Source organism: Reyranella massiliensis 521 (genome assembly GCF_000312425.1).
Classification (GTDB): Bacteria; Pseudomonadota; Alphaproteobacteria; order Reyranellales; family Reyranellaceae; genus Reyranella; species Reyranella massiliensis.
In genome coordinates this window covers 5332653-5447388 of the sequence record NZ_HE997181.1, presented here as the reverse complement: position 1 = coordinate 5447388, position 114736 = coordinate 5332653, and the positions used below count along the sequence as shown (strand labels likewise).

The window sequence follows — 114736 nt, the reverse complement described above, 5'->3', positions numbered from 1 at the left end:
AACCGTAGGCTTCACGAACAACAACGGTCCGTCACTTACCTTCTGGGGCAACAGCAGCGCGGGCACAGGCGCCCTGGTGGCCGCGGTCGGTAGCTCAGAGATCTGGCGCACTGTTTCGTCTGGCCTGGAGCTCACCGCGACCGCACAGCTCATGTTTGGCGGCACCACGTCGAGCTTCCCCGGTTTGCGGCGAAGCGGAACGACAATCGAAGCGGTCCTGGCCGATGCCAGCGCCTTCGGCTCGCTCGGTGCGGGCGCGTTCGTCGCCAAGAGCGGTGCGGTCTGGCCATTCGACACGACAGGCATCTCGCAGACAATCGGAGTTGGCGGAACCTTCAGTTTGGCTGCGGGCGCCGGTCTGGTCGTGTTGACGGAGAATACGACCGGCCAGTGTGCACTCTTCATCTGTGGCGGAGGCATCGTCATTCTGGTTGCTCAGACCGCGACCATCTACGCAGCCGGCACGCCCGGCAGCGGCAAGATCGGCCTGGAATACTCCGGTGGTGTCTACCGCATCAACAACAACACCGGCTCCACTTACACGATCGGCATCGCCGGCGTGCGCGTGCGCGCGGCGTCCTAGTTCCCAATTTCAACAGGAGTAGAACCGTGGCTCTCTTGAAGTCGATCGACACCGATAGCGGCGCCGCCGCCACCTACTGGCGGATCGTCCGCGCCGAGTACGATGTCCTCGCCATGACCATCAGGTATTACATGGCCGGGTATGTGAACGAAGCTGCCCGCGTGGCCGGCAAGGTTCCGTTGAAGCAGGTGGATATCCTGCTGACACCGGAACCCAATACTCAATTGCCTTCCGTAACTTGGAGCGCTCTCTACGAGCACGCCAAGACCTTCGCGCTGGCGGGCTCCAGCGAGCCGTTGTTCGTCGGTGCGGAGGACGCATGAACTCGCGTCAATCTGCTACGACGGTTCCTCTACCGGACGCGGAGACTGTTTACCGCACCCCGCTATCCGGTCGTTCGATCGTGATCCTCACGGCTGCATTGGACGATGCCGTGCGCAACGGCGGTTTAGAGATCGCGAGCAGCGTCTTGCCCGTGTTCCAGGAGCTGAGCGCTGTGCGCAATGCCCGGCTGGCGCGCGCACGGCAGAAGAAGGCCTGAGATGCCCGATCCGACACTGAAGGAAGCCATGGCGGAAGCCTATGCCATGGCCCCCACCGACGAAGTGCTGATTAGCACCCTTGAGCTTCGTCATCCTGCATTCCTGGGGGAAGACGGATTGCCGGACTCCGCCTGGGTGACGACGGACGAAGCCGACTTCGAGGGCACATTGGAGATCGATGCGCCGGTGCGGCCGGGCCAGACCGTGACATTCCGGTCGCTCGCCTTCCGCTTCCTGCTGGCGCCGATCGAGCCGACGGCGCGGACCGAGCTGCAGATCGAGATCGACAATGTCAGCGGCTTGTTGATGGAGCAGCTCGACCGCGCCCAGGGCGACGCCCGCAAAGTCCAGATCGCCTATCGGCCCTATCTCGCGAGCGATCCCAGCGAGCCGCAGATGATCCCGCCGCCGACCTACGATCTCTCCAATGTGAAGATGAACCCCGTCACATCACGGGCCACCGCGCGCGTGGACATCGAGTTCGACCGCGCCTTCCCCTCGCGCGTCTACACCGCGCGGGAGTTTCCGTGGCTGATCGGAGCGTGAGCGTGGGCGAGTTGCAGCGTCACTGGTCGGAGCGCTTCCTCGCCGTCGCCTACGAACAGGGCGCACAGGGACCGGGCGCATACGACTGCTGGAGCCACTTCCGATGGGTCCAGCGCGAGCAGTTCGGCCGCGACGTCGCCTTCGTGCCCTCGCCAAGGAGCCGCGGGACGACGGCGCGTATCCTGCCGGTGCTCGCCACCGAGTTTGGCTGGAAGGAGATCGACACCCCTGCCAGCGGCGACGGCGTGCTTCTGTCGTACTGGAAGATGCCGACCCATGTCGGCGTCTATGTCGGCGATGCCCGCGAGCCCTCGGTGCTGCATTGCCCGGAGGGCGGTGCGGCTCTGCATTCGCTGTTCCATCTCAGAGCCGCGGGCTGGCGGCTTCGCGGCTTCTATCGCTATCTGGGCGCTGCCTGATGGGCATCGTCGTCCATACTCCCAATCCCTTCAATCCGACCGATCGGCAAGTGCATGCCGTGCGCCGCCCAATGAGCGTGCGGAGGGTCGTAGGCAAGCTGCCGGCGCTGCGCCGCCATACGTCGGTGCGCCGCATCGGCGGCCGGCGCGTGCGTGAGTTCGATCGCGCCACGGTGTGCTTCTTCAACGGCAAGCCACTGATGCGGAAGGACTGGAGCCGCACCGTGGTTGCCGAAGCTGACGTCGTTCTCTTCTTCGCGCCTCCGGCCGGCGGTAACGGCGGGTCAGCTATCATCAGCATCGTGGTGGCTGTCGCCGTCGCAGTCGCCGCTCCCTATCTGGCAGGGCTTTTAGCACCGGTGCTCGGCTCGGCGTTAGGTGTGTCGGCGGCGACCTTTGCCGCCGGCACGATCGGCGGCAGTCTGCTGACGGCCGGCATTGGCATCGCGTTGACGGCGGCGGCGGGAGGCATCATGTCGCTGTTCGCCCAGCCGCCGCCCTCTGCGCAGAACTATTCGTCGGGCTATGCCGGCGCATCCGGCGTGGCGGCGCAAACCTCGCCCACCTATTCGTCGAGTGGCTTCAGCCAGAACACCGCGCGGCTCGGGCAGCCGATCCCAGTGCTGCACGGCCGTCACATGGTCGTGCCCGACTATGCCATGCCGCCGATCGTCCGATACGAGGGCAACAAGCAGTACATCAGCGCGTTCCTGATCGTCACCCAGGACCGTTGCAACATCGAGGCAGTGCGGATCGGCGAGACGCCGATCAGCTCCTATTCTTCGATCGTCTACGAGAAGGTCGAGCCCGGCGCCGTGCCCAATCCCGCAATCTGCGATGTGCGCCTTCTGCCGTGCCGCGACATTGCGGACATCGAGTTGCCAGATTCGGCCGAGGGTTCCGCCTGGAAGGGACCGTTTGCCGCGAACCCGCCCGGCACCACCATTGACTGGTTTGAGGTCGACAATATCTGTCCGCGCGGGCTCTACCGCTTCAACAACTCCGGTGGCTTCGATACCCGCACCGTTACCGTCGAGGTCCAGGTGCAGGCGCTCGACGTGACGGGAGAGCCGGTCGGCGCCTGGATCGATCTCGATCCCATCATCATCAGCGCCGCCGACAGTGCAGCTCAGCGCGTCACCACGGGCTTCTGGACACCGTCGGCCGGACGCTGGCAGGTCCGCCAGCGCCGCACCGATCTGAAGGACACCGCCGCCAACGCCGGCCATCATGTGAGCTGGGCGGGCCTGCGCGGCCGGTTGACCACGGATCGCAAGGTGGAAGGTGTCACCGGCATGGTGATCAAGATGGAGGTCAACGGCGACCTCAACGGCACCACGTCGCGACAGGTCAACGTCATCGCCCAGCGCCTGCTGCCGACCTACGATTTCGAGACGGGCCAGATGGGCACGGAGGAGGTTGAGACCCGCAGCCTCTGCGACGCGTTCGTCGATATCGTGCGCAACGCGAACTATGGCGGCCGCAAGCCCGACAGCAAGATTGATCTGGCGGGCATCTATGCCAACCAGGCCGACTTCACTGCAAAGGGATGGGAGTTTAACTTCGTCTGGGATCAGAGCGTCACGGAATGGGAAGCGCTTGGCCGAGTGGCCCGCGCCTGCCTCGCCGAACGCATCGTGCAGGGCCAGAAGCTGCGCCTGGTGCGTGATCTCCCACCGGTGGGCGCCGTGATGATGTTCACTCCCAGGAACATCAGGCCAGAGACCTTCGAGATCGAGCAGAAGCTGATCGACGATACGACGTCGGACGGGATCGTCGGCACGTTCATGGATACGCGTTCCTGGCGACCGGACACGATCACCGAGGCGTTCGATGACAGTCCGCAGATGAACCTCTCGACGGTGGCGCTGCACGGCGTCACCGTGCGCAGCCAGGCCCGCGAGGTTGTGTGGAACCTCTTACGCGCCAATCGCTATCGCCGCCGCATCATTGGCTTCAGCACCGAGGCAGAAGGCTTGATGGTGCTGTATGGCGACGGCATCGCGGTCAGCCACGACATGCCGAAGTGGGGACAGTCCGCCGAGGTGCTCGCATGGGACGCCGCGTCGCGTACCATGACCTTGTCGGAGCCAATGACCTTCATGCCCGGCGGCAGTCACTATCTGGCAGTCCGCAACTTCAGGGGCGAGCTCACTGGCCCGTTTACGGCGACCAAGGCCAATGACGACGGCGATCGCATTGTTGTCGGCCCCGGCACCCTGCCGTCGATCTATACGGGCGCCCGCAAGGAGCGAACGATTGTCCAGTTCGGTCTGGGCACAGCCTATGCCAAGCGCCTGAAGGTGATTGGCGTGACGCCGCGCAACGACCTCAGCGCTCAGATACTGGCGATCCCCGACGATCCGCGCATGTACGATCCGATCCCCGAGGAGGTCGAGAACCCGCCCCCGATCGGCGCGCCGGTCGAACCGCTCGACATTCACGTCACCACGAACACCAGCATTCTCAATCTGCGATCAAAGGCGAATGCCAGCGGCTGGACGGGCAACCCGGCGCAAGCCGTCACCATCACGATTGATCCGGGCGTGCATGTTGTCTGGGTCGCGCGCGGCACCTGGCCGGCAGGGTTTCAGCCGACATTGATCAACAAGGGCACCATCTCGGGCGCCGATGGCGCGCCCGGTGAAGGTGGTCCCGGAGGCAGTGCCGCGCCGGGCGGGTTGATGGCCTTCGCCGGTGGTCCCGGCGGCGCGGGTGGCGTCGGCCTCGACGCGAGCTCCGGGCCGCTCAAGGTCGACAACAGCGCGGGCACGATCCGCGGCGGCCGTGGCGGCGGCGGCGGCGGTGGAGGCGGCGGTGGCTCCTACCATGAGACTTCCGAGGTGAGTGGCGACGTGCCCATCATGGTCGCTCATCCCTTGGACGGCGGCGCGGGCGGTGCGGGTAACGGCAGCGCAGGTGCAGTAGGAATGATGGACAGTGTCGCGACGGGCGGCACCGGCGGCACCGGCGGCACGCTGGGGGCTTATGCCGGCACGGGTGGCGTGGGTGGCCCTGGCAGCAGCGGCAGCGGCGGTGCGTTGAACTATGGTGGTGCAAACGGCGGTGCAGGCGGCCCCGGAGGTCCGGCCGTTGTCGGCAATGCCAACATCACGTGGGTTGGCAGTACCGGCACGCGCGTCGGGACGATCCGGCCATGAGTTTCGTCGATCCCGACACCCGGCTTACCGAGCCTGAGCTCGATCGCGAGAAGCAGCGCGCCCACATGCGCATGGTCGGGCGGCGTGACCGTGTCATCTGGTCGGCCGACATGCTGGCAAGTCGGGCCTACAAGCGGGCTCACCTCGCGGTGCTCGGCTGCCGCACCGAAGCGCAGATCGTCGAGATCGAAGAGGCGTTCAACAGCGCAATGACCGCCTTCGCGGAGGTGCTCGATGCCATCAAGGTTTGACGGTGTCGGAGCGATCGCGCTCGACGAAACCGACCGGCTGTTGATCGAGGCGCTTGCTCGATGCTCGTTCCTGCCGGCGTCGTTCGACAAGCGGTTCGCCAAGAACATGAAGACGATCGCCGGACGCATCGGCGGTGCGCTGACGCCGCGACAGCGCTCGCGCCTCAACGCGCTGGTCTATCGGTATCGTTGGCAGATCGCCGCGAAGTTGGTTGCCAAGGCGGCACTGCGGCTTGCCGAAGAACAGGCGGCATTCCGCCTCCAGTCGAGGGAACAGGCGCCGATTGCCGATGCGCCGAAGCCGGTTCGAAACCCACTCGACGATCTGTTCAGTCAGCCGACCGTAATTCTCACTTCGGTGGAGGATAGTCTTTCGAAATCAGTCGCAGATACGGTTGCTTCGGGTCGGTTGGCTTCCCCAACTCGTCCGCCTGATCGGCGATCCAATGAAGCGTCTTCTGCGTTTCGGGAACGCCAGCCGCCACCGCTTCCGCCATGCCGCGAAGGTGCACCGTCAACTCAGCGCGATCTATCAGCCCTCGATGCGCGAGATAATCGATGACGGTAGCGATGGCCAAATTGGCGCCTGCGCAACTGCCGGACAGCGCGCGGAGATTTGCTTCGATGCGATCCATGAGCCCCTCTTCTGATGGCTGTCATGGTCGCAGAGGCGCGCGGCCTTTGGGACTTGGCGAATGCAAGGATAGTGGGGATGACCTGTGCTGTCGCTGCAGTCACACAAGCTCTGGTGAGGCACTCCGTTTCCGGTGGCAGATGCAGCGACTGGTATTGGCGCATGGAAGCGCTATGACTCCCGTCGAGACAGGCCAGCGTGGGAAGCTTGGAGCTGCTCAAGTTGGCGAAGCGCAAAATCGTGGACACGTCGGCGAAGAAACGTCGCCGCCTGCCCTACGTGGTGGATCTGCATCGCACCGAGCCATTCTGCTCGGCCGACTGGCGACAGCTCAACGAACAGTGCCGGCGCATCACGAACGGGCAGGAGTTTTGGGTAGGCCAGGTCCTGCGCGATGGGCAGTGGCGGTACGTCGCTCACATGGCGGCTGCTCATCAAGCCGACGCATTGAAAGACTGGCTTTGGCGGGAGCGCTTCAGCGCGCGCCGCATCCCGAAGTTTGGACCGACGAAGGAGGAAGCCGAAGCCTTCGAGCGCGAGATCATCGCGTGGGGCATTCGGACAGGTGCGCTACGTCGCGTGGTGCAGGCTTTCCGGCATGCCTATCGAGAGGGGCAGTCGCTGCACAAGTGCCGCACGCTCTCGCAGCAGGCGATGCGGCCGTATTTGCCGCCCAACATGGAGTATTTCGACGGCTCCCGCGTCATGGTGAGCTGGGCAGAGCGCGAACACTATCACTGGTTCAACGGATACAGGCCGTGGGCCAAGGAGGCCTTTCGGCCGCCGGACTGGTATCCGCCGGACGATGCCTATGCGCACAGCGAAGAGTAGCTAGCCGCTCAGCGCTTGCGAGGCTTGGGCGGCTCGGGGAAGGCTTCCCACGTCACGCCCTCGACGGTTTTCAGCAATGCCTTGGCGGTCGCAGGATCGGCATCGCTTTCGCCCAGCCAAGTGGCCCACTCATCATAGCTGTCGCCCAGGATCGCCGGCATGCGCGGGTCATCCTCGGCCGCCTTGATCGTGGTTCCGATCAGCTCGTTGGCAGGCACCGTCACCATAACGCAGGCCAGCATCGGCACTGGCAGATCGGCAATCTCGAAACGTTGCCACAAGAACGCAAAGCCACGCGGCTGGCCATCCTTGGGGTCGACCGTCCACTGTTTCGTAACGGGCTTGTTCTTCGAGTTGAGGACTTCCTGTGCCTCGTTGAACGTCTGAAAGACCACGATGCCGGTCTGCCTGTCGTGGAAGGGTTTGCGGAACGGCTGTATCCGGTCGATGGTTTCGGAGCGTGCATGGATCGGCCGCGGCCGGCGCCAGTCCTTAGGATCGGGAAACCCCCAGCGCATCGGCACAACGCGCCGCTTGCCGGCTTCGGCATCCCAGATGATGACCGGCAGCATGCCGTTGACCTTGTAGGTGTAGACGTCGTCAGCGCCGGCAGCATCGCCGCCGGCCTCACCACCATCACCAGTCAGGGCCTGCGAGAAATCAACGACCTCGCGCCAGGTGGCTTGCGCTGTGAACTTGCCGCACATGTCGCTGTTTCACTTCCAATCTCTCGCCATCGGCGGGGGCTGCACCGCGTCAACGGTGCGAACCGCGCGTTGATACCGCGCACGCCCACAACTGGCCTAGCCATGGCCATCCCGCCACCGGCGATCACCGGGCGGCAAGAAGAGCAAAACCAATCGATGGAGTCGACTCGTTCTCTCGTGCAGGCAGAGCCTGCACGTCCCATCGCCGGCTATGTCGGCGGCAAGCGCAATCTGGCGGACACAATCATCAAGCGCATTCGACGGACGCCACACGACATGTATGCCGAACCCTTCGTGGGAATGGGCGGCGTGTTTCTGCGGCGACCATTCCGGGCCCCGGCCGAAGTGATCAACGATCTGTCGCGCGATGTGGCCATCACCATGCGCGTCCTGCAGCGGCACTATGTGGCCTTCCTCGACATGCTGCGCTGGCAGCTCACCAGCCGTGCGGAGTTCCAGCGCTTGGTCACGGTAGACCCCGACACGCTCACCGATCTGGAGCGGGCGGCCCGCTTCCTCTACCTGCAGAGGTTGGCGTTTGGCGGCAAGGTCGCCACCCGCAACTTTGGCGTGAGCTACGGCCCTGCCCGGTTCGACCTGACGAAGCTGGTGCCGCTCCTGGAGCGGGCACATGAGCGGCTGGCTGGAGTAACGATCGAGTGCCTACCTTGGGAGGCGTTCGTCGATCGGTACGATCGCAAGGGCGTCCTGTTCTTCCTCGACCCGCCCTATTGGGGATCGGAGGACGACTACGGCAAGGGCCGCTTCCCTCGGGAGCAGTTCGAGCTCCTGGCCGACCGGCTACGACGGATCAAGGGGCGCTTCCTGGTGAGCCTCAACGATGTGCCGGAAGTTCGGCGGCTGTTCCGAGGGTGTCGGATCGAGCCGGTGAGGACCACCTACTCGCTGGCAGGCGCCGGGGTCCAGGCGGCCGGGCAGGCTCGGGAGCTGCTGATCAGCGGGCCAGTTCGGAGGGGTCGCTGATGACCTCTCGAAGGGGCTTCGAGAGTTCTCCGCGGGAGGGTCTTTTGAGAGGACGCAATCGCAGGGCGGCCGGTCGGTCGCCATCATCCCTATGGGCGATGCCGCAACGCGATATCACGTCTGGCCGCTATGCGAGTGCTGCCGCCATAGCATTTGCTGCACGCCGCCAAACCAAATGCGCCGCTACAGAGTCAGAACTGCGCAAGAAAGGAGCACCAGAGCTCGATTCGGCGTGCGGAATTCCGGGACTCGAATCTTAGCGCTGGGGATTAAAATCATGGAATCCCTGACTCTTTTCCCCATTTCGCTCGGGATTTCTTATTGCGTCCCTCGCTACCCAGTGGCACGCTTACTGCTGCTAGTGGGTTGTTGGGTGCCCACCACGATATGTCGGCCACCCGCCTCAAGAATGGCTCTTCCGGAGTCGCGTGGCGGAATGGTTGGGGAGCGGTCGATGGCGTTAACGCGACAAGAACGAACCAGACGGAAGGCCGACCTGAACCCGCTGGAAATGATCGAGCAAGTCGTCGCCGCCAACGATTGGCCCTTCGACCGGACCTCGGACCGCGAAATTGCCGTCGAGGTCGCCGGCCGCTGGTGCGACTACCGCATGTTCTTCAGCTGGCGGGACGATGTCGAAGCGCTCCACTTCACCTGCGCCTACGATGTCCGCATCCCCCAGGAGCGTCACAACGACATCCACGTCCTGCTGGCGCTGATCAACGAGAAAATGTGGCTCGGTCACTTCGACCTCTGGAGCGAAGAAGGCCTGCCGATGTTCCGTCACGCCATCCCGCTGCGCGGGACGAGCGGATTGATGGCCGAACAGCTCAACGACCTCGTCGAGGTGGCTATCACCGAAAGCGAGCGTTTCTATCCTGCTTTTCAGTACGTCGTCTGGGCCGGCAAGTCGCCCGCCGACGCGTTGACCGCCTCCATTCTGGAAACGGTCGGCGAAGCCTAAACAAGAAGGACCTCCGACGCCCCCTCTCGTAAAAAAGACCAAGAAGTCTCTTCGTTCGGAAAGTCCCAGCGGCGCCGGTTCGCCAGAACCGGCGCCGTGACCATTTCAGGGGACAGGCTCGCCCGCCCCGAGGTTCGCCCGCTATAAGGGGCACCCTCATGACCCCTCTCGTTATTCCCTATCCCGAGATCGATCCGGTTCTGGTCCAGCTCGGACCCCTCGCCATCCGTTGGTATGCACTGGCCTACATCGCCGGACTGGTGATCGGCTGGCAGGTGATGCGTCGTGTCTGCGAGCAGCCGCCGAAGCTGCTGACGGCGTTGAAGATCGACGATTTCCTGCTGTGGGCGGCGCTCGGCGTCATCCTCGGCGGGCGGCTGGGCTACGTCCTGTTCTACAAGCCGGGCTTCTACATCGAGCATCCGCTGGCGGCGCTCACCCTGTGGGAAGGCGGCATGTCCTTCCATGGCGGACTGCTGGGCGTGATCGCGGCCATCCTGCTGTTCGCGATCCGCAACAAGGTAGATCCCTTCATGCTGTCGGATCTGGTGGCCATCGTGGCGCCGATCGGCCTGTTCTTCGGCCGCCTCGCCAACTTCATCAACGGCGAACTGTGGGGCCGCGTCAGCGACGTGCCCTGGGCGATGGTGTTCCCGCGCGGCGGGCCGCTGCCGCGCCATCCCAGCCAGCTCTACCAAGCCTTCTTCGAGGGTGTGTTGCTGACGCTGGTAGTCGTCGCGGTCTGGAAACTCACCGACGGCCGCCGCCGCCCCGGCCTGCTGACCGGGGTGTTCTGCACCGGCTATGGCGTGGCGCGTATCGTGGGCGAGATCTTCCGCGAGCCCGACGCGCATCTGGGCTTCCTCTGGGGGCCCCTCACGATGGGCATGCTGCTGTCGGTGCCGGTGCTGCTGTTTGGCGCCTGGCTGATCCTGCGCGCCTACCGCAAGCCGCTTCTGCCATAGGGACCCCACCTGTGACCGACAGCGAGCTGGGCGGCCTGATCGCGCGGCGCATCGCGCTCACCGGGCCGATCTCGCTGGCCGACTTCATGGCCGAGGCGCTGGGTCACCCCCGCCTCGGCTACTACCGCCACGCCACGCCCGTAGGCGCCGCGGGCGACTTCACGACCGCCCCCGAAATCTCGCAGATGTTCGGCGAGCTGCTGGGTGCCTGGCTGGCCGAGCGCTGGCTGGCAATGGGCCGGCCGGCGCCGGTGCGGCTGGTCGAACTCGGCCCCGGCCGCGGCACCCTGATGGCCGATGCGCTGCGCGCCACGCGCGGCGTACCGGGCTTCCATGCTGCGCTCGAGCTGCATCTCGTCGAGACCAACGAGCCGATGCGCGCCGCCCAGCGCAATGCCCTTCGGGGCTTTGCACCCGGCATCGCGCCGACCTGGCATGAGCGCTTCGACACGGTGCCGGAGGGACCACTTCTGCTGGTGGCCAACGAGTTCTTCGATGCCCTGCCGGTACGTCAGTTCCATCGCACGCCGCGCGGATGGGTCGAGCGCATGGTCGGTATCGACGAGAACGGCGCGCTCAGGCTCGCGCTGGCGCCGGGCCTCAGCCCCTTCGCCAGGCTGCTGCCCGAGGCCGCGGTCGATGCCGAAGCCGAGATCTGCGAGGCCGGACAGGCTCTGGCCGCAGCGATCGGCGACCGCATCGCCCGCCACGGTGGCTGGGCACTGATCATCGATTACAGCGGCGAGATGGCCGGCCGGGCGGCCTCCCTTCAGGCCGTCCGCAGCCACCGGGGCGCCGACATCCTCGACCGACCCGGAGAGACGGACCTCAGCGCCCATGTCGACTTCGCAGCCCTGGCAAAGGCCTCGGGCGTTGCCTCCTTCGGGCCTGTCGGCCAAGGGGCCTTCCTGCGCGAGCTGGGTATCGCCGAACGCAGTGAGGCGCTAAAGCGCAAGGCAACGCCAGAGCAAGTACGCGCCATCGATGCGGCATCGGCCCGCTTGATTGCGCCCGAGCAAATGGGCACCCTCTTTCGCGTACTGGCGCTGGGCGACAGCAAGAGCGCTCCGCCAGTCGGCTTTTCGGACATCCCCCCTTCGTCGGACATCCCCTCGGACGCGACATGATCCTCGCCAAGACGCTCGCCGACCTCGACGGGGTGCAGCACCGCTTCTTCACGCGCCAGGGTGGCGTCAGCTCCGGGCTCTATTCGTCGCTGAACTGCGGCTACGGCTCCGCCGACCCCCCGGAAAACGTACGGGAGAACCGCCGCCGCGTGGCCGAGCATTTCGGCCTCGACGAACCCGACCTTCAGACCGTGCATCAAATCCATTCGACCGACGTTCTGACCGTCGCCGACGATCGCTGGAGTTCGCCCGGTGCTCCCAAGGCCGATGGGCTGGTCACAGATCGCCCCGGCGTGGTGCTGGGCGTCCTGGCGGCGGACTGTGCGCCGGTGCTGATGGCCGACAACGCTGCCGGCGTGATCGGCGCCTGCCATGCCGGCTGGAAAGGCGCGCTGGGCGGCGTCGCCGACGCGACCATCGCCGCCATGGAGAAGCTCGGCGCCAGGCGCGACCGCATCCAGGTCGCCGTCGGTCCCTGCATCGGGCCGGCCTCCTACGAGGTGGGTCCCGAATTTCCCAGTCCGTTCTTGGAACAGGAGAAGGACAATGCCGCCTTCTTCCGTGAAGCCAAGCGCGCCGGCCACTTCATGTTCGACCTGCCGGGCTATCTCGTGCAGCGCATTGCGCGCACCGGCGTATCGGTGACGGCAACGGGTCACGATACGCTCTCTTCAACCGATGATTTCTTCAGCTATCGTCGCAACACCCTCCAGGGCGTGCGCGACTACGGGCGCGGGCTCTCGGCGATCGCGCTCAGGAGCTGATGTGCCCTACTTGATCATCCTGGTGTTTGTGTGCCTGCTCGGGGTGGTCGCGACATGCGCCATGTTGTGACGCTGCTCTGCCTGCTGGCACTGGCAGCCTGCGCGAGAGTTCCCGGACCTTTCGAACACGACCCCACGCGGGACTCCTACGCTCGCCCCCGGGTCGACAAGGCCGAGGTGGCCATCGCGCCTCCGCGCAACATGCCGCCGGAAATGGGTCAGCGCGTCGCCGCGACCCTGGCGATGGAGCTGCAGTCCTACGGCATCGTCGCCTCGGTGGCGCCTGCCGACGCGCCGATCCTAGTCGACGGCGTGATGAGCACGCGAGACGCCGACATGTCGATCGAAGTTCAGGTCGATTACCGAGTTGTCGGCAGGCCGCGCACCGACGAGCCGGCCACGGTCAAGACGCGGGCACGCCCGGAGGACTATGCGGCACAGAACGAGCGACTGATTTCGCGCATGGCTCAACAGGCCGCTCCGAGGGTTGCGACGTTGATCGGCAAGCCGCCGAACTTCATTCCCCGCGCGCCGGGGCAGGTAGCGGCCGGCATCACCATTCCCTACGAATTTCCTTCCGACCCCGTGGCCGATGGCACCGCAGCCGCCGCGGAAGCCGCAGCTGCGACCGGGACGAAGCCCACAACGGCGCCCGTTCCTACGAAACCCGTGGAGCAGCAGGTCAAGGTTCTCGTGGCTGCCGTGACCGGGGCCCCATCGGACGGCAATCGCCAGCTTTACTCCGGTATGCGCCGGGCGCTGGGCTCGAACAAAATCGTCATTGTCGACGCCGCCGCCGAGGACGTCTTCACGGTCGCCGGCACGGTCAACCTGACGCCCATCGACGAACGCACGGGCAAACTCGTCGTCAAATGGGTGCTGAAGGATCCCGCCGGCAAGGTCGTCGGCGACATCGAGCAGGCGAATCCGGTACCGCTTGCCGCCGCGCGCGGCACCTGGGCCGGATTCGGCGACATTGTCGCCTCCGCCGCGTCCGAAGGTGTGCTCGAATTGCTCGAAAAGGCGCTCAACCGCCCACGCTGACATTGCTGACGCCGATTTCGATTCGTGAATCGGCTTGTCAGAGGGGGGTTCCCGGCTGCTACTGTCTGCACGGGGAGGCGCGAATCTTGCAGGCCTAGAATTTGCAAGCGTCGCACCCGAGACAGGGAGTTTGGACAATATGTTTTCTTTCAAGAAGTCAGCTCTGGCGCTCGTCGCCGCGGCTGGTGCGTCTGCATTGCTGACGGCTGCGCCCGTTCAGGCGCAGACCATCAAGGCCGTGATGCATTCGGACGTGAAGATTCTCGATCCGATCTGGACCACGGCCTACATCCAGCGCAACCACGGCTACATGGTGTGGGACACGCTCTTCGCGATGGACGAGAAGTTCGACGTGAAGCCGCAGATGGTCGACAAGTGGGAGGTCTCGTCCGACAAGCTCGTCTGGACCTTCACGCTGCGCGATGGCCTCGAATGGCACGACGGCAAGCCCGTCACGGCCGAGGACTGCGTCGCCTCGATCAAGCGTTGGGCAGCCCGCGATTCAATGGGCCAGAAGATGATGGCATCGGCCGAAGGTTTCGAGGTCGTCGACGCGAAGACCTTCAAGCTGAAGATGAAGGAGCCGTACGGCCTGGTGCTGCAGTCGCTCGGCAAGCCCTCGTCGAACGTGCCGTTCATGATGCCGAAGAAGACGGCTGAAACCGACCCGATGCAGCAGATCAAGGTCGAGGACGTGATCGGTTCGGGCCCGTTCATCTTCAAGGCCGACGAGTGGAAGCCCGGCGAGAAGATCGTCTACGTCAAGAACACCAAGTACAAGCCGCGCGCAGAGGCGCCGTCGGGCCTGGCCGGTGGCAAGGTCGTCAAAGTCGACCGCGTCGAATGGCTCTGGATCCCCGACGTACAGACACAGGTCGGCGCCCTGCAGAACGGCGAAATCGACATGATCGAATCGCCCGGCCACGATCTGTTGCCGATCCTGGCCAAGGACAAGAACATCAACCTGTTCAACGGCAACCCGACCGGCAACCAGTATACGTTCCGCTTCAACAGCACGGCCAAGCCCTTCGATAACCCCAAGATCCGCCATGCCGTGTTCGTGGCCTTTGCCCAGGAGGACTTCCTCAAGGCCACCATCGGCGATCCGCAGTGGTTCAAGGTCTGCAAGGCGCCGTTCGTGTGCGGCACGCCGCTCGCCACCGACGCCGGCATGGCCGACGTCCTGAACGGCAATGCCGCCAAGGCCAAGCAGCTCCTCACCGAGGCGGGCTACGACGGCACGCCGATCGTGCTGATGCAGTCGACCGACCTGCAGGTGCTGACCAATTTGGCGCCGGTCGCCAAGCAGCAGATGGAGCGAGCCGGCTTCAAGGTCGACATGCAGTCAATGGACTGGCAGACGCTGGTCGGCCGCCGCGTGAAGAAGGATCCGCCGAGCCAGGGCGGCTGGCATGCCTTCCTCACCTCGTGGGTCGCCGCCGACATCCTGAACCCGGTCATGGCCGGCTTCTTCAACGCCTCGTGCGACAAGGCCATGTTCGGCTGGCCGTGCGATGCGACGATCGAGAAATTCCGCGACCAGTTTGCCAAGGAGACCGACCCGGCCAAGCAGAAGCAGATCGTCGAGGATCTGCAGAAGTACTGGGCCAACAACCCGACGCACATCAACGTCGGCCAGTGGTATTCGCCGATTGCGCGCCGCAACAACATTGAGGGCAACATGATCGCCCCGGTGCCGGTGTTCTGGAACATCACTAAGAAATAGTGAGGTTGCGCGCGGGGCTCCTCGCCCCGCGCGCCCATCGACGAAGGTGGGGCGGAGACCTGCCTTTCTCGATGGGGAGAGACACCCGGAGGGACGCTATGAAACAAGCGTTTAGGCGTACACTTGCGGCATTGGCTGCAGGCACCATCGTTGCCGGTGCCTTCGTCTTGAGTACAAGTCCGGCACTGGCGCAGGGCAAGGTCCTGAAATTCGTCCAGAACGGCAATCTGACGATTCTCGATCCGATCTGGACCACGGCCTACGTCACGCGCAACCACGGGTACTTCATCTACGACACGCTGTTTGCGTCGGATGAGAACAATGCGGTCAAGCCGCAGATGGTCGACAAGTATGAAGTCTCGCCGGACAAGACGGTGTGGACCTTCACCTTGCGCGACGGTCTCGAATGGCATGACGGCAAGCCCGTCACTTCCGAGGATTGCATCGCCTCGATCAAGCGCTGGGGCGCCCGCGACGCCATGGGTCAGAAGCTCATGGACTTCGTGAAGGAGCTGAAGCCGGTCAACGACAAGACCTTCCAGATGGTGCTGAAGGAACCGTACGGCCTGGTGCTCGACTCGCTCGGCAAGCCGTCCTCGCAAGTGCCCTTCATGATGCCGAAGAAGGTCGCTGAGACCGATCCGTTCAAGCAGATCGACAGCCAGATCGGCTCCGGCCCCTTCATCTATGTCAATGCCGAGTCCAAGCCCGGCGAAAAGCACGTCTACATCAAGAACCCGAAGTACAAGCCGCGCGCCGAGTCGGCCTCGGGTCTGGCCGGCGGCAAGGTCGTCAAAGTCGACCGTGTCGAGATCATCGAGATGCCGGACACCCAGCAGCAGGTGAACGCCCTCATTGCCGGCGAGATCGACCTGATCGAACAACCGCCGCATGACCTCATCCCGGTGCTGAAGAAGGACAAGGGCGTGAAGCTGGTCGACTGGAACCCGCTCGGCCACCAGTTCATCATCCGCTTCAATCACCTGGTTAAGCCGTTCGACAACCCCAAAATCCGCCAAGCGGCACTTCTGGCGATGCGGCAGGAGGATTATCTCAAGGCGACGGTGGGCGAGCCGGAATATTACAAAGTCTGCTCCGCGGCCTTCGTCTGTGGCACGCCCAATGCATTCGATGCGCCCAATGGTCTTCTCGTGAAACCCGACTTCGAGAAAGCAAAGGCGCTTCTCAAGGAAGCCGGCTACGACGGCACGCCCATCGTGCTGATGCAGTCGACGACCTTGCCGGTGCTGACCAACACGGCGCCCGTGACCAAGGCGCTGCTCGAACAGGCCGGTTTCAAGGTGGACATGCAATCCATGGACTGGCAAACGCTGGTCACGCGACGCACCAAGAAAGAGCCCCCTGCGCAAGGTGGCTGGAACGTGTTCCATACCTTCTCGGTCGCTGCGGACATCCTGAATCCGATCTCGACCTCGTACATGGTGGCGCAGGGCGACAAATCGTGGTTCGGCTGGCCAACCGATCCGGTTATCGAGAAGTTGCGCGATGACTATTCAAAGGAAACCGATCCTGTGAAGAACAAGGCACTGGCCAAGGCCGTGCAGGACCGTGCATTGGAGACCGCGCAGTACGGCTGGATCGGCCAGTGGTACGGCCCGGGTGCGGCGCGTGCCAACGTCACCGGCTGGCTGAAGGCGCCGGTGCCGGTGATGTGGAACGTAGAGAAGAAGTGACGGCAACGTAGCTGCCGTCATCGTGGGCGAAGCGAAAGGACTCCTTTTGCTTCGCTCGGGGTGAGCCATAGAGGGAAAATGCTCGATTTCATTGCCCGTCGTTTGATCTCCATCATCCCCGTTTTGGCGGTGGTGGCGATCTTTGTCTTCCTTATGCTGCGTTTGACGCCCGGTGATCCGGCAGCGGTGATCGCCGGCGACAATGCCACCTCCGACCAGATCGCCGATATCCGCGAGAAGCTCGGCCTCAACGAACCGATATGGACGCAGTTCGCCATCTGGATCGGCGACATCCTCCAGGGCAAGTTCGGCGAAAGCTACTTCTTCAAGAAGACCGTGGCCGAGCTGATCGCCCAGCGCGTCGAGCCGACGCTCGCCCTGGCATTGTGCACGCTGGTCTTCGCGGTCTGCATCTCGGTGCCGATCGGCGTGATGGCGGCCTATCGTCAAGGCTCGCTGTTCGACCGCGTCGTCATGGGCTTCTCGGTCCTGGGCTTCTCCGTGCCGGGTTTCGTCATCGGCTACTGCCTGATCTATATCTTCGCCATCGAGCTCGGCTGGTTGCCGGTGCAGGGCTATGTCCGCATCGGCGTCAATTTCTGGCAGTTCGCAGAGCGCATGGTCCTGCCATCGCTCACCCTGTCGGTCGGCTTCGTGGCGCTGATCTCGCGCATCACGCGCGCTTCCGTACTTGAAGTGCTGAACGAGGATTATATCCGCACGGCGCGCGCCAAGGGCTTGAGCAACCGCGTCGTGCTGATGCGCCATGCGCTGCGCAATGCGGCGGTGCCAATCCTGACCGTCATCGGTCTCGGCATCGCCATCCTGATGGGCGGCGCAGTGGTCACGGAAAGCGTCTTTGGTCTTCCCGGCCTGGGACGGCTCACCGTCGAAGCGGTGCTGAGCCGCGACTTCCCGACCATCCAGACCGTCATTCTTCTCTTCTCCGTAGTCTACGTCGTGATCAACCTCTTGATCGACATCAGCTACACCCTGTTCGACCCGAGGATCCGGTATTGAGCGCGATCACCGAAGAAGTTGTCGATTCTGCCTCCATTGCGGCAGCGTCGACCAAGCGCAAGAGCCTCTGGCTCGTTGCTATTCGCAACCCGAACGTGATCTTCGGCGGCATCATCCTGCTCGGCATGGTGCTGATCGCCCTGCTGGCGCCGTTCCTCGGCACCGTCGATCCGACGCGTATCGACCCGGCGGCGCGCAACAAGAAGCCTGGCACCGAGATCACCATGCGCCTCGACGACGGCACGACCGTCAAGCGCGTGGCGATCATGGGCACCGACAGCCTGGGCCGCGACGTCTATAGCCGCGTGCTCTACGGCACCCGCGTCTCGCTGGCGGTCGGCATCTCCGTGGCTCTGGCGGCCGTCGCCATCGGCGTCGTGATCGGCCTTGTCTCCGGCTATGTGAGGTGGGCCGACGGCATCATCATGCGCATCATGGATGGGCTAATGGCGATCCCGGGCATATTGCTCGCGATCGCCCTGGTCTCGATCTGGCGCGCCGGCCTGATAACCGTGGTTTTCGCCATCGTCGTACCAGACGTACCACGCGTCGTGCGCCTCGTGCGGTCGATCGTGCTGACGGTCCGCGAAGAGCCCTACGTCGAGGGCGCCATCTCGGTCGGCACGCCGACCTGGACGTTGATGTTCCGCCACATCCTGCCCAACACCATCGCGCCGTTGATCGTGCAGGGCACCTTCTTGGCCGCCGCCGCGATCCTCACCGAAGCGGCGCTCTCCTTCCTGGGCATCGGCATCCCGCCGGAGATCCCCAGCTGGGGCAACATCATGGCCGAGGGCCGTACGCTGTTCCGCGTGTTCCCGCACAACATCCTCTATCCCGGCATCTTCCTTGCCTTGACGGTGCTGGCCATCAACATCATGGGCGACGGTCTGCGCGACACGCTCGATCCGAAGATGAGCAAGAAAGTCTGATGTCGACAGCAGCAAAGAAGCCGGTCCTCGAAGTTCGCAACCTGAGTGTCGCCCTGCCGGCCGGCGGCGACCGCGTCCATGCCGTCGAGAAGGTGAACTTCACCGTCAATCCGGGGGAGATCGTCTGCCTCGTCGGTGAATCGGGCTCGGGCAAGTCGGTCATCGCCTTCACGGTGATGGGCCTGCTTGCCAAGGCGCTGAAGCCGACCTCGGGCGAGATCCTGCTCGAGGGCGAGAACATCCTGGCCGCCGACGAGACGCGGCTGCGCGAGCTCAGGTGCACGCGCATGTCCATGATCTTCCAGGAGCCGATGACGGCACTGAATCCGGTCATGACCTGCGGCGAGCAGATCGACGAGGTGTTGCGTACGCACACCAACCTCGACAACGCCCAGCGCAAGGCCAAGATCATCGCCATCCTGGCCCGCGTGAAGCTGCCGGAACCGGAGCGCATCTACGCCTCCTATCCGCATCAGCTCTCCGGCGGCCAGCGCCAGCGCATCATGATCGCCATGGCGCTGGTGCTCGATCCGGTCCTGCTGATCGCCGACGAGCCGACGACGGCGCTCGACGTGACGACACAGGCCGAGATCCTGAAGCTGATCGCCGAGCTGCAAGAGGGCCAGGGCACCGGCGTGCTGTTCATCACCCATGATTTCGGAGTCGTTGCCGAGATCGCCCATCGCGTCGCCGTGCTGCGCTGGGGTGAGTTGGTCGAGATGGGACCGACCGAGCAGATCCTGTCGAAGCCTGTCCAGGCCTACACCAAGATGCTGATCTCCTCGGTGCCATCGATCCATCCGGCCCATCGCGGCGTGCGCAAGGACGGCATCACCGTGCTGCGCACCGAGAAGCTCGGCAAGACCTATTCGGGCTCCGGCTTCTTCCAGAAGGCGCGTGTGGTCAAGGCGGCGGTCGATGTCGACCTCGATATCCGCCGCGGCGAAACGCTGGGCATCGTGGGCGAGTCCGGCTCGGGCAAGTCGACGGTGGCGCGTTGCATCGCCCGACTGATCGACCCGACCGAAGGCAAGGTGTTCCTGGGCGATACCGAAATCGGCAAGATTTCGGCCGGCAAGCTGCGTCCGCACCGCCGGCGCGTGCAGATCGTGTTCCAGGACCCGTATCGTTCTCTCAATCCCCGCATCACTGTCGGCGATTCGATCATCGAAGGTCCGATGAATTTCGGATTGAGCCGCAGTGAGGCGATGGCGCGCGCCCGCAAGCTGATGGAAACCGTGCGCCTCGATCCCAACGCGCTCGATCGTTTCCCGCATCAGTTCTCGGGCGGCCAGCGCCAGCGCATCTGCATCGCCCGGGCGCTCGCCATGGAACCCGAGCTGCTGATCGCCGACGAGGCGGTGTCAGCGCTCGATGTGTCGGTGCAGAAGCAGGTGCTGGAATTGCTCGACGAGATCCGCAAGCGGCTGAACCTTGCGGTGCTGTTCATCACTCACGATCTGCGCGTCGCGGCCCAGATCTGCGACTATGTCGCCGTGATGAGCCAGGGCCGTGTCGTCGAGTACGGCGCCGCCGAGCAGGTCTTCGAGAAGCCCAAGCACGACTACACCAAGTCCCTGTTCGCGGCCGCGCCCGGCCGCAACTGGGAATTTGGCAAGTTCGCCGCGGCCTGAAACGGCACAGGCCCGAAACGACAAGGGGGAAGCCGAAAGGCTTCCCCCGTTCGTTTCAAGGACGCTGCAGCGCGGGTGATCTACGCCAGCGCGAAGCCTTCGTAGCCGTTCTTCACCACCGTCTCGCAGGCCTGGATGTAGGCCGGCAGTCCGCCGATATAGGGCATGAAGACGCGCGGCTTGCCCGGAATATTGGCGCCGACGTACCAGGAGCTGCAGGTCGAACGCAGCGTGATGTTCGACACGTCGCCGACATGGCCGACCCAGGCTTCCTGCGCCTGGGGTTCGGGCTCGATCACGGTCTTGCCCTGGGCGCGCACGGCCTCGAGGCAGTCGGCGATGAAGTCGACATGCTGCTCGATCGACGGAAGCATGTTGGTCAGCACCGAGGGGCTGCCCGGTCCGGTGATCATGAAGAGATTGGGGAAGCCGACGACCGTGAGCCCGAGATAGGTCTTCGGCCCCTCGTTCCACTTCTCCTTCAGAGTGACGCCGCCGCGCCCGCGGAAGTCGACCTTGAGCAGCGCGCCGGTCATGGCATCGAAGCCCGTCGCCAGCACGAGACAATCGAAGGCGTAGTCCTGCCCCTTGGCCCGCAGGCCGGTAGCCGTGATACGTTCGATGGGCTCGTCGCTGATGTCGACCAGGGTGACATTCGGCCGGTTGAAAGTCGCCCAATAGCCCGTGTCGACGCACAGCCGCTTGCAGCCGATGATGTTCTTGGGCACCAGCGCCTCGGCCGTCTTCGGATCCTTGACGACTTCGTGGACCTTGGCGCGCACGAAGTCGGCCGCCAGCTTGTTGGAATCGTCGTTCAGCAGCAGGTCGCCGAAGGATGCCATGAAGCCCAGTCCGCCATAGTCCCAGCGGGCCTGGAACTCGCGATTGCGCTCGGCCTCGGGCGTCTCGACGGCAGATGCGGTGTTGATGGTGAAATCGATGCCAGCGGGCTTGGTCTTGGCGCGCTTGCGCATCTCGGGATAGCTCGCCTTGACCTGCTTCACATAGGCCGGATCGAGCGGCTTGTTGTGCGCCGGCACCGTGTAGTTGGCGGTGCGCTGGAACACCGTGAGATGCTTGGCCTGCTCGGCCATGATCGGGATCGACTGGATCGCCGAGGAACCCGTGCCGATCACGCCCACCGTCTTGCCCGTGAAGTCGACGCCTTCGTGCGGCCAGTTGCCGGTGTGATAGGTCGGTCCCTTGAAGTCCTCGAGGCCCGGGATCTTGGGCGTATTGGGCGAGGAGAGGCAGCCCATCGCTGTGATGACAAAGCGCGCCGTGACCTTGTCGCTCTTGTCCGTCTCGACCCGCCAGAGATTCGCCGCTTCGTCGAAAACAGCCTTGGTGATGCGCGTCTCGAACGTCATGTCGCGACGCAGGTCGAAGCGGTCGGCGACATGATTGGCGTAGCGCAGGATTTCGGGCTGGGTGGCGTAGCGCTCCGACCACTCCCATTCCTGCTCCAGCTCGGGCGAGAACTGATAGGAATACTGGACGCTTTCGACGTCGCAACGCGCGCCTGGATAGCGGTTCCAATACCAGGTGCCGCCGACACCCTTGCCGGCCTCGAAGACGTGTGCCGTGAAGCCCTTCTGACGCAGCCGGTGCAGCATATACATGCCGCCAAAACCTGCGCCGATGATCACCGCATCGAAATCGACCGACATGAGTCCTCCGGGAACAGTGAAGCTGAGGACAACTTTAGTGCGACAGGGGGCGTGACCGCGCAAGCCTTCCTGTGTCACGACTTCGACTGAGGAATTGAAGGGAGAAACGGGTTCGATGGCCGACGGCGCCTACCCGGCAAGCTGGTATGCCGCCACGCGAGACGCGGCGCCCGAACGGCCGCCCCTCGCCGCGCAGGGCGAAGCCGATGTCGCGGTCGTCGGTGGCGGCTTTGCGGGTCTGCATACCGCACGGCTGCTTGCCTTGCAGGGCAAGCGCGTGGTGCTGGCCGAACGCCGTCGCATTGGCTGGGGTGCCTCGGGACGCAACGGCGGTTTCGTCGGACCGGGCTACGCCGCCCGCTCGGGCGTGCTGATCGACAAGCTCGGCATCGACCATACGCGACGTCTCTATGCCCAGTCGCGGCGCGGCGTCGAAATTGTCCGCGAGACGATCCAGGCTATCGGCCGCCCCGACATCCTCATGGGGGCCGGCAAGCTCAGTGTTTCCCGGACGGATCAGGGGCCCGATTTCGCCGACCGCACCCGCCGCCTCGCCGAACAGCTCGGCGCCAGCTTCGAGCCGTGGAGTGTGGCCGAGGCCCGCGCAAAGCTCGATACGACGCGCTACTATCAGGCGATCCACGATCCCACGTCGTTCCATATCCATCCGTTGAATTTCGCATTGGCGCTGGCTGCCGACATCGAACGTCTCGGCGGCGTCCTCCATGAGGGCACCGACGCCACCGGCCTCGAACACAAGGGCGACCGCTGGCTGCTCCGTTCGGCACATGGTTCGGTGACGGCTCGACACGTCGTGCTGGCCGGCAGCGCCGATCTCGGCCGCGTCCAGCCGCGCATAGCCAACGCCGTGCTTCCCGTGGCCACCTATGTCGCGGTGACGGAGAAGCTCGGTCCGAAGCTCGGCGAGGCGATCCACTGGGCCGGCGCGATCTCCGACACGCGCCGCGCCGGCGACTACTACCGGGTCGTCGACGGCGACCGGCTGCTGTGGGGCGGTCGCATCACCACCGATACGCGCGAGCCGCCGCGGCTGCGCGAGATGATGCGCGGCGACATTCTCTCCGTCTATCCGCAGCTCGGCGACCTCCGCATCGCCTATGCCTGGCCAGGCACCATGGGCTACGCGCCGCACAAGATGCCCCAGGTCGGGGAGATCGAGCCCGGCCTCTGGGTCTGTTCCGCCTTCGGCGGCCATGGACTGGCCCAGACGGCGGCCGGCGCGGACGCAGTAGCATCAGGCATTCTGGGAGATGCCTCCAAGTGGCGGCTGTTCGCTCCCTTCGGCACCAACTGGGCCGGCGGCCCGATCGGCCGGATCGCTACCCAGCTTGCCTACTGGCATCTTCAGGCGAGCGACTGGTGGGACGAGAAGCGACAGGCCCGGAACGCGGAGACGCTGCGGACATGACCGACCATGCTGCAACGGTCGACCCGATCGGCCAGTCGCCGAGACGTCGCGAGGATCGGCGCTTCGTGACCGGCCAGGGCGCCTATCTCGACGATCTTCGCTTCGACCGGCTCGCGCAGGCGGTGGTGCTGCGCTCGCCGCACGCCCATGCACGGATCCGCTCCATAGACGTCGAAGCGGCGCGGCGCGCACCCGGCGTGCTGGCGGTGCTGACCGCAACCGAGGCATCAGCCGACGGGCTGAAGCCGTTCCGGCCCTATGCCGAGACCAACACCCAGACGGGAGAGCCTTTCGCCTTCGCGCCTCAACCTCTGCTCGCCTACGATAAAGTCCGGTTCGTCGGCGAGCCGGTCGCCCTGGTCGTCGCCGAGACCAGGACGCAGGCGCTCGACGCAGCCGAGCTGATCGACGTCGATTACGAAGCGCTGCCTGCGATTACTACGGCTGCAGCCGCCCGGGCCGCCGGCGCGCCGCAACTCTCCGCCGAGATCCCTGCCAACACTTGCCTCGACTGGCAGACCGGCGACATTGCCGGCGCAAATGCCGCCTTCGCGCGTGCCGTCCACGTCGTCTCGCTCGCCCTCGACAATCATCGCGTCGTCACGAATCCGATGGAGCCACGCGGTGCGGTGGGATCGTTCGATGATGCGACGGGGCGCTACACGCTCCACGTTTCCAGCCAGAACATCCATATCAACCGCACCTTCGTGGCACGCTCGCTCGGCGTCGACGCAAAGAGCGTACGCTTCGTGGCGCACGATGTCGGCGGCGGCTTCGGCGCCAAGAACTTCGCCTATGTCGAACATGCGCTGATGCTGTGGGCCGCCCGGCGCACCGGCCGCGCGGTCAAATGGATCGCAAGCCGCAACGACGTGTTCCTGTCCGATCATGCAGCCCGCGACATGCAGGCGGACGCCTCGTTGGCGCTCGATGCCGAAGGCCGCTTCCTGGCGCTCAGGATCGCCAGCGTCGCCAACCTCGGCGCCTACATGATCGGCGTCGGCGGCGGCGTGCTCACGAACCAGTACATTCACCTGCAGGGTTCGGTGTATCGCATTCCGTCGATCGCGCTGCACGTCATGGCGGTCGTGACGAACACCGCGCCGATCGGCGTGACGCGTGGGCCGGGTTTTGCCGAGGCCATCAACGTCGTCGAGCGACTGATCGACGAAGCGGCGCGACGCACCGGCATCGACCGCGCCGAACTCCGCCGCCGCAACATGGTGCCGCCACAGGCGATGCCCATGACCAACGCCTTCGGCTTCCAGGTCGACAGCGGCCACTTCGCCGAATCTCTCGATGCCGCCCTATCTCGCGCCGACCGCGCGGGCTTCATCGAGAGGCGGGCGCAAAGCGAGGCACGTGGCCGTCTCCGCGGCCTGGGCTTCGCCTATCACATCAAGGGAACCGGCGGCCCGCCGGACGAGAATGTCGATGTCCGCTTCGAGGCCGACGGTACGGTGTCCCTGATCACCGGCACACAGCATATCGGCCAGGGGCACGAAACCACATTCCCGCAAATGCTGGCCACGCGGCTCGGCGTGGCGAACGAGCGCGTCCGCCTGATCCAGGGCGACACCGATCTCATTCCGGCGGGTGGCGGTCATGGCAGTTCGCGCGCCACCTACATGGGCGGCACGGCGATCTGGCGCGCCTGCGATGAGATCATCGCCAAGGGAACGGCACTTGCGGCGGAGGCGCTGGAGGCGGCCGAAGCCGATATTCGGCTCGAGGGAGAACGCTTCGTCGTCTCCGGTACCGACCGTGCCATCGGCCTGTTCGAGGTGGCGGCACTGGGGCGCGAGAAGGGCAAACCGCTCGACACCTTTCACGCTTGGACGCGCGAGCACATGACCTTTCCCAACGGCGCCCATGTCGTGGAAGTTGAAATCGACCGCGACACCGGCTGCGTCGATCTCGTGCGCTACACCGCCGTCGACGACTATGGCGTGCTGGTCAATCCCATGGTGGCGACCGGCCAGGCGCATGGCGCCATGGCACAGGGCATCGGCCAGGCTCTGCTGGAACAGGCGGTCTACGACCCCGCATCCGGCCAGATGGTGACGGGCTCGTTCATGGACTATGCCCTGCCCCGTGCCGACGACCTGCCGTCCTTCGACCTCGGCTTCAACGGAATACCGTGCACCACCAACCCGTTGGGCGTGAAAGGCTGTGGCGAAGCCGGCGCCATCGCGGCCTTTCCGGCCATCGCCAACGCCATCCTCGATGCGCTCGCGCCGCTCGGCGTGCGCAACTTCGAGGGGCCAGCAACCCCTGCCCGGATCTGGCAAACAATCGAGGCTGTCAAATGAGACGAGAAGCCCCCGCCGCCCAGCGCAACCGCCAGCCCATTCTCGACGTGCTGAAGCATCATCTCCCTGCCGAAGGCCTAGTACTGGAGATTGCCAGCGGCACCGGCGAGCACGTCGTGCACTTTGCGACCGCAGCCCCCCACCTCACTTTCCAGCCCAGCGACCCCGACGACGGCGCGCGGGCCAGCATCGACGACTGGGTGGCGACGCTCCGGCTCCCCAACGTCCGGCCGGCGCTGGCCCTCGACGTCACCTCGCCCTCCTGGCCGGTCGATCACGCTTCCGCGATCTTGTGCAGCAATATGATCCATATCGCCCCCTGGGAGGCGGCCCTCGGACTGATGGCTGGCGCCGGGCGCATCCTGCCGCCGGGCGGGTTGCTCTTTCTTTACGGACCGTATCGGCGCGGCGGCCGGCACACGGCCCCCAGCAACGAGGCATTCGACCTCGATCTACGGCGCCGCAATCCGGCCTGGGGGGTGCGCGACCTCGAAGCCGTCGCCGACCTCGCCGCCGCCCAGGGCTTTGACCCGCCGGTCATTACCGAAATGCCGGCAAACAACCTGACGCTGGCGTTTAGGCGCTCCTGAACCGCCTCACGGTGGCATTCCTGCAAGGGATGCGCTAACGATTTTCGACACCGCGGGGAGCATCGTCGGGCCTATGTCGAATCGCAGTGGCGTAGCTAAACAAATTGCATTCAATCGTATTCTCCTGAGCGCCGCTGCCGTTCCGGCGCTGGCCCTCACGCTGGCCGGCTGCAAGCCGGAGAACAAGTTCCAGCCCCCGCCGCCCGCCGAGATCAGCGTTGGCGTCCCCGTGAAGCAGGAGGTGGCCCCCTTCGAGGTCCTGACCGGCAATACGGTGGCCTTCGCGACCGTCGATCTCGTCGCCCGCGTCGAGGGCTTCCTGACCTCGCAGAACTACGTCGACGGCTCCGAAGCCAAGAAGGGCCAGCAGCTCTTCGGCATCGAGCAGACGATGTACAAGGCCAAGGTCAAGGAGGCCGAGGCCCAGCTCGACGGCGCCAAGGCGACACTGGTCCAGGCCGAAGCCGAGTTCACCCGCCAGGAGACCCTGCTGCGCCAGAACGTCTCCGCCCAGAACACCTTCGACCAGGCCAAGGCTAAGCGCGACAATGCCCGGGCCAACGTCGAGAACGCCGAGGGCAACCTCACGGTTGCCCAGACGAACCTCGACTATACGACGGTCCTTGCGCCGTTCGACGGCATCGTCAGCAAGCACTTGATCTCGGTCGGCGAACTGGTCGGCGCTTCGACCGCCACCAAGCTCGCCACGATCGTCCAGCTCGACCCGATATACGTCACGTTCAACATGAGCGAGCAGGACGTGCTGCAGATCCGCCAGAACCTGAAAGAGCGTCGCATCGACGTCGAGGAGCTGAGCAAGGTCCCGGTCGAGATCGGCCTGATGAACGAGGAGGGCTTCCCCCACAAGGGATTCCTCAACTACGTCTCGCCGGAGCTCGACGCGACGACCGGCACGATCCTGGTCCGCGCCCTGTTCAACAATCCGAATCGCACTCTGATTCCCGGCTTCTTCGTGCGCGTGAAGATGCCGAAAGGCCTGGCTCCCGCGGCCTCGCTGCTGGTGCCCAACCGGGTCATCGCCGAGGATCAGGCCGGCAAGTATCTCCTGACGGTTAACAAGGACAATGTCGTCACCCAGACCCGGGTCACTACCGGGCAGCTGCTCCCCAACGGCCTGCGCGTCATCTCGACAGGCCTGAAGCCCGACGATCAGGTCGTCCTCAACCTGAACGGTGCCGCAATCCCCGGCGCCAAGATCGTGCCCAAACTGACGACCATCCCCGTTACGACCGACGGCGCCCCCGCCGCCCCGAAGTGACCGGCCGGGAAACGCAACCATGATCTCCGCGTTCTTCATCAACCGGCCGGTTCTGGCCAACGTTCTCGCCATCGTCATCGTGCTGATCGGCGGCGTGGCGCTGGCGACCCTGCCGGTCGCTCAGTATCCCAACGTCGTGCCGCCCACGGTCCAGGTCACCACGACCTATCCGGGCGCGAGCGCTGCGGTCGTCGTCAACGACGTGGCCCTGCCGGTCGAGCTGCAGGTCAACGGCGTCGAAAAGATGATCTACATGCAGTCCTACAGCACGGACGCAGGCACCTATACGCTCACCGTGACGTTCGAAATCGGTACCGATCTCGATTTCGCGCAGGTGCTGGTGCAGAACAAGGTCAGCGCTGCACTCGCCTCGCTGCCCATGCCGGTACAGGCGCAGGGCCTCGTCGTCGAAAAGAAATCCACTTCGATCCTTCAGATCGTATCGCTGACGTCGCCCGACAATCGCTACGACAGCCTGTATCTCAGCAACTATGCGACCATCAACCTGGTCAACGAGCTGTCGCGTCTGCCGGGTGTCGGCAACGTCAACGTGCTGGGCGTCGGCCAGTATTCGATGCGCATCTGGCTCGATCCGCAGAAGCTCTATACCTTCGGCCTCACTCCCTCCGACGTGAGCCGCGTCATCCAGCAGCAGAGTCAGGACGTGACGGCAGGCCAGGTCGGCCAGCCGCCGGCGCCCAAGGGGCTCGATTTCCAGTACACGATCGACGTCGTCGGGCGCCTGAGCACGCCCGAAGAGTTCGGCAACATCATCGTCAAGGCCGACCAGGGGAATGGCGGTCGGATCGTGCGGGTACGCGACGTCGGCCGGGTCGAACTCGGCGCCCAGGTCTACTCTCAGACCTCGCACATCAACGGCAAGCCCAACTCGGGTCTTGCGATCTATCAGCTCCCCGACGCCAACGCCCTCGACGTCGCCAAGCGCGTCAACGCCAAGATGGCCGAGCTTTCCAAGGCCTTCCCGCCCGGCCTTGCCTACAGCGTGCCGTTCGACACCACGCGCTTCGTGAATGCCTCGATCAACGAGGTCTTCATGACCCTGATCGAGGCCGGCATCCTGGTCCTGATCGTGATCGTGATCTTCCTGCAGGACTGGCGCGCGATGCTGGTCCCGGCGACCACCATCCCCGTGACGATCATCGGCGCCTTCGCCGCCATGGCCGCACTCGGATTCACCATCAACACCACGACGATGTTCGGCATCGTGCTGGCAATCGGCATCGTGGTCGACGATGCGATCGTGATCGTCGAGGGCGTCGCCCACCACATCGAACGCGGAATGACGCCGCACGATGCCTCGATCAAGGCGATGGACGAGCTATTCGGGCCGGTCATCGGCATCACCCTGGTGCTGATGTCGGTGTTCCTGCCGGCCGCCTTCCTGCCCGGCCTCACCGGCCAGATGTTCGCCCAGTTCGCCCTGGTGATCGCAGCCACGGCACTGATCAGCGCCATCAACGCCGCCACCCTGAAGCCCACCCAGTGCGCCATGTGGCTGCGCTCCGCAACGCCGCCGGAGAAGCGCAACATCTTCTTTCGCGGCTTCAACAAGGTCTACGGCAAGCTCGAGGACGCCTATGCGGCCCTGGTCGGTGCCATGGTCCGCCGGGCGGGCTTCATGGTGGTGGTCGCCCTGATCGCAGCCGGCATCGGCGCCTGGGGCGTCGCCCGCCTGCCGACGGCGTTCATTCCCAACGAAGATCAGGGTTACCTGATGATCGGCGTGCAGTTGCCGGACGGCGCCTCGCTCGAGCGCACGTCGGCGACGCTGAGTCAGGCCGCCGAGATCGCCATGGCGGCGCCGGGCGTCGAGAACGTCGTTGCGCTGGGCGGTATGTCTATCCTCGACAGCAACTCGGCCCTGGCGAACGCCGCGGTCTCCTACGTCATCCTCAAGGACTGGGACACACGCCTGAAACAGCCCGGTCAGGACCTTCGCTCGATCGCGCTCGGTCTGATGGAGAAGCTGAAGGTCCTGCAGGATGGCCGCGCCTTCGTCATCGTCCCGCCTGCCATCCAGGGCATCGGCAATGCCGGCGGCTTCCAGATGCAGGTCGAGCAGAAGGACGGCAGCTTCGACTACACCAAGCTGCAGGCCGTGACCGACACGATGATTCAGAATGCGAGCTCGCAGTCGGCGCTCTCCAACCTCGTCACGTCGTTCCGTGCCGGGGCGCCGCATGTCCGGGTCGAGGTCGATCGCGTCAAGGCCGAGTCGCTCAGGGTTCCGGTCGGCGACGTCTTCACGACCCTGTCGAGCTACATGGGTTCGTCCTACGTCAATCGCTTCAACAAGTTCGGCCTCAGCCTGCAGGTCTACATCCAGGCCGACTCGCAGTACCGCACGCGGCCCGAGGACATCCTGAAGCTGCAGGTGAAGAATCTCGACGGCCAGATGGTGCCGATCGGCGCCATCGCCGAGCTGAAGCCGGCGCTCGGCCCGCCGCTGATCAGCCTCTACAATCTCTACCCGTCGGCCGCGATTGTGGGTTCGCCTGCGGCGGGCTTCAGCTCGGGCGAGGGCATCGAGCTGATGGACCAGATCGCCAAGGCCATCCTGCCGCCCGGCACCGGCTACGAATGGACCGGCATGGCCTACCAGGAGAACATCGTCGGCAACCAGCTGATGTACGTGTTCGCGCTGGCCATCCTGTTGGTCTATCTCTGCCTCGCCGGCCAGTACGAGAGCTGGATCGCGCCGCTGGGCGTCATCCTGGCCGTGCCGCTGGCGCTGAGTGGGCCGGCCATCGCGCTCACTTCGGTCGGCCTCGCCAACAACATCTATACCCAGATCGGCCTGATGCTGCTGATCGCGCTCGGCGCCAAGAATGCCATCCTGATCGTCGAGGTGGCGCGCGAGCGCCGCCTGGTCGACGGCAAGGACATCGTCGAGTCCGCCATCGAGGCGGCCCGTACCCGTTTCCGTCCGATCCTGATGACCTCGTTCGCCTTCATCCTGGGGGTCGTGCCACTGGTGACGGCGACGGGCGCGGGGGCGAACTCGCGCATCTCGCTCGGCCTTTGCGTGTTCAGCGGCATGATCGCTTCGACCTGCCTGGCCGTGTTGTTCGTACCGTCGTTCTTCACGGTGCTGCAGCGCTACGAGGAGTGGAGCAAGGGCCGCAAGGCCGCCAAGACGCGCAAGCCGGCCGAACCGGCGGCAGGCACGGCCGGCTGATCATCACAGCGACATACGACGTGCGGGGGCACCTTCCCGTTCGCCGGCAGGCGAATCGCCGCGGTGCAGCGCCTTGCCATGACGGGGAGGCTTGGCCTATCTCCGAAGCCGCCAAGAGCCCGGGATCCTGAAGCTGTTCGTCGAGTGAGTGGAATGAAGGGAAAGTTTTTTGCCAATGTCCTGCTGGTCATCGGCGTCACGGTGGCCTGCCTCGCTGCAGTAGAAGGCTTTACACGACTCTATCTCGACGACGGGCTGCTCTACGAACTCGAGATGTGGAAGTACGCACGCGAGGTGAAGGAGCGCGACTACCGGCCAGATATCGGCCACCGCCACCGCCCCAACGCGCACGCACAGCTCATGAACGTCGATGTGCGGACCGACGAGAACGGCTTCCGCACGCCGCCGATCCCGCTCCAGGCGCCGCCGGGTGTGGCCCGGATCGCCTTCGTCGGCGATTCCGTTACCATGGGGTGGGGCGTCGCCGAGCAGGAAACCTTTGCCCGGCAGGTCCTCGACACGCTGAAGGCGCAGGGCCGCAAGGTCGACGGCTTCAACTTGGGCGTCGGCAACTGGAACACGACGCAGGAGCTGGCCGCCTACAAGGCTATGGGCGCCAAGTTCAAACCCGATATCATCGCCCTCGTCTACTTCATCAACGACGGCGAGCCGATGCCGACCTATACCGACACGAGCTGGCTGTCGCTGCATTCGGCCGCCTGGGTGGTGTTGAACTACCGGATCGATACGCTTCTCCGCTCGTTCGGCGAGGCGCCCGACTGGAAGCAGTATTACCGCGGTCTCTACAACGCCGATGCCGATGGCTGGCGGCGGACACGCGAATCGCTGGCCGGCTTCGCCCAGGTGGCGAAGGAAAGCGGCGCCAAGCTCATCGTCTTCCATGTGCCGGAGTTGCGCGAGCTCAAGCCCTATCCCTTTCAGGACGTGACGGACAAGGTGCGCGCGGAGGTGGAGCGTACCGGGACGCCCTTCATCGACCTGCTGCCGGTGATTGAAAACCTCGATCCGTCGAGCCTCTGGGTCACGGTTCCCGACCCGCATCCCAACGGCAAGGCCGAGATCGCCCTCGCCAAGGGTATGATGCCGTCGATCGTCGAAGCGCTCGACGGCCTGTGCAAGGCCGAGCAGAAGGGCTGCTAGGTAAAGAGCCGGCAAAACGAGGGCTGCAGGAGCTTCGCTGTGGTTCTGCGCAACGCCTTACTGGTTCTCGGTTCGATCCTCGTCACGACCATCATGGCCGAGGCGACCGTGCGCGTGATCGACGGCTATCGTTTCCTCGCCTTCCCGCTCGACGGTACGGCCGAACCGACCGAGGTGCCCGCCCAATGGCTCGACAAGGTGGCGCTTGCACCAGGCGTCGATCGGGCTTGGTTCGCCGACGACCCGCCCCCATTGCCCAATCGCAAGCCGGTTCCCGAGGATTGGCTCCGACTCTTCCGACAGATCGAAAACAATCCTCCGAGCGACGGCTCCTTTCGAGCCATCGACGCCTTTCGCGCCTGGAACGCGAAGTATGCCGGCGATCCATGCCAGAACCGCGTTCTGCGCCACGCGCCGGGGCAGCTCTATTTCTATGATCCAGTCGACGGCGGTGCCCTGCCGCCCTACCGCTTTCCGCCCAATGCCGCCTTGCCCAACCTGCTGGTGACCAACCAGATCGGCTGGCGGGGCGCGCCGATCGAAGTTCCACGCCAGCCGCGAACAGTGCGTATCGTGTTCGTCGGTTCCTCGGTCGCAATGGATGCGCCGCATCTGCCTTTCGGCTTCACTGAGCGTGCAGGCTACTGGCTCAACCGATGGGCCGCGTCGAAGAAGCTGGATATCCGTTTCGAGGTCCTGAACGCCGGTCGGGAAAGCATCGGCTCCCGTGAGATCGCCGCCGTCGTGGCAACGGAAGTGCTGCCGCTCAGGCCCGATCTGGTCGTCTATCATGAAGGCGGCAATCAGTTTCGCCTGGAGTCGATCGTCGAGAAGATGCCGGCCGACGAAGCAGCCCGCCCGCCCCAACCACAGGCTTCCATTCCTGACTGGCTACAGACGGCCGCGCGTTATTCCGCGCTCGCCACACGCTTCAGCACCGCCCTCAGGATAGCAGGCATCGAAGCGGCCAATGCCGCGGCGTCGGGGGCAAGCTCCGCGAACAGCGGCGCCGAATGGCCGAAACCCGACTATCGCATCGCCTGGCCAGCCGGCCTCGACGAAGCCGACCCCGATCTCGACTATCCCAACCTGCCCGTCAGCCTGTCGATCATCCAGCGCGACCTCGATCGTATTCGCGGCAATCTCGACGAGATCGGCGCGCAATTCACCCTGACCTCGTTCATCTGGATGGTGAAAGACGGGCTCGTGCTCGACCCGGTCCGCCACCGCTACATCATCGACCAGCTCAATATCGCCAACTATCCGTTCCACTATCGCGACATCGAGCGCCTGGCGGCGTTTCAGAATCGCCTTCTGGCAAAGTACGCCAGGATTCACGGCCTTGCCTTCATCGACTTCGCGCGCGACATGCCGCGGGAACCGGATCTGTTCATCGATGCTGTCCACACCAACAAGGCGGGCAGCCGCCTCAAGGGCTGGGTGGCCTTCAACCAGCTCGTGCCTATCGTCGAGAAGCATCTCGCCGCCGGCGATTGGCCCAAGCTCCCGCCAGAGCCGCCACCTGCGTTGCCGACCTTCTCACCGCGGCAGGTGAGCGTCAGTTGCCAATGATCGCAGCGGGCAGCAGACACGCCCAGCGCTAAGGCGTGAACTCCTTGGGCAGTGCGAAGCCGCTCTGCCGCAGTTTCCTTTCAAGTACGGGAATGGCAGCGGCCGTGTTGCCTTTCTTGCAGTCTTCCATCGCTACGTTCGCTTCGACATCGAAGCGTCGGCCGCGCGCATCCTCGATGTAACGACGATAGAGTACCGAAAGCTCCTCGCAGTACGCCTTGTCGCGATCCGAGGCGGCGAAGAGCACGACGGGAATTGCCAAAACGAGAGCCATAGAGAGCAGTATGAGTCGCTGCATGGCGCCCTGCTCCGGTCAAAAGTCGTTCAGTCCCTCACCTTCACCGCATCGGCGATGAACTGCGCTTCGTTGCTCGAGAGCGGTGCAGCCGATTCCCGGCAGAACGCAGCCCCCAGGATCCAGTTCACCTGTCCATTGGTGATCGGACCGTTTCGCACGAAGGCAATGCATTGCCGCTGCGGCTTCTGATACGTCACGTAGCGATCGCCAGCGGCGTTCTGGCTCGATGCCCAATTGCTGGCGCCTGTCGTGACGTTCTTGAGCGCATCCGCCGTTCGTACCCAGTCGGCTGTCGCCGAAGCGGAGACCGGGCTCATCCCGCCCACGCCATGGGCATCCACGATCCTGTAGAAGCCGATGGAGAACTCGCTCTTGGAATCGGTGTAGGCCAACCGCCACCCCTGCACGGTGCCAATTCGAAAGGTGCGCGTGTTCGAGATCCAGCATTGAGAGAAAGGCACGCCATAGACAGGGGCGCTTTCACATGGAATCTCGGCAGAGAATACCCACGAGTCCTGCGCCGAGGCGGTCTTCGACGGTCCCGCGCCGGCCACCAACGCCACGACACCGGCCAGAAGCAGGGCCAGTCTCGAGAACGGAAACGGGCCTCCGGTGCGCGGCGGCGCCCCTCGTGATTCGCCAGATCCAGGCTCTTGTCGGCAACAAGGTTCCATCTGCCTCACCTGTCACAAAGGACTCAACGCACCGCCCTCAATCCGTAAGGGCAAGAAGATTCATTCGGAAAATCGATCCGGCGGCCGGAGGAATCCTGACACGAAACGCCGTAGGTGTTGTTCGACCTTGTGGATGTCGCCGGCGCTTGAGTGACCGTCGGCGCCGGGTTCGCTGCAGCCCGCGCCCTGGCAGCCGCTTCGGCTTTCTTCTGCTCTTCGTCGTACTTCGCGACGGCCGGTGCGGCCTCGCCGAGCAGCGACTGTTGCTGGGCGGCCGTAAGATAGCCCGTCGCCGGCTGGCTGCGGGCACGTTGCCAGTTGGAGATCATCTCGCGCGAACGTGGGCCGAAAATGCCGTCGTTACCAAGCGTGTCAAAGCCCAGGGACGTCAACGCCACTTGAATGCGCTGGCGGTCCGCCAGCGTGAACTTCAAGGCGGCCTCGGTCGTCTCCGCAAGCTTCTGGGCCGCCGCTTCGGCGTCGGCCTTCTGCTTGGCCTCGGCTGCCTTCTGCTGAGCTTCCGCCGCAGCCTTCTGACGGGCTTCGGCGTCGGCTTTCTGCCGTGCATCGGCCTCGGCCTTTAGTCGGGCCTCTGCTTCGGCTTTCTGTTGGGCTTCGACGGCCGCCTTCTGGCGGGCTTCCGCCTCGGTCTTCTGCCGGGCTTCCGCTGCAGCCTTTTGACGGGCCTCGGCCTCCGCCTTTTGCTGGGCTTCGAGCGCCGCTTTCTGGCGCGCCTCGTCCTCGGCCTTCTGGCGGGCCTCCGCTTCGGCTTTCTGCCTGGCTTCCGCTGCCGCTTTCTGGCGAGCTTCGGCGTCTGCCTTCTGCTGGGCTTCGGCCGCGGCTTTCTGCCGAGCCTCCGCATCGGCCTTCTGGCGGGCCTCGGCTTCGGCTTTCTGCCTGGCTTCCGCCGCTGCCCTCTGGCGAGCGTCTTCCTCGGCTTTCTGCTGAGCCGCCGCGGCTGCTTTTTGGCGAGCCTCGGCATCGGCCTTTTGCTGCGCTTCCGCCGCTGCCTTCTGACGCGCTTCCGCCTCGGCCTTCTGCTGGGCTTCGGCCGCGGCTTTCTGGCGGGCCTCGGCTTCCGCCTTCTGTTGCGCTTCCGCCGCCGCCTTCTGGCGCGCCTCGGCCTCGGCCTTCTGTTGCGCTTCGGCGGCGGCCTTCTGGCGGGCCTCGGCTTCCTGTCGTGCTTTGGCTGCCTGTTCCTCGGCGGTCAGGACCGGCGGAGTACCCGGCGCAAAGATCAGGTATCCGCCCACGCCCAGGACGAAAACCGCCGCAACGGCGGCAATCAACCCAAGGCGCTTCCTATCAGTAAAGACCGTTTTGCGAGCAGCGCTTGCCCCGGTGATGGGGCCGTCAGCATTGCCACTCGCAGGCCGTGTCGGCTTGACGGGAGGCGGCGGGGGCGGCGGCGCGGCAGCTTTGGATGCCGGTGGCCGTTTCGGCCTCGCTGCAAAGATGGTCGAGTCGCCCTCGCCCTCACTTTCGGCTGGGAAGAGCACCTCGCGCCAGGATGCAATTGATTGCGGGCGATCCTTGGCGCGCACCATCAGGCCGACGTCGATGCCCTCCAGGGTTGCGGGGGCATAACCTTCGAGTTCGAGTGCGGCCAGCGGCTCGTAGGCATCGTTCAGCGCCCGCTCCAGGGAACTAGGGGGCGGCTTGCCGGTGATGGCGTGATAGAGCGTCGCCGACACGCCGTAGATGTCGGTCCATGGCCCCTGCTTGTCCGACGTAAGCTGCTCGGCAGCAGCATAGCGGGGCGTGAAGATGGCCGTCAGCGCGGCGGTGCGGTCGGCCATCGACGCCCGCGACGCGCCGAAGTCGATCAGCGTAGGATTGTTCTGGGTATCGAGGATGATGTTGGCCGGCTTGACGTCGCGATGAAGGAAGCCGGTCTTGTGCACGGCTTCCAGCCCATCGAGCAGGCGGCCCAGAACATATTCCGCGACGGCCGGCGGCAGCTTGCCTTCCCGCTTCAGGCGCTGCTCCAGCGTATCGCCACGCGCCAGCCCCATGATCATGTAGGCGGTGCCATTGGCTTCCAGGAAATCATGGACGCGGACGACGGCTGGCGCGCCGTCGAGGGTTGCGAGGATGCGGGCCTCTTCCAGGAAGCGCTCGCGCCCCCAGACGAAATCTTCCGCTAGCTGCGTCGACCGCGGGACGACCATCGTCCCGTCCTCGCGAAGGGCCAGGGAGGTCGGAAGATACTCTTTGACGGCGACTTCTCGACCGAGCGTCGTATCCTTGGCGTAGTAGGTGATCCCGAAGCCGCCGTGCCCGAGAACGGAAATCAGCTCATAGTTGCGCAGCCGCGTTCCTGCGGGCAGCGTGCCCCGTAACTCTTCCTGCTTGGCGCCAGCCTTGGTCTCGGCCGCCATCACCGTCCTTGCCATCGAGGTTTGGGCTGGCGGCAATTCTAGCCCAAGCGCCGGCGCTACAAAGCGCAAAAAAAGCGAGCTTCGCCGTGAAATTGCCGCCATGGCCGCGGGAGCCGACCGCACCCGTTTGACCTGCGATACGCAATCAGACGCCTGGGCTCCCAATCTCCCCTTGTCGAAGCGACCGGCGTTGCGGATATTTCGATGGTGGTCGGTGCACTACCCGCTTGCCGGGAAGTGACGTCCCAGGAGGAAGCGAGAATCACGTGCGCGCGATTGAGCTGAAACCTCTCATCGGACGTCTAAACGATGTCTGTCGCCGAGCCCTCGAAGCTGCCGCCGGCGCGACGGCCCTACGGACCCACTACAACGTCGAAATCGAGCACATGCTGATCGGCCTGCTCGACCGCACCGACACCGATATCGCCGCAATCCTGCGCCGATGGGAGATCGATCCGGCGAGAGTGCTGACCGACGTCAATCGATCGCTCGATCGGATGAAGACCGGCAATGCGCGCGCGCCGTCCTTGTCGCCCGACATCGTGGATATGGTGAAGGATGCTTGGCTGCTCGCGTCGGTGGAGCATGGCGCTACCCGCGTGCGGTCCGGCCATCTTCTCTGGGCATTGCTCGCCGACGAGACACTGGCGTTGCGGGCTCGAGAAGCTTCGCCTCGACTCACCGAGATTCCTGCCGATGTCCTGAAGCGCGAGCTGCTGACGATCTGCAAAGACACGGCGGAAGCCGCGCAGGCGACAAAGCAGGCCGATGGTTCCGAGGCCGCTGCGACGGGCGCCGGTGAAACCCGGCCGGGCGGCTCGGCAGCTCTCGATCAATTCACCATCGATCTCACGGCGCAAGCCAAGGCCGGCAAGATCGATCCGATCCTCGGCCGCGATCTCGAAATCCGCCAGATGATCGATATTCTCACGCGCCGCCGGCAGAACAATCCGATCCTCACCGGCGAAGCAGGCGTTGGCAAAACGGCCGTCGTGGAAGGGCTTGCCCTGCGCATCGCGTCCGGCGATGTCCCGCCGGCGTTGCGAGACGTTACGTTGAGGACATTGGATCTGGGCCTGCTGCAGGCCGGGGCGGGTGTGAAGGGCGAGTTCGAGAATCGCCTGAAGTCGGTGATCGAAGAGACGAAAGCCAGCCCCAAGCCGATCATCCTGTTCATCGACGAAGCGCATACGTTGATCGGCGCCGGCGGCGCCGCCGGACAGAACGATGCGGCCAACCTGCTGAAGCCTGCCCTCGCGCGTGGCGAACTGCGCACCGTCGCGGCGACCACTTGGGCCGAGTACAAGAAATACTTCGAGAAGGACGCCGCCCTGACCCGCCGGTTCCAGCCCGTGAAGGTCGAGGAGCCCAGCGAGAAGATGGCGACGGCCATGATCCGCGGTCTGGTCGACACCCTCGAACACCACCACAAGGTCAGGATCGTCGACGAGGCCGTGAGCGAAGCGGTGCGCCTGTCGGCCCGCTACATCCCGGCTCGCCAGTTGCCCGACAAGGCCGTCAGCCTGATCGACACGGCCTGCGCGCGCGTGGCGATGAGCCAGAACGCCATTCCGGCGCCGATCGACGATCGCCGCCGGCGCGTCGACCTGATCGACACCGAACTCAGGATCATCGAGCGGGAGATGGCATCGGGGCTCGACCACACCGCGCGCCGCGACGAACTGACGGCCGAGCGCGTTCGGGTCGGCGAGGAACTCGCGGACCTGGAAAAACGCTGGGAAGCCGAGCGGGCGATTGTCGCCGAAATCGACGAAGTCCGTGGCCGGATCGAATCTCCCGCCCCCGACGCGGATGCCACCGCCGATCGCACCAAGCTGGCAGAGCTCTCGACGAAGCTACGCGCGCTGCAGGGCGAGCAACCGCTGATCTTTCCGATCGTCGACGGCCAGGCGGTCGCCGAGATTGTCGAGAGCTGGACCGGCATCCCCGCCGGACGGATGCAATCGGACGAGATCCGTACTGTTCTCAATCTGCGCGAGGCCATGGAGCGCCGGGTCGTCGGACAAAGCCATGCCATGGCCGCAGTCGCCAAGGCCATCCATACGAGCCGCGCCGGACTGACCGACCCGCGTCGCCCCATCGGCGTCTTCCTGTTCGTCGGCACGTCCGGCGTCGGCAAGACCGAGACGGCACTCAGCCTGGCCCAGCTTCTCTACGGCGGAGAACAAAACGTAACCACCATCAACATGGCCGAGTTCAAGGAAGAGCACAAAGTCAGCCTGCTGATGGGCAGCCCGCCGGGCTATGTCGGCTACGGCGAAGGCGGCGTGCTGACCGAAGCGGTGCGGCGGCGTCCCTACAGCGTCGTCCTTCTCGACGAGATGGAGAAGGCGCATGCCGGCGTGCAGGACGTATTCTACTCAGTGTTCGACAAGGGCAACATGAAGGACGGCGAAGGCCGCGACATCGATTTCAAGAACACAGTCATCATCATGACCAGCAATGCTGGTACGGATCTGATCACGAAACTGTTCGCCGATCCCGACACCGCACCGGACGCCGCCGGCCTTGCAGAAGCTCTGCGACCAGAGCTGGCAAAGGTCTTCAAACCGGCCTTCCTCGGCCGCCTGACGCTGGTGCCGTATTTCCCGCTTTCGGATTCGGTAATCCGCCAGATCGTCGTCATGCAGCTCGAGAAGATTCGAGCCCGCGTGCGCGATACCTATCGCGCGACGATCGACTGGGCTCCTGAGCTGGTAGAGGCAATTGCGGCGCGCTGCACGGAGAGCAGTTCCGGCGCGAGAAACGTGGAAAACATCCTCACTCGAACTCTACTGCCCGATCTGTCTGCCGAAATATTGGCACGGCTTGCCGACGGCGAGACCATTCAGAACGTCCAGGTTGGTCTCAAACCGGATGGGTTGTTCTTCTTTGCCATTAACAAACCCTAATCGGATTGCTATTGTTTTTGCAGTTGAGTGCTTGTGGACGCCTGCTTTTGGAAGTGGAGGCTGACCGTGGCAATCTACATGAAGTTCGGCTCGGTTAACGGCGCAGTTACGACCGAAGGATACAAGAACTGGATTGAACTCCATTCGTTTCAGTTCGGAACGAGCCGGCAGATGACGACCGGGGCTCGCGGTGGCAAGCGCGAAGGGTCGGATCCTTCCATCAGCGAAATCGTCGTCACCAAGGAGAACGACGCTTCGTCCACCAAGCTCTTCCAGGACTCGGTCAGCGGAAACATGGACACCAAGGTCGAGATCAAGATGACGACGACCGTGAAGAACAAAGTCGAAACCTATCTCACCTACGAGCTGGTCGATTGCGGAGTCAGCAGCTACTCGGTGAGCTCGGGCGGCGACAAGCCAATGGAAAGCCTGTCGCTGAACTTCACGAAGATCACAGTCACACCGACGCCACTCGACGCAGCAGGCCAGATCAAGAAGGGCGACGTCGTGACCTACGATCTCCAGAAAATGAAGGCGAACTAAGGAAGATCGGCAGTCGCCGTCGGCTGGACGCGCTCGGTGAAGCGACACCCCAGGAAGAGTTGCTTTACTGAGCGGTATCGGGCCGCTTCATACCCACGCTGACCAGCAACGCGCCACGCGTAGCGTCATCCTGGATAAGCTCGGCCACCAGTTCCGGCCAAAGCATTCGTCCGCGCCGGGCCGCTTCTTCCAACGTGTAGCCGAGCGGCGAATTGGGTTCGTTCTGTTTGAACCAGGCAGAAATCTCCTCGAGCTGACGCAGCGCCTGTTCGCGCCCGGCAATCGGTCCCGTCGCCATGGTGCCTGCGGCGGGTCCTGAAGACTGACCGTCGGCGGGTGCTTGTTCCTGATCGGCGGCAGGTTCGGCGGCCGCAGGAACGAAGCGGCCACAAACTTCGAGCATGAGTTGCAAGGCATCGCGCACCCTGTTGCCGGATGGACTTGCATCGCCTGCCTTTTCGTCGAGTTGCAGCCCCATCTTTTCCCAAGCATCTGCGGTCTGAACGATTGCGTCGCGCAGGGCCTGCCAGTGAGCGCGTCCCGCGGCGCGGGCTTCATTCTCGAAGTCGTCGAACGGCACCACACCGGCTGCAATCCGCTGCTCACGCCGCTCTGGGTCGGTGATGCCGGACAGATCCAGCGTTGCCTGGTACTGCCACAGGCCAAACGGAGTACCGTCCGGCCGGCTAAAAAGGGGGGTCTTTCGCAAGGGCTGCATCAGGGTGCCGTCAGCCCCCTGTCCGGAAAGGCCGGCGACAGCCGCCACACGCGTTTCCAGGCCGCTCTCGTCGGGCATCGGATAGAGGCCGTCCCAATGCTGCTCCACGAGACCGGCGATGATCGACGCCCCCACCGTCAGGCCCGACAATCCGGCAATCCGGACCAGTGCCTCGGTAAGCCAGGTTGCGACCTCGAGGTCCTTGGTGCTCGTCTTCAGCGCGTCGATCGCCAGCGTGGCCACCGGACGCCAGAGCGTCGCCACGCCCTCGACGCTGCCATCGCCGTCCGCCCGCCGCTCGGCATCCCGCGCTTCGGCGCGGGCATCGCGCAATCGGAAATACAGGGAAGTCGGCGAATAATCCTGCCGAAGATCGACACCCGTTGCCTGGTCACCGGGAATCGGCGCCAGAATTGCCTCGATATCGGCCGCTTCAAGTTCCGAGATCATTGCAAAGCCACCCGCTCCTGAACCTGCCGATGATACAGGCAGCGTCGCATCGTTGAAGGGTCAAACACAGCGGAAGGTTGTTTTTGTTCGAGGCCAGTCACCGGGACCGCACGACCCGTTCGCCGCGCCTTCCGGTCGAGCCTCTAAGGCTTTGTTCTACTATGTAAAATCCGCAGGCGCAGCGCATGGACGAGGCACACCGTCCAGAGTATTCTTGCCTGAGGGAGGGTCTATGCGATGAGCTCCAGTATCCACGACAAGCTAAATCGTGTGCGCAAACCCAGGGTCCACATTACCTACGAAGTCGAAACCGAAGGCGCTCAGATTCTGCGAGAGCTTCCATTCGTCGTCGGGATCATGGGCGATTTCTCGGGAGATCCGACGACCCCCTTGCGGCCCCTTACCGATCGCAAGTTCACTCAGATCGACCGGGACAATTTCAACGATGTCATGGCCAACATGGCGCCCGGGCTGAAGCTGAAGGTCGACAACAAACTCGCCGACGACGGCACGCAGATGGCGGTCGATCTCAAGTTCAGTTCGCTGGACGATTTCGAACCCGCGCGCGTCGCCAATCAGGTCCCTGCGCTCGCGGCGCTTCTTCAGACGCGCGAGAAACTGCGCGACCTCATGAGCAAGGTCGATCGTTCGCAGGAATTGGAGACACTGCTGGAGCAGGTGTTGCGATCCGAGGACGAGCTCAAGTCCCTGTCCGGCGAATTGGGTATCAAGAAGGCGGAGGGCTAGCATATGGCTGAGAGCGCACGCCAGGGAGAAGCGGCCACCACGACCGAGGCGGCCCCCGGTCTACTCGATCAGATCATCACCAACACCAAGCAGACCCAGCCCGACCGCGCCCAGGACCTGGTCAAGACCCTCGTCGAACAGGCGCTGGCCGGCACGGTCACGTTCGATCGCAACCTGACCCGCACCTTCGACAAGGCGATCGCGGCGATCGACGCCAAGCTGTCGGCGCAGCTCAACGCCATCATGCACGATCCGAAGTTCCTCAAGCTCGAAGGCACCTGGCGGGGACTGCATTACCTGGTCCAGAACTCCGAAACCGGCACGGCGCTGAAGCTGCGCGTGCTGAACATGAGCAAGCGGGAACTCAACCGCGATCTCACCAGGGCGATCGAGTTCGACCAGAGCGAACTCTTCAAGAAGATCTACGAGAACGAATTCGGCACGCCGGGCGGCGAGCCCTACGGCGCCCTGATTGGCGACTATGAATGGTCGAACCATCCCGACGACATCGAGACGTTGCGTCTGATGTCCAATGTCGCGGCGGGCGCGTTCGCGCCGTTCATTTCGGCGGCATCAGCCAGCATGTTCGGCTTCGATTCATGGACGGAACTGTCCAAGCCGCGCGACCTCGCGAAAATCTTCGACACCGTGGAATACGCGAAGTGGCGAAGCTTCCGCGACAGCGAGGATTCGCGTTTCGTGAACCTCGTGATGCCGCGCGTCATCGCGCGACTGCCTTATGGCAAGGCGACCAAGCCGATCGACGAGTTCGCCTACGAGGAAGCGCCGCTGGCGCCCGGCGGCAAGACACGCGTAATGGATCACGACTCCTATTGCTGGTCCAATGCCGCCTATGTCATGGGCGCAAGGCTGACCGATGCCTTCGCGCGCTATGGCTTCTGCACCGCCATTCGCGGCGCCGAGGGCGGCGGCAAGGTCGAGAACCTGCCGACCCACGTGTTCACCTCGGACGATGGCGACATCGACACCAAGTGCCCGACCGAGATCGGCATCACCGACCGGCGCGAATTCGAGCTGTCGAATCAGGGCTTCCTGCCGCTCAGCCATTACAAGAACACCGACTACGCCGTGTTCTTCGGCGGGCAGACGACGCAAAAGCCGAAGAAATACGACCGTCCGGAAGCGACATCCAACGCCGCGATCTCCGCACGGCTTCCCTACATCATGGCGACCAGCCGGTTCGCCCATTACCTGAAGGTGATGGCGCGCGACAAGATCGGCAGCTTCATGGAAGCCAGCAATGTCGAGAGCTGGCTCAACCGCTGGATTCAGAACTATGTGAATCCCAACGAAGATGCCGGACAGGAGATGAAGGCGCGTTTCCCGCTGCGCGAGGCAAAGGTCGAGGTGAAGGAAATTCCGGGCAAGCCGGGATCTTACAACGCCGTCGCCTATCTGCGTCCCTGGCTGCAGATGGAGGAGCTGACCACGAGCCTGCGCATGGTGGCGAGCATTCCGAAGATGTCCTGACCGCGTCGGCGGTTCCCGCCGGCGCCAATCGGCCTGACAGGGTGGGATCGGCGATATCATGGGCAGTGATGCGACGATATCGGCGGCCACGGCGACGCCCGTGGCGCCCGCCGTACAAGGGACCGCGCTGCAGGACCAGTCGCTGCGAGAACGCGTTCTGGCCGGACACTATTTTGCCGACCGCCATGCCGCCACGGCAGGCGACCTGAGCACCTTCCTGCATGGGGGACTAGACACTCTCGGTGCATTGCGGGCGTGGTTCGGGGATGGCCTGACCAGCCTTCTCGCGACAGGGACGCTGCGGGGGGCTATCGACCGCGACATCGCCGATATCGATACGGCGCTGGGCCAACAGCTCGACGCGGTGCTTCACGCTCCACGCCTCCAGCAGCTCGAGGGGCGCTGGCGCGGCCTGGCCTGGCTGGTCGCCGGCGTCGAACCGGGGCGGCGCATCAAGGTGCGGCTGCTTCCCGTTAAATGGGCGGAGGTTTGCCGGGACCTCGAGCGGGCCCTGGAATTCGACCAGAGCCAGATGTTCCGGAGGATCTACGAAGACGAGTTCGGCATGCCGGGTGGCGAACCCTATGGCCTGATGGTGATAGACCATGCCGTCCGACATCACGTAGGTCCCGGTGCGTCGACGGACGATGTCGGGGCCCTCATGAGGTTTTCCGCGGTCGCCGCGGCTGCCTTCATGCCGACTGTGCTGTCGCTCGATCCGAACGTGCTCGAAGTCGGGCAGTTTGCCGACCTCGAAGGCGTGCGGGACATCACCGCCCCGCTGCGCAGCACGGAGCATATGCGCTGGCGCAGCCTGGCGGGACGCGCCGACATGCGCTTCATCGCGATCACGTTTCCGCGACTGCTGGCGCGCCATCCGTGGACGGACGACCCCAGCCGCGTCGATGGCTTTCGCTACAGCGAGTATGCCCCCGACACGGCATCGCGCGTCTGGATGAGTGCCGGCTATGCCTTCGCCGCGTGCGCGGTGCGTGCCTTCGCTGACAACAACTGGCCGGCCGACGTCAGAGGGGTCGAAATCGATCGGGTCGGCGGCGGTCTGATCACCGATCTGCCGTCCGAGCCTTTTGCCAGCGGCCCGCCCCTCGCCTGGCCGCGTCGCGGTATCGAGTATCAGTTCAGCAGCCGGCAGGAGCAGGCGCTGGTCGAGGTCGGCATGATGCCGGTGGGTGTACTGCCGTTCGGCCCCGATATGGTGTTCGGCGCCTCGCGCAGCCTGCAGGCGCCGGCGAGCTATTCGGGCGCGACCGCGGCGGCAGCCGAGGCCAACGCTCGACTCTCCGCCCAGATCAATTCCATGCTGTGCGCCGCGCGCTTCGCGCATCTGCTCAAGGTCATGGGCCGGGACATGGTGGGCTCTTTCCGAACGGCCGACGAAATCGAGCGTCAGCTCAATCGCTGGCTCCAGGACTACGTCAACACCAACATCGACGGCACGACGGACTCGCGGGCCCGCTATCCCCTGGTCGAAGGCAATGTCGAGGTGCGCGAACTCCCGGGGAAGCCGGGCGTCTTCGGCTGTACCATTCACCTGCGTCCGCATTATCAGCTCGACGACGTGACGACCGCATTCCACCTTGTCACCGAGCTGGCCGCGCCGCGCACCTGACGTTTCCCGCGTCGGGTCACTCTGCCAGGAGGATCGATGTCAAATTCTCCCCCGATGACTTCCGGCCGCAGCGAGGCGGGCCGCCTCTTTCACGAAGGCAATCTCGCCGACGCGGTGACCGCCGCAACAGCTGCGGTGCGCAAGGCGCCGACCGACATCGGAGCGCGCGTTCTCCTCGCCGAACTCCTGCTCTTCTCCGGCAACATCGACCGCGTCGACGTGGTTCTCGATGCCTGTGCCGAGCTCGACCCGACCGCGGCCGTAGTGGTGGCAGAGTTCCGCCAGTTGCTGCGCGGGGAGACGGCGCGGCGGCAGCTCTTCAAGGAGGGTCGTGTCCCCGAGTTCCTCGGCGAGCCGACCGAGGCCCAGCGCCTGTCGCTAGCGGCTGTCGTGGCCTTGCGCAACGATGCGTTCGAGGAGGCGGGCAAGCTCGCTGCGCAAGCCGAGGAGGCGCGCCCGCATCCCCGTGGCAGCCTCCGCGGCACGCCGTTCGACGATATGCGCGACGCCGACGACCTGCTGGCCACCTGCTTCGAAGTCATCACCACGACCGGCAAGTATTTCTGGATCTCGCCCGACAGGGTCGCCCTGCTGGAACTGCACCCGATGAAGCGGCCGCGCGACCTCTTCTGGCGTCGCGCCACCATGCAGGTGACCGGCGGCCCCGATGGCGATGTCTATCTGCCGACCCTCTATCCACCGGCGCCCGATACGGCCGCGAATCTGTCGGATGCCCTGAAGCTCGGCCGAGCCACCGATTGGCAGCAGGCCGGCGAGAACGGCCCGATGCGTGGCGTAGGCGCCGTGACGCTGCTGGTGGGCGAGGAGGCCCAGACCTGGCTGGAAATGGAAGACCTCAAGTTCCAGGCCGCTGCATGAGCGACGCCAGGGGACGCGCCGTATCGGAGAGCAAAGGCACCGCACGAGCGCGGCGGGCGCAGCTTCCGCTGCTCGACCGGCTCATCGACGCCGAGCCGACGGAGCAGACGGACCGCGCGCTTTCGACGTCGGCCGCAATGGCCGTCCTGCGCGCCAGCGTCTGCAGCGACCTCGAGGAACTGCTGAACACCCGCAGGCGCTGGCGCTCCTGGGATCCCGATCTCGCCGAACTGAAACATTCCCTCGTCGCGTTCGGGTTGCCTGACTTTGCATCGGGCGCCTTCAACGATCCGCGTCGCCGGGAAGAGCTGCGCCTGCACGTCGAGGAATGCATCCGCAACTTCGAGCCGCGCATCACCAACCTCCGGGTCTCGCTGGTCGAAGCCACCGACAGGACGAGTGGCACCCTGCGGCTGCGGATCGACGCGATGCTCCGGGCCGAGCCGGCGCCCGAGCCCATCATCTTCGACACCGTCGTCGATCTCGTCGCCAAGACCGTGACTGTTTCCGAAGAGGAGAGCTGACGGGTGTCGGACGCGTTGCTTGCCTATTTCAATCGAGAGCTCCAGGCATTGCGCGGACTGGCCGGGGAGTTCGCGGAGCGTCATCCGAAGATCGCCGGCCGCCTCCGCCTGACGAAGGACACTGTCGACGACCCGCACGTCGGCCGCCTGCTCGAGGGCGTGGCCTTCCTGGGCGCCCGTGTTCAACATCGACTCGACGACGAGTTTCCCGAGCTGACCGACGGTCTGCTCTCGGTGCTCTACCCGCACTATCTCGCCCCCATGCCGTCGGTCGCGATCACCCGGTTCGCTGCCGATCCGGGCATGCCGGGGCCCGCCCACCTGCCGTCCGGCCTCGCCATCGAAAGCGAGCCGGTCGGTGGCGAGCCCTGCCAGTTCCGCACCGCCTATCCGTTGACGCTTTGGCCCATCGAGATCGAAGCGGTTCGTCTTTCGGGCATGCCCCTGCCCGCCCCACCCAATCCGGCGGCGGAAGAGGCCGTGTCGTGCCTGCGGATCACCCTGCGGTGCGTCGACCCTGCCGTGACCTTCACGCAGCTCGGGCTCGACAGGCTGCGCTTCTTTCTGGGAGGCGAGCAGGGATCGTTGCTCCTCGAGCTATTGCTGGCGCACACTGTGTCGATCGCCCTTGCCGACGATCACACGGACGCGCGGCCGGTGATCCTGCCGCCCGATGCACTGCAGGCGGTAGGGTTCGCGCCGGAAGAAGCGCTCTTCCCTTGGCCCGCGCGCTCCTTCTCGGGCTTTCGCCTCTTGAGCGAGTACTTCGCCGCCCGGGAAAAGTTCCTGTTCATCGACATCACCCGCCTCGACGCCAAGACCATGGTGTCGGCCGGCAATCGCATGGACATCTTCGTCTATCTCGACCGCGCGATACCGGATCTCGAAAGGTCGGTTCAGGCATCCAGCCTCACGCTCGGCTGCACGCCGATCGTCAATCTGTTCGAGCAGAAGTGCGACCCCGTTCAGCTCGACCACACGAGCATCGAGTATCGCATCGAACCGGATGTCCGCCGGCCCGCGAGCCTGGAAATCTGGTCGGTCGAACGTGTCCGTGAAAGTCTTCCAGGGGGCGAGTTCCGCACCTGGCAGCCTTTTCATCGGCTGACGCGTCGCCACACAGGCGACGCCGCCGATGTCGGCCGGTTCTTCGGTACAGCGCGTCGGGAAACGACCGGCGGCATCCGTGGCACCGACGTCTTCCTGCTGCCGCACGACGCCGGCTTCGATCCCCAGGACGAGACGACCGGCGTTCTGTCGATCGACGCCCTTTGCTGCAATCGCGATCTGCCGGCGTCACTGCCGTTCGGTGGTGGGCGGCCGACGCTGCGACTGGTGGAGGGCGCTGCGGTCGTCACCGGGCTGACCTGTCTTACCGCGCCGACGCCGACTTTGCGTATGCCGCTCCAGGAGCGCGGCTTCTGGCGCTTGATCTCCCATCTTTCCCTTGGTCATCTCAGCGTTGTCGGAGGCGAAGCTGCGGCCGACGCGCTGCGCGAGGTCCTGCGCCTCTATGATTGCCGCGAGTCGACCGAGTCGCGCGCGGCGATCCGCGCGCTGCTCGATGTGTCGTCGCGCCCGGGGACCGCGCGCATTCCGGGCCTCAGCGGTCCTGGCAAGCGTGCCGGCGGGTTCTGCCGCGGGCTGGACGTAACCCTGACCTTCGACGGCCAGGCCTGGACGACCAACGGCCTCTATGTGCTCGCCTCCGTACTGGACCGCTTCCTCGCCCTGCATGCGACCGTGAACTCGTTTGTCCGGACCGAGGTACGCCTGCGCGGTCGCCCCGAAGCCGTCGCCAAGTGGCCGCCGCGCGCCGGCAGCCAGGTGCTGCTGTGACCGAGCTGCCCCGGGGCCGACGCCCGCGCAGCGCCTGGGCGCGTCTGCAGGCGGAACCAAGGCGCTTCACTTTCGATGCGGCGGTGCGCCTGCTCACCTTCCATCGCCGGCAGCCCGATCCCGCCGAGGCGACGAGGTTCACGGCCGTCGCCGGATCGGCCTATTCCGGCGCCGAGGTGACCGAGGTGAGATCCGACGCCAAGGACTCTGCGCCGCGCGTCACGGTCGGTCTCATCGGTCTCACCGGCCCGGTCGGCGTACTGCCGCGGCAATATTCCGATGCGGTCGTCGCCGATCAGAGGACGCGCTCCTTCTCGCTCACTGACTTCCTCGACGTCGTCTCGCATCGCATGATCGCGGCTTTCGCCGCCGCCGGCGCAAAATACCGTCCGCATCGCGCGGCCGACTCCGGCCTTCTGGCATCGCCGCAGAAGCCGGCCGATCCTGTCGCCGATGCGCTTCTGGCATTGACCGGCTACGCGACGCCGCATCTCGCCAACCGCCTGCTGGCGGGCCCGGCGGCACTGCGCCACTACGCGGGCTTCTTTTCCGCCCATCCCCGCTCGACGGATCGCCTCGAGGCCCTTGCCTCCGATTGGCTGGGCCGGCCGGTCAAGGTCAACCAGTTTGCCGGCGCCTGGATGGCGCTGCCCGTGGATCAACGCACCCGCTTGCCGACCGGCGTTTCCCTCGGCGCTTTCAGTCGGTTGGGCATCGACGCCGCCGCCGGGGTGCGTTCCTGGGACCAGCAGGCCCGGATCGTTCTGAAGATCGGCCCGCTCGACCTGCCCTACTTCGAGCGGCTGCTGCCGAACAGCCCGTTGCTGCGCGAGCTGGTCTCGCTGGTGCGCGCCTTCGTGGGCTTCGAGGTGGGCTTCGCGATCAATCCGGTGCTTGCTCGCACCGCCGTTCCGCCGCTTGCTCTCTCGCCTCCGGACGCGACCGGCGCCGCCGGCGTGGGGCCGCTTCTGGGCTGGAATACTTGGCTGCCAGCATCCGCGGCCCTCCCTCGACGGACGGATGCTGACGACGCTGTATTCGAGGGTGAAGTTGTCGAAGGACATCCATGAGCCGACCGTGGAGCAACGGCTACGTCGCCGACGTCGCATATATCGAGGGTTACTACGTCCAGCAGTCGCCGATGCGACTGGCCTTGGCCTGCCATATCGGCGGCGTGGCGATGGACCTTCCCGAACCCGACGACCAGGTCAGCTATCTCGAACTGGGGTGCGGCCTGGGCATCGGTGCGCTGCTGACCGCCGCCGCCAATCCGGGATGGCGGGTGACCGCGGTCGACTACAACCCTGCCCATATTGCCGCCGGCGCCAGCCTCGCCCGGGCCGCCCGTCTCGACAACATCCATTTCGTTGAGGCCGACCTCTCGCAGTTCGCCGAGAGCGCGGAAGGACGGGCGATGCCGGCGGCCGACTTCGTCAGCATGCACGGTTTGTGGTCCTGGGTGAGCCGCGACGTACGAGCCGGGATCGTCCGGCTCCTCGCCGCCAAAACACGGCCCGGCGGAGCCGTGCACGTGAGCTACAATGCCCTGCCTGCCTGGCAGGGCGCCATCGGCATGCAACGCATCGTCTACGAGGCCGGCATCCGGTCAGCCGGCCGCAGCGACGCGCAGGCACAGACGGGCCTCGCCCTTGCGCGCGACATCAAGGCTGCCGGGGGCAAGTACCTGGTCGAGAGCCCGCTCGCGAGCGACCTTATCGACACGACAAGCGCCATGGCGGCAGAGTATCTATCGCACGAATTCATGAGCGCCCATTGGGCACCGGCCTTCCATGCCGACGTCGCCGCAGCAATGGCGGAAGCCAAGCTGGACTGGATCGCTTCGGCCAATCCGCTGGAGAACTTCAACGAGTTGATGCTGACGGAGGAGCAGCGCGCGCTGCTGGATCGCTACGACGATCCGATCATGCGCGAACTGGTCAAGGACACCTGCTTTCCGCGTCAGCTACGCCACGACGTCTTCATGCGCGGCGCCCGGCGGCTACGCAATGACGAGCGTGACGCCAAGCTCGCCCGCCTGACCGTCGTCCCCGTGGTCAGCCCGGCGGAACTTCAGACGACACTGCATGTCCCGGCGGGCAAGGCGGAAATGTCCGCACCACTGAAGACCATGATGGCCGCGGCGATGCGAGGTCCGGCGACGATCGCCGAGCTGCTCGCCCTCGAACCCGGCCACAGTACGCCGCCGGAGCTGATCGGCGTGCTGGTGGGTTCCAATCAATGCCAGGTTGCCTTGCGTCCCGATGGACCGCAGCCCGATTCTGCCGACCGACTGAATCGCGCCCTCGCCGCGCGCGTAGTGTCGATTGCCGAAGCCAAGACGTCGAGCGGCCTTGCGTCATCGCGGTTGGGCGGCGGCCTCTCGGCGCCTCCTCTCGTGCAGTTCATCGCCGGCCGGCTCCTGAGTGGAGAACGCGAGGATCAGATCGACACATGGATCGAAAGGCTCAGCGCCGACATCCTGCCGGAAAAGCGCGACAAGGTTCGGGAAGTGGTGGGCATCGCCGTCGAACAGCGCGTTCCGATCCTTCGCCAGCTTCGGATCGTGCCAGAATAGAGAGACGCCATCGAAATGAGCGAATTCAATGAAATGCTCTCGAAGACGGATCGACGACACCGAGGGTAACCGGGTGCGCAATGCCATGCTTGTTCCTTTTCCGGTCGAGCTGGGCTACCGTGCCGGCTTGGGAGAGTCGACCGTGATGTGGCTTCTACCCACTGGGATGCCGTAGCAGATGCCGCCCGACAGGAAACCGCTACTGTCACTCACGAGCACGGCGGAATCGCCGCTGCATCCCATTCGGATGGTGGCGCACGAGATCATTTGCGATCTGTTTCGCTTCGAAATCGAGGTGGTGCCGACGACAGACGACAAGATCGACATGAAGGCCATGCTGAACAAGCCGGCCTGCCTCGCCGTCAACCATGGCAACGAGACGACGCGCTACTTCCACGGAATCGTCAGCCGCTTCAGCCTCATCGAGCGGCAAGGCCACACCGACTCGCTCTATCTCATGGTTCTCGAACCGCAGCTCGCCCACGCCGACATTCGCAGCGACTGCCGCCTGTTCTTCAACAAGACCGCCGAAGACATCATCAAGACGATCCTGGACGAAATGGGTGTGACGAAAACGGCGTTCCGTCTCTACTCCCAGCCGCCGCAGCGCAAGGTGACGACGCAGTACAACGAGACGTCGCTGGATTTCATGACCCGGCTGATGGAAGAAGAAGGCTGGTACTATTTCTTCGAGCACGCGTCCGACGGTCACACGCTCGTTGTGACCAACGACAACAACGGCTTCGCCACCATTGCCGACGCTACCGTCAGGCTCGGCGTGGGCGATGCAACGGACATGCTGAGCGAGCATCGAAGGATCGAAGAGTTTGCCGAAGGCAAGATAGCCCTGCGCGACTACGACGACGAAGCGCCCAGCAAGAATCTCAAGGTCGAGCAGAGCACGATCCTCAAGCATGGCGGAACAAGCCATCGCCCTGTCTTTCAGTGGCCTGCCCTGACCTACGACACTTCGCAGGCCAAGGAGCGGGCCAAGCGACGGATGGAAGCAGCCGAAGCGTCGGTTTCCCTGATCGAGGCGAATGGCGCACTGGCCAGCCTCTTCGCCGGCGGCAAGTACAAGTTCCGCGACAAGAGCGGCACGGAGACCGTCTACGTCGTCCGGGAGATCACTCACACGGCCGAAGACACAGCCGCCATGGCCAACGAGGGAACGGCGAGCTACCTGAACAGCTTCTCAGCCTTTCCGAATACGGTACCCTGGCGCGAACCGATGGAAACGCCGCGCCCCCGCATGGAGGGGCTGCATACCGCCATCGTCGTCGGCCCCAGCGGCGAGGAGATCCATACCGACGATCATGGGCGCGTAAAGATCCGGTTTCCCTGGGATTGGCGCGAGGACGCAACCGCCGACAGTGCCAACTGGGCCCGCGTGGTGCAGCCCTGGGCCGGCGATCAATGGGGCGCTCAGTTCATCCCACGCGTGGGCACGGAAGTCGCCGTCGCCTTCATGGACTCCGACCCGGACCGGCCGATCGTCGTGGGAGGCCTCTACAACGGCAACGACAAGCCGATTTTTCCCGTCGGCGAGAAGACGAAGCTCGGCTTCCGTTCGCGCTCCACGACCAAGGGCGGTTCGGACGATTTCAACGAGATTTCGGTCGACGACAAGAAGGGCAAGGAGGTGCTCTTTCTGCATGCGCAGAAGGACATGAAGGTCGAGGTCGAGAACGACCAGAAGCTCACGGTCGACAACAACCGCACGGTCGTGATCACCGGCAACGAGGACGTAACGCTCAAGAGAGGCAATCAGACCACGAAACTAGATTTGGGCGATGTCTCGGTGACCGCCAGTCTCGGCAAGATTTCCATGGAGGCCCTGCAATCCATCACGCTGAAGGTCGGAGCGAGCTCCATCACGGTGGATCAGATGGGCGTTACGGTTAAAGGCATGATGGTGAAAATCGACGGATCGGTAATGACGGACGTGAAAGGCACGATGACGACCGTCAACGGCACGGCGATGCTGACGCTCAAGGGCGCCATCCTTTCGATCAACTGATAGACCTCCAAGATGCCTGCTCAACCTCCTTCCCGAAACAAGATCAGCGGAGAGCTCTCGCGTTTGCTGCCCCATCTGCAGCTCGACGCCAAGGCAACCGCAGCACTCGATGGATGCGATGAAGCGGCTGGCGCTTTGAACCGACTCGAAGAGGCGGGCCTCCTGGCCGAAGCGACCCGACTAGTTGCTCACGCCCTTCCGGCACGCGAGGCCGTTTGGTGGGCCTGCGCCTGTGCACGCCATACCGCTTCGTCCAGTACCAATCCCGAGTCCGAATCTGCACCTCGCGACGCCGCGGAAGAATGGGTGCGCCGGCAATCCGACGAACAGCGCCGGACGGCAATGAAGGAAGCCGAGAAATCCGGCTTCGGGAGCCCCGAGGCCTGGGCGGCCGTTGCCGCTTTCTGGAGCGGCGACTCGATGGCGCCACCCGACGTGCCGAAGGTACCGCCGCAGCCGCACTTCACCGGGCTTGCCGTCGCCGGCGCGGTCGCCATGTCGGCCGTCCGTGGCTCCGCAGTACGGCGCGAAGAGCGGCTTCGTGCCTTTCTCGCTTCGGCAAAGGATATTGCGGCCGGCGGCGCCGGCCGCATCGACGTGGAGAAAGTCTGATGGGCATGCCGGCGGCCCGCCTGAACGACATGCATGTTTGCCCCATGGTGACGGTGCTCGTCCCGCATGTCGGCGGCCCGATTGTCGGGCCCGGTTGTCCCACCGTGCTGATCGGCGGCATGCCCGCGGCTTGTGTCGGTGACATCGTCACCTGCGCCGGACCACCCGATGCCATCGTCATGGGATCCTTCACGGTGATGTTCGGCGGCCGTCCGGCTGCTCAGCTCGGCAGCTTGACCGCGCATGGCGGCACGGTCGTCATGGGCTACCCGATGGTCCTCGTCGGCTGACGGGTCGGCGGACCTTACGCATCCTTCGGCATTGTCGGAATCGACGCATTCACCGTCGTGACGTCTATTGCCGCCCCTTCATCGGCGCCGAAGGCGATGGTGATTGCCGTGACATTGTCGTTCACCTTGGCTGTCAGAGCAGCCGCCACCAGGCGTTCCGCTCCGGAGTCGCCATCGCCGGAAAGCAGCTCCAGCAACCGCTCTTCCGGCAAGGTCTTGCACAGGCCATCGGTGCACAGGAGAAGCCGGTCTCCCACCTGGAGCTGGCCGGTGCGCTTCTCGAGTTCGAGGGGATCGCTGTCGGCTCCTACGGCGCGGGTGATGACGTTGGCATGTGGGTGACCGACTGCCTCCTTTTCCGTGATCGTCCCGCTCTCGACCAGCGCCTGAACCAGGCTGTGATCGCGCGTGATCCTGGTGAGGGAATGGCCGCGCAACAGATAGGCGCGCGAATCGCCTGCCCACAGGCAGGCGAAATGGTCGTCGCGCGCCAGGAGAACGACGACCGTCGTGGCCATCAGCACGTCGGCGCCGCGTTGCGAGGCCGCCTCGCGCAGGCGGGAATGCGCTTGTTCGAGGCGGGAGCGCACCTCGACGAGCATCTCGGCGGCCGAGAGTCCCGGCTCGATCGTCTGCAGGCTGCTGACGACCTCGGCCGAGGCAACCTCTCCCGACTCGTGGCCTCCCGCGCCATCTGCCACTGCCCAGAGACCGAGATCCGGCCGGTTGACGAAACCGTCCTCGTTCAGCCGATTCGCCGTACCGGCATGCGTGACTGCCGACGAAGAGAAGCTGCCGAACCGGGCCACGTCCTGATCGATCCTGGTGTCGGCCATTACGGAGCCCCCCAACCGTCATCCATGAGCGCGGCGAATCGGGCTCCCACGGGAAGCGCGGCGCCGGTTTCCAAACGAGCCGCGACGCGCGGGCCGCCCTCGGTCCACCAGGCTGCATACCCCGGAGCGAGGTCGACCGTCGGCGTCGATGAGTCCTCGGCGACAAGGGCGGCCTGGACACGCTGCCACAGCTCCGCCGGCTCGAGGTCGACTTCGAGCGCGTCCCGGCCAGCTTCTTCCGCTGCCGTCAGGAATGCCGTCATCACCCCCACGTACGGTGCCCAGTCACTGCGCGCCGTGGCGGCGATCGTGAGGGGATAGTAGCGGCCGACCTTGTCGACGCTGGGCAGCCAGAGACCAAGGATACCCTCTCCGCCGAGCAAGCCAGGCGGCAGGACGAAACGCCAGACCGGCGCCTCCAGCCACGCCGCGAGCCATTCCTCGCGAGGCCGGAGCTGCGTGGCCGCCAGGCCGCGCTGCCACCAGGCATCCCAGCCGTCCGTGAAATCGCGAGACAGCCCCTCGCGCACGAAGTCGCCACGCGACGGCAGCTTGCCGAAGAGGCCTGCACTCGCTTGGAGAGGCAGTGCCGCCACGGTGCACCTATTCTCGGACCGACGGGCAGCGGAAGTCCTGCAGGACGCCCGGCGCGAAGGGATTGAGGACCGAGGCAGCTCGGATCTCGAATGTCGCCTCCCGGTTGCCGAGCGTGAACGTCAGCGTGTAGCGCTCCGGTGAATCGGCCTGGCGCAGCGTGCCGCGACCGAACAAACGGAACATCGCCCAAGGCCCCGTCTCCGCCAACACGCCCGTGCCGCCGGGCGGCGGCGGATCGAAGACGAGCCGCACGTTCTGGATGCGGTTCGGCCCCGGCCAGGTGATCTGAGTCGAGCGCGACGGTCCATGGGCATAAGTGACCGATGTGCCGTCGAACTCCAGACTGACCCGGGATGCGCCGGGATCGAGCTGCAGGGGCGTCATGTCGAAGCGCACGGCGATGGTCGTGCTGCCCGGAGCGAAGAAGAGGTCGCGAATGACGGCCGCCCGCTGGAACTGCGCAATGTCCGCCGCCGAAACCGGCGCGGCCACGCCATCGGCCGATTGAGCCTTCCAGACCTTGCCCGTGGTATCGACATAGGGGCGCAGCTGCGTGTTGAAGAAGCCGTCGATCAGCCCGCCCGGTGCGAACAGCTTGGCGAAATCATCGAGCGGCGTTTCGAGAGAGCTGCCGGGCACGAACGGGAAGCGCCCGTTCACGGCCAACGGGCAGAGCGCTGCCGGCCCGCCGGCGCCGTTGTAGGCGGCAATCACCTGCTGACGGGCGCCGCCGCCGCGCAGGGCGGTACTCGAATCCGCCATCGCCTGAAGCCAGCGCGCCAATGGCGGCGGCTGGCGTTGTGCCTCGGCCCGCAGCGCCAGCGACGGATCGCCCAGGGTGGCGCCGGCAGGCGCCGCGCTACCGACGGGCGCCGCGGCGAGCTTGGCCAGTTGCTGTTGCAGGTCGTTGAGGAGCTTCAGGACCTGATCGATCGGCGCCCCGCCCGTGGACGCCACGAGCTCGCGCAGCTGCCGGTAACGTTCGTCGATCTCGTGGCCCGGCGGCAGCGGCGGCGCGGCGGCGCCTGATTGACCCGTCAAAAGCGAAGACAATGTCGACGACTTGCTCGTCGTCGTAGCAGCCGTCGCCGCCGACTGGACCTTGTTGGCGGCATCTGTCGCCGCCGCCGCCACGGCATTGGCAGGCTTAGGTGGTTCGGAGAGCGTGAGCTGGCGGGCAATGGAGGTCAGCACCTCCTTCATGGGCGACTGCGGCGAGGCCAGGATGTAAAGATCCTGGGCCGCTTGCGGCAGGCTGCGCAGCGGCACGATCTCCAGATCCTGCAGCAGCGCATCCCATGTCTTGGCGTAGTCGGCGAGGTAGAGCGCGACCACGGCGTTGGCGAGTTCCTTCTGCTGGGGTTCGTCCAGGGCCACCGGAGCGCCACGCCCCATCACCCAGTTCTCCGAGGCCACTTCGCGGGTCGCCGACGCCAGCGCCGGCAGCAGCACCTTGTGGAAGCCATCGACAGTAAAGAAGCCGGGGACACCATCGCTGAGCTTGCGCCCGGAGGCGCGCATGAACACGCGCCCTCCCGCCGTTCCCAGGGCGTCGCTGGGCTTCCAGGGCGGCAATGCCTGCGCCGCGGCGGACGGCTTGATGCGGGAGTAGACGCGCGCCGCCAGCGACACGCGGCTGAAGGCCGTGCGGGCCTGCGCGATCAGAGCATCGTCGAGCGGCACGGCCGGCAACGGCCTCGCCAGCAGAGCGTCGAGATGACCAATGAGGCCAGTCAGGACGGCGGCGTTATAGGCGCCGGCATAAGCCGCCTGCCAATCGTAGGTCATCCATTCCTTGACCAGCGCACGGTCGAGCGGCCCCTGCCCGCCCAGCATCAGGTAGACGCGGGTCGCCTCGTAGAGGAAATCGGGATGGGTGAAGTTACCGCGCATCTGGGCTTCCAGACGCCAGATCAGACGCGGCAGCAGTGCATAGCCCAGAGCATGCCGGTAGACCGTCTCGGCACCGGCGCGCAGCTTGGCCGCCTGCGACAGGTCGAAGCTCGCCAGGATGCCGCTGTTGCTGCCGGCTGCCTTCTCGAGGTTGCGGGCGGCATCCAGCAACGGAAGCAGCCGGGGCAGGTCGGAATCGTTGACCGGGCTGAACGTCGTTTCCTTGGCGATGCTCTCGTAGGAAGCCAAAGCTTGCGACATCGCGGCGATCTGGTTCTCGCCGTCCGAGCGATTGGCGATCAGCCATCCCGTGGCGCCCAGGGTTGCCAAGGCGATCAACGCATAGGAGGCGACGCGCATGGCGAGCCGCCGGGTGCGGGCGGCCGGCGGTTCGCTGACCAGCATCGCCTCGCCCAGGATGACCCTGGAGACGAGGCGCCCGAGGAAGTAGCCGCGCCCATGCTCGGGCTTCAGGCTGGCCGCGCGCCGCTGGTCGAGACCGAAGGCGCGGGCCATCAGCCCGGTCAGCCGGTCGATCGGCGTGCCTTCCTGGGTGCCCGAGGTGAAATACACGCCGCGCAGGAACGGCGCGGGATCGAGACGCGACCCGCCGAACGCTTCGGTCAGGAAAGCTTGCAGAGGCTGGGCGAGGCTGGCGACCTGCGCCGGGAAGCCCGCGATCAGAGCGCGGCGGTCCGGGCTCTGCTCGGCTTGAAGGCGGTCGAACAAGCGCTCGTTGAGACGGTCGACGAGGAGCTGAAGTTCCTCGGAGAACTGTCCGACCGGCCCCTGGTCGGTCTTCGTCAGCGGCAGCGTGGCGCCCCAGACTTGGCTGCGTTCGTCGCGATCGAGGTCGTCGAAGAACTCGGTGAAGCCTGCAATCAGGTCCGCCTTGGTGAAAAGTGCGTAGACCGGAATGCGGATGTGCAGCCGGCTCTCGAGTTCCTTGATCCGGAGACGGATCGCCCGGGCATGGGCAATACGTTCGTCGGCAGGCGCATTGGCGATCTCACCCAGCCCGATGCCCACGATCACGCCGTTCAACGGCTGACGCGGCCGCGTCCGGCGCAGCATGTCGAGGAACGCATCCCAGCCCGCGCGATCGACGGCGGCATTCGAGTCCTGGGTGGTATAGCGGCCGGCCGTGTCGATCAGCACGGCATTGTCTGTGAACCACCAGTCGCAGAGCCTCGTTCCGCCGATACCCGCCATCGGCCCCTGGCCCATCTCGGCGGCCAGCGGGAACTTCAGGCCGCTGTTCAGCAACGCCGTCGTCTTGCCCGCGCCGGGAGGCCCGATGATGACGTACCAGGGCTGCTCGTAGAGATAGCCGCGCGTGCCCCGCGCCTTCTTGAGCAGGGTGAGCGCCGTGGACATCCGCTCGCGCAGCGCCGCGGCCTCCTCGCTGGTGCCGTCGTCCACGGCCGCCGATGTCTGCTCGGCGACACTGCTTTCGAGCTTTCGCTCGCGTTGGCGGCGATAGAGGTCGATCAGCAGGTTCGACAAGCCCCAGACGAGGAGCAGGGCGAGTACGACGACCAGCCGTGGCAGCCAGCCTTCCAGCATCCCGAGCAGGGGGCCGAAGAACCAGACCAGCAGCGCAAGGACTGCGACGCCGACGAAGCTCAGCGACCATCGAGAGAAAATGACTCGGAGAAACGCTTGCATGGCTAGGTGCCTTGCCGGTTGAGCACGATTTCGATTCGCCTGTTGCGTTCACGCCCCTCGGGGGTTGCGTTCGACGCGATCGGATCGGCATCGGCGCGGCCTTCGGCCGTCAGGCGGGACTTGTCGCCGACGGTGGTGGCAATGATCGCACTGGCGGCCTGGGCACGCGCCGTGGAAAGCTGAAAGTTCGACGGGAAGGTAATCGTGCGGATGGGCTGGTCGTCGGTGTAACCGATCACCTGCACCGAGCCCGGCTCTTCCTTCAGGGCAAGCCCAATGCGATCCAGCAGCGGCTTGAAGCTGGGCTGCACAGCGGCGGCGCCCGACGCGAACATGCCGCGACCAGTGATCCGGATGAGCGGTTGACCGACCGTGCCGGTCACCTCGACGAGGCCCTGCTCAATCTCGGGCTGGAGGAATTTGCGCAGGCGATCCATCACCGTCGGTTCCGGCGGCGGCAAGGGCGTCGGCACCGGCTTTACCTCGACAATCGGCGTTCTGGTGATCGTCGGCATCTGCGTCGGCGGAGCATCGCGCAGACGCGCATAGATGCCATCGGACGCCGCGTTGAGGTCGATCGAGAACCAGGTGAACAAGGCCGCGACGATGCCCAGCCCCAGGCAGGCGGCCACCCAGACCGGCAGCCGCACCCGCGCCGGCCGGTAAGGCGCATCTATGCCCTTGGTATGAGGAGCGAGGTCGGGATCGGCGGACTTCTGCTGCCGGGAGATGACTGCGTAGGTTTCCTCGCGAATTCGATTGATGTCACCGATGCCGCGGCGCGAGAGGCGGTACTGGCCGACGAAGCCCAGCGACATGCACAGGTACATCAGCTTGATGACCGGCAGGAACTTGCCGGGGTTGTCGCACATCTGCTTCAGCACATCGAAGAAGCGCTCGCCGCTTCTAACTTCCTGGTGGAACGTCGAAACCAGGGAGCGTTCGTGCCAGCTCCCGCTATTGCCCCAGGGGGTATTCAGCACGACGTCGTCCAAGCTGGCGCACAGCGCATAGTGCGCCGGACGAAGCTGCTCCAGCGGCACGCCCTTGTCGCGGCACTCCTGCTCGAAGCGCTTGATCTGGCGCACGGTCCGCTCGCGCAGATCGCCGGACTCCGGCGGATTCGCCGTGTTGCGCAGCCGAGCCATGAGCTGAAGCAACGGCGCGGCGGCGGCAGCCAGCGCATCGTTGCCGACAAAGAGATTCTCCGTTCCCTCGGCCAGCAGCGGGGCTGCGGCCGCAGCAGGACGAGCAGCGCCCGGACGTTGCGGTGGTTCTCCGGCTGGCGATTCCGCAGCAGGCTGAGCCGGCGACGCGCGACGCTTGCCGGGGCTAGGACGAATCACCGTCCTATTGTCGTCATCTGGCTCGGCGAAGGGATTGTCGCTCATTTTCGCCTCACATCACCGCTGTCAGCCGCGGATCGCCCAGAGCTCGATGTTCAGGTTTGGGAAATCGCCGGAGACATGCACGGCGAAGCCGCCGGACGATTGCAGTTCCTTCCAGTGCGTCGAATTGCGGTCGAGCTCGAAGTAGGTCGCCCCCGCGTAAAATGGCAGTTGGCGCGGCGCCACCGGCAGCGGTCGCACGGCAATGCCGGGCAAAGCGACATTCACCAGTTCACGAATATGCTCGACCGCTCCGATCTTGACCTGCGAGGGGAACAGACGCCGCATGGTTTCCGTGGGGACATCGGCCTGTACCGCCAACACAAAGCTCGAGGACCGCAGAATGCCCCGGTCGACGATGGGGCCGACCTGGATGCCATAGGCCCGCTTCTGCAACGGAATCTGGATGGCCGTCTGCTCGATGACCGCGGAGAGCGAACGCCGGAGGTCCGCGACTACCGGCGCGAAACTGCGCTGCAGGTCGGCATGCCGATACGGCGGATACTCCGAGGGACGGCGAGTGGCCTCGGTGAAGGTGGCAAAGTCGCCGGCCATCTGGACCAGAGCGGCATAGAGGTCGACCGGATGCACGTTGCGGTCGCTGGCCCAGTGAGCCAGCAGCTTCTGCGCACGATTGACGGACTGCAGCAGGAGGAAGTCCGAAACATCGGCCACGCCGCGCGAGCCCGGCGCCGTGAGGCGCGCCGCCAGAGCCTCGCCGCGCTGGTTGAGCATTCCGGAAAGCTCGGCAAGCAGGCCCATCAAGGGCGGCGCGGCCGCGCAGGCCAGCGCCGGCGGTATCCATTGATCGTCCAGAATCACGCGACGGTCGGCGCCGACCTCGATCACGCGCGCCAGGCCAATGCCGTGATAACCGGCGCGATTGTCGGTCTCGAGCATGTAGCGAAGGCGCAGCCTGCCGACCTGAACCTCGGCCGGCTGCGGCGAGCCCGAGTGCGTATCGTAGGCCTCGAAAGGCCGCTGCTCGTAGCGGCCTTCGGTCGAACCGTCGCCGGAAACCTCGACTGCGCCGGCCTGGCGGATCGGCAATACGAGATAGACGATGGCGTTGCGCGTCGATTCGGGAAGGTCGAGAGGCGCGGGCTGGTCGGCGTCGCCCGGCAGCGCGAAAGGCGTGCCGTCCTCGAACACACCGCTGCCGCTGGCCAAGGCGAACTGGCCGGTAGTCAGGAGGTTCCGATTGATCGCACCATCCGTCAGCCCCCAGGCATGCGAACGCAGCGATGCCGTCCGGTCGCGCAGCATGGCCTCCAGCCAGCGATCCTGCTGCTGGAAGTGCTGCGCCCGAAGGAACATGCCTTCCAACCAGACAACACGATTCGACCAGGTCATGCCGTCTCCAGTTCGGACCTGTTGCTGCCGATGTTGAGCACCAGCCGGGTGAGACCGCTCGTGGCAATCGGCGCGATCGACCGCCATCGCGAGCGGTCGATGTCCTGAAACAGTACAGCAGCACCGATGAATCGCACATCGGCTTTGGGCGCCATGAGCACCTTGCGCACTTCGCCCGGCTTGACGACGATCTCCTCGACCCGCGAACCCTCGTCGCCGAGCGTCGCGCTTTCCTTGTCCATCAGGGCATAGGCATCGGCATTCAAGAACCGCGACCTTGCGTTCAAGGCATAGATGCGGACGGCGACAGACAGCGGCACCCCGGAGGAATTGCGATTGAGATCCGCGCCGGCCCTGATGGTGAGGTCCACGGCCGAAGGCGCCGGGGGGCCGCAATTGGCGACCAGCAGGAAGGCCGGGGTCGCGAGCAGCAATCGGCGGTTCATCAGGTTGATCCTTTCTCGGAGTCGAGCTTGTCGATCGCCTGCTCGTAGGCACGGGCGAAAGCTTTTCCGAACACGCTGTCGAAATCGTCCGAGAGAGCCTGAGTCACGCTTTTATGCTGCTGCACGAAGGCCTCCCATGCAGCGGCCTTCCTTTGCGCGGGATGGATGTGCAGCGGGCTGCTCGTGACCTTGCGCTCGACCGATTCGGGATCGAACTGGGCCAGCAGGACGCGCACGGCCGTCTGCATCGCCGAAATCGTTGCCAGTTCATGGATGCGAAGGTCGGCAAAAGCTTCGGCAATGGCGGCTTCCGGCGCCATGCTGCCGCGCCGCCCTTCGCCCAGAAGTGTGGCCAGCGCATCGTCGTCGTCGAGCGAGAACTTGAGCGGGTTGTTGCCCGTCGGACGGATCATCGTCTGTTCGATGCGGAACTCGTCCTTGATGCTGGCACGTGCGATCAGCGTGTGCCGCAGTCCGGTCACGGTCGCCCGTAGGGCCGCCCCGATGCGCTCCAGCGTCTTCTCAGGGTCGGTCAGGCTTCCTTCGGGGAGACCGACACCGCGCAGGAAGGCCGCCGCCAGCCGCGCATCGTCGGTCGGTCGGGCCACCGGTGGTTCGGGCCTGGGCGGAGGCGGCGGGGCCTCGTCCTTCGGCCGTCGCTCCTTTGGTGCCGGCGCGGGAGCATTCGAGACGGCGGATTGCGGACGCCTGGTGGCGGGTGCCTCGACATCCCAGTCGTCGGGGATGATCGCGACCGGCGGCATCCGAAAGGCACTTTCCAGGGCCGGGGCGTGATCCGGCTGCGTCGGCACCCCCGAGAATGGCTCTGCGCCGTCGCGCAGAGGATCGAAATCCGGCGGCAGAAGGGGGGAAACAGGAGCATCCAGGAAGGAGTCGGAGCTGGCCGGCCGAACGTCGTCGTCTTCCTCATGGAACGAACGGTCGGCGGGCGGCCTCAGGGGGCCGCTGGCGGCCTCTTCCTCCTCATCGATCGTGATCTCGATCTCGTACAGGCCGAACTTGATCCGGTCGCCGCTGCGCAGCTTCTGAACAGCACCTCGTCCTACGGGTTCGCTGGCCTGATTGAGGAAGGTACCGTTGGTGCTGAGGTCATGGAGCGACCACTCGCCACCGCCATAGACCAGCAGGCAATGCTTCTTCGACAAATGCCGGTCAGGATCGGCGATGACCCATTCGTTGTCCTGGCCTCTGCCAATGGAGAATTCGCCGCCGCGGACCTCGCGTCGCTGAGGCGCCACGTTGTCGGGACACCGGATCATGGCAAGCTTCAGGGTCACGTGCGCGCGTACTCCTGACGTCACTGCAAAATACTAGTCGTGGAACCTGCACGCGGGCAATCGTAATTGGCCCGAATGGCCGTTCCGCCATGCTTCTCCGACTTCGGCCTCCCACCTCTGCAAGCTGTATACTTCACATGCGAAACTACCGCGCGGACAAGCCGCCGACACGCGAAGAGGATGCCCCCTCTCTGCCGTTCACGATTCGGATTGAGAGTTGACGACCTATGCCGGCGCCGCCAAGCTTGTGCGAAGTCACCCGACGTTCGAAAGAATTTGTCGCCATGTGCCTTGTCCCGTCGCAGACCATCTTGAGCACGGACGAGGTGGGAAGCGTCGCTCCCCCCATCTTCACATCCGTGGGGTTGGACGCCGTAAACGGTCCGGGTGATGTTTTCGTCATCCAATCGCTGCTCAACAAACGACTGCCCAAGCCGCATACCGAGGTTCCCGTCACCGGCAACATGGACCCGGGCACGATCCTGGCGATCAAAGCCTTCCAGGCGGTCATGATGAACATGAACCCGCCGACCGGACATGTGGCGCCCGGCAGCCCGACCTACTACGCCCTGGCTGCCCGCCCCCTGGTGACGAAGGAGAAGCCGCCGCAGACCCGCTATGGGCACGTCGGAATCGTGCCGCCAGATGTGATCGAGGCCGCCAAGCTGTCGCAGCGTCGGTTCGGGATCCCGGCCTCGATCACTCTGGCGCAATGGATCGTCGAGAGCGCCTGGGGTTCGGCCATGCCGCCCGACAGCAACAACCCGTTCGGCATCAAGGCGCTCGACAACCAGCCAGCGGTCGAAAGCGAGACGCGGGAAGTGATCGACGGCAAGGTCGTGACGATCATCGCCAAGTTCCGGCGTTTCGCGAACCTGTCGGAAGCCTTTGAATTACATGGAAAATTGCTGTCGACCGGCTCTCCCTATCGGTCGGCGATGCAGGTCGTCGCCAACCCTGAGGCCTTCGCGGATGCGCTCACGGGCGTTTACGCAACCGACCCGCAATACGGAACCACCCTCAAGTGGGTGATGGAGAACTACAAGCTGAGACAACACGATAGTTGAGCTGCAATTCACTACGCCTGCTACAGATAATAAGCCCTGCATGTGGCCTTTTGGTCACACCAGAAAGGAGCTCGAATGAGGGGCCGGGAGAGAGGGAAGCCAAACTCTCGCGGCCCGTGTAGAGTGTTTCTAGACAGCGTCGCAGGGGGAGCTTGGCCGATGAAGAAGGCAGTATCCATCATAGCAGCAGCTATCCTGTTGCCCTCCGTTGGGCAGGCCCAAGAAATCAATCCATTGCCCGGCTTGTATGTCGGTGCCGGCGGCGGTCTCGCCTGGTTCCTCAACACATCGACCAGCATCGGCGGATCCATCACCAGTTCGACCGGCTGGGGCGTCGGCGGCTTGATCGGCTACGACTTCGTCGGTCCGCGCATCGAACTAGAGGTGGCTTACGGCCGAGTGCCGATTACCGCCAGCACCCCGCTCGCCAATTTCACCGGCACCGCCGGTCAGCTGCAGATCATGGGCAAGGTGCTCTACGACTTCTTCCCCGCTTCGGCCTTCACACCGTATGTCGGCGCCGGCGCCGGTATTGGCTTCGTCGACAGCAACACGGCGCTCGGCTCGACGGTGTTCGCCTATCAGGGCATTGTCGGCCTCGGCTGGAACGTCGACAGCCAGTGGCGTATCGCGCTCGAAGGCCGCTACATCGGCACGACGAATCCATCGGTCAGTATCGGCGGCACGAACGTGACCTACAGCAACAACAACTTCGCCACCATCCTCGGCGCGCAGTACAAGTTCGCCCCTCCGGCCGCTGCTCCGCCGCCGCCGTCGGCGGCCCCTGTCGCGCCGCCCTCCTTCATGGTGTTCTTCGACTGGGACAGCTCGCGCCTGTCGCAAGCCTCGTTGAACGTCGTCAAGCAGGCGGCCGATGCCTACAGAGCCAAGGGCAATGCGCGCATCACGGCAACGGGCCACACCGATACGTCGGGCTCGGATCAGTACAACATGGCGCTGTCGCTGCGCCGCGCCAACGCAGTGAAGGACGCTCTCATCCGCAACGGCGTGCCGGCAACGGCGATCGCGGTGATCGGCCGTGGCGAACAGGGCCTGCTGGTCCAGACCGGCGACAATGTCCGCGAGCCGCAGAACCGAAGGGTCGAGATCGTCGTTCAGTAAAGCTGACGACAGAATCAAAGAAGAAGGGCGGCCTCTCGCGGGCCGCTTTTTCTTTGCCCGCTAGGCTATCTTGACGATGTACATGCGGCCGATATTGGATTTCTCGTTGGCGCGGATGTGGGCCTGGATATCCTTGATGAGCTGCGGCTCGAACATGCTGAGCGCTGCCTTGTTGGAATAGGCCGGTGTGTTCGGATCGACGATGAAGATGCAGCCGTTCGTCGCCTCCTGCTTGTGCAGGTCCACCCTCACCGACCCTTTGGCATACCAGCCGAGACTGTCGTCGATCCTGAGGCCGTAATAAGCGATGCCGAAGTTCGTGTTGCGATAGATTGACACCGGCCGGTCGTCCCACGCGTCGTAGACCTTGTTGGCCGTGGGCTCGGTCCACATGTGCGGATGCCTGCGGCTCGGATCGACGATGGAAATCGGGCGCTGCAGCAGAGCGGAGCCGATCAGCTTGCCGGTCCGGTCGAACACCGCCAGCAGGTCATTATTGTCGAAGACCATGGTCGTGCCGGCCGAGCCGCTGGTCGTCGTGCCGCCGCCGACCATCAGCCGGCTGGCATCCTTTCCGAAGTAGTAGGGATCGAGGAATCCTTCGCCGCCACCCTTGATCATATAGAACTGCAGGCCCTTCGCGCCGCTCTGGACCGTGCGCCGGCCCATCGAAGCCTTGGCGATGAGCTCCTTGAGGTAGGCTTCGTTCTTCATGTCGATCTTGGCGAGGTTCGCAAGGTCGCCGTCGACGATCTCCTCGTCGATCCGGAACTTCGCACTCGCTTCGGCAGCGGTCGAATAGGTGTGGGTCGTTATCAGTGCGCCCTTTGCGAGAACCGTATTGGGTCCAGCCATGTCGGTTATCCTTTCGGCCGACGTATTGACAGACGATACGCTGACGCCACGCGCGGCCTGCAGGTGAAGGCCGCCTCTCCGACTACTCGGCCGCCTGCGCCTTGGACGTGGCCGGCGAGATGTTCTTCATGGTGCCGCCATACCTGTCGGCAAAGGCGGAAGTGTCGATCTCGTCGAGCGCTATCTCCCGGTTCAATACCCGCTCCTTCCACTTCAGGAGCTGTGGATGCGCGGCATGGAACTCCGGCATCACTTCCGTCGCGAAGAGTTCGAGCGATTCGCAGATATGTTCGTGCGTGTTGCGGCCGGCCTGGTTGAGCAGCACGACCTGGTCGATGTTCGAGGCCTGGAACTTGCGCAGCTTGCGCCGGATGGTCTCGGGCGAGCCGATCAGGCCGCCGCGCAGCGCCGCGGCATGCGCTTCGGGATTGGCCTTCTTCCACTTGTTGTACTCGTCCCACATGTTGACCGTACCGGCCGGCGGCCGGGCCCGGCCAGCCGACTGGCCGTAGAAGCGCAGGGCGAACTGGAAGAAAGTGCACCCGTCGGCACGCTCGCGTGCTTCTTCATCCGTCTTGGCGCACATGAAAAATGAGACAAGAGCAATATTGGGGTTCGTCCGGTAGTCGGCGAGCTTCTTCTGACGCTTCACGAAGGCGTTGTAATAGGCGTGGACCCAGGCATGCGCGGCATCGGCCGACACGAACTGAAAGCCCAGCGCGCCGAACCCCCATTCGCCGCACTTGGCCAGGGTTTCAAGCTGGGAGCAGGCGACCCAGAGCGGCGGGTGCGGCTTCTGCAGCGGCTTGGGCATCACATGGCGCAGCGGCATGTTGAAGTACTTGCCGCGATGCTCGCTCGGGCCGTCCTTGAACATGGGGATGATCGCGCGCACCGCTTCCTCGAAGACTTCGCGCTTGTTCTCCATGGTGACGCCGAACGGCTCCAGTTCGGTGATGGAGGCGCTTTCGCCCATGCCGAACTCGCAGCGGCCGCTGGACAGCAGGTCGAGCGTGGCGACTCTTTCGGCGACGCGGGCGGGATGGTTGGTCGTCAGCTGGTAGATGCCGTGGCCGAGGCGGATCTTCTTGGTGCGCTGGCTGGCGGCCGCGAGAAAGGACTCGGGCGACGGCGAGTGGGAATATTCCTCGAGGAAGTGGTGCTCGACCTGCCAGGCATGGTCGTAGCCCAGGCGGTCGGCCAGTTCGAGCTGCTCCAGGGCGTTGAGGTAGAGCCTGTGCTCGTCGCCGTCGTTCCAGGGCCGCGGCAACTGCAGTTCATAGAAGATACCGAACTTCATGAAAGCGTTCCTCCGGTTTGACTGACAGCATGAGGCCTGAGCGCGCCGGAGCAAGGGGGCCGGCCGCCTGCCTTTCGCAGCCAGAAATTGCCGGGGCGCGTCCCGGCGGCGCGAGGATTGACCTGTCAAAGGAGGTCTATAGGGATGGTTGGGCAACACAGTGAACAGAGGAAGTCCCCATGCAACCGAAGCCCGCCCCGGCTCCCCGCCCCGATCTCGATGCCGAGCTGAACAACCTCGCGATGTCTAAGGCGGCCAAGCCGCTGTTCGACGCCGTGAAGAAGCACATCGACGAGAACGTGGCCCCGATGTCCGAAGAGTTCTTCCGGCTGGGTGAAGGCCGCAAGGATCCGTGGAGCTGGGCGCCGGGCCAGCTCGAACTGCTGGAGGTCGCCAAGAACAAGGCAAAGGCCTCGGGCCTGTGGAACTTCTTCCTGCCCAACTCGGAGATCGGGCAGGGCCTGACCAACCTCGACTATGCCTATATCGCCGCGGAACTCGGCAAGCAGCCGCTGGCCTCGGAAACGCTGAACTGCTCCGCACCGGACACCGGCAACATGGAGGTCCTCGAGCGGGTCGGCACGGCCGAGCAGAAAGAGAAGTGGCTGAAGCCGCTGCTGAACGGCGAGATCCGCTCGGCCTATGCGATGACCGAGCCGGGCGTCGCCTCTTCCGATGCCAAGAACGTCGCCACGCGCGCCGAGCTGGTCGGCGGCGAATGGGTGATCAACGGCGAGAAGTACTACATCTCCGGCGCCGGCGATCCGCGCTGCAAGATCATGATCGTCATGGTCAAGACCAGCCCCGATGCCTCGCCGCAGTTCCAGCAGTCGCAGATCCTGGTGCCCATGGACACGCCGGGCGTGCGCATCCTGGGACCGATGCAGGTCTTCGGACACGATCACGCGCCACGCGGCCACATGCATCTCAAGTTCGAGAACGTCCGCGTGCCTGAGTCGAACATCCTGCTGGGCGAGGGCCGCGGTTTCGAGATCTCGCAGGTGCGCCTCGGCCCGGGCCGCATCCATCACTGCATGCGCTCGATCGGCCAGGCCGAGAAGGCGCTCGATCTGCTGGTCAAGCGCGGCTCCAACCGCACGGCATTCGGAAAGCAGCTCATCCAACTCGGCAAGAATCTCGAAACGGTGTCACGCGCCCGCATCGAAATCGAGGCGATGCGCTTGATGGTGCTGAAGGCCGCCAAGGCGATGGACGTGCTGGGCAACCGCGAAGCGCGCGTGTGGGTCAGCATGGTCAAGGCGATGGTGCCAGAGCGGGTGTGCCAGATCATCGACCAGGCTATCCAGATCCACGGCGCGACCGGCATCTCGCAATGGACGCCGCTCGCCGACATGTACACCAACCAGCGGCATCTCCGCTTCGCCGACGGCCCCGACGAGGTGCATCACATGGTGGTGGGACGCGCCGAGCTGAGCCGCCACTGAGCAATCAGAGCCGAAGGCAATGGGCGCGACGGCATCTGCCGTCGCGCGACGAACCACCGGCCGCCATTGCCTGACACCTCGAAGCGGGTGTCATGAACTGACATCCGAACATTCGCCGGGCGGTGTCGCGGGAAACGTCTCCGGTCCCGAACGACCCATCGTGCCTGGAATCGGACTTCCGGGGCGGCATGACAGCCCGTATGGCGACCCGCCGTCGCGATCGCGCTGGCATCTCTGCAAAATGCAAATCCCGCCAAGGGAGGCGCATCGGACATTTGCATTTTGCAACGGATCGCGCCGGCATACCCCAACATCTGGGAACGACACGAACTATGGCCCAGATATAGGGCCCTTTCGTGTGGCGTCGGATTTGCAGACCGGGAGTATGATCTCCCTGCTGAGAGGCCTCATCGTGACGGACCCATCCTCCCATTCCACGACTCCGCCGGCTCGACTGAAGCTGAGCCGGCGCGGCTGGTCGGTGATTCTGGCCGGGCTGTTGATGGTCGTGTTCGCGACGGTCGGATCGATCCTGATGCCGTGGCAGGCGCGCGAGACGGTGCTCGAGGAATGGAAGGTCAACCTCTCCAACATGTCGATTACGCTGGCCGAGTCGACCAACCAGACGATGAAAGCCGCCGACCTGGTGCTGAAGAGCATCACCGACCGGGTCGAGGAAGCCGATATCGCCAACGACGACGAGCTGCGCCGCGAGATGGGGACCCACGAGATCTACGACATGCTGCGCAACAAGGCGAGCAGCGTGCCGCAGATCGATGTCGCCACCATCGTCGCGCGCAATGGCGACATCATCAACTTCACGCGCTCCTATCCGCCCCCCCAAGATCAACCTCGCCGACCGCGACTACTTCAAGGCCCACATGGCCGACCCGGCACTCGACGTCTTCCTGAGCGTCCCGGTCAGAAACCGTGGCACCAGGACCTGGACCTTCTACCTGGCGCGCAAGATCAAAGGCCGGTCCGGCGAGACGCTGGGCCTGGTGCTGACCGGCATCGAAAGCACCTTCTTCCAGGATTTCTTCAAGGCGGTGAACATCGGCGACAACAGCGCGATATCGCTGTTCCGCAAGGACGGCGTTCTGCTCGCCCGTTACCCCATCCGTGATCAGCTCATCGGCACCTCCTTCCACGAGCAAGCAGTATTCCGCGACATTATCGGGCGCGGCAGCGACGCCGGCGCCGTCGTCACGACCAGCCCGCGGCTGGCCGACAGCTGGACAAACGAGATGCGCATCGTCGCACCGCGTGCTCTCAAAGACTATCCACTGGTCGTCAACGTCACCGCAACCGAAGGGCTGATCCTCGAGCTGTGGTACGGCACGGCATGGTTCGTCGGCTCGGGTACCGTGGTACTCGCCCTGCTGCTGATCGGCCTGACGGCCTGGATCGCTACTCTGCTAACGCGGCAGGAATCCACCATGGCCGATCTGCGGCGTGCGCGTGCCGATGCCGAGAGCGCCACGCACGCCAAGACCGAGTTTCTGGCGATGATGAGCCACGAGATCCGCACGCCGATGAACGCCGTGATCGGCATGTCGAGCCTGCTGGCCGAGACCCGGCTCGAACCAGTGCGGCGGCGCTACGTGCGCATCATCGAGGACTCGGCTGGGCACCTGCTCGGGATCATCAACGACATCCTCGACCTGTCGCAGATCGAAGCCGGTCGCATGACCGTCGAAAGAGCCGACTTCGACCTTCGAGCCGTGGCCGAGAGCGCCATCGACATCGCCCGCGGCCTGCCCGATGCAGACCGGCTGGAGATCGCCATGGCGATCGCCGGCAACATACCGTCAGTCGTATCGGGTGCTCCCGATCGGCTGAACCAGCTCCTGCTCAACCTGCTCAGCAACGCGGTCAAGTACCCTGAGCGCGGCGCCGTTACCTTGTCGGCCACCATCCTGCTCGCTTCCGAGCGCCACCTGTTCGAGTCCCGGCGCGACGCGCGCGCCGGCCAGAAGGCGCAGCTCGAAGAACGTATCGCGCAGCTTGAGCAGGAGATCGGCGGTCTTGGCCAGCAGAAGGAGGCGAAAGCGCGCGAGCTGGGCTTCGTCGGCCGCGAGCTCGAAGGCTCCAAGGTGCTGTGGGAGAAGAATCTCTATCCGGTGACGAAGTTCACGGCGATCCAGCGCGACGCGGCGCGCCTGGCCGGTGAGGAAGGCCAGCTTGTCGCCCAGGCCGCACAGGCACGAGGCCGCATCGCCGAGATCCGCTTGCAGGTCGACCAGATCGACCAGGACCTGAGGGCCGAGACCATGCGCGAGCTGCGCGAGTTGCAGGCCAAGCTGGCCGAGCTCACCGAGCGGCGCATCGCCGCCGACGACCAGCTCCGTCGTGTCGAGCTGCGTGCGCCGCAGTCCGGTGTCGTGAACCAGCTCACCGCCCATACCGTGGGCGGCGTGATCGCGGCCGGCGAGACCCTGATGGAGATCGTGCCGCAGGACGACGAGCTGGTGATCGAGGCACGACTGGCGGCGAACGACATCGATGCGGTACATGCCGGGCAGACGGCCCTCGTACGTTTTCCCGCCTTCAACCAGCGTACTACGCCCGAGGTCGAAGGCACGGTGCAGCGCGTCTCTGCGGACGTTGTGCGCGATTCCCAACCACGCTCGCAAGCATCGCCGCCTGCCCAGGATTACTACGTCGTGCGCATCACGCTGTCCGGCGAGAGCCGGGCCAAGCTCGGCAAACTCGCACTGCTGCCCGACATGCCGGCCGAGGTCCATCTCGGAACCGGCGACCGCACGATCCTGTCCTATCTGGTCAAGCCGTTGCGCGACCAACTCGCGATGACATTCAAGGAGCGGTGACGGAAACAGTTTCCCTCGAAAGGCTCGGTCCGGCGATCGCACTGTGACGGGAGCGCGCGTAGACTTGGCGCTTCTCGGCGTTCGATGTCCTGAATTGAAATGGCGTCCCCGAGAGGATTCGAACCTCCGACCTCCGGTTTAGGAAACCGCTGCTCTATCCAGCTGAGCTACGGGGACGTGGACGGCCCTATAGCAGAACGTCTGGATGCTGTCTGCAATTGGCATTTGCCGGCGAACAGAGGGTCGCTGCGGAAAATTGCACGCTTGACGACCGAACAGAGGTCCGGCACGGCAGTGCCAGAACGGCTCAAGGACTTGGCGGATCGATCCTGATAGATGGATCGAACCTGTAGACCATCTCCGCATGCATTCTCGTGCCCGTGACATCAGCCAGGCTTTGCCCGCCAATGGGCAGGCGGGTCACGGGATCGAAGTAGGCCGTGATCCGCGTCGTTTGCGGCCCTCTCGGGTTGGTGGCCGCGCCAATGCTGTAGACGAAAGTCAGATAGGGCATGCCGTCGATAGTCCGCACGCCCTGGCATTGCAGGTCGCTCTGGCCTTTGACGGCGAAGTAGCCGCTGAGCGGCGCATCCTCCAGCAGGTCCGCCATCTTCTCCTTGGTCACCTCGACCCAGGGTCCTCCGGCATTCGCCCACCCCTTGCCGTTGCCGATCACGACCACTTCGGCCGAGCGTGTCCGGATGCGGAAGGACTGAGGAGGCACGACCTGGATGGCATGGACGGCCTGTGCCGCCTGGCCGCCTCGATGCGTGTCGCCCGGATACGTGATCGACAGCGTCGTCGCGATCTCGTAGGGGCCGGCCGTCTCCTTGATTCGGTTGACGTCGCCGAACTCAGCAGCGCAGTCGGCCCGAGCAATGGCAGTACTCGCCAGAACCATGCTGCCGGCCAGGACCAGTTCAATACCTGTGCGAAGCATCGGTCCTCCTCACTCGATCGTGCGGATCTCCCGTGACGCCCCTATTCCATCGATGAATACAAGCAGCCCGCCCTTTCAAGAGAGACCATGAAATTCAGGTCCCCAGCGCGGCTCGCTTCAACGCCAACCGTGACTCTCTTCGCCGGCGAAGTCGAGCCGCATGATCAGGGTGTCTCAGTCGCGCTGATTGTCGCCAAGGATTGCGAATGCAAGGATTGCGAAGGCAGGGCGAAACATGCCGATCCTCCCTGATCAAAAGCGATACGAGATCGCCACCTGGCCCCAGTCGCCGTTCAGTCTATTGGTGTTGCTTATGTCGTGCAGCCATTTCAACACGATGGCCGCACGTCCCTTCAGCGCCTCCGGCGTCCACAGGATTGCCGGACCCAGGCCGAAAGACTCGCCCATGAATGGTCCCAATACCGCACCGGTGCCACTGTCAGCGTCGATCTGCTTGTACCAGTAGCCCTGCATACCGATTGCAAAGGTGGGAGACAGAAACTGGTTGACCATGAAATCGAGGTGAAACTCGTTGCCTGACTTGTAGTCGGTCGCCGGGTTGGTGGTGTTGATCATGATGCCCGGCAGCACCGTCAGCTCGGTGCCGGTCGCCTTGTGAAACCAAGTGATGCCGAGTTGGGTGTCGAAGGCCCAATAGTTACGCCCGACATTGATCAGCGAATCGACATTGTAGCGGCCCGTCGGCGCGACCACGAATTGCGCCAGCTTCACGTGGATTTCACCGAAGCTCCAATAGAACGCAAACGGCGTCAGTAACATGTCGCCAAAGCCCGTGTCAGACGCTGTATTGGAAAGAGAGCCGAACAGGCGTGTGTCGAGCGAGACGTTCATGCTCGCCGTAGCGACCACGGGGGCCGCGGTAGCGATCTGCAGGCGACCACCGAGAATTTTCGGCTCGAAGGCATAGGAGCCGGCGACAAATTCATAAAGCGCAAAGGCTGAGAGCCCGAAAGTGGCACGACCGCGGAGGACCGCACGCTGGGCCTGCCCGCCGAACATCAAGGTCTGGCTGGCAACCGAGAAGCCCGGTTCTGGCGGCACCGCGGTCAGGAACGAACCGAAGCCACCGGCAAAGTAGTAACTCGCCGCCCCCTCGGTCGCCTTTGCATCAGACGCGGACAAGCCGGCCGCGCCGGCTGCGAAGCAAGCTAGTGCACGGGCGAAAGGACGGCATATCGTCATACCGAGCCTCCAGGAATGAAATCTGCACTGCCCTTACGCTACGCCTCCCCCCTGAGCCCGACACCCTTCCCCCTGCACATCTGAAAGCGCTCACCCTTAGGTGAAGAACTAGAGGCTCGACATCTGGAAGCAGTTCGAGCCGCTGTCGCGACGCGGTACGGTGGCCTGCGGATCGTCGACGATCGTGAAGTTCTGTTCGGCGAGCAGACGTCCACGTTGGAAGAGCTGGAAGGTCCAGATGCCCCGCATGAGTTCCCAGGGTTCGTCGAAGCCGTAGCCGATGTAGCCGACCACGCCGATTCGCGCCGAGAAGACCTCGGCGTAGGATTTCAACGGCTTGGGCGCGCCCGGCGGCGTCACTTCGGTGGGAAAGGTCACCACCTTGGTCAGCCGCTCGATACCGTCGGTCGATGGTCCCCACACACGATAGCGGAAGCCGAAGGTCAGGGTGGGCTTCATCGGGATCATAGTCGTGGTCGAGACGTGGCAGATGTTCGACACCTGATTCTGTCCGATGCCGTTGGCATCGTGCGTCGTCGCATCGATATCGAGCGTATAGATGCCATGTTCGACGATCTCGACACGCGTCGGCTCCACCGCCCGGGCCGACACGATGGCCAGACCCAGGACCAGAGCGAAAGCAGCAACCATCCGGATCGGCGTCACGGCACCAGCCTGTGCAAACTTGGTCCGCATGAATACGCCATCTCGGACCGGAAACACAGTCGGCGCACTCCCTCCTCGACCTCGATGATCTGGTCCGTTGCCGCCCCGATCCGATGGCCTGGCTGACCACGCGGCTCAACAACCTACGGCGCGCGCGGCGTCAGCAGCACGCTGTGCGACGGGACACCTCCGAGCGACAGCCACCCTTTGGCCGCCGCGAAGGCGATCGCGGCATCGATGGCATCCGGGCTCTCGCTGTCGAGGTGGTCGGCGATCTGCGCCACGGCGATCCAGGCTCGATGCTCGCCGCGCACGTCGCGCACGGCATGACAGACGCGGACGGCCAAACGGTCGATGGTCGGCCGATCGATTGTGACTCCCGTCGCCATGGTGCACTCCTCGTCAGACGCCGGTCGCCCGCCTCACCAATCGCCACCGAGGCCGAGCAGGCCCAGTATCTCGCGGCGCAGGCGCAGCAGTTCGGGGTGGTCGCGGTGGCGCGGATACGGCAGGTCAACCGCGAGATCGGCGCGCAGCCGCGCCGGCCTATCGCTGAACACGATGACGCGGTTGGAAAGAAGCAACGCCTCTTCCACGTCGTGTGTCACCATCAGCACGGTAAAGCCGCGTGCCTGCCACAGCCGCGTCAGTTCGCTCTGCATGGCAAGCCGCGTCAGGCTGTCGAGCTTGCCCAGGGGCTCGTCGAGGATCAGCAGTTTGGGATCGTTGACCAGCGCCCGCGCCAGCGACGCGCGCTGCGCCATGCCGCCGGAGAGCTGGTGCGGATAGACATGGGCGAAACGATCGAGCCCGACCAGCGCCAGCGCTTCGTCGACCCGGCTGCGTTGTTGCTTCAGGAGACCGCGCGCCTCCAGCCCCAGCGACGCGTTGCGCCACACCGTCCGCCAGGGATAGAGCGTCGGATCCTGGAAGACCACGACGCGCGACGGATCGGGTTGCGTCACCTCCTCACCATCGACGACGAGGTGACCGTGGCGCGGCCGGTCGAGCCCCGCCACCAGCCGCAGCAGAGTGGACTTGCCGCAGCCGCTGGGCCCCAGCAGCGCCACGAACTCGCCGGGCGCGACGCTGAAGGAAACATCCTCCAGCACCGGCAGGTCCTCGCCGTTCAGGACGAAGCCGTGATCGACTTCGCGGACATCGAGTCGGGCCCCGGCGATCGGCGAAGCAGATGCCGCCGTCGGGCGTTCAGCGAGCGTTACCATTGGACGAGTCCCTTCTGCCAAGCGAGGAGGCGATCACGTACGCGGAAGAGAAGCGTGATCAGCGCCGAGCACATCAACGCCATGACGAGCAGGGCGCCGTACATATTGGCGTAGGCCGCCCATCCCTGCGCCCATTGCAGGTACCAGCCGAGGCCGGACTTCACGCCCAGCATCTCTGCCACCACCAGCACGGCGAAGGACGAGCCTAGCCCCATGAACAGGCCGACGAAGACGTGCGGCAGTGCTGCCGGAATGGCGACCCTCAACACCAGGAAGCGGCTGTTGGCACCGAGCGTACGTGCCACGTCGTAATAGGCGCTCTGCACGCCAGCCACACCCGACCAGGTGAGGACGGTGAGCGGGAACGCCGTCGCCAGGGCGATCAGGAAGGTGCTGGCTGCAGCACTTGTCGGAAAAATGAAGAACGCGAGCGGAAGCCACGCCGTCGCGGGCAACGGGCCGACAAGGCGCATCAACGGGTGGATCCAGTAGCCTGCGCGCTTCGACCAGCCCAGGGCGACGCCCGCCACAAAGCCTAACGCCGCACCAATAGCGAAGCCACGGAACAGCAGCATCAGCGACGCCAACAGCGATTCGCCCAACCGCCGCCAATCGTCGGTGTAAACCTCGACGAAGGCCTGCGGCGATGGGAAGAACGGCAGCGGCAGCAGGTCGAGCTTGGCCGTCACGATCTCCCAGGCCGTCAGCCATAGTGCCAGCACGATCAGCCAGGGCGCGAAGCGTCCGAGCCGAGCCAGCCGCGCAAACAGCCAGCCGCCGGCATAGGCGGCAAGCTGCAAGGTACCGAACGCGAGCGACAGTGCCCCCAGCAGCCGGGTGCGCTCCAGTTCCTGGGCGTCGGGCCAGGAGAGGACAAGCGCCCCCGTTCCCAGCCAGGCGATACCAGCGGCCGCGAGCACCAGAGTAGGACGCGGCAAGGGGTCGTCGAGCGCAGCCAATCGGAGACGCCGAGGACTTTCTTCAGCAATGGATGTCATGGTTGATCCTCAGGGCAGGACGTCGACGGTGACCCGCGCGGCATACTTCTGGATGTCGGTGCTCTGCTTGAACACGGCGACCTGCTTCAGTTCCTCACCATAGGCCGCGATCTGGCTCCGCAGATCCGCTGCCAGCGGGTTGTGGTGATGCGTATGGCTCTTCAGCATTTCGGCGAGCTTGTCGGCCGGCGCCTTGGCGTGCGTCGCAAAGATCGCGGCCGCCGCGTCGGGGTTGACCGTCACCCATTCCTGCGCCGCGAGAAGGGCCTGCACCAGCGCGGCGGCAACCGGCTTCTCCTGACGGATCAGGCTGCCGCGGACGCCCAGCACGCAGCAGGTGCGATGGGCGAACTCGCCGCTGAGATTGTTGGCGACCTCCGTGAGCCCGTCGCGCTCACGCGCCAGCCAGCCCAGCGGATCGCCCTGGCAGAAGGCCTGTACTTCACCCTTCTTCAGCGCCACGGGAAGGATGTCGCCGGGGAACACCTTCCACTCGACCTCCTTGTTGGGATCGACGCCGGCCTGATGCAGCATGATCGAGAAGAAGTTGCGGTCGGGCGCGGCGAGGTCGGTCACGCCGATCGACTTGCCCTTCAGATCGGCGATCTTGGCGATGCCGCTGGCAGGCGTCGCGAACAGGCGCATGCAGCCGCCATGGATGCCCGCGGCAATCTTGACGTCGAAGCCGCCTTCCAGCGGCTTCAGCCAGCGCAGCGCCATGCCGACGCCGGCATCGGCCTTGGCCGTCGCAATGGCTTCGAGGAGCTGGTCGGTCGAACCGGCGAAGTTGATCAGCTCGACGTCGAGATTGTGACGCTGGAAGTAGCCCTTCTCCTGCGCCACGGCGACGCCCACCGTGCAGATCGCCGTGGCATTCCAGGTGAGCTTCAGCGCGCGCTTCTGCGGGAGCACGACCGGCTCGCCGAACGACGCGCGGCAGATCGCGGGATCGAGCAGATCGGCCGGCAGACCGCCGCCGACAAGGCCGCGCTGGGCGACGACGCCAGCGGGCAGAAGAGTGCCAGTGACGGCGGCGGCGCGAAGGAACGTACGCCGAGTGGGCAGACGGAACATCGGTTACTCCAGTTACACGCAGAATCGAGGGAAACATGAGGACGTGCGTCGGGGACGACGCAGTGCGGGCGGCCTTCAGCCGCTACAGCAACGACAACAGACCGTCGTAGGGAGCAGGGTGCTCATCATGGCCTCTAGGATCGGACGAGAGGCCTGCTGCGTAAATAATCTGGAAAACCAAAGAAGCCCTCGAAGAGAAAATCTTCTGCTTCATCGATCGAAGAAATCGACGCATAGGTTTCTTCGACCGACGCCACGCTGCGCCCCGCCTTCGGGGTGGCCCGATCAGAACGGCAGCCTGCAACAGTCGCGGCAACGCCGAGGACGCGTACGGCGGTGGCGACTACGATTTCAACGACCTCATGGTTCAACCCGATCAGTGCCTCGGGGCGCGGCCGGCTGGCATAGCGTGCAACAACGACCGAACAGGTCGGCATAGTCGGGGAACTCGCGCAGCCGCCGGGTGTGGGCGGCACGGTACCATTCGGTCATGCGCACGGATCGATTCAACACCGCGTCGACCGCGCGGGCCGGGACGTTCGGCAGGAGTTCCTGCGCCAGGACCGCGACGCAGGCGCGGGCATGGGTGAGCGTGCCGTGCCGGTGGCGGCCACGTAGCGACGCCACCGTCACGCCGCAGGCGGCAGCGACCCGTTCCGCGAGTTCGCAGAGTGCGGGGGGCAGTGGCGTCGGGCTGGGGAGCTGCCGGCCACGATGCTGGCGATTACGCCGCTTGCGTTTGCGGCCGCCGATATAGCCCTCCCCGGCCAGCACGGGTCTGGGGAGCGGTAGATCGAGATCACGATCCGGGGACGGCGCCCCCAGGATCTTCAAGGCGAAATGCGGGTTGGCGGCCACGATGCGCGCCTTGCGCTGCTGCAGCCACGCGAAGTGGCCGGTGTCGTCTTGTCTTGGAAAGTACATGCCCGAAAGTTAATTGACAGTTTACCGTATGTCAATTAACAATAGGCTAATGATTAACCTCGGGTTAAGTCAAAATGCCCACATGTCGATATTGGGCAATGCCATCAGAGCCAGTCGTCAGGCCAGGGGCATGACGCAGGCGGAGCTGGGTGAGCGCTTCGGAATCTCGAAAGCGGCGGTGGCGATGTGGGAGTCGGGCAAGAACATCCCCGACCAGCGCAAGATGGCCGAGCTGACGCGTGTATTGGACCTCGATCCGGCCGTGGCGATCGGCCTTCACGAAGAGGAGCCGCTGCCGCCGGCAAATGTTCGCGAAGCGCCCGGCGTGCCGCGGCCGCCGGCGCGCCAGGAGATGCCCAAGGACGTTCCCGTGCTGGGCACCGTTTCCGGTGGAGATGCCTCGAACCCCGCCGATTTCGAGCTGAACGGGCAGATCGTCGACTATGTGCGCCGGCCGCCGCGTCTGATCGGCCGCACCGACGTCTTTGCCGCCTATGTCCAGGGCAACTCGGTGTCGCCGTGGCGCGAGCCCGGCCAGCTCATCTACCTGGAAGGGGCCCGGCCGCCGAAGGCCATGGACTACGTGCTGGTCGAGCTCAAGCCGCACAATGGCGACGATGTGCGCCCCGCCCTGGTGAAGCGCCTGCTGGCCGTCACCCCAACGCGCGTCCGCCTCCGCCAGTACACGCCGGCCAAGGATTTCGAGGTCGACCGCCGCCGCATCCTGCGCATTTTCCGCGTGCTCGACTGGGACGAGCTGATGGGCGTTTAGCCTCGCCGGGGCCGCCTCTCTGTTAATCCGGAATTGATCGGCAGAGCCCTGCGCAAACCCTATCGCCTTTCCCACGCGACTGGCTGCATCACACCGTCGACCTCGACATGACGGAAGCCGATGCCATAGGCGGCGTCGATCACACCGCTGCCCAGCGCCTCACCAGGCGGCCCGTCGGCGACGATACCCGCATTGGCCAACACCACGATGCGGTCGGCAAAGCGGGCGGCGAGACCGAGATCATGCAGCACCACGATCACCACCACACCGCGCGCAGCCTCGGCGCGCAGCACGTCCATGGCCTGCAACGCATAGGCGGGATCGAGGCTGGCCACCGGCTCGTCGGCCACCAGGATCGCCGCTCCCGTGGCCAGAGTACGCGCCAGCATCAGCCGCGCGCGTTCGCCCTGGCTCAACGTGTCGATGGCACGGCCGGCCAGCCCCGCGCCGTCGACCCGTTCGAGGGCACGGCGCACCGCCTCCTGGTCGGCAGTTTTCAACGGACGGCTCAAGTCGGCGCCATGCGGCAAGCGACCCAACGCCACGAGATCGTGTCCGGTGAGCGGCCAGTAGGCGGACGCGGCCTGCGGCAGGTAGGCGACGCGCCAGGCACGCACTGCTGGCGGCAGCGCCGTGAGCGGCTGTCCGTTCAGCTCGACCGTACCGGCTTCCGGGACTTCGAGACCGACGAGATGACGAAGAAGCGTCGTCTTGCCCGCGCCGTTGGGCCCGACGATCGCCGTCAGCTGGCCCTCGGCAAAGGCGACATCGATCCTGTCGAGGATCACCTTGCCGTCGCGGCGGCAGAGCAGTTGTCGGGCGGCGATCGCCGTCATGCCGCCAACCATGCAGCGCGCGCCTTGCGTATGGCGCGTACCAGGAAAGGCGCGCCGACCAGCGAGGTGAAGACGCCGAGCTGCAGTTCGTAGGCCGTGGGCAGCAGGCGCACGACAATGTCAGCCGCCAGCACCAGCGCCGCCCCCATCAGCATCGACGGCACGAGCGTCGCACCCGGTCGATAACCGACCTTGGCGCGCACGAGATGCGGCGCCACCAGCCCCACGAAGCCGATCACGCCTGCGACCGAGGTCGCCGCCCCCACCATCAGCCCGACGCCCAAGGTGAGACGCAATCCAAGCGACCTCGTGTCTGCACCGAGGCTTCTGGCGGTATCCTCCCCCAGGGACAGCGCATCGAGCCAGCGACCGGCGCCCAGCACCAGCACGCCCCCCATCAAGAGGAAGGGGGTGGCGATGGCGAGATAGGAAAGGTCGCGATCGACAATCGACCCCGCCAGCCAAAGCGAGATTTCCTGATAGGCGAACGGATTGGGCGACAGCGCCAGGACCAATGCGATGGCCGCTGCGGCGATGGCGTTGATGGCCACCCCCATCAGCAACAGCGAGACCGTTCCAGTGCCCGACCTCACCGCGCTCATCAACAGCGCCACGGCAATCGACGCGCCCAGGATACCGGCCAGCGGCAAGGCCAGGGAGAAGGCGGCGGCGAGGCCCGAGTAGAAGGCACAGACGGCAGCAAAGCCTGCGCAGGAAGAAACACCGATCACGCCGGGTTCGGCCAGAGGATTGCGAAGCCAACCCTGCAGCACCGCGCCGCTGAGGCCCAGTGCACCGCCGATCAGGAGGCCCAGCGTCGCGCGCGGGACACGCAGCTCCCACACGATCGCCCAGCCAACCTCGTTGCCCAGCTGCCACGGCCACCAGGCCGGACCGATGGCGAGCGACAGCCCATAGAGGGCGATCACTAACCCGATCAGCGACGGCAGCAGCGTCCGCTTCATGGCCGTGCCTCGGCCAGCAGACGCAGGACCTCGAAATTCTCCGGTCCGGCGCAGATCTGGGTCCGCATCGGCACCGAGACGATGCGGGCCCGGCCTGCCAGCGCTTTCAGGGCTTGATGCTCAACCAGCTCCGTCGCACGCGCCGGATCGGCGTTGGACTCGCCGTCGACCACCAGCATGTCGGGCTGGCCAGCCAGGATCGTTTCCAGCGACAGACGGCCAAAGGCCGGCATACCCCACTCGGCGGCGAGGTTGCGCAGGCCCGCCAGGCGCAGCAGTTCGTCCATCAGGCTGCCGCGTCCTGCCGTGCCGCGGTTGGCCTGCAGCGCGATGGCGGTCGCGACCGGCGATTTGTTCCAAACGAGTGCCTGCCGCGCCGTCCGCATCTCGTCGATCAGGCGGCGGCCTTCGTCTTCGCGGCCAAGGGCAGTGGCCATACGTTCGATCAGCGGTTCGGTCTCTTCCAGCGAGGTCGCAAAGGGCACCTCGAGGATCGGCACCCCCGCCTGGCGCAGCAACCGTTTTACGCCGGCGTGAGTGCCCTGGTCGAAAATGACGAGATCGGGCCGCAGATCGAGGATCGATTCCGCGGCCGGCCGCACCGCCGCAACGGTTCGCGCCTGGTCTGCCAGTACGGACAGGCCGGGCTGGTGCGACAGCGAGCTCACCCCCACGAGCTGGCCGGGCGCGGCCAGTCTGAGCGCCATCAGGTCAAGACAGAGGTTGACCGTAACGACCCGTTGCGGCGCCTGCGCCATCGTGGGCGACACCGGCGCCAGGCCGAGCAGCATCGTCACGAGAACAAGAACAGCGCGCAGCGGCCACTCCCTTCAGAACTTCGCTTTCACACCGAAGAAGGCCTGGAAGTACGGTGCCTGAAAGCCTTCCGGCTCTTCGTATACCCGATTGAGCAGGTTCTCGGCGCGGGCGAACAGCTCGACGCCGGGCGTTACATCGTAGGAGGCGGTCAACCGGACCAGCGAATAGGGCGATGGCTGCATCAGCGCGCCGGTGACGGCATTGTAGTCGTTGCGTTCGTTGACCTGCAGCAGGCCGGCGCCCAACCGTACGTTGCTCCACGGCCGCGCGACGGCGCGCACGTTGAAGACGCTGACAGGGCGGCGCACCAGCGGCTCGTCGGCATCGACGTCGCGCGCCAGCGTGTAGGTGTAGTCGAAGTGGAAGTCGAGCCAGCTGGTGATCGCCGCATCGAGCACGAACTCGAAGCCCTGGCTCTGGGCGTTAGCGACGTTCTGCAGCGACACGAACGGCGGCGGACACTCGATCAGGTTGCTGAAGGTGTTGAAGAAGTAGGTGACGCTGACATTCACCTTCTTGTTGAACAGGCTCTGCTCGATGCCGGCTTCCCAGCCGCGGCTGTATTCCGGCTGTATGTTGCGGTTACCGCCACAGAAGAAGCCCGTCCCATAGAGTTCGAACAGCGACGGCGCCTTGAAGGCCGTGCCGTAGGACGCCTTGAGCCGGGTCTCGGTCTGCCGGAACAGATAGGTTGCGCCGGCGCGCCAGGTCGAGACCGTGCCGAAAGTATCGTTGAGGTCGATCCGGCCTCCCAGCGACAGGGTGAGATCTTCGAATACCGTCGCCTTCACCTGGGCGTAGAGGCCGGTCTGCGCCATGGTGCCCCAGCCCTGGACGCCGTCGACGTTGTTGTAGGCCCAGGTCCGTTCGTAATCGACGCCGGCCAGCACCATCACATTGTCGGTGACGTTGATCTGGTTCTTGAAGTCCGCCGCCAGCCGCCTGCCGTTGTAGTAGGCATCCTGCGTGAAGGGGAACGGGTTCTGCAGGCTCGGGAAATCCTGATCGTGGCGGTAGACGGTCGAGTAGTTGATGCCGACCGTCGGCTTCCAGCGGCCGTCGAGATAGTTTCCTTCGAATTCGAGGCGATTGAAGAACTGCTGCGTGAAGCCGCCGGCATTCGGATCTTCCAGCCCGACCTGATCGTATTTCACCTGCGTGTCGATGAAGCGGCCGAAGTAGTTGACCCGGGTATTGTCGTCGATCTGGAAGCCCAGCCGTCCCGCCACGGTGACGTTGCGGTAGGGATCGGTGTCGACATAGCCGTTGGCCGGCCAGAAGCGTGCCGGCACGATCGTATTGTTGGGCGAGTAGGTGAAGGCACCCGTAAGATTGTAGTCGAAGCGGCCGATGCTGCCGCGGACATAGCCGCCGCTGTTGGTCTGCAGGCGCGTGCCGAGTTCGGTGAAGGCGGCGCCGTTCATCGGGCCCTTGCCAGCCTTTGTCACCATGTTGATGACGCCGCCGATCGCCTGGCTGCCATAGAGCGTGCTCATCGGCCCGCGCACCACCTCGATGCGGTCGAGGTTTTCGGTAAGGAAATGCGCGAAATCGACCGCGCCGCCGGACGAGGACGGATCGTTGACGTTGACGCCGTCGATCAGCACCAGCACGTGATTGGCGTTCGAGCCGCGCACGAACACCGAGGACTGCGTGCCCGGCCCGCCCGACTGCTGCACCGAGACGCCCGGAATCGTGCTCAACACATCGGTCGCCGTGCGCAGCTGGCGGTCCTGCATTTCCTTGTTGGTGATCACCGTCACGGTGCCAGTCACCTTGTCAGCATCGGTCGGCACGCGATCGGGCGTCACGACGAGCGACGGCAGCATGATATCGGGCTCGGTCTGCGCCTGCACGGCAACGGACGGCAACGCAGCCAGCGACGAAACAAGCAAGGCATATAAGGAACGACGGATCGACGTCATCGGACGATCTCCCAAACAGAACACGCACAAGGCGCGTCACCGCTCGGTTGACCGTCCCAATGGATCGTCCCGTCCATCGGAAGAGCGACGCTATCGCCGGCAGGTCTTCTGGCTCGCGGGTCCTAGCTCCTGCCCGTCTTCCCGAATGCTTGGCACCCAGTGACTGGTGGACAGTTGCTCGCCGCTTACAGCTGCGGGTACAGCCGCCGATTGGTCCCGAAGGACTGCACGGCGTTCCCTTTTCACCTCCAGTTAAGGAGGACCGTCGATGTTCGATCGATAGGCGGGCGAAGTGATTGCGTCAAGCTGGAGACATGGCGTCGCTTGACGCGCCTCCCTTGCCCGCTTAACGAGGACCGTATCGACGGTCCCCTTTAACCGGGGGCGAACAGGGAATGCCGTGCCGCTCCCTTCCTTGGGAGCCAATCGGCAGCTGTACCCGCAGCTGTAAGCGGCGAGCGAATGCCCAGATGTCACTGGACCTCACGGTCTGGGAAGACGGGCAGGAGCTAGGACCCGCGAGCCAGAAGACCTGCCGGCGATAGCGTCGCTCTTCCGATGGACGGGACAATCCATTGGGACGGTCAACCGAGCGGTGACGCGCTTAGTGCGAACCGTTTGGGAGATCGTCCGATGACGTCGATCCGTGAAGTCCTGCCTGCGCGTTTTCCGGAAACCCTCGCTTCGGACAGCGAGGCCAGCCGGCTGCAACGCTACGCCTCGACCCTGCCTTCCGCCCTGTCGCCGGAAGCTCTGGTGCCGACGCCGACACTGAACACGTCCCTGCCCTTCCGCCGTGGTGGCTTCTCCAGCCTCTGCGAAGCGCTCGACTACGCCGCTCGCGGCGAGACTGGTCTCAACTTCTTCGACGCGCGCGGCAAACTCCTGAGCCGTCTGTCCTATGCCGATCTCGGCGTGCAGGCGCGGCGCTTCGCACGCCGCCTGATCGGCGCCGGTATCGGCCGCGGCGAACGGCTGGTGATCGTGGCCGATACCTGGCCGGGTTTCTGCGTCGCCTTCTTCGGGGCGCAGTATGCCGGCGTGCTGCCCGTTCCCGTTGCGGTGCCCGTCGGCTTCGGCGCCAAGGAAAGCTACATCACCCAGCTCCGCCGCCAGATCGTGGCGGCAGGCGCCATCGGGGTCGTGGCGCCCGACGATCTCGTAGGCTTCGCCGAAGCGGCCGCCACCGGCACCTGGGCGCGCCTCGTTGGCCCCATGGCGCTCTTCGAAGCCCTTCCCGAAGCGCCCGCGGAGTTGCAACCGCTATTGGCCGGCGAACGCTGCTACATCCAGTTTTCCTCGGGCAGCACACGAGCTCCTTTGGGTGTCGACATTCGCCAGAGCCAGCTCATGGCCAACATCGATGGCGCGATCGCGCGGCAAGAACTCGACGAGCACGACGCCGGCGTAAGCTGGCTGCCGCTCTATCACGACATGGGTCTGATCGGCTTCGTCCTGGCGCCGATGTGCGCACAGCGCAGCGTCGACCTGCTGGCACCGCGCGACTTTGCGCGCCGGCCGATGCAATGGCTGTCGCTGATCTCGCGCCGGCGCGCCACCATCACATATAGCCCCAGCTTCGGCTACGAACTGGTCGCCCGCCGCGCAAATGGGCAGATACCGGGCGAAATCGACCTTTCCTGCCTGAAGCTGGCCGGCATCGGCGCCGACATGATCCAACCCTCCGTGCTGCGCCGCTTCGCCGACGCCTTCGCCTCGCGCGGCTTCGACACGCGCGCTTTCATGCCGAGTTACGGCATGGCCGAAGTCTGCGTCGGCCTGACATTCGGCGGACGCTTCACCGGCTTTCGCACCGACAGACTGAATGGCCGCGAGTTCGTGGCGTGTGGCCGGCCGATGGATGGTCACCTCGTGCAGATTCGCGGCGCGAGCGGCATGCCATTGGCAGAACGCCATGTCGGCCGCATCTTCGCCCAGGGTCCCAGCGTCATGCCCGGTTACTATCTGAAGACCGAGGAGAGCCGCGAGGTGCTCGACGATGGCTGGCTCGACACCGGCGATCTCGGCTACTGGTGCGATGACGAGCTGGTGATTACAGGCCGCGCCAAGGACCTGATGATCGTCAACGGCCGCAATATCTGGCCGCAGGACATCGAATGGGCCATCGAGGCGCTGCCGCGCCTGCGCCGCGGCGATGCCTGTGCCTTCTCGCTCGACGCCGTCGACGGAGGCGCCGAGGAAGTCGTCGTCCTGGTCCAGGGCTTTCCCGCCGAACCCGACGAGATCGAGGTCCTGCTCGGCAACATTCGCCAGGTCGTGAAGGAAGCTGCCGGTATCGACTGCCGAATCGAACTGGTCTCGCGCCAGATCGGGTTGCCCCTTACGTCATCCGGTAAACTCAGCCGCACGCACGCGAAGGCGCAGTTTCTGAACGGCGCCTTCACACGTCCACTCGCTTCCTAAGGCACGAGCGAAACGGGGGATAGCTAAAGGGTCGACCTCTCGACAGAGCACGTTACTATGCAGCGGGGGACTACGTGCGACTGTCGCCAGGAGACCGTTTGTCGTCCCGCCGTTTCAAATTCGTTACCGTCACCGTCTTCGTAGCCGCAGCCGTCACCGCTCTCGCGCTGGGCGGCGCGAGCGTTTGGACATGGAACGAACCCGGCACCCATCCCTTTTTTCGCTTCGGCTTTCCTGCGCTTCTTCTCTGGCTGCTCGCCGCAACGGCAAGGCTCGCGATCGGCCTGCGGCGAATGCGGAAGGAAAGTATCGCTGCGCTCGATCCGCTCGCCGCGCTCGCCGCATCGCCCAAGATCAAGGCGGATGCGGCTCTGCGCGCAGCCTATCCCGGCGCTGAATTCTGCCAGCAGATCGTGCTGCCGCCCGAGCCTGGTCGCCGCCGGCGCCGCATAGCACAGCGCATCGGCCTCCCGGACGGCCACTACCGCTACATCGTAAAGGCGCACGTTCGGGGGCGTGCCAGTATTTCGTCGGCTTCCGTGTTATCGTCCCCACCAGCTCGACAGACAGGCAACCCAGGGCGGCAGGATGATTCGGTGCGTGCGGATATGGACGGGTGAGGACCAGAACTCCCATTTCGAAGAAGGCTCGATCGAACTGACGCCGGGGACCCATGGCGACTTGCTGAGCGGCAAGATCGGCACGGCGACGGCTTCCTTTCAGGAAACACGCGCAGGCGGCACGCTCGCCTGGCACACCGCTCCGGTCCGCCAGCTCGTGATCACCCTGAGCGGTACGCTCGAATTCATGACCCGGTCCGGCGAGCGCTTCGTCCTGACGCCGGGCGATGTCCTGCTGGCCGAGGATACGGCCGGCGGCGGCCACACCTGGAAGCTGGTCGACGACCAGCCGTGGCGCCGGCTCTACGTCATCCTGGCCAAGGACGCGGCCGTACCCTTCAAACGAAACCAACAGAAATAAGGTCGGGAGATTTCGATGGCAGAGAAAGAACCTGACGACGCCGATGTCGTTCTGGTCGGCGCCGGCATCATGAGCATGACGCTGGCGACCTTCCTGAAGGAGCTTCAGCCGCACCTCCGGCTCGAGATCGTCGAACGTCTGCCGGGCGAAGCACAGGAAAGCTCGGCTGCCTGGAACAATGCCGGCACGGGCCACGCCGCCAACTGCGAGCTGAACTACACGCCACAGCGGCCCGACGGCAGCGTCGACATCGCCAAGGCGCTTGAGGTCAATGTCGAGTTCGACATGTCGCGCCAATTCTGGTCGTACCTCATCCGCAAGGGTGCCATCTCGTCGGCCGACGCCTTCATCCATCCCGTCCCGCACATGAGCTTCATCACCGGCGCCGACCGCGTCGCGTTCCTGAAGAAGCGTCACGCCACGATGAGCGCCCATCACTGCTATCGCGGCATGGAATATTCCGAGGACCACAGGCAGATCGCCGAGTGGGCGCCCCTGATCATGGAGGGTCGCGATCCCGCACAGCCGGTCGCGGCCACCCGCATGGTGACCGGCGCCGACGTGAACTATGGCGCCCTCACCTCCGCCCTGCTCGCCTATCTTCGCCGCCAGGACGGCTTCGACATCCACTTCAATCACGAGGTCACCGATCTGCATCGCCGGTCGGATGGCGGCTGGCAGGTCGACGTCACCGACGAGAAGACCGGCGAGAAACGCCGCATCGGCGCCAAGTATGTCTTCCTCGGCGCCGGCGGCGCAGCCATTTCGCTCCTGCAGAAGTCGGACATCCCCGAGGCTCACGGTTTCGCGGGCTTCCCCGTGAGCGGCATCTGGCTGCGCTGCGGCAAGCCCGAGATCGCCGACCGCCACAACGCCAAGGTCTACGGCATGGCAGCGACCGGCACGCCGCCGATGTCGGTGCCGCATCTCGACACCCGCATCATCGACGGCAAGCGCTGGCTGCTGTTCGGACCCTATGCCGGCTTCTCGACCAAGTTCCTGAAACACGGTTCGGCGCTTGATTTGCTGAAGTCGGTGCGGCCGGACAATCTGCTGCCTCTGCTGGCGGTGGGGCGCGACAACTTTCCGCTGGAAGAGTATCTCGTCGGTCAGGTGCTGCAGAGCGACAGCCATCGCTTCAAGGCGCTGCGCGAGTTCTATCCCAGCCTCGACGAGAAGGACTGGGAGTTTGACGTTGCCGGCCAGCGGGTGCAGATCATCCGCAAGGACGCGCTGCACACCGGCAAGCTCGAGTTCGGCACCGACATCGTGCACTCCGCCGATTCGAGCATCGTGGCGCTGCTCGGCGCGTCGCCCGGCGCCTCGACCGCCGTCTGGATCATGGTCCACATGCTGGAGAACTGCTTCCACAAGGAGCTCGTCGGCCACTGGGTGCCCAAGCTCAAGGAGATGATCCCTTCCTACGGCCACGACCTGAAGACCGATGCCGCCCTCGTCGAGCGCGTGCGCAAGGAAACCGCCGAGGTGCTGGGCCTGCGCACCGTCTGATGTCCGCGGCCCGGCTGGTCCCATGACCGACGCCCTGCCCGTCCTCCTGCGGTTCGGTGCGATGATGATGCGCGCCGGCGACACCGCCTTCCGCGTGCGCCAGGCCATGGACCTGCTGGCCACGCGGCTCGGCGTCGAGCGGCTGGCCCTGCACATCACGCTGGGCGGCATGACCGCGACGGCCTGGCAGCAGGGCCGCGCCACGACACTCGCGACGGAGATCGCGCCGCCCGGCATCGATGCCGCGCGCATCCACGCCCTCGAAACCCTGGCCCGCGATGATCGCGGCGCTCTTACTGCCCAAAAGCTCGCCAACGACCTCGACCGCATCGAGGCCGAGGGACCGCTGCATTCCATCGCGACCGTGGCCGCGGCGATCGGCCTTGCCTCGGCGGCCTTCTCCTATCTCAACGGCGGCGACCTGCTGGGCACTGGCGCGGCAATGGTGGCTGGTGCGGTCGGTCAGGCGTCGCGTGCCCTGCTCTTCCGCCGACGGCTCAATCAATATGCCGTCAGCGCCTTCGCCGCCCTGCTGGCGTCGGGCCTCTACTGCCTGATCGTGTTCGCCATCGCAGGGCGCGGCTTCTCGAGCGCCCTTGCCGTGGGCTTCATCTCGTCCGCTCTCTTCCTGGTGCCCGGCTTCCCGCTGGTCGCCGCCCTGCTCGATCTGGTGCAGCACCAGATCACGGCCGGCATGGCGCGCCTCTTCTATGCACTGATGATCCTGCTGGCCGCCGCCTTCGGCCTGTCCGTGGTGGCCGACGTTGCGAACCTGCCCTCGGTCCCTCCACCTGCACCCGGCCATGGCATAGAGCCCATGACCCTGTTTTGGCGCGCGCTGGCGAGCTTCGCCGGCGGCTGCGGCTTCGCGCTGCTCTACAACAGCCGGCTTCGCACCGTGCTGGCAGTGGGGCTGCTCTCGCTCGCCGGCAACGAACTGCGGCTGGCACTGCACGATCTCGGCATGAGCCTGCCGCCCGCTACCTTCCTGGGGGCCCTGGCGGTGGGGCTGCTGGCCTCGGTCGCACGGGCCGAGCTGCACGTGCCCCGGATCGCCCTCACCGTGCCCGGCATCATCATCATGACGCCCGGCATCTATGCTTTCCGCACCATTGTGCTGCTGAATCAGGGCGAGGTGCTGGCGGCCGTCGAGGCCGGCGCCATCTGTTGCTTCGTCATCGGAGCGATGGCCCTGGGCCTTGCCGCCGCACGCTTTGCGACGGAAAGGCACTGGATCGTGGAACGATAAAGCGCGTCGTCACCCCTTCGCCACGTAGGGATGCACCATCTTCGAGGGATCGACGACGCGATCGAACTCGGCCTCGCTCACGAAGCCCAGCTTCAGCGCGGCCTGCTTCAAGGTGAGGTCGTGGTCGGTGGCGTAGTGGGCGATCTGCGAAGCCTTGTCGTAGCCGATCACCGGCGCCAGCGCCGTCACCAGCATCAGCGAGCGCTCGACATATTCCTTGATCTTCTTGAGGTTGGGCCTGGTGCCCTCGATCAGGTACTTGCGGAAGTTGTCGCAGCCATCGGTCATCAGCGTGATCGAGTGGGCGATGTTGTAGATCATCAGCGGCTTGTAGACGTTCATCTCTAGATAGCCGCCGGCGCCGCCGAAGCCCACCGCCACGTCGTTGGCCATGACCTGGACGGCGATCATGGTGAGGGCCTCGGCCTGGGTCGGATTGACCTTGCCCGGCATGATCGACGAGCCCGGCTCGTTCTCGGGAATCTCGAGTTCGGCAAAGCCGGCACGCGGGCCGCAGGACATCAGCCTTATGTCGTTGGCGATCTTGTAGAGCGAGACCGCGAGCGTGCGGAACGAGCCGGAGAGCTGCACCAGCGCGTCATGCGCGCCCTGCACGGTGAACTTGTTGGGGGCGCTGACGAAGGGCAGTCCGGTGAGCTTGGCGATCTCCGCCGCCCCTGCCTCGGCAAAGCCGGGAGCCGCATTGATGCCGGTGCCGACCGCCGTGCCGCCCAGCGCCAGGTGATAGACGTCCTTCAGCGCATCTTCGATCCGCCCGACATTGTCCGACAGCATGCCGGCATAGCCCGACCACTCCTGGCCGAGCGTGATCGGCGTCGCGTCCTGCATGTGGGTGCGGCCGATCTTGACGATACCGTCCCATTCCTTGGCCTTGGCGGCGATGGCATCGCGCATCGCCTTGACCGCCGGCAGCAGCCGCTCCGCCGTGTTCACGGCCGCGGCGACGTACATGGCGGAAGGGAACGTGTCGTTCGAGGATTGTGACATGTTCACGTGATCGTTGGGATGCACCGGCTTCTTGGAGCCGAGCGGCGTTCCCGCGATCTGGCAGCAGCGATTGGAGATCACCTCGTTCACGTTCATGTTGAACTGCGTGCCGCTGCCGGTCATCCAGACGTGCAGCGGGAACATGTCGTGATGCTGGCCGGCCAGGATCTCGTCGCAGGCCTGCACGATCAGCTTGTGCGCCGTGTCGTCCAGGCGCTTGCCGGCATGGTTGGCGTTGGCGCAGGCCTTCTTGAGCGTCGCATAGGCGGTGATCATCTCGCGCGGGATTAGGTCCTTGCCGATGCTGAAATGCTCCAGCGAGCGCTGCGTCTGTGCGCCCCAGAGCTTGTCAGCCGGAACGCTCACCTCACCCAGGCTGTCGGTTTCCTTGCGAACATCAGCCATCCGGCCACCTCCTGATTAGGATAGCGACCCTAGCATGACCGGCGCGGCCGGAAGCTAATCCTCCGGCCCTTTGCGCCGCAGGGACTTGATCGCGCCATGGTGCTTCTTGTCGTCGACCCGGCGGCGCTTGCTGGCCTTGGTGGGCTTGGTCTTCTTGCGGGGAACCGGCGGGCGGGCCGCCTCGCGGATCAGCTCGATCAGGCGGGCCAGGGCTTCTTCGCGATTGCGCAGCTGGCTGCGCTGGCCCTGCGCCACCAGCACGATCACGCCGTCCCGCGTCAGCCGCCGGCCGGCCAGCCGCTCCAGCCGCTGCCGCACCGCTTCGGGCAGCGATGGCGAGCGGCGCACGTCGAAGCGCAGCTGCACCGCCGTCGAGGTCGTGTTGACGTGCTGCCCGCCCGGACCGGCGGCGCGGACGAAGCTCTCCTGAATTTCGGCCGGATCGATGCTGAGGCCGCCGGTGATCCGCAGCGGCGCGGTCCCGACGGCAGCCGTCATTCCTTGGCGCCGGCGCGGCGCAGCATCGCTTCGACGGAGCCGCGATTGTTCTGCTTGGCATAGCTCAAGGCCGAACGGCCCGTGAAGTCGCGCATGTTGGGGTCGGCCTTCTTGTCGAGCAGCAGCTTGACGATCTCGGTGTAGCCCCGCCCCGACGCGATCATCAGGGCCGTCTGCCCCTGCCGGTTCTGCGGCCGCGTGCTGGCGTTCCGCCGCAGCAGGATCTCGGCGATGTCGACATCGTTCTTCTCGGTAGCCCGCATCAACGCCGTGTAGCTTTCGCGATCGGCGATATCGACGATCGCCCCACCCTTCAGCAGGGTCTCGACGACGGGAATGGAGCCGGACTGCACCGCCACGATCAACAAGGGTGTGCCGTTGTTGGCAGTCTGGTTCGGGTTCTCGTTCCTGAGCAGCGCTTGGCGTACCTTTTCCTCGTCGCCCTCGAGTACGGCCTTCGCAATCGGCTTCATGGCGAAGATGTCGGTTTGAGCTGTCGCAGCGCCGGCAGACAGGACTGCAAGCGACGCCGCGAAACCACAAACGAACATACGTCGAATCATTACTTCTTCTCCCTCTGCGGGTCGCGGGTTTCCTGGTAGCGGACCTCGATGCGGTCCCAGATCTGGGCCTCCAGAGAAACGCCATCGAAACGGTTGATCTGTTGCAGGCCCGTCGGCGACGTGACGTTGATCTCGGTGAGATAGTCACCGATGACGTCGATTCCAACGAAGATCAGTCCGCGCCTGGCAAGCTCGGGCCCGATCGTCTCGCAAAGCTCGATGTCGCGCTTGGTGAGCGACGCCTTCACCGCCTTGCCGCCGACATGCATGTTGGAACGCGCCTCGCCGGCTGCCGGTACACGATCAATAGCGCCGACCGCCTTGCCGTCGATCAGGATGATCCGCTTGTCGCCCTTGCGGACCTCCGGCAGGTAACGTTGGGCGATCACCGGCTCGCGGCTCTTCTGCGAGAACATCTCGAGCAGCGACGCGAAGTTCTCATCGTCGGGCCGGACCCGAAAGACACCGGCGCCGCCATTGCCGAACAGCGGCTTCAGGATGATGTCCTTGTGTTCGTCACGGAACTCACGAATGGCGCGAACGTCGGAGGTGATCAGGGTCGGCGGCATCACGCCGTCGAAGTGCGTGACGTAGAGCTTTTCCGGTGCGTTCCGAACGCTCGCCGGATCGTTCACCACCAGCGTCTTGGGATGTACATGCTCCAGGAGATGCGTCGTCGTGATGTAGGACATGTCGAAGGGCGGGTCCTGACGCAGCAGCACGACGTCGACCTTGGAAAGGTCGAGCATTTCGGGCGCTCCCAGCGTGAAATGATTGCCCTTCTCGCGCCGGAGCTTCATCGGCTGGGCGCGTGCCAGCACCTTGCGGTCGCGGAAGATCAGGTCCGGCGGCGTATAGTGCCAAACCTCGTAGCCACGCCGTTCCGCCTCCAGTCCCAACACAAAGGTCGAGTCGCCGTCGATGTCGATCGTCGACACATGGTCCATCTGAATGGCGACCTTGAGCTTCATGAGATTTCCTTGCGCAATCGATAAGGAAGGAGGTGGTGACGACGCCAAACGCGCCGCAGGCTTCAGTTAAGGCCGCGACGCAGTTCCTGCAACAGGATCGCGGCGCGACGGCGCAGTTCGGGATCGCTTGTCCCCTCCCCGAGACCGAGCAGGCGCTCGTAGGCGGCAATGGCGGCCCGGCGCTTGTCGAGCCGGGCATTGAGCTGGCCCGCCTCGAACAGCAGATCGGCACGGTCCGGCGCAATCGCCAGCATACGGTCGAGCGAGCGCGCTGCCTGCGCCCAGTCTTCGCGCTTGGCCAGCCGCAGCCGCACATTGTTCTCCAGACGGAGCAGCACGTCGCGATCGGATACGGGATCGAAATGGCTGGGTTGCAGCTCGGCGTCGGGGCCCAGCACCTGTTGCAGCAAGGAGCGAAGCTCCGCCGCATCGCGCACGCTGCCTTCATGGAAGGGATCGATGACATGCCGCGCGCCATCGATGCCGATGCGGATCAGGAAATGGCCCGGAAAGGCCAGCCCTTCCGCCTGCCATGCCTGAGCGCGCGCGACGTGCAGGTAGAGGATCGACAACGCCACCGGCAGACCCTTGCGCCGCTCGATGACCCGCACGAGATCGGCATTCTGCAGATCGTCGTAAGTTTCACTGTCGCCACGATAGGCATAGGCGCGCGCGATGACCTCGGCCAACATCTCCGGCGCCGGGCCACGCCGGCGCACCAGATCGGCGACGGCATCGGCCATCGACGCGACATGCTGGCGGAACGGCACGAGATCGAGGCTCTCCGCTGCATGCAGTGTACTCAGCGCAAAGCCCGCCTCGAGCAGATCCAGCCGGTCGCCGTCGCCGGCGCAGAGATCGCGCAGCCGCGAAAGGCCTTGTTGATTATGATGCTCGGAGTCCGCCACATGTCACTCCGGCGGTTGCCAGACGTCCGGCAGATGGCGCGGCCACAGACCGCCCACCAGCACGGCGTCGAAACGTACGGCGCAGGCCGCATGGCGCGGATGCTCTGCCAGGAACAGGCTGGCGGAACGCGCCACCCGGCCGAACTGCCGCTGTCCCAGCGCCTCGGCGGCGGCCGTCGTCTGCCGACGCGCCTTCACCTCGACGAAAGCCAGCACGTTGCCGCGCCGCGCCACGATATCGATCTCGCCCAGGCGCGTCTTGTAGCGTCGCGCCAGGATCGTATAACCCGCGATCCGGAGCCGCCACACCGCGCGCCATTCCGCGGCATGGCCCAGCCGATGGGCCCGCTGGCGCGCCTCCACAGTCATCCGACAATACTCATGCGGCACCCCGCTTCAGTTCCAGCGCCCGGGCATAGACGTCACGGCGCTTGAGTCCATAACGCGCCGCCACTTCGGCTGCGGCGTCCTTTACTGAAGCGCCTTCCATCGCCGTGCGCAATGCAGCGTCGATCGTTTCGCCACTCCGCGCCGTCTCTTCGGAAGGCGGGCCGATCACGATCACGATCTCGCCTCTCACATCGGGATGGCGGGCATAGTACGCCGCCAACTCGTGCAACGGAGCGCGGCGCACTTCCTCGAACAGTTTCGTGAGTTCACGCGCCACCGCAGCCGGTCGGTCGCCCAGCAGTTCGGCGAGATCCTGCAGCGACTCGGCAAGCCGGTGCGGGGCTTCGAAGAAGACCAGGGTCGACGGCACTGAACCGGCTTCGCCGATCGCCCGGCGGCGCTCCGTCGGTTTGGCCGGCAGGAACCCGGCGAAGAAGAAGCGATCCGTCGGCAGGCCGGAAAGCGCCAGCGCCATCGGCACGGCCGAGGCCCCCGGCGCGGAACTCACCGTGTAGCCACCCGCCAGCGCGGCGCGGACCAGCCGATATCCGGGATCGGAGATCAACGGCATGCCGGCGTCGGAAACCAGCGCCACGCGCTTGCCGGACGCCAGCGCCCGCACGATCCGCGGCTCGGCGGCGTCCTGCGTGGCATCGCTATAGGCCACGGTCGGAACGGCGATGCCATAGTGGCTGGCGAGCTTGGCGAACACGCGGGTATCCTCGCAAGCGATCAGGTCGGCGGCGCGCAGAACATCGAGTGCACGCAGCGTGATGTCGCCCATGTTACCGATCGGCGTGGCAACAATATGCAGCCCCGCCTCCAGCGGCGGTTTACGCGGGGCCTGCCCCCCGGTAGCTTGGCCTTCAGCTTGCCCTTGTTCGTTCACGCTGTCCGTTTCCGTCCTTCCGCAGCCATTTGCCGGAGTTTCGCACCGATGATGCGCAGGTCTCTTTTCGCGATCACCGCCTCTGCCTTCCTGCTGGGCGCCTGCGGCGGCTCGCCAAAGACTAGCACGCCTGCTTCGATCACGACGACTGCGCCGCAGATCGGCTCATCGACCACGGCATCCGGTAAGGCCCGCATCGCCTTGCTGCTGCCGCTCAGCGGCCGGGCCGCGCCGATTGGCCAACAGATGCAACAGGCTGCAGAGATGGCGCTGTTCGACACCGGCGCCAAGGATCTGGCGCTTTCCGCCTACGATAGCGGAGATAGCGCCGACTCCGCGGTCGAGGCCTATCGCAAAGCCCGCACCGACGGAGCTGCCCTGGTTCTGGGACCGCTCTACGGCACATCGGCAACCGCGCTGGTGCCGCTGGTCAGCCAGGGCGGCGCCAATGTCATCTCTTTCTCCAACGACGAGCAGGTCGCGCAGCGCGGCGTCTGGATCATGGGCATCGCGGCGCCGCCGCAGGTTCGCCGCGTCGTCGACAAGGCCATCGAGTCGGGTATCCGGCGGTTCGCCACCTTCGCGCCGCAGACTTCGTACGGCGAGCAGATGGTGCGCACCCTTGAGAGCCACGTCGCGGTGCGCGGTGGCTCGGTGGTCGGCGTCGAGTTTTTCGACGCAAACGCACACGACCTTGCCACACCGGCGCGTCGCCTTGCCGAGGGAACCAAAGGCGAGGGCAAGCTCGCCATCCTGGTGCCGGTGGCGCCGCCACGCGTGTCGGCCGTGCTGGCTGCGCTCGCAACCGCGGGCATCGACGGCCGCGCCGTGCAGTTCATCGGCACCGGCGTGTGGGATACGCCGAGCATCGGCAACGAAAGCATGCTGCGCGGCGCCTGGTATGCCGCCCCCGATCCGGCGCGACGCGCCGACTTCGAGCGCAAGTTCGCCTCGACCTACGGCCGCCCGCCCCATCGGCTCGCCACGCTCGCCTATGACGGTGTCGCGCTGGCCGGACACCTCGCGCGCCTGAAGCCCGGCGGAGACTTCTCGGCCGAGGCCATCACCAATCCCAGCGGCTGGTCGGGCGTCGACGGCATTTTCCGATTCTTCCCCGACGGCCGCTCCGAGCGCGCGCTGGCGGTCATCGAAATCCAGGGCGACCGCGGCGTGGTCGTGAGCCCAGCCGCCACGAGCTTCGCGGACCGGCCGACCAACTGACGATTGCGAACCAACGATGTCTGCCCTGCCCCGTGCGATCCTGTTCGACCTCGACGACACGCTGATCCGCGCCTACGCCCAGCCCGAAGAGGCGTGGACACGGTTGCTCAATGTCTTCGCCGCTCATCTCGACGCCCACGACCCCGCCGCCATCGAGCGCGTGCGGGCCGCCGTGATGGAGGAAGCGCGCGCCTTCTGGAGCGACTCTCTCGCGGCCGCAAAGTGGCGGCTCGATATTCCCGGCGCCCGCCGACTCTCGGTACGTCGCGGTCTCGCCCGGCTGGGCCGGCCCGACGATGCGCTGGCCGACCGCATCGCCGATTCCTTCACCGAACTGCGCCGCCAGGAATACCGGCTCTATCCCGACGCCCACGCGACGGTCGACGCGTTGCGCGATGCCGGCGTTCGGCTGGCGCTGGTAACCAACGGCGCGGCGGCCACGCAGCGCGCCAAGATCGAGCGCTTCGAGCTGGCCCATCGCTTCCATCACATCCAGATCGAGGGTGAGTTCGGCCAGGGCAAGCCCGAGCTTGCCGTCTATCGTCACGCCCTGGAGCGGCTGGGTGTCGACGCTGCCGACGCCTGGATGGTCGGCGACAACTACGAATGGGAAGTCGTGGCGCCGCAGGCTCTGGGCATGTGCGGCATCTGGTACGACCCGTTCGAGGCGGGCGTGCCCTCACAGGCGGCGGCTACGCCGTCGCGCATCATCAAGCGCCTCGCCGAGCTGGTCGAATAGCACTCCATCGTTCTCGATGAAGAACATCCTGCTGCTGGCCCGCTCGGCCACGTCGGGCGCTGCCTTGCGCGAGATGGAAGGGCTGCGCGATCAGACCGCCTCCTTGCCAGGCGTCGCCCGCGTGCTCTTCGCCTTCGCCGAGGAAGGCACCCCCTCGCTCCGATCAGCGATGGACGAGCTGGCGCAGACGCCGGAGCCCGTGCTGATCCTGCCGATCCTCGTGCCCGTCGAGCCGAGCTTCGTCACCGGCGTGAAGCGTTCCCTGCAACGCTGGCAGGGCGTCGATAAGCGGCCCTGGCCGGAGATCCGGATCGCGCCCGCACTCAGTCGGCAGGCAGCGATGCGCGAACTGCTGGCCGCCACCGTCGGCACCACGGACGCGGACGCGTCGATGGTCGAGAAAGTGGCGACGCCGCCAGCGCTCGAAGGATCAGTCGTGCCGGTCCAACGCCGTCGCGTGCTGGTCTGTCAGGGTGGCCCTTGCATCCGCGCCGGGGCAGAGACGATCTGGGGTCATCTGCGCAACGAGCAGAAGCGGCTCTCGCTGCGCACGACCGGCGAGGGCACGATGAGCGCCAAGACGAGCTGCCTCGGCCCCTGCTCGCTCGCCCCCGTCCTGCAGGTCTGGCCCGAAGGCACCTACTATGGTGGCATCGACGAGTCGGGCGTCGACCGCATCGTCGAACGTCATCTGCTGCACGGCGAGGTCGTCGAGGACCTCGCCTATCTGCCCACCGGCACCAAGCAGCGATTGCGCGGCTGACGGAGCAGCAGTTACCCGACCGTTGTCGGTACCTTGCGATCCGAGGGCAGCTTTTCGTTGGGCTGCAGCATCAACCGCTCGACCCGGCCGCCCTTCACGAGATGCGTTTCCAGCACCTCGTCGATGTCTTCCTTGGTCGGCACCGTGTACCAGACGCCTTCGGGATAGATGACCAGCGTCGGCCCCAGTTCGCAGCGGTCGAGGCAGCCGGCATTGTTGATGCGCACGTTCTTGAGACCGAGCGCCTTGGCGCGGCTCTTCATGTGATCCCGCAGCGCCTCGCCGCCCTTCTCGGCGCAGCAGCCCCGCGGATGGCCGGCAGGACGACGGTTGGTGCAGCAGAAGACGTGGGCTTCGTAATAGGGCTTGGGATCGGCTGGCTTGTCGCGCTGGCTCATGGTCACGCTATTCCTTCTTGCCGCCCGTGCCGGTCGCAATGTTGGCCAGCTGGCTCCAGAACGCCTGCTGCATCTGCTGCATCTGGTCGATGCCCTGCATGGACGCGGGCAGCCAGGTCTTGAACACCGTCTCCGGATTCATCGCGCCCAGGCTGGAACGCAGGCGTTCCTCGATCTCGCCCATGATGCGGTCCTGCATCGGCTTGATGTCGGGCAGGCCGAAAAAGGCGCGGGCCTCTTCGGGTGTGCAGGTCACTTCGACATTCACTTTCATGGTCTGCTCTCCGTTTCCCAGACCATAGCATGCTATGACCCCTGCATGACGACCCCTCCCTGGCTGGCCCCCAACCCCCGCGCCAAGCGCAACCTCGAATTCGGCAGCGAGCAGCAGCGGGTGATCAATCCCAACGGCATTCCCGAGCTCTGCGAGGATCTCAGGAAATGCCCTGCACACAAGCCGACGCCGCTGTACGAGCTGCCGGCGCTGGCCGAACGGCTGGGCGTGGGCGAGATCAGGGTCAAGGACGAGAGCCAGCGTTTTGGCTTCGGCGCCTTCAAGGCGCTGGGCGGCGTGCTCGCCGTCTACAACGAGCTCTCCGGCGCGATCGGCGAGGCCCATCACCGCTCCGCGAGCTTCGAGCAGGTGATGCAGGGCCAAGACCGCGACATTACCAGCCAGTACGTCTTCGCTACGGCCAGCTCGGGCAACCACGGCCGCTCGGTCGCCGCCGGCGCCAAGCTGTTCGGCAACCGCTGCGTCGTCTTCCTGCCGAAATTCACCAGCGCGGCGAAGGAGGCCGCGATCCGTGCCCGCGGCGCCGAGGTGATCCGGGTCGACGGCGACTACGATACCGCCGTCGCCGAATGCCGCCGGCAATCCGAGAGGAACGGCTGGACAATCATCTCCGACACCTCGTGGGAAGACTACGAGCGGGTGCCGAAGAGTGTCATGCGCGGCTACACCGTGCTGGCCCACGAGGCGGCTGTCGATCAATGGGGCGTGGCGCCCAGCCATGTCTTCGTCCAGGCCGGCGTCGGCGGGCTGGCCGCTGCGGTAATCGGCTATCTCTGGGCGGTCTGCGACAGGCGGCCAATCTTCGTCGTCGTCGAGCCGGCGAGCGCAGATTGCTGGTTCCAGAGCAACCTCGCCGGCAAGCCGATGCTCGCCAGCGGCAATGCCGACACGGTCATGGGCGGCCTCGCCTGTCGCGAAATCTCGCCCCTCACCTGGCCGGTCGTCGGCGAGGCGACCGACTGGTTCATGACCATCGAGGAAGACGATGTGATGCCGGCGCGCCACCTCTTCGCCAATCCCCTGGAGAACGATCCCGCCATTGAGTCCGGCCCGTCGGGATGCGCCGGCCTCGCCGGGCTCGTCCGCGCCTGCACCGACGAAGCGGCCTTCAAAGCGCTAGGACTCGACAGGCAATCGCGCGTGCTGCTGATCAACAGCGAAGGCAACCTGGGCGAGACACCAGCGCAATCATAAGTCGTACTTGATTCGTTCCATATCGTTAAAGTAGTGTTCCTCCAGGCCGGCTTAGCGGCCAGGGAGGAAAGCAAAGTGAGTGGTGGGACGTTGGCGGCAATGGGCCGCCTGATGGCTGTTGTCGCCATGGGATTTGCCGCGTCGGCTTGTGCAACCGTGGTCGGCGGCACGACCCAGGACGTGCTGGTCGAATCCCAGCCGTCGGGGGCCGAATGCAAAATCGACCGGCTGGGCGCCAACATCGGCGTCGTCAAGCCGACGCCGGGTCGGGTCAATATTGCCCGCTCGAAGGACAATGTCATCGTGAGCTGCACGCAGGAGGGCTACGAACAATCGAACGAGGTTCTGGTATCGAGCTTCACCGGCGCCACAGTGGGCAATCTCCTGCTGGGCGGCCTGGTCGGCGTGGTTGTCGACGCGGCCTCCGGCGCCAACAACAAGTACCCGGACCGGGTCCTGATCGTACTCACGCCGGCAAGCTTTCCAAGCGACGAAGCGCGCGATGCCCATTATGCCGGGATCAGGTCGCGGATCGAGGAAGGTGCCAACGCCGAGATCAAGACAATCGAAACGCGCTGCAATTCCGGCAATCGCGAGCTGTGCACGATCGAGGTCAAGAAGCTCACCGACGCACGCGACAAGGCCTTGGCCGACCTCGACCGCCGGCGCCTCGGCGCGAAGGTCGTGCCGGCAAGCTGAGCGCCTTGCCTGATCATCACGGGCGAAGCATCCTGTGGGCAAATTCCACAGGAGTTTCGTTTCGTGCAGCTTCAGCTCAAGACTTGGCAGTTCGTCGACGATTACCTCAAGACCAAGACCGGCATCATCATCCCGATCGGCTCGACCGAGCAGCATGGGCCGACCGGCCTGATCGGGACCGATGCGCTGACCGCCGAGATGATCGCCCGCGGCGCTGGCGAAAAGGCGGGCGCGCTGGTCGCACCGACCATCTCGGTCGGCATGGCCCAACATCACTTGGCTTTCGCCGGCTCCGTGACGCTCCGGCCCACGACCCTGATCGCCGTCGTGCGCGATACGGTCGTGTCGCTGGCACGGCACGGCTTCACCCGCTTCTTCTTCGTGAACGGGCATGGCGGTAACATCGCCACGGTGACGGCAGCCTTCTCCGAAATCTACGCCGAGCGCTCGATGGAGAAGCTCAGCAACCAGCCCTCCATCAAGTGTGCCCTGCGCAACTGGTGGGACGGTCCCGGCATCAAGCGCCTCAGCCAGGAACTGTATCCGGTCGGCGAAGGCAGCCACGCCACGGCCTCGGAAGTGGCGCTCACCTGGTACAAGTATCCCGAGACAATGCAGCAGAAGCAGATGGAGCCGCGCATCGCACCCAACGGCTCGTTTGCCGACGCCGAGGATTATCGCCGCACCTTCCCCGACGGCCGCATCGGCTCGGACCCCAACCAGGCGACGCCCGAACACGGCAAGCGCTTCTACGACACCGCCGTCGAAGAAGTCGCGCGCGACTACGAAGCGTGGATCGCGCGCTAAGCGTCGGGCTTCAGCGAAGCCGGACGTAAACCGGCCGCGCGGCGGACGCCATCGACCCGATCAAGGCGTTCAGTTGCGCGCGCCGAGGCCGGCCCGCCGCAAGGCGTCCGCCATCGCGCCGCCGGGAGAGCTTGCCTTGCCGGCCTGCTGGCCGCCGTGACTACGCCCCGCGGCGCCCGAATGGGCGCCTCGACCGGGTCCGCGGTCGGCGCCGGCCGTGCGCGCCGGCTGGCTTCCCGGCTGGTCGTCGAGCCGCAGGGTCAGACTGATGCGCTTGCGCGGCTTGTCGACCTCCAGCACCTTCACGCGCACCACGTCGCCCGACTTCACTACCGCGCGGGGATCCTTCACGAAGGTCTTGGACATCGCCGACACATGCACCAGGCCGTCCTGGTGCACGCCGATATCGACGAAGGCCCCGAACGCCGCAACGTTCGTGACGACGCCTTCCAGCACCATGCCGGGCTCAAGATCGTTCAGCGTCTCGACCCCGGCCTTGAACTCCGCCGTCTTGAAGGCCGGCCGCGGATCGCGTCCCGGCTTTTCAAGCTCGCGCAGGATGTCGGTGACGGTCGGCAGGCCGAACTTGTCGTCGACGAACGACGCCGGCGAGAGCCCGCGCAGGACGGACGCATTGCCGATCAGACTGCCGATGTCGCTCTTGGTGGTGTCGATGATCCGGCGCACCACCGGATAGGATTCGGGATGCACCGCCGAAGCGTCGAGCGGATCCTCGCCGCCGGTGATCCGCAGGAAGCCGGCGCATTGCTCGAACGCCTTGGGACCGAGTCGCGGCACGTCCTTCAGCATCTTGCGCGACTTGAACCGGCCATGTGTATCGCGATGGGACACGATGCTCTGCGCCAGCCCCTGGCCGATGCCCGACACGCGTGCCAGCAGCGGTGCGGATGCCGTGTTAAGGTCCACGCCCACGCCGTTCACGCAGTCCTCGACCACGGCATCGAGCGAGCGCGACAGCTTGAATTCGCTGAGATCGTGCTGGTACTGGCCGACGCCGATCGACTTCGGATCGATCTTCACCAGTTCCGCCAGCGGGTCCTGCAGTCGGCGCGCGATCGACACCGCACCGCGCAAGGTCACGTCGAGGCCGGGCAGTTCCTCCGACGCATAGGCCGACGCCGAATAGACCGAGGCGCCGGCCTCCGACACCACGATCTTGTGCAGCTTGAGATCCGACAGCCCCTTCACCAGCTCGATGGCGAGCTTGTCGGTTTCGCGCGAGGCAGTGCCGTTGCCGATGGCGATCAGCTCCACCTTATGCTCGCGCACGAGCCTCGCCAGGATGGCCAGCGCCTCGTCCCAACGCCGCTGCGGTTCGTGCGGGAAGATCGTGCTGGTCGCCACCACCTTGCCGGTAGCGTCGACAACCGCGACCTTCACGCCGGTGCGGAAGCCGGGATCCAGCCCCAAGGTCGGCCGGGCGCCGGCCGGCGCAGCAAGCAGCAGGTCGCGCAGGTTGGCCGCGAATACGCGCACGGCTTCTTCCTCAGCCCCGTTCCACAGGCGCAGCCTGAGATCGATCGAGAGCGTAACGAAGATCTTCGTGCGCCATGCCCAGCGCACGGTGTCGGCAAGCCATTTGTCGCCCGGCCGTCCCTGATCGGCGATGCCGTAGGTGCGCATGATGCGCTGTTCGTAAAGGCTGACGGGAGGGCGCGTCGCGGGATCGTCCGGCTCGACCGTCAGGCCGAGAATGTCTTCCCGCTCGCCACGGAACAGCGCCAGCACGCGATGCGACGGCATCTTGCCGAAGGCTTCCGAGAAATCGAAATAGTCGCTGAACTTGGCGCCGGCTTCCTTCTTGCCCTCGCGCACCTCGGACTTGAGGCGCGCATTGGCCCAGAATTCCTCGCGCAGGGCGCCGATCAGGTCGGCATTCTCGGCAAAACGTTCGGTGAGAATGGCACGCGCGCCGTCCAGCGCCGCCGCGACGTCGGCGACGTTCTTCTCGGCCGAAACAAAAGGCTCCGCGCTGGTCTGCGGCACATGCTGCGGCTCCTTCAGCAGCAGGTCCGCCAGCGGTTCGAGGCCCGCCTCCTTGGCAATCTCGGCTTTGGTGCGGCGCTTAGGCTTGTAGGGAAGATAAATGTCTTCAAGGCGACCCTTGCTGTCGGCCGCCAGGATCGCCGCTTCGAGCTTGGCGTCGAGCTTGCCCTGTTCGCGCACGGAATCGAGGATGACCTTGCGCCGCGCTTCCAGCTCGCGCAGGTACCGCAGCCGCTCCTCGAGCGTGCGCAGCTGCACATCGTCCAGCGATCCGGTGACTTCCTTACGGTAGCGCGCGATGAAAGGGACCGTTGCCCCGCCATCCAGCAGATCGGCCGCGGCCTGGACCTGCTGTTCCTTGACCCCGAGCTCTTCGGCAATACGCGCCTGAATGGAAGCCACCAAAAAACACCTCCTCGTGACACCGACTGGTATGGACGGCGCGCCTGTGACTCTTCAAGTCGCTCGAAGAAGCTGCGCGCTCAGCGCGGCTTCCAGACCGGCGACCGCTTGGCCGCAAAGGCATTGACACCTTCCTGGCTGTCGGACGTCGAAGCGATGGTGCAGAAGGCCTCGACGATCTCCGCGACGTTCTTGCGATAATCCATGTCGCAGGCACGACCGAAGGCCGCTCGCGCCAGGCGCATCACCTGCGGCGACTTGGCGGCGAAGGTGCGCGCCAGCTTGTGCGCCTCGGCGAGGACATCGGCATCCGGCACGATCTTGCTTACCAACCCCAGCGATGCCGCCTCGGCCGCATCGAAGGAGCGACCGCTGAACAACAGCTCGAAGGCCCGGTGCTTGCCGATGATGCGTGGCAAGTGGACGAAATGGATGCCGGGGATGAGGCCGACATCGATCTCGGGATAGCCGAAGGTTGCCTTCTCGCCAGCAACGATCACGTCGCAGGAAATCGAGAGGGTCATCCCCGCGCCACGTGCCGCCCCGGCCACCGCCGCAATCGAGGGTTTGCCGAGCGCGAGCTGGACGTCGTGCAATTCGACGTAGAGCGCCGACAGGAGCGTATGCATCTCTGCCACCGACTTGCCCTGCACCTGATCGAGGTCGAGACCCGCGCAGAAGCGGCGCGGCGTGCCGCTCGAGATCACGACGGCGCCCACCGCCGTATCGGCGGTCGCCCGGCGCAGCGCCGCGATGATCTCGCGCACCGTCACGAGGTCGAGCGCATTCACCGGCGGGCGGGTCAGCACGATATCGGCAATGCCTTCGGACACGGAATAGGTGACGGCGTTCGTCATCGAGATACCTTTGCTTTGATTTTGATCAACTCAGTGCCGCACCCGCTCGCGATGCAGGATGTACAAGCCGGAGCCCACGATCACGACGATACCGGCGATGGCGAGCGCGTTGGGCACCTCGCCCCAGACGACATAGCCGATGCCCAGCGCCCACAGGATCGAGGAATAGCGAAACGACGCCATGACCGAGATCTCGCCGCCCGAACGCAGCGCGACCACAAGGAACTGGTAGCCGGCGGCGAGCAGCAACGAGGAGGCAATTATGAAGCCGAGGCCGCGCCAGTCCATCGGCTGCCAGCCTTCGAACAAAGCCCAGATGCAACCGACGAAAGCGACACCCAGGGCCGTCGTGAAGGAGACGACCAGGGTCGGCACGGCGGGCGGCAGATAGCGGGCGATGATGTCGCGGAAGGCGCCGATCAACGTCGCCAGCAGCACCAGCCAGGTCCAGGCATTGATGTCGCCGGGCCGCGGCTGGATCACCAGCAGGACGCCCAGGAAGCCGACCGTTACCGCCGTCCACCGTCGCCAGCGCACATCCTCCTTGAGGATCAGCACGGCCAGCACCGTCAGCACCAGCGGTGTCGAGAGGTTGATGGCCGTGGCGATGGCGAAGGGGATCTGGAACAGCGCGATCAGGTAGAAGATCGCCGCCCCAGACTCAAGTCCGCCGCGCAGCATCACCAGCGGATGCACGGCCAGCCTGAGGTGGCGCCAGGCGCCGCTGACCATCAGGGCGAGGCTGCACCAGAGAGTGGCAAACAGGCCGCGGACGCCGATCGCCTGGACGGACGGGATGGACTCGGCGGCGAGCTTGATCAGCGCATCGTTGAAGATGAAGACCACCACCGACGCCGCCATCGCCAGGATGCCGCGCGTGTTGTCGACCATGTTTGATCGCTAGGCGGCAGCCATCTTCATGATCATCTTCCACTGCTCGTCGCTCACCGGCACGACGGAGAGGCGCGATTGGCGGACCAGACCGAAATCCTTGAGCCGGGGATCGGCCTTGATGGCGGCGAGCGTCACCGGCGTCTTCACCGGCTCGACCGCCTTCACGTCGACGGTGACGGCCTTGCCTGCCTTGTCCGTGGGATCGGGATAGGCCGTCTTCACCACCTCGGCGATGCCCACGATCTCCTTGCCTTCGTTGGAATGATAGAAGAAGCAGCGATCGCCGACCTTCATGGCCTTCAGGTTGATTGCAGCCTGGGCATTGCGCACGCCGGTCCAGGAGGTCTTCTTCTCCTTCACGAACTGCGCCCAACCATACACAGACGGCTCCGACTTGATGAGCCAATGCGCCATTGTTTCCCCCTACTCGCCTTCGCGGCGCAACGGACGCGCCAGCAAGGCGCGGATCGCTTCGTCGAGGCCCGCGCCGTGATGCAGGATAGCATCGACGGCCGTGCAAATCGGCATTTCGATATCGAGCCTGGCGGCACGCGCCAGGACTGCCGGCGCCGTCGCCGCTCCCTCGACGACCTGGCGGCGGCCCTCCATATAGGCAGCGAGGCTCGCTCCCTTGCCGAGGGCCACGCCCAGGGAGCGATTGCGCGACAGCGGGCCGTGACAGGTCAGCACCAGATCGCCGAGGCCGCTGAGGCCGCTCAGCGTCTCCAGACTGGCGCCCATGGCGAGACCGAGCCGCGCCATCTCCGCAAAGCCGCGCGTGATCAGCGCGGCGGCGGCGTTGTGACCAAGGCCACGGCCCTCGACGATGCCGGCGGCGATTGCCAGGACATTCTTCACCGCACCGCCCACCGACACGCCGGTGACATCGTCCGTCCAGTAGGGCCGGAACATGCCGGCCGCCAGCGCACCGGCGAGGTCGCGGCCGAGCGCCGCGTCGTGGGTGGCGATGCTGACCGCGGTCGGCAGGCCTTGTACCGCTTCCTCGGCGAAGCTCGGCCCCGAGAGCATGGCCATCGCCCGCCCCGGCAAGGTCTCCGCCAGGACTTCCGGCATGAGCAGGCCGGTCGAGGCTTCGATGCCTTTGGCGCAGATCACCACGGGCGAAGCGCCGGGCAGCTCGCGTGCAACGACACGCAGCGCCTGCGCGGGACAGACGAGCAGGATTGCATCGCAGGCCGCGAGCGCACCGAGGTTCGCGGCGGCCTCGATGCCGGCGTCGAGCGATTGTCCGGGCAAGTAGATCTCGTTGCGCCGCTCGCGTGCAATCGCTTGCGAGACAGAAGGGTCACGCGACCACAGGGTCACCTTGCGGTCCGCGCGACGGGCCAGACAGGCGAGCGCAGTGCCCCAGGCGCCGCCGCCCACGACGCCGATATGGTCGAACGTCCTCACAGGCTGAGATTGAGGGCGATGGAGATGCGCCGCTCGGTGCCGAGATAGGGCCGCACCTGATGCAGCAGCCAGGAGGGGAACATCACCAGCCGGCCGGCCTTGGGCACGAATGTCTGGTTGGTTCCGGCCGCGAGGCCGCCCGGCAAGGCGAAGGCAAGGTGCGGCGCATACATGGCCGGCGCCGCCCCGCGCGGATCCATGAACTCCAGCTCGCCGCCCAGCGCCGGATTGGCCGAGATGCCGCCGTCATCGACGTAGTAGACGCCCGACCAGAAGCTGCCGGGATGGGAATGAAATTCGTTGCCGTGGCCGCTGCGGTTGATGTTCGCCCACATATTGGCCTGCCACAGGATGGCGACCGGCTTGCCGGTGCGGTCCGTGGTGATGCGGTTGGCGATGTTGCGCGCAATCGCCAGCAGCTTGATCGCGGATGCGCCAGCCCATTTGTCGAGATCGAGCGTCGACTGCCAGCCGCCGAGCGTGCTGCGCGATTCGCTGGGCTGCTCGGCTTCGCGCTTCAGCAGCACTGGCCGCAACGCGGCGTTGAGCTGCGCGCCGTCCGGCAGGTCGACCACGATGATCGGCGTGGCGAAGGCCGCGACTGTCTCGAAGGAAAGCGATGCGCTGCTCATGCGGCCATCCTACACGCGTTTGGCCGTCGTCGCGGTCGGATCGAGCGGCCAGCGCGGACGCGGGCGGAAGTCGAGAGCGTCGACACGGCCGAGCCGCAGCCGCTCGACGCCGGCCCAGGCGATCATGGCGCCGTTGTCGGTGCAGAGCCGGACCGGCGGCGCCACCAGCGTCGCGCCATGGGCCGCCGCGACCTCTTCGAGCCGGCTCCGCAGATAGACATTGGCCGCGACACCGCCCGCCACCACCAGCGTGGGCATCGGCGCCAGCGCCAGGGCGTTGGTGCAGCGGTCGGCAAAGACATCGCCCACGGTGCGCTGGAAAGAAGCACAGAGATCGGCCACCGCGGTCGCATCGTTCGGGTCGAGCTTCTCCGCCGCCTGGCGTACCGCGGTCTTGAGACCCGAGAAGGAAAAATCGCAGCCGGGCTTGCGCCACATCGGCCGCGGTAGGGCGAAACGCTTGGGGTCGCCACCTGCCGCCGCCTTCTCGACCGCCGGCCCGCCGGGAAAGCCGAGCCCCAGCAGCTTGGCCGTCTTGTCGAAGCACTCGCCCGCGGCATCGTCGATGGTCGTGCCGAGCCGCGTGAAATCGCCGGGGCCGCGCACAGTAAGGAGCTGACAATGGCCGCCCGAGGCCAGCAGGAGGAGATAAGGAAACTCGACCGGCTCGGTCAGGCGCACGGACAGCGCATGTCCTTCGAGATGGTTGACCGCCAGGAAGGGTTTGTCGTGCGCGAAGGCCAGCGCCTTGCCGGTCATGACGCCAACCATGACGCCGCCGATCAGCCCCGGACCGCCGGTCGCGGCGATGCCATCGAGATCGGCGAGGCCAACGCCCGCTTCGGCGAGCGCCTGCTCGATCAGGCCGTCGATCCGCTCCAGATGGGCGCGCGCAGCGATCTCCGGCACGACTCCGCCAAACCGGCGATGCTCGGTGAGCTGGCTGTAGACCGTGTTCGACAGGATCCTGCCGACCGGTTGCGGCCCGGCCGGCCCCTCGACCACGGCAACGGCCGTTTCGTCGCAGCTCGTTTCGATGCCCAGCACCAACATGCGGGTCTTCTGGCATGATGCGACTGCTTACGCTAGAGCAGCGCCATGACGGCTCCCCTTCTCCGGCTCGGCACGCGCGGCAGCCGGCTCGCGCTCACCCAGACCGGCCTGGTCCGCGACGCCCTGGCCCGGGCGGTACCGGCCCTCGCCGCACCCGACGCCATCGAGATCGTGGCCATCAAGACCACCGGCGATGCCATCCAGGACCGCCCGCTTTCCGAGGCCGGCGGCAAGGGCCTGTTCGTCAAGGAGATCGAGGAAGCCATGTTCTCCGGTCGCATCGATGCGGCCGTGCACAGCATGAAGGACATGCCGACGGAACAGCCGCCCGGCCTCGTCATTTCTGCCTTCCTGCCGCGCGAAGATACGCGCGACGTGCTGATCGCGGGCGAGGTGAGGCGTATCGCCGACCTGCCCAGGGGCGCGATCGTCGGCACCTCCGCACTGCGCCGCCGTGCGCTGCTGCTGCACCGGCGCCCCGACCTCGAGATCGTGACCCTGCGCGGCAATGTCGAAACGCGATTGACCAAGCGCGAGGCCGGCGTCGTGCAGGCGACGATCCTGGCGCTGGCCGGCTTGAATCGCCTTGGCATGGCGCATGTCGGCACGCCGATCCCGGAAGACGAGATGCTGCCGGCCGTCGGCCAGGGCGCGGTCTGCATCGAAGCGCGCGCCGACGATGCCCGGACGCGCGGCTGGCTGGCCGCCATCGATCACGCCGCGACGTCGGTCTGCGTCAGCGCCGAACACGCGATGCTGGCGGTGCTCGACGGCTCCTGCCGCACGCCGATTGCGGGACACGCGGTGCTGACCGGCGACGCCCTGCATCTGCGCGGCCTGATCGCCCGGCCCGACGGGTCGGAGGTGATCTTCACCGAGCGTCGCGGCAGTGCCGCGGATGCCCAGGCCATGGGCCGCGACGCCGGTCACGAACTGAAACGCAAAGGCGGACCGGACTTCTTCGCGACCTGAACCGACGCAGGTCTGTCGCGCACCGCGGCATCGTCCGCCCGCGCATATTCGCCGAGCCATGCGAGCCCGGCGAGCGCTTCGTCGAAGCGGCCAGCCGTAAACAGCTCTTCGCCGTTCGGGCCTACCGCAGGATGCTCACAAGCTGAGGTTGAATGCGATCGAGATGCGCTCGGCGTTACCGCGATACGCCCGCACTTGATGCGCCAGCCACGACGGAAACATCACCAGCCGGCCGGCCTTGGGCAGGACGGATTCATTGGCGCCGCCCGACAGGCCGCCCTGCATGGCGAAGCCGAGGTGAGGCGCATACATCACCGGCCCGGCGCCGCGCGGGTCCATGAACTCGAGCGCACCGCCCAGCGACGGATTCTCGAAGATGCCGCCATCGTCGACATAGTAGACGCCCGACCAGAAAGAGCCGGGATGAGAATGCATCAGGTTGGCGTTGCCGCTGCGGTTGATGTTCGCCCACATGTTGGCGCGCCAAGTCACGGCGAAGTAACCCGGATGCGGTCCGACACCCGCCGTTCCCTTGCGGTCCGTCGTCAACTTGTTGGCCGTGTTGCGACCGATGGCCAGGAGCTTCAGCGCAGGCGCACCGCCCCAGCGATCCATGTCCCAAGTCGATTGCCAGCCGCCTTCATTGGAATGCTCTGTCGTCGGATGCGACTTCTCACGCGTCTCGATGACGCTGCGCAGCTCCACGTTGAGCGCCATCGCATCCGGCACGTCGTAGACGACCAGCGGCGTGGCAAATAAGGGGATGATGTCGGCCACGGCGCTCATGCGGACGACCATTCCGCTAAAGGCGATACCCCGCGAACCAGATACACTGCGGCGACCATTCACTGTGTATTTTGTGCGGAAACATCGCTTCACGCATCCCTCAGAGCAATGCAGCGTTGCATGGCAGACTTCTCGGGATAGAGACTGCAAATACGGGGTTTTGGCGCGTGTTCACGCATTCGTTATTTTGGCCGCCTTCGAGAGCCGACCGAGAGGACGGCATTGCTGCGATGTTCAAGGGGATTTGCATGTTCTTCGCTCTGCGCCTGCTGCTGACATTATGCGGTCTCACCGTCGTGCTGACGGCATGTGAAACGGCACCGGTCTCCGGTCGCTCGCAGATCATGCTGGTGAGCGAGAGCGAGGAGCGCGACATGGGGCTCAAGGCCTATCGCGAAGTGCTGAGCAAGGAACCGCTTTCCGGTAACACGCAGGCGAGCGCGCTGGTCGAGAAGGTCGGTCGCCGCATTGCTGCAGCTGCCGAACGGCCGCCGGAAGACATGTGGCGCGCACCGCACTTCCGATGGGAGTTCAAGACCATCGACAAGAGCGAGCCTAACGCCTTCTGCCTGCCGGGCGGCAAGATCGCGGTCTACACGGGTCTGCTGCCAATCACGCGAACCGAGACGGGCCTCGCGGTGGTCGTCGCCCACGAGGTGGCACATGCGCTGGCACGCCATGGCGCCGAGCGCATGAGCGACCAGATGGTGGCCGCAGTCGGCACCACCGCCGCCGCGGTCGCCCTCTCGGCGACGGTGAGCGGCCGCAGCCGCACCTATCTGCCAGCGATGATGGCGGCCGTCGGCGCCGGCGCGACAGTCGGATTCATTCTGCCCATGTCGCGCGCGCAGGAATCCGAAGCCGACCGCATCGGCCTCGTGCTGATGGCCATGGCCGGGTACGACCCTCGCGAGGCCGTGGGTTTGTGGGAACGCATGCGCGCGGCAAACTCAGGCAAGCAGCAGGCGGAGTGGCTCAGCACACATCCGGCCGATACGACGCGCATCACCAATATTCAGCGCTGGCTTCCGGAAGCGATGAAGTATTATCGCCCACGATGAACCATACACCCGCCACGCTGGAGTACGACGCAACGGGGCTGCTTTGCCCACTGCCCGTGCTGCGCGCCAACCGCAAGCTGCGCGAGCTGCCGCCGGGCGGATTGCTCACGGTGCGCGCGACCGATCCGGCCGCCGAGGCCGACTTTCCGGCCTATTGCCGCCAGACCGGCCATGAGCTTGTCTCGACGGACCGCGAGGGTGAGGTGCTGGTCTTCATCATCCGGAAACGCTAGGCAGACGGCGTAATTCGACGAAATCGCAGAGAGACTCATGCCCCAGGCGACGTTCAAGACGATCGACTCCATCGACATGGCCGGCAAACGCGTACTGGTGCGCGTCGACCTCAACGTGCCGATGAAGAACGGCAAGGTGACCGACGCCACGCGCATCGAGCGGGCCGCGCCGACGATTTCCGAACTGGCGGCCAAGGGCGCGAAGGTGATCGTGCTCAGCCACTTCGGCCGGCCGGACGGCAAGCGGGTGCCGGAGATGTCCTTGCGCCCGCTGGTCGAACCGCTGGAGAAAGCGCTCGGAAAGCCGGTCGGCTTCGCCGAGGATTGCATCGGACCGCTGGCCGAAGATGCCGTGCGCAACATGAAGGCCGGCGACGTCCTGCTGCTGGAGAACCTCCGCTTTCACAAGGAAGAGGAGAAGAACGATGCGGCCTTCATCGACAAGCTCTCGCTGTTGGGCGACGTCTACGTGAACGACGCGTTCTCGGCGGCCCATCGCGCACATGCCTCAACCGAGGGCCTCGCCAACCGGCTGCCCGCCGTTGCCGGGCGGCTGATGCAGGGCGAACTGGAAGCGCTCGACAAGGCGCTGGGCAATCCCAAGCGTCCGGTCTGCGCCATCGTCGGCGGCGCCAAGGTCTCGACCAAGCTGGACCTGCTCGGCAATCTCGTGGGCAAGGTCGACAAGCTGATCATCGGCGGCGGCATGGCCAACACCTTCCTGCATGCGCAGGGGATCAAGATCGGCAAGTCGTTGGCGGAGAAGGATCTCGCGGCCACCGCGCTCGAGATCCTGGAGAAAGCCAAGGCCGCCAAGTGCCAAGTGCTGCTGCCGGTCGACGTCGTGGTTGCCGCAGAGTTCAAGGCAGGCGCCGCGAACAAGACAGTGGAAGCAAATGCCTGCCCGGACGATCAGATGATCCTCGACGTCGGCCCGAAGTCGGTCGACCTCTACCGGCAGGAACTTGCAGCGTGCTCGACGGTGGTATGGAACGGTCCGGTCGGCGCCTTCGAGATGAAGCCCTTCGACACCGGCACGGTGGCGTTGGCCCAGGAAGTGGCGCGGCTCACCACAGACGGCAAGCTGCTCTCTGTGGCCGGCGGCGGCGACACGGTCGCGGCGCTGGCGGCGGCGGGCGTCGAGGAGAAGTTCTCCTACGTCTCCACGGCAGGCGGAGCCTTCCTCGAATGGATGGAAGGCAAGACTCTGCCCGGCGTTGCAGCCCTGATACGAGCGGCGTAGGACTGGGCGCCATGAGTGCGCCCCCATCGTCCGACCGCCCCCTTCCCGACCGCCCTCGGCTGCCCTGGGATCCGCCCGAGCATTTCGAGAAGCGTATTCCCGACGGCGACAACCGCGAGCGGCTGGTCTGCGGCCGCTGCGAGTTCATCCACTACCAGAACCCCAAGATCGTCGCGGGCGCCGTCTGCACCTGGGGCGACGGGGCAAACGAGAAGATCCTTCTCGCCAGACGCGCCATCGAACCGCGCAGGGGATTCTGGACCATGCCCGCCGGTTACATGGAGCTGGGGGAGACGACCGAGCAGGCGGCGCAGCGCGAAGCCCGGGAAGAGGCTTGCGCCACCATCGAGATCGATCGGCTGCTTGCCATGTACAGCGTGGCGCGCATCGGCCAGGTGCAGATCATGTACCGCGCCAGGCTCGTCAGCGCCGACGTGGCGCCGGGCATCGAGAGCGAGGAAGTGGCACTGGTCGACTGGGCCGACATTCCGTGGGACCAGCT

General features: G+C 65.3%; 107 protein-coding genes, 1 tRNA gene and 2 riboswitches (2 of these 110 only partly in view). Of the genes, 62 read left to right on the top strand and 46 right to left on the bottom strand.

Translation table 11 applies throughout. From position 1 onward, the window contains the following. The 9 genes from BN60_RS26580 to BN60_RS26540 form a co-directional block, all read left to right on the top strand. Positions 1-583: the 3' portion of a hypothetical protein gene (locus BN60_RS26580; protein ID WP_148283533.1), read on the top strand. The gene continues 449 nt to the left of window position 1, outside the view; the window shows 583 of its 1032 coding nt (coding positions 450-1032); its start codon lies beyond the left edge, outside the window; its stop codon occupies positions 581-583. 26 nt (positions 584-609) lie between these two features. Then, the gene (locus BN60_RS26575; RefSeq protein ID WP_020699229.1) at positions 610-906 is read left to right on the top strand and encodes a hypothetical protein; all 297 of its coding nucleotides are present in this window, start codon (positions 610-612) and stop codon (positions 904-906) included. Then, positions 903-1124, top strand: coding sequence for a hypothetical protein (locus tag BN60_RS26570; RefSeq protein WP_020699228.1), 222 nt, complete (start codon positions 903-905; stop codon positions 1122-1124). The genes BN60_RS26575 and BN60_RS26570 overlap by 4 nt, the downstream gene beginning before the upstream one ends. Position 1125: 1 nt before the next feature. Continuing rightward, positions 1126-1671, top strand: a complete 546-nt coding sequence (locus BN60_RS26565; protein ID WP_020699227.1) for a DUF1833 family protein — start codon at positions 1126-1128, stop codon at positions 1669-1671. Continuing rightward, on the top strand, positions 1653-2090 hold the full coding sequence (locus tag BN60_RS31090; protein WP_177324868.1) for an NlpC/P60 family protein: 438 nt from the start codon (positions 1653-1655) through the stop codon (positions 2088-2090). The genes BN60_RS26565 and BN60_RS31090 overlap by 19 nt, the downstream gene beginning before the upstream one ends. Continuing rightward, entirely contained in the window at positions 2090-5251 is a 3162-nt protein-coding gene (locus BN60_RS31705; RefSeq protein ID WP_020699225.1) for a host specificity factor TipJ family phage tail protein, read from the top strand. Before BN60_RS31090 ends, BN60_RS31705 begins: the two co-directional genes overlap by 1 nt. After that, positions 5248-5502 (top strand): hypothetical protein, encoded by a 255-nt coding sequence (locus BN60_RS26550; protein WP_020699224.1) that lies wholly within the window; start codon positions 5248-5250, stop codon positions 5500-5502. Before BN60_RS31705 ends, BN60_RS26550 begins: the two co-directional genes overlap by 4 nt. Further along, the gene (locus BN60_RS30615) at positions 5486-6064 is read left to right on the top strand and encodes a hypothetical protein (protein WP_148283532.1); all 579 of its coding nucleotides are present in this window, start codon (positions 5486-5488) and stop codon (positions 6062-6064) included. Before BN60_RS26550 ends, BN60_RS30615 begins: the two co-directional genes overlap by 17 nt. Positions 6065-6358: 294 nt before the next feature. Further along, on the top strand, positions 6359-6967 hold the full coding sequence (locus BN60_RS26540; protein ID WP_148283531.1) for a hypothetical protein: 609 nt from the start codon (positions 6359-6361) through the stop codon (positions 6965-6967). 8 nt (positions 6968-6975) lie between these two features. Here BN60_RS26540 and BN60_RS26535 read toward each other — a convergent pair whose 3' ends face one another. After that, positions 6976-7674, bottom strand: coding sequence for an SOS response-associated peptidase family protein (locus BN60_RS26535; protein WP_020699221.1), 699 nt, complete (start codon positions 7672-7674; stop codon positions 6976-6978). Positions 7675-7830: 156 nt separating this feature from the next. On the opposite strand from BN60_RS26535, the gene BN60_RS26530 reads away from it, so the two are divergent. The 11 genes from BN60_RS26530 (at position 7831) to BN60_RS26480 (ending at position 20528) form a co-directional block, all read left to right on the top strand. Next, entirely contained in the window at positions 7831-8658 is an 828-nt protein-coding gene (locus tag BN60_RS26530) for a DNA adenine methylase (RefSeq protein WP_020699220.1), read from the top strand. A 511-nt stretch (positions 8659-9169) separates the two neighbouring features. Next, positions 9170-9622 carry a type III secretion system chaperone family protein gene (locus BN60_RS26525; RefSeq protein ID WP_020699219.1) on the top strand — a complete coding sequence of 151 codons (453 nt, stop codon included), beginning with the start codon at positions 9170-9172 and terminating at the stop codon, positions 9620-9622. 158 nt (positions 9623-9780) lie between these two features. After that, positions 9781-10587, top strand: a complete 807-nt coding sequence (lgt, locus tag BN60_RS26520) for a prolipoprotein diacylglyceryl transferase (RefSeq protein ID WP_020699218.1) — start codon at positions 9781-9783, stop codon at positions 10585-10587. 11 nt (positions 10588-10598) lie between these two features. After that, positions 10599-11714, top strand: a complete 1116-nt coding sequence (locus BN60_RS26515) for a class I SAM-dependent methyltransferase (RefSeq protein ID WP_020699217.1) — start codon at positions 10599-10601, stop codon at positions 11712-11714. Next, positions 11711-12478 carry a peptidoglycan editing factor PgeF gene (gene pgeF / locus BN60_RS26510; protein ID WP_020699216.1) on the top strand — a complete coding sequence of 256 codons (768 nt, stop codon included), beginning with the start codon at positions 11711-11713 and terminating at the stop codon, positions 12476-12478. The genes BN60_RS26515 and pgeF overlap by 4 nt, the downstream gene beginning before the upstream one ends. A 54-nt stretch (positions 12479-12532) precedes the next feature. Further along, positions 12533-13522, top strand: a complete 990-nt coding sequence (locus tag BN60_RS26505; protein WP_020699215.1) for an LPS assembly lipoprotein LptE — start codon at positions 12533-12535, stop codon at positions 13520-13522. A 139-nt stretch (positions 13523-13661) separates the two neighbouring features. Beyond that, positions 13662-15248 (top strand): ABC transporter substrate-binding protein, encoded by a 1587-nt coding sequence (locus BN60_RS26500; RefSeq protein WP_020699214.1) that lies wholly within the window; start codon positions 13662-13664, stop codon positions 15246-15248. A 98-nt stretch (positions 15249-15346) separates the two neighbouring features. Further along, positions 15347-16942, top strand: coding sequence for an ABC transporter substrate-binding protein (locus BN60_RS26495; RefSeq protein WP_043284358.1), 1596 nt, complete (start codon positions 15347-15349; stop codon positions 16940-16942). 78 nt (positions 16943-17020) lie between these two features. Continuing rightward, positions 17021-17962, top strand: coding sequence for an ABC transporter permease (locus tag BN60_RS26490; protein WP_020699212.1), 942 nt, complete (start codon positions 17021-17023; stop codon positions 17960-17962). Positions 17963-17997: 35 nt separating this feature from the next. Next, on the top strand, positions 17998-18894 hold the full coding sequence (locus BN60_RS26485) for an ABC transporter permease (RefSeq protein WP_043286918.1): 897 nt from the start codon (positions 17998-18000) through the stop codon (positions 18892-18894). Continuing rightward, positions 18894-20528: an ABC transporter ATP-binding protein gene (locus BN60_RS26480; protein WP_020699210.1), complete on the top strand. Its 1635-nt coding sequence runs from the start codon at positions 18894-18896 to the stop codon at positions 20526-20528. The genes BN60_RS26485 and BN60_RS26480 overlap by 1 nt, the downstream gene beginning before the upstream one ends. Before the next feature lie 80 nt (positions 20529-20608). Here BN60_RS26480 and BN60_RS26475 read toward each other — a convergent pair whose 3' ends face one another. After that, entirely contained in the window at positions 20609-22198 is a 1590-nt protein-coding gene (locus tag BN60_RS26475) for a flavin-containing monooxygenase (RefSeq protein ID WP_020699209.1), read from the bottom strand. Positions 22199-22313: 115 nt separating this feature from the next. Here BN60_RS26475 and BN60_RS26470 point away from each other — a divergent pair, with 115 nt between their 5' ends. From BN60_RS26470 to BN60_RS26440, 7 genes are all read left to right on the top strand, one after another. After that, complete coding sequence (locus BN60_RS26470; protein ID WP_020699208.1) at positions 22314-23627, top strand: NAD(P)/FAD-dependent oxidoreductase; 1314 nt, start codon at positions 22314-22316, stop codon at positions 23625-23627. Then, positions 23624-25939, top strand: coding sequence for a xanthine dehydrogenase family protein molybdopterin-binding subunit (locus BN60_RS26465; protein WP_020699207.1), 2316 nt, complete (start codon positions 23624-23626; stop codon positions 25937-25939). Before BN60_RS26470 ends, BN60_RS26465 begins: the two co-directional genes overlap by 4 nt. Beyond that, positions 25936-26529, top strand: coding sequence for a DUF938 domain-containing protein (locus BN60_RS26460; RefSeq protein WP_020699206.1), 594 nt, complete (start codon positions 25936-25938; stop codon positions 26527-26529). The genes BN60_RS26465 and BN60_RS26460 overlap by 4 nt, the downstream gene beginning before the upstream one ends. A 73-nt stretch (positions 26530-26602) precedes the next feature. Further along, a complete protein-coding gene (locus BN60_RS26455; RefSeq protein ID WP_020699205.1) occupies positions 26603-27808 on the top strand; it encodes an efflux RND transporter periplasmic adaptor subunit in 1206 nt (401 codons plus the stop codon). Between the two features lie 19 nt (positions 27809-27827). After that, the gene (locus BN60_RS26450; protein WP_020699204.1) at positions 27828-31007 is read left to right on the top strand and encodes an efflux RND transporter permease subunit; all 3180 of its coding nucleotides are present in this window, start codon (positions 27828-27830) and stop codon (positions 31005-31007) included. Positions 31008-31160: 153 nt separating this feature from the next. Next, positions 31161-32168 carry an SGNH/GDSL hydrolase family protein gene (locus BN60_RS26445; RefSeq protein ID WP_020699203.1) on the top strand — a complete coding sequence of 336 codons (1008 nt, stop codon included), beginning with the start codon at positions 31161-31163 and terminating at the stop codon, positions 32166-32168. Between the two features lie 39 nt (positions 32169-32207). Then, positions 32208-33740 (top strand): SGNH/GDSL hydrolase family protein, encoded by a 1533-nt coding sequence (locus BN60_RS26440; protein ID WP_020699202.1) that lies wholly within the window; start codon positions 32208-32210, stop codon positions 33738-33740. A 28-nt stretch (positions 33741-33768) separates the two neighbouring features. Here BN60_RS26440 and BN60_RS26435 read toward each other — a convergent pair whose 3' ends face one another. The 3 genes from BN60_RS26435 to BN60_RS29285 all read right to left on the bottom strand — a co-directional run bounded on the left by BN60_RS26435 (position 33769) and on the right by BN60_RS29285 (position 37108). Further along, positions 33769-34038 (bottom strand): hypothetical protein, encoded by a 270-nt coding sequence (locus BN60_RS26435; RefSeq protein WP_148283530.1) that lies wholly within the window; start codon positions 34036-34038, stop codon positions 33769-33771. 26 nt (positions 34039-34064) lie between these two features. Then, a complete protein-coding gene (locus BN60_RS26430; protein WP_020699200.1) occupies positions 34065-34430 on the bottom strand; it encodes a hypothetical protein in 366 nt (121 codons plus the stop codon). 305 nt (positions 34431-34735) lie between these two features. Then, entirely contained in the window at positions 34736-37108 is a 2373-nt protein-coding gene (locus BN60_RS29285) for a protein kinase domain-containing protein (protein ID WP_177324867.1), read from the bottom strand. Positions 37109-37359: 251 nt separating this feature from the next. On the opposite strand from BN60_RS29285, the gene tssH reads away from it, so the two are divergent. Together tssH and BN60_RS26410 are read left to right on the top strand one after the other, a co-directional pair. Next, on the top strand, positions 37360-40005 hold the full coding sequence (gene tssH / locus BN60_RS26415) for a type VI secretion system ATPase TssH (protein ID WP_020699198.1): 2646 nt from the start codon (positions 37360-37362) through the stop codon (positions 40003-40005). A 66-nt stretch (positions 40006-40071) separates the two neighbouring features. Continuing rightward, positions 40072-40548, top strand: coding sequence for an Hcp family type VI secretion system effector (locus BN60_RS26410; protein WP_020699197.1), 477 nt, complete (start codon positions 40072-40074; stop codon positions 40546-40548). A 64-nt stretch (positions 40549-40612) separates the two neighbouring features. Here BN60_RS26410 and tssA read toward each other — a convergent pair whose 3' ends face one another. Continuing rightward, positions 40613-41716: a type VI secretion system protein TssA gene (gene tssA / locus BN60_RS26405; RefSeq protein WP_020699196.1), complete on the bottom strand. Its 1104-nt coding sequence runs from the start codon at positions 41714-41716 to the stop codon at positions 40613-40615. A gap of 237 nt (positions 41717-41953) precedes the next feature. Between tssA and tssB the strand changes: the two genes are divergently transcribed. The 11 genes from tssB (at position 41954) to BN60_RS26350 (ending at position 54323) form a co-directional block, all read left to right on the top strand. Continuing rightward, positions 41954-42463 (top strand): type VI secretion system contractile sheath small subunit, encoded by a 510-nt coding sequence (tssB, locus tag BN60_RS26400; RefSeq protein WP_020699195.1) that lies wholly within the window; start codon positions 41954-41956, stop codon positions 42461-42463. Between the two features lie 3 nt (positions 42464-42466). Continuing rightward, entirely contained in the window at positions 42467-43954 is a 1488-nt protein-coding gene (gene tssC / locus BN60_RS26395; protein ID WP_020699194.1) for a type VI secretion system contractile sheath large subunit, read from the top strand. Positions 43955-44012: 58 nt separating this feature from the next. Continuing rightward, a complete protein-coding gene (gene tssC / locus BN60_RS26390) occupies positions 44013-45584 on the top strand; it encodes a type VI secretion system contractile sheath large subunit (protein WP_020699193.1) in 1572 nt (523 codons plus the stop codon). A 36-nt stretch (positions 45585-45620) separates the two neighbouring features. Then, positions 45621-46463, top strand: a complete 843-nt coding sequence (locus tag BN60_RS26385) for a type VI secretion system accessory protein TagJ (RefSeq protein WP_086002696.1) — start codon at positions 45621-45623, stop codon at positions 46461-46463. After that, entirely contained in the window at positions 46460-46987 is a 528-nt protein-coding gene (gene tssE / locus BN60_RS26380; protein WP_020699191.1) for a type VI secretion system baseplate subunit TssE, read from the top strand. The genes BN60_RS26385 and tssE overlap by 4 nt, the downstream gene beginning before the upstream one ends. Before the next feature lie 3 nt (positions 46988-46990). Then, positions 46991-48826 (top strand): type VI secretion system baseplate subunit TssF, encoded by a 1836-nt coding sequence (tssF, locus tag BN60_RS26375; protein WP_020699190.1) that lies wholly within the window; start codon positions 46991-46993, stop codon positions 48824-48826. Beyond that, entirely contained in the window at positions 48823-49896 is a 1074-nt protein-coding gene (gene tssG / locus BN60_RS26370) for a type VI secretion system baseplate subunit TssG (RefSeq protein ID WP_177324866.1), read from the top strand. The genes tssF and tssG overlap by 4 nt, the downstream gene beginning before the upstream one ends. Next, positions 49893-51401: a class I SAM-dependent methyltransferase gene (locus tag BN60_RS26365; RefSeq protein ID WP_020699188.1), complete on the top strand. Its 1509-nt coding sequence runs from the start codon at positions 49893-49895 to the stop codon at positions 51399-51401. The genes tssG and BN60_RS26365 overlap by 4 nt, the downstream gene beginning before the upstream one ends. 178 nt (positions 51402-51579) lie before the next feature. Beyond that, entirely contained in the window at positions 51580-53421 is a 1842-nt protein-coding gene (locus BN60_RS26360) for a type VI secretion system Vgr family protein (RefSeq protein WP_083856296.1), read from the top strand. A 12-nt stretch (positions 53422-53433) separates the two neighbouring features. Next, positions 53434-54033, top strand: coding sequence for a DUF6931 family protein (locus tag BN60_RS31875; RefSeq protein WP_043284355.1), 600 nt, complete (start codon positions 53434-53436; stop codon positions 54031-54033). Continuing rightward, entirely contained in the window at positions 54033-54323 is a 291-nt protein-coding gene (locus tag BN60_RS26350) for a PAAR domain-containing protein (protein WP_020699185.1), read from the top strand. Before BN60_RS31875 ends, BN60_RS26350 begins: the two co-directional genes overlap by 1 nt. 14 nt (positions 54324-54337) lie before the next feature. On the opposite strand, the gene BN60_RS26345 is transcribed toward BN60_RS26350, so the two are convergent. The 7 genes from BN60_RS26345 to tagH are packed head-to-tail and all read right to left on the bottom strand — an operon-like array spanning position 54338 to position 63802. After that, a complete protein-coding gene (locus BN60_RS26345) occupies positions 54338-55159 on the bottom strand; it encodes a PP2C family protein-serine/threonine phosphatase (RefSeq protein ID WP_020699184.1) in 822 nt (273 codons plus the stop codon). After that, complete coding sequence (gene tagF, locus BN60_RS26340; protein WP_020699183.1) at positions 55159-55755, bottom strand: type VI secretion system-associated protein TagF; 597 nt, start codon at positions 55753-55755, stop codon at positions 55159-55161. Before tagF ends, BN60_RS26345 begins: the two co-directional genes overlap by 1 nt. 7 nt (positions 55756-55762) lie before the next feature. Continuing rightward, positions 55763-59317, bottom strand: a complete 3555-nt coding sequence (tssM, locus tag BN60_RS26335) for a type VI secretion system membrane subunit TssM (protein ID WP_020699182.1) — start codon at positions 59315-59317, stop codon at positions 55763-55765. A gap of 2 nt (positions 59318-59319) precedes the next feature. Further along, a complete protein-coding gene (gene tssL, locus BN60_RS26330; protein WP_020699181.1) occupies positions 59320-60708 on the bottom strand; it encodes a type VI secretion system protein TssL, long form in 1389 nt (462 codons plus the stop codon). 21 nt (positions 60709-60729) lie between these two features. Next, positions 60730-62058 carry a type VI secretion system baseplate subunit TssK gene (tssK, locus tag BN60_RS26325; RefSeq protein ID WP_020699180.1) on the bottom strand — a complete coding sequence of 443 codons (1329 nt, stop codon included), beginning with the start codon at positions 62056-62058 and terminating at the stop codon, positions 60730-60732. Then, positions 62055-62504 carry a type VI secretion system lipoprotein TssJ gene (gene tssJ, locus BN60_RS26320; RefSeq protein WP_020699179.1) on the bottom strand — a complete coding sequence of 150 codons (450 nt, stop codon included), beginning with the start codon at positions 62502-62504 and terminating at the stop codon, positions 62055-62057. Before tssJ ends, tssK begins: the two co-directional genes overlap by 4 nt. After that, positions 62504-63802 (bottom strand): type VI secretion system-associated FHA domain protein TagH, encoded by a 1299-nt coding sequence (tagH, locus tag BN60_RS26315; protein WP_020699178.1) that lies wholly within the window; start codon positions 63800-63802, stop codon positions 62504-62506. The genes tssJ and tagH overlap by 1 nt, the downstream gene beginning before the upstream one ends. A gap of 311 nt (positions 63803-64113) precedes the next feature. Here tagH and BN60_RS26310 point away from each other — a divergent pair, with 311 nt between their 5' ends. Continuing rightward, positions 64114-64869, top strand: coding sequence for a glycoside hydrolase family 73 protein (locus tag BN60_RS26310; protein ID WP_215905942.1), 756 nt, complete (start codon positions 64114-64116; stop codon positions 64867-64869). Between the two features lie 75 nt (positions 64870-64944). Then, positions 64945-65991, top strand: a complete 1047-nt coding sequence (locus BN60_RS26305; RefSeq protein WP_083856293.1) for an OmpA family protein — start codon at positions 64945-64947, stop codon at positions 65989-65991. A 60-nt stretch (positions 65992-66051) separates the two neighbouring features. On the opposite strand, the gene BN60_RS26300 is transcribed toward BN60_RS26305, so the two are convergent. Both BN60_RS26300 and BN60_RS26295 read right to left on the bottom strand, forming a co-directional pair. Next, entirely contained in the window at positions 66052-66846 is a 795-nt protein-coding gene (locus BN60_RS26300) for a hypothetical protein (RefSeq protein ID WP_020699175.1), read from the bottom strand. A gap of 82 nt (positions 66847-66928) precedes the next feature. After that, on the bottom strand, positions 66929-68146 hold the full coding sequence (locus BN60_RS26295) for an LLM class flavin-dependent oxidoreductase (RefSeq protein ID WP_020699174.1): 1218 nt from the start codon (positions 68144-68146) through the stop codon (positions 66929-66931). A gap of 179 nt (positions 68147-68325) precedes the next feature. Between BN60_RS26295 and BN60_RS26290 the strand changes: the two genes are divergently transcribed. The 3 genes from BN60_RS26290 (at position 68326) to BN60_RS29280 (ending at position 72422) form a co-directional block, all read left to right on the top strand. Then, entirely contained in the window at positions 68326-69591 is a 1266-nt protein-coding gene (locus BN60_RS26290) for an acyl-CoA dehydrogenase family protein (protein WP_020699173.1), read from the top strand. 385 nt (positions 69592-69976) lie between these two features. Continuing rightward, positions 69977-70717, top strand: coding sequence for a hypothetical protein (locus BN60_RS31550; protein ID WP_245539843.1), 741 nt, complete (start codon positions 69977-69979; stop codon positions 70715-70717). Continuing rightward, positions 70641-72422, top strand: a complete 1782-nt coding sequence (locus BN60_RS29280; protein WP_425357831.1) for an HlyD family type I secretion periplasmic adaptor subunit — start codon at positions 70641-70643, stop codon at positions 72420-72422. Before BN60_RS31550 ends, BN60_RS29280 begins: the two co-directional genes overlap by 77 nt. Before the next feature lie 100 nt (positions 72423-72522). On the opposite strand, the gene BN60_RS26275 is transcribed toward BN60_RS29280, so the two are convergent. The 10 genes from BN60_RS26275 to BN60_RS26235 form a co-directional block, all read right to left on the bottom strand. Further along, positions 72523-72599: transfer RNA gene (locus BN60_RS26275), tRNA-Arg, on the bottom strand. A gap of 130 nt (positions 72600-72729) precedes the next feature. Next, a complete protein-coding gene (locus BN60_RS26270) occupies positions 72730-73362 on the bottom strand; it encodes a hypothetical protein (RefSeq protein WP_020699169.1) in 633 nt (210 codons plus the stop codon). 252 nt (positions 73363-73614) lie between these two features. Further along, positions 73615-74565 (bottom strand): SphA family protein, encoded by a 951-nt coding sequence (locus BN60_RS26265; RefSeq protein WP_020699168.1) that lies wholly within the window; start codon positions 74563-74565, stop codon positions 73615-73617. Between the two features lie 108 nt (positions 74566-74673). Continuing rightward, the gene (locus BN60_RS26260) at positions 74674-75261 is read right to left on the bottom strand and encodes a DUF3859 domain-containing protein (protein ID WP_020699167.1); all 588 of its coding nucleotides are present in this window, start codon (positions 75259-75261) and stop codon (positions 74674-74676) included. Positions 75262-75374: 113 nt separating this feature from the next. Then, a complete protein-coding gene (locus BN60_RS26255; RefSeq protein ID WP_020699166.1) occupies positions 75375-75620 on the bottom strand; it encodes a hypothetical protein in 246 nt (81 codons plus the stop codon). A 33-nt stretch (positions 75621-75653) separates the two neighbouring features. After that, positions 75654-76457, bottom strand: coding sequence for an ABC transporter ATP-binding protein (locus tag BN60_RS26250; RefSeq protein WP_020699165.1), 804 nt, complete (start codon positions 76455-76457; stop codon positions 75654-75656). Next, positions 76451-77455, bottom strand: a complete 1005-nt coding sequence (locus tag BN60_RS26245; protein WP_051150192.1) for an ABC transporter permease — start codon at positions 77453-77455, stop codon at positions 76451-76453. The genes BN60_RS26250 and BN60_RS26245 overlap by 7 nt, the downstream gene beginning before the upstream one ends. A gap of 9 nt (positions 77456-77464) precedes the next feature. Continuing rightward, positions 77465-78529: an ABC transporter substrate-binding protein gene (locus tag BN60_RS26240; RefSeq protein ID WP_020699163.1), complete on the bottom strand. Its 1065-nt coding sequence runs from the start codon at positions 78527-78529 to the stop codon at positions 77465-77467. 134 nt (positions 78530-78663) lie between these two features. Then, positions 78664-78900, bottom strand: coding sequence for a hypothetical protein (locus BN60_RS30605; RefSeq protein ID WP_148283528.1), 237 nt, complete (start codon positions 78898-78900; stop codon positions 78664-78666). Next, on the bottom strand, positions 78890-79453 hold the full coding sequence (locus BN60_RS26235; RefSeq protein ID WP_020699162.1) for a hypothetical protein: 564 nt from the start codon (positions 79451-79453) through the stop codon (positions 78890-78892). The genes BN60_RS30605 and BN60_RS26235 overlap by 11 nt, the downstream gene beginning before the upstream one ends. An 82-nt stretch (positions 79454-79535) precedes the next feature. Between BN60_RS26235 and BN60_RS29275 the strand changes: the two genes are divergently transcribed. Beyond that, positions 79536-80225 (top strand): helix-turn-helix domain-containing protein, encoded by a 690-nt coding sequence (locus BN60_RS29275; RefSeq protein ID WP_177324865.1) that lies wholly within the window; start codon positions 79536-79538, stop codon positions 80223-80225. Between the two features lie 59 nt (positions 80226-80284). Here the strand turns inward: BN60_RS29275 and BN60_RS26225 are convergent, their stop codons facing one another. From BN60_RS26225 to BN60_RS26210, 4 genes are read right to left on the bottom strand one after another with little or no spacing between them, the layout of a single operon-like run. Continuing rightward, a complete protein-coding gene (locus tag BN60_RS26225) occupies positions 80285-81061 on the bottom strand; it encodes an ABC transporter ATP-binding protein (protein ID WP_043286888.1) in 777 nt (258 codons plus the stop codon). Then, complete coding sequence (locus BN60_RS26220) at positions 81058-82026, bottom strand: FecCD family ABC transporter permease (protein WP_020699159.1); 969 nt, start codon at positions 82024-82026, stop codon at positions 81058-81060. Before BN60_RS26220 ends, BN60_RS26225 begins: the two co-directional genes overlap by 4 nt. Further along, positions 82023-82817 carry an ABC transporter substrate-binding protein gene (locus tag BN60_RS26215; RefSeq protein WP_020699158.1) on the bottom strand — a complete coding sequence of 265 codons (795 nt, stop codon included), beginning with the start codon at positions 82815-82817 and terminating at the stop codon, positions 82023-82025. The genes BN60_RS26220 and BN60_RS26215 overlap by 4 nt, the downstream gene beginning before the upstream one ends. A 39-nt stretch (positions 82818-82856) precedes the next feature. Continuing rightward, positions 82857-84770, bottom strand: coding sequence for a TonB-dependent receptor plug domain-containing protein (locus BN60_RS26210; protein WP_020699157.1), 1914 nt, complete (start codon positions 84768-84770; stop codon positions 82857-82859). Between the two features lie 81 nt (positions 84771-84851). Further along, positions 84852-85052, bottom strand: a riboswitch (cobalamin riboswitch). Positions 85053-85118: 66 nt separating this feature from the next. Then, positions 85119-85324, top strand: a riboswitch (cobalamin riboswitch). A gap of 79 nt (positions 85325-85403) precedes the next feature. Here BN60_RS26210 and BN60_RS26205 point away from each other — a divergent pair. From BN60_RS26205 to BN60_RS26185, 5 genes are all read left to right on the top strand, one after another. Next, complete coding sequence (locus tag BN60_RS26205; protein WP_020699156.1) at positions 85404-87194, top strand: AMP-binding protein; 1791 nt, start codon at positions 85404-85406, stop codon at positions 87192-87194. Between the two features lie 98 nt (positions 87195-87292). Next, a complete protein-coding gene (locus BN60_RS26200) occupies positions 87293-87814 on the top strand; it encodes a hypothetical protein (protein WP_020699155.1) in 522 nt (173 codons plus the stop codon). Beyond that, positions 87795-88175 (top strand): cupin domain-containing protein, encoded by a 381-nt coding sequence (locus BN60_RS26195; RefSeq protein ID WP_020699154.1) that lies wholly within the window; start codon positions 87795-87797, stop codon positions 88173-88175. Before BN60_RS26200 ends, BN60_RS26195 begins: the two co-directional genes overlap by 20 nt. A 15-nt stretch (positions 88176-88190) precedes the next feature. Next, positions 88191-89684 (top strand): malate dehydrogenase (quinone), encoded by a 1494-nt coding sequence (gene mqo, locus BN60_RS26190; protein WP_020699153.1) that lies wholly within the window; start codon positions 88191-88193, stop codon positions 89682-89684. Positions 89685-89706: 22 nt separating this feature from the next. Next, positions 89707-90933 carry a threonine/serine exporter family protein gene (locus BN60_RS26185; RefSeq protein ID WP_020699152.1) on the top strand — a complete coding sequence of 409 codons (1227 nt, stop codon included), beginning with the start codon at positions 89707-89709 and terminating at the stop codon, positions 90931-90933. Between the two features lie 9 nt (positions 90934-90942). On the opposite strand, the gene fumC is transcribed toward BN60_RS26185, so the two are convergent. The 7 genes from fumC to rsmI form a co-directional block, all read right to left on the bottom strand. After that, on the bottom strand, positions 90943-92346 hold the full coding sequence (gene fumC, locus BN60_RS26180) for a class II fumarate hydratase (protein WP_020699151.1): 1404 nt from the start codon (positions 92344-92346) through the stop codon (positions 90943-90945). Positions 92347-92400: 54 nt separating this feature from the next. Next, positions 92401-92844 carry an alternative ribosome rescue aminoacyl-tRNA hydrolase ArfB gene (arfB, locus tag BN60_RS26175; protein WP_020699150.1) on the bottom strand — a complete coding sequence of 148 codons (444 nt, stop codon included), beginning with the start codon at positions 92842-92844 and terminating at the stop codon, positions 92401-92403. Next, positions 92841-93407 carry an ankyrin repeat domain-containing protein gene (locus BN60_RS26170; protein WP_020699149.1) on the bottom strand — a complete coding sequence of 189 codons (567 nt, stop codon included), beginning with the start codon at positions 93405-93407 and terminating at the stop codon, positions 92841-92843. Before BN60_RS26170 ends, arfB begins: the two co-directional genes overlap by 4 nt. Next, positions 93407-94378 (bottom strand): glutathione synthase, encoded by a 972-nt coding sequence (gene gshB, locus BN60_RS26165; RefSeq protein ID WP_020699148.1) that lies wholly within the window; start codon positions 94376-94378, stop codon positions 93407-93409. The genes BN60_RS26170 and gshB overlap by 1 nt, the downstream gene beginning before the upstream one ends. A gap of 62 nt (positions 94379-94440) precedes the next feature. Then, on the bottom strand, positions 94441-95286 hold the full coding sequence (locus tag BN60_RS26160) for a SirB1 family protein (RefSeq protein ID WP_020699147.1): 846 nt from the start codon (positions 95284-95286) through the stop codon (positions 94441-94443). Positions 95287-95289: 3 nt separating this feature from the next. Beyond that, the gene (locus BN60_RS26155; RefSeq protein WP_020699146.1) at positions 95290-95655 is read right to left on the bottom strand and encodes a YraN family protein; all 366 of its coding nucleotides are present in this window, start codon (positions 95653-95655) and stop codon (positions 95290-95292) included. 10 nt (positions 95656-95665) lie between these two features. Continuing rightward, positions 95666-96565, bottom strand: a complete 900-nt coding sequence (gene rsmI / locus BN60_RS26150; RefSeq protein WP_281015339.1) for a 16S rRNA (cytidine(1402)-2'-O)-methyltransferase — start codon at positions 96563-96565, stop codon at positions 95666-95668. 48 nt (positions 96566-96613) lie between these two features. On the opposite strand from rsmI, the gene BN60_RS26145 reads away from it, so the two are divergent. Genes BN60_RS26145 through BN60_RS26135 form a run of 3 tightly spaced genes read left to right on the top strand, consistent with a single transcriptional unit; the run spans position 96614 to position 99288 of the window. Continuing rightward, on the top strand, positions 96614-97786 hold the full coding sequence (locus tag BN60_RS26145; protein ID WP_020699144.1) for a penicillin-binding protein activator: 1173 nt from the start codon (positions 96614-96616) through the stop codon (positions 97784-97786). Positions 97787-97802: 16 nt separating this feature from the next. Continuing rightward, the gene (locus tag BN60_RS26140) at positions 97803-98525 is read left to right on the top strand and encodes an HAD family hydrolase (RefSeq protein WP_020699143.1); all 723 of its coding nucleotides are present in this window, start codon (positions 97803-97805) and stop codon (positions 98523-98525) included. Positions 98526-98541: 16 nt separating this feature from the next. After that, entirely contained in the window at positions 98542-99288 is a 747-nt protein-coding gene (locus tag BN60_RS26135; protein ID WP_020699142.1) for a (2Fe-2S) ferredoxin domain-containing protein, read from the top strand. Between the two features lie 11 nt (positions 99289-99299). Here BN60_RS26135 and BN60_RS26130 read toward each other — a convergent pair whose 3' ends face one another. Continuing rightward, positions 99300-99686: a (2Fe-2S) ferredoxin domain-containing protein gene (locus tag BN60_RS26130; protein WP_020699141.1), complete on the bottom strand. Its 387-nt coding sequence runs from the start codon at positions 99684-99686 to the stop codon at positions 99300-99302. A 7-nt stretch (positions 99687-99693) separates the two neighbouring features. After that, positions 99694-99960, bottom strand: coding sequence for a DUF6489 family protein (locus tag BN60_RS26125; protein WP_020699140.1), 267 nt, complete (start codon positions 99958-99960; stop codon positions 99694-99696). Between the two features lie 45 nt (positions 99961-100005). On the opposite strand from BN60_RS26125, the gene BN60_RS26120 reads away from it, so the two are divergent. The 3 genes from BN60_RS26120 (at position 100006) to BN60_RS26110 (ending at position 102681) form a co-directional block, all read left to right on the top strand. Next, complete coding sequence (locus BN60_RS26120; RefSeq protein WP_020699139.1) at positions 100006-101175, top strand: diaminopropionate ammonia-lyase; 1170 nt, start codon at positions 100006-100008, stop codon at positions 101173-101175. Between the two features lie 75 nt (positions 101176-101250). Next, positions 101251-101874 carry a hypothetical protein gene (locus BN60_RS29270; protein ID WP_148283526.1) on the top strand — a complete coding sequence of 208 codons (624 nt, stop codon included), beginning with the start codon at positions 101251-101253 and terminating at the stop codon, positions 101872-101874. Between the two features lie 63 nt (positions 101875-101937). Then, positions 101938-102681 (top strand): creatininase family protein, encoded by a 744-nt coding sequence (locus BN60_RS26110; protein WP_020699137.1) that lies wholly within the window; start codon positions 101938-101940, stop codon positions 102679-102681. 69 nt (positions 102682-102750) lie between these two features. On the opposite strand, the gene BN60_RS26105 is transcribed toward BN60_RS26110, so the two are convergent. The 7 genes from BN60_RS26105 to tsaD form a co-directional block, all read right to left on the bottom strand. Next, positions 102751-105090 (bottom strand): Tex family protein, encoded by a 2340-nt coding sequence (locus BN60_RS26105; protein ID WP_043286879.1) that lies wholly within the window; start codon positions 105088-105090, stop codon positions 102751-102753. Positions 105091-105170: 80 nt separating this feature from the next. Beyond that, complete coding sequence (locus tag BN60_RS26100) at positions 105171-105947, bottom strand: enoyl-CoA hydratase/isomerase family protein (protein WP_020699135.1); 777 nt, start codon at positions 105945-105947, stop codon at positions 105171-105173. A gap of 30 nt (positions 105948-105977) precedes the next feature. Beyond that, positions 105978-106838 (bottom strand): DMT family transporter, encoded by an 861-nt coding sequence (locus tag BN60_RS26095; RefSeq protein WP_020699134.1) that lies wholly within the window; start codon positions 106836-106838, stop codon positions 105978-105980. Between the two features lie 9 nt (positions 106839-106847). Continuing rightward, entirely contained in the window at positions 106848-107255 is a 408-nt protein-coding gene (locus BN60_RS26090) for an EVE domain-containing protein (protein ID WP_020699133.1), read from the bottom strand. A 9-nt stretch (positions 107256-107264) separates the two neighbouring features. Continuing rightward, complete coding sequence (locus BN60_RS26085) at positions 107265-108254, bottom strand: NAD(P)H-dependent glycerol-3-phosphate dehydrogenase (protein ID WP_020699132.1); 990 nt, start codon at positions 108252-108254, stop codon at positions 107265-107267. Then, a complete protein-coding gene (locus tag BN60_RS26080; protein ID WP_020699131.1) occupies positions 108251-108886 on the bottom strand; it encodes a 2OG-Fe(II) oxygenase family protein in 636 nt (211 codons plus the stop codon). Before BN60_RS26080 ends, BN60_RS26085 begins: the two co-directional genes overlap by 4 nt. A 9-nt stretch (positions 108887-108895) precedes the next feature. Further along, positions 108896-109939 carry a tRNA (adenosine(37)-N6)-threonylcarbamoyltransferase complex transferase subunit TsaD gene (gene tsaD, locus BN60_RS26075; RefSeq protein ID WP_020699130.1) on the bottom strand — a complete coding sequence of 348 codons (1044 nt, stop codon included), beginning with the start codon at positions 109937-109939 and terminating at the stop codon, positions 108896-108898. A 45-nt stretch (positions 109940-109984) separates the two neighbouring features. Between tsaD and hemC the strand changes: the two genes are divergently transcribed. Beyond that, on the top strand, positions 109985-110911 hold the full coding sequence (hemC, locus tag BN60_RS26070; protein WP_020699129.1) for a hydroxymethylbilane synthase: 927 nt from the start codon (positions 109985-109987) through the stop codon (positions 110909-110911). Between the two features lie 135 nt (positions 110912-111046). Here the strand turns inward: hemC and BN60_RS26065 are convergent, their stop codons facing one another. Next, on the bottom strand, positions 111047-111697 hold the full coding sequence (locus tag BN60_RS26065) for a 2OG-Fe(II) oxygenase family protein (RefSeq protein WP_020699128.1): 651 nt from the start codon (positions 111695-111697) through the stop codon (positions 111047-111049). Positions 111698-111945: 248 nt separating this feature from the next. Between BN60_RS26065 and BN60_RS26060 the strand changes: the two genes are divergently transcribed. The 4 genes in view from BN60_RS26060 to BN60_RS26045 are tightly spaced (at most 37 nt apart) and all read left to right on the top strand, a layout consistent with a single transcriptional unit that may run on beyond the window. After that, positions 111946-112758 carry a M48 family metallopeptidase gene (locus BN60_RS26060; protein ID WP_043286877.1) on the top strand — a complete coding sequence of 271 codons (813 nt, stop codon included), beginning with the start codon at positions 111946-111948 and terminating at the stop codon, positions 112756-112758. Next, positions 112755-112991, top strand: coding sequence for a sulfurtransferase TusA family protein (locus BN60_RS26055; protein ID WP_020699126.1), 237 nt, complete (start codon positions 112755-112757; stop codon positions 112989-112991). The genes BN60_RS26060 and BN60_RS26055 overlap by 4 nt, the downstream gene beginning before the upstream one ends. A 37-nt stretch (positions 112992-113028) precedes the next feature. Then, positions 113029-114234: a phosphoglycerate kinase gene (locus BN60_RS26050; protein ID WP_020699125.1), complete on the top strand. Its 1206-nt coding sequence runs from the start codon at positions 113029-113031 to the stop codon at positions 114232-114234. Positions 114235-114245: 11 nt separating this feature from the next. Then, positions 114246-114736: the 5' portion of an NUDIX hydrolase gene (locus BN60_RS26045; RefSeq protein ID WP_020699124.1), read on the top strand. 133 nt of this gene lie beyond the right edge of the window; only the first 491 of its 624 coding nucleotides appear in the window; its start codon is at positions 114246-114248; the stop codon falls past the right edge of the window.

Bases quoted from the DNA above. Each gene is read 5' to 3' on its own strand.
- BN60_RS26570 (WP_020699228.1), top strand. From the start codon at position 903: ATGAACTCGCGTCAATCTGCTACGACGGTTCCTCTACCGGACGCGGAG.
- BN60_RS26565 (WP_020699227.1), top strand. From the start codon at position 1,126: ATGCCCGATCCGACACTGAAGGAAGCCATGGCGGAAGCCTATGCCATG.
- BN60_RS31705 (WP_020699225.1), top strand. From the start codon at position 2,090: ATGGGCATCGTCGTCCATACTCCCAATCCCTTCAATCCGACCGATCGG.
- BN60_RS26550 (WP_020699224.1), top strand. From the start codon at position 5,248: ATGAGTTTCGTCGATCCCGACACCCGGCTTACCGAGCCTGAGCTCGAT.
- BN60_RS30615 (WP_148283532.1), top strand. From the start codon at position 5,486: ATGCCATCAAGGTTTGACGGTGTCGGAGCGATCGCGCTCGACGAAACC.
- BN60_RS26535 (WP_020699221.1), bottom strand. From the start codon at position 7,674: ATGTGCGGCAAGTTCACAGCGCAAGCCACCTGGCGCGAGGTCGTTGAT.
- BN60_RS26530 (WP_020699220.1), top strand. From the start codon at position 7,831: ATGGAGTCGACTCGTTCTCTCGTGCAGGCAGAGCCTGCACGTCCCATC.
- BN60_RS26525 (WP_020699219.1), top strand. From the start codon at position 9,170: ATGATCGAGCAAGTCGTCGCCGCCAACGATTGGCCCTTCGACCGGACC.
- lgt (WP_020699218.1), top strand. From the start codon at position 9,781: ATGACCCCTCTCGTTATTCCCTATCCCGAGATCGATCCGGTTCTGGTC.
- pgeF (WP_020699216.1), top strand. From the start codon at position 11,711: ATGATCCTCGCCAAGACGCTCGCCGACCTCGACGGGGTGCAGCACCGC.
- BN60_RS26505 (WP_020699215.1), top strand. From the start codon at position 12,533: ATGCGCCATGTTGTGACGCTGCTCTGCCTGCTGGCACTGGCAGCCTGC.
- BN60_RS26500 (WP_020699214.1), top strand. From the start codon at position 13,662: ATGTTTTCTTTCAAGAAGTCAGCTCTGGCGCTCGTCGCCGCGGCTGGT.
- BN60_RS26495 (WP_043284358.1), top strand. From the start codon at position 15,347: ATGAAACAAGCGTTTAGGCGTACACTTGCGGCATTGGCTGCAGGCACC.
- BN60_RS26490 (WP_020699212.1), top strand. From the start codon at position 17,021: ATGCTCGATTTCATTGCCCGTCGTTTGATCTCCATCATCCCCGTTTTG.
- BN60_RS26480 (WP_020699210.1), top strand. From the start codon at position 18,894: ATGTCGACAGCAGCAAAGAAGCCGGTCCTCGAAGTTCGCAACCTGAGT.
- BN60_RS26475 (WP_020699209.1), bottom strand. From the start codon at position 22,198: ATGTCGGTCGATTTCGATGCGGTGATCATCGGCGCAGGTTTTGGCGGC.
- BN60_RS26470 (WP_020699208.1), top strand. From the start codon at position 22,314: ATGGCCGACGGCGCCTACCCGGCAAGCTGGTATGCCGCCACGCGAGAC.
- BN60_RS26465 (WP_020699207.1), top strand. From the start codon at position 23,624: ATGACCGACCATGCTGCAACGGTCGACCCGATCGGCCAGTCGCCGAGA.
- BN60_RS26460 (WP_020699206.1), top strand. From the start codon at position 25,936: ATGAGACGAGAAGCCCCCGCCGCCCAGCGCAACCGCCAGCCCATTCTC.
- BN60_RS26455 (WP_020699205.1), top strand. From the start codon at position 26,603: ATGTCGAATCGCAGTGGCGTAGCTAAACAAATTGCATTCAATCGTATT.
- BN60_RS26450 (WP_020699204.1), top strand. From the start codon at position 27,828: ATGATCTCCGCGTTCTTCATCAACCGGCCGGTTCTGGCCAACGTTCTC.
- BN60_RS26445 (WP_020699203.1), top strand. From the start codon at position 31,161: ATGAAGGGAAAGTTTTTTGCCAATGTCCTGCTGGTCATCGGCGTCACG.
- BN60_RS26435 (WP_148283530.1), bottom strand. From the start codon at position 34,038: ATGCAGCGACTCATACTGCTCTCTATGGCTCTCGTTTTGGCAATTCCC.
- BN60_RS29285 (WP_177324867.1), bottom strand. From the start codon at position 37,108: ATGGCAAGGACGGTGATGGCGGCCGAGACCAAGGCTGGCGCCAAGCAG.
- tssA (WP_020699196.1), bottom strand. From the start codon at position 41,716: ATGATCTCGGAACTTGAAGCGGCCGATATCGAGGCAATTCTGGCGCCG.
- tssB (WP_020699195.1), top strand. From the start codon at position 41,954: ATGAGCTCCAGTATCCACGACAAGCTAAATCGTGTGCGCAAACCCAGG.
- tssC (WP_020699194.1), top strand. From the start codon at position 42,467: ATGGCTGAGAGCGCACGCCAGGGAGAAGCGGCCACCACGACCGAGGCG.
- tssC (WP_020699193.1), top strand. From the start codon at position 44,013: ATGGGCAGTGATGCGACGATATCGGCGGCCACGGCGACGCCCGTGGCG.
- BN60_RS26385 (WP_086002696.1), top strand. From the start codon at position 45,621: ATGTCAAATTCTCCCCCGATGACTTCCGGCCGCAGCGAGGCGGGCCGC.
- tssE (WP_020699191.1), top strand. From the start codon at position 46,460: ATGAGCGACGCCAGGGGACGCGCCGTATCGGAGAGCAAAGGCACCGCA.
- BN60_RS26365 (WP_020699188.1), top strand. From the start codon at position 49,893: ATGAGCCGACCGTGGAGCAACGGCTACGTCGCCGACGTCGCATATATC.
- BN60_RS26360 (WP_083856296.1), top strand. From the start codon at position 51,580: ATGCCGCCCGACAGGAAACCGCTACTGTCACTCACGAGCACGGCGGAA.
- BN60_RS31875 (WP_043284355.1), top strand. From the start codon at position 53,434: ATGCCTGCTCAACCTCCTTCCCGAAACAAGATCAGCGGAGAGCTCTCG.
- BN60_RS26350 (WP_020699185.1), top strand. From the start codon at position 54,033: ATGGGCATGCCGGCGGCCCGCCTGAACGACATGCATGTTTGCCCCATG.
- BN60_RS26345 (WP_020699184.1), bottom strand. From the start codon at position 55,159: ATGGCCGACACCAGGATCGATCAGGACGTGGCCCGGTTCGGCAGCTTC.
- tssM (WP_020699182.1), bottom strand. From the start codon at position 59,317: ATGCAAGCGTTTCTCCGAGTCATTTTCTCTCGATGGTCGCTGAGCTTC.
- tssL (WP_020699181.1), bottom strand. From the start codon at position 60,708: ATGAGCGACAATCCCTTCGCCGAGCCAGATGACGACAATAGGACGGTG.
- tssK (WP_020699180.1), bottom strand. From the start codon at position 62,058: ATGACCTGGTCGAATCGTGTTGTCTGGTTGGAAGGCATGTTCCTTCGG.
- tssJ (WP_020699179.1), bottom strand. From the start codon at position 62,504: ATGAACCGCCGATTGCTGCTCGCGACCCCGGCCTTCCTGCTGGTCGCC.
- BN60_RS26305 (WP_083856293.1), top strand. From the start codon at position 64,945: ATGAGGGGCCGGGAGAGAGGGAAGCCAAACTCTCGCGGCCCGTGTAGA.
- BN60_RS26300 (WP_020699175.1), bottom strand. From the start codon at position 66,846: ATGGCTGGACCCAATACGGTTCTCGCAAAGGGCGCACTGATAACGACC.
- BN60_RS26295 (WP_020699174.1), bottom strand. From the start codon at position 68,146: ATGAAGTTCGGTATCTTCTATGAACTGCAGTTGCCGCGGCCCTGGAAC.
- BN60_RS26290 (WP_020699173.1), top strand. From the start codon at position 68,326: ATGCAACCGAAGCCCGCCCCGGCTCCCCGCCCCGATCTCGATGCCGAG.
- BN60_RS31550 (WP_245539843.1), top strand. From the start codon at position 69,977: ATGATCTCCCTGCTGAGAGGCCTCATCGTGACGGACCCATCCTCCCAT.
- BN60_RS26270 (WP_020699169.1), bottom strand. From the start codon at position 73,362: ATGCTTCGCACAGGTATTGAACTGGTCCTGGCCGGCAGCATGGTTCTG.
- BN60_RS26265 (WP_020699168.1), bottom strand. From the start codon at position 74,565: ATGACGATATGCCGTCCTTTCGCCCGTGCACTAGCTTGCTTCGCAGCC.
- BN60_RS26260 (WP_020699167.1), bottom strand. From the start codon at position 75,261: ATGCGGACCAAGTTTGCACAGGCTGGTGCCGTGACGCCGATCCGGATG.
- BN60_RS26255 (WP_020699166.1), bottom strand. From the start codon at position 75,620: ATGGCGACGGGAGTCACAATCGATCGGCCGACCATCGACCGTTTGGCC.
- BN60_RS26250 (WP_020699165.1), bottom strand. From the start codon at position 76,457: ATGGTAACGCTCGCTGAACGCCCGACGGCGGCATCTGCTTCGCCGATC.
- BN60_RS26245 (WP_051150192.1), bottom strand. From the start codon at position 77,455: ATGACATCCATTGCTGAAGAAAGTCCTCGGCGTCTCCGATTGGCTGCG.
- BN60_RS26240 (WP_020699163.1), bottom strand. From the start codon at position 78,529: ATGTTCCGTCTGCCCACTCGGCGTACGTTCCTTCGCGCCGCCGCCGTC.
- BN60_RS26235 (WP_020699162.1), bottom strand. From the start codon at position 79,453: ATGTACTTTCCAAGACAAGACGACACCGGCCACTTCGCGTGGCTGCAG.
- BN60_RS29275 (WP_177324865.1), top strand. From the start codon at position 79,536: ATGTCGATATTGGGCAATGCCATCAGAGCCAGTCGTCAGGCCAGGGGC.
- BN60_RS26225 (WP_043286888.1), bottom strand. From the start codon at position 81,061: ATGACGGCGATCGCCGCCCGACAACTGCTCTGCCGCCGCGACGGCAAG.
- BN60_RS26220 (WP_020699159.1), bottom strand. From the start codon at position 82,026: ATGAAGCGGACGCTGCTGCCGTCGCTGATCGGGTTAGTGATCGCCCTC.
- BN60_RS26215 (WP_020699158.1), bottom strand. From the start codon at position 82,817: ATGCTGCTCGGCCTGGCGCCGGTGTCGCCCACGATGGCGCAGGCGCCG.
- BN60_RS26210 (WP_020699157.1), bottom strand. From the start codon at position 84,770: ATGACGTCGATCCGTCGTTCCTTATATGCCTTGCTTGTTTCGTCGCTG.
- BN60_RS26205 (WP_020699156.1), top strand. From the start codon at position 85,404: ATGACGTCGATCCGTGAAGTCCTGCCTGCGCGTTTTCCGGAAACCCTC.
- mqo (WP_020699153.1), top strand. From the start codon at position 88,191: ATGGCAGAGAAAGAACCTGACGACGCCGATGTCGTTCTGGTCGGCGCC.
- BN60_RS26185 (WP_020699152.1), top strand. From the start codon at position 89,707: ATGACCGACGCCCTGCCCGTCCTCCTGCGGTTCGGTGCGATGATGATG.
- fumC (WP_020699151.1), bottom strand. From the start codon at position 92,346: ATGGCTGATGTTCGCAAGGAAACCGACAGCCTGGGTGAGGTGAGCGTT.
- arfB (WP_020699150.1), bottom strand. From the start codon at position 92,844: ATGACGGCTGCCGTCGGGACCGCGCCGCTGCGGATCACCGGCGGCCTC.
- BN60_RS26170 (WP_020699149.1), bottom strand. From the start codon at position 93,407: ATGATTCGACGTATGTTCGTTTGTGGTTTCGCGGCGTCGCTTGCAGTC.
- gshB (WP_020699148.1), bottom strand. From the start codon at position 94,378: ATGAAGCTCAAGGTCGCCATTCAGATGGACCATGTGTCGACGATCGAC.
- BN60_RS26155 (WP_020699146.1), bottom strand. From the start codon at position 95,655: ATGACTGTGGAGGCGCGCCAGCGGGCCCATCGGCTGGGCCATGCCGCG.
- BN60_RS26145 (WP_020699144.1), top strand. From the start codon at position 96,614: ATGATGCGCAGGTCTCTTTTCGCGATCACCGCCTCTGCCTTCCTGCTG.
- BN60_RS26140 (WP_020699143.1), top strand. From the start codon at position 97,803: ATGTCTGCCCTGCCCCGTGCGATCCTGTTCGACCTCGACGACACGCTG.
- BN60_RS26135 (WP_020699142.1), top strand. From the start codon at position 98,542: ATGAAGAACATCCTGCTGCTGGCCCGCTCGGCCACGTCGGGCGCTGCC.
- BN60_RS26130 (WP_020699141.1), bottom strand. From the start codon at position 99,686: ATGAGCCAGCGCGACAAGCCAGCCGATCCCAAGCCCTATTACGAAGCC.
- BN60_RS26125 (WP_020699140.1), bottom strand. From the start codon at position 99,960: ATGAAAGTGAATGTCGAAGTGACCTGCACACCCGAAGAGGCCCGCGCC.
- BN60_RS26120 (WP_020699139.1), top strand. From the start codon at position 100,006: ATGACGACCCCTCCCTGGCTGGCCCCCAACCCCCGCGCCAAGCGCAAC.
- BN60_RS26100 (WP_020699135.1), bottom strand. From the start codon at position 105,947: ATGACGAACGCCGTCACCTATTCCGTGTCCGAAGGCATTGCCGATATC.
- BN60_RS26095 (WP_020699134.1), bottom strand. From the start codon at position 106,838: ATGGTCGACAACACGCGCGGCATCCTGGCGATGGCGGCGTCGGTGGTG.
- BN60_RS26090 (WP_020699133.1), bottom strand. From the start codon at position 107,255: ATGGCGCATTGGCTCATCAAGTCGGAGCCGTCTGTGTATGGTTGGGCG.
- BN60_RS26080 (WP_020699131.1), bottom strand. From the start codon at position 108,886: ATGAGCAGCGCATCGCTTTCCTTCGAGACAGTCGCGGCCTTCGCCACG.
- tsaD (WP_020699130.1), bottom strand. From the start codon at position 109,939: ATGTTGGTGCTGGGCATCGAAACGAGCTGCGACGAAACGGCCGTTGCC.
- hemC (WP_020699129.1), top strand. From the start codon at position 109,985: ATGACGGCTCCCCTTCTCCGGCTCGGCACGCGCGGCAGCCGGCTCGCG.
- BN60_RS26065 (WP_020699128.1), bottom strand. From the start codon at position 111,697: ATGAGCGCCGTGGCCGACATCATCCCCTTATTTGCCACGCCGCTGGTC.
- BN60_RS26060 (WP_043286877.1), top strand. From the start codon at position 111,946: ATGTTCTTCGCTCTGCGCCTGCTGCTGACATTATGCGGTCTCACCGTC.
- BN60_RS26055 (WP_020699126.1), top strand. From the start codon at position 112,755: ATGAACCATACACCCGCCACGCTGGAGTACGACGCAACGGGGCTGCTT.
- BN60_RS26050 (WP_020699125.1), top strand. From the start codon at position 113,029: ATGCCCCAGGCGACGTTCAAGACGATCGACTCCATCGACATGGCCGGC.